The organism is Vibrio marinisediminis, from assembly GCF_014050145.1.
Taxonomy (GTDB): Bacteria; Pseudomonadota; Gammaproteobacteria; order Enterobacterales; family Vibrionaceae; genus Vibrio; species Vibrio marinisediminis.
Genome location: NZ_JACFYF010000002.1, coordinates 1 through 115343, shown reverse-complemented (window position 1 = coordinate 115343; position 115343 = coordinate 1). Strand labels below are relative to the sequence as shown.

Genomic DNA, 115343 nt, shown 5'->3' with positions numbered 1-115343 from the left:
TGAGACTAAATGCATCACGTGGCTGTAACGGTCTACTTTTAATAGGTCTGCTACATGGCGAGTACCGGCTTGAGCAATACGCGCCACGTCGTTACGAGCAAGGTCGACTAACATCATGTGTTCAGCATTCTCTTTGCCGTCAGTACGCAGCTCCAGCTCAATGCGGCTGTCTAAATCAAAATCAATCTCACCATTTGCTCGCTTGCCACGGCGTCGCGTTCCGGCTATTGGGTAGATTTCAACTTGGTTATTACTGGTTTCATATTTCAATGCGCTTTCAGGAGAGGCGCCAAACAGGGTAAAAAGCTCGTCTTGCATGTAGAACATGTAAGGGCTGGGGTTGCTTTGTTTTAACTGTTTATAAGCGGCGAGTGGGGACGGGCAAGGTAGAGTAAAGCGACGAGAAGGAACGACTTGGAACACGTCGCCTTGAACAACAAAACGCTTTAAATCACGTACCGTTTGGCAAAAGTCTGCGTCTGATACGCTTGCGACTGGCGCTAAATTATCCACTTTTTCTGCCGCAGGTAGCGGTTTTGGTTCTGAGCATGCCTGTGCAATTTCGACCAGTCTTTTCTCTATGGTTGCCGCACTGCTTTGTGCATCAAAACGGGTAGCTTGCAGTTGGCAACTTTGCGTTTGGTGGTCAACCACCAATAGAGTCTCCGCGACATAAAACACATAGTCAGGGCATTGGTTCGTGGCTTTGGCTTCGCCTAGTGGCTCAAAGTTAGCGACTAAATCATAGGCAAACAGCCCGCCAAGAAACAAAGCGTGCTTATCTTGATGGCGTAGGTCAAAACTGTGCTGAATAAGACGAAGTGCGTCAAAAGATGAGGCTTCGCGCAGTCGTGAATCTTCGTCCAACGTGTTACACGGTTCAGTAAAGTTCAGCGTTAAGCTGTCAGCTTGATGTTCAAATTTAATAGCGGAGTTGATGTTGTGCTTAACGTGGCTCAGCAGCGCTTTGCCGTTGTCTGTCAGAGCTGTCATCGTCACTTGATGGCGATAACAAACGATGCGTACAGCGGAATCGACAATCAATAAGCTTTTTAAATTTTGCTTAGAATCGATCTCGGCAGATTCGAGTAACAAACTATCGGTTTTATTTTCACACAAGGTATGAAACAAACGAGTGGGATCGGCTGAGTATGGCACTTCAGTCTGAATGACATCCACTTTTGCTAGCTTGTTGATTGTAATGGTCTTGTTCACAAGACCTCCTTATTAAAAAATTGTATTACTTCCTGTTACACAGTCTCGCATAAAGCAAACGTTGACCCAAACTTAGTCGGGGGTGATTCGTTTAATCCTTAAACAGTTAAGTGTGAGATGCGCAACAAAAACAAAAAGCCCGCTGAGTTAGCGGGCCTTGTGATTTAGATGTTTATCGTTGTGTCGATAAATTAAAAGTACACGTTAGCCCACCAAGAACTTGTCCAAGTGCGCCACCAAGCTAGCTCTGACATCTCACGCTCAGGTGAGATCAAAGTCACTTTTGCTTTCTGCTTTTGGTTAAATTCTTGTAACATAGCGTGTCTTACGAATTAGTTTGTAATTGCGTACTAGTTAACTAGTATTTTTATTTACTGTCAACCCTTAAGAATTAAATATGCGAATTGATTTACACAGCCACACTACGTCTTCAGATGGTAGGCTTAGTCCAGAAGAGCTGGTTGATCGTGCAGTAAGTTTTGATCTCGATGTTTTAGCGATTACCGATCACGATACTGTTGATGCTTTAGCCACTGCGAAACAATATGTGGCGGAGAGCAATCTAAAGCTACAAATCATCGATGGCATTGAAGTGTCAACGGTATGGGAAAATAAAGATATCCATATTGTTGGTTTGAATATTGATACGCAAAATCCCGCTCTGCAAAGCCTTATCTTAGAACAGCAACAACGCCGAGAAGTGCGCGCCGAACTGATAGCGAGTCGTTTAGAGAAAGCGACCCGAGAAGGTGTTTTTGCTGAAGTAAGCCAAATAGCCAATGGTGCACCGATCACTCGTGCCCACTTTGCTGCTTGGCTAGTTGAAAATGGTTACGCGAAAACCATGCAGTTAGTGTTTAAGAAGTACCTCACCCGTAATAATCCCGGTTATGTACCTCCAAACTGGTGCACCATGAGTGAAGCCGTTGCCGCTATTCATGCTGCGGGCGGACAGGCGGTGTTGGCTCATCCAGCGCGATATAACTTGACCGCTAAGTGGATTAAGCGCTTAATCTCAGCGTTTGTTGAGGCTGGTGGTGACGCAATGGAAGTGGCACAACCACAGCAAGCGCAACAAGAAAGACGCAACTTGGCGGATTATGCTATACAATACAAACTATTAGCGTCCCAAGGTAGCGACTTCCATTATCCATCTCCGTGGATGGAATTGGGACGAAACCTCTGGTTGCCATCCGGCGTAGAACCAGTATGGAAAGATTGGGGTATCGAGCCTTCACATAGCGATACGCCAGAGAGCTAAGCTCTATTAATGAGGAATTACCATGAGCCAGTTTTTTTATGTGCATCCTGAAAACCCACAGGCTCGCTTGATTAACCAAGCGGTAGCAATCATTCGTAATGGGGGTGTGGTGGTTTATCCTACTGACTCTGGTTACGCACTTGGCTGCCAACTCGAAAACAAGCAAGCGCTTGAGCGTATTTGTCAAATTCGTCGTTTGAATGAGAAACACAATTTCACACTGCTTTGCCGTGATTTGTCTGAAATCTCACTTTACGCTCGCGTTGATAACGTCGCATTTCGCTTACTAAAAAATAATACACCGGGTCCTTACACCTTCATTTTTAAAGGAACTAAGGAAGTACCACGCCGTCTAATGAATGCTAAGCGCAAAACCATCGGTATTCGTATACCTGATAACCGTATTGCACTAGATTTATTGGAAGCGCTTGGTGAACCACTTATGTCGACATCGTTGATATTGCCAGGTAATGACTTTACCGAGTCTGACCCTGAAGATATTCGTGATAAACTAGAGCATGCGGTTGATGTAATCCTAAATGGTGGTTACTTAGGCGAGCAGCCAACAACAGTGGTCGACTTTAGCGAAGATGAACCTCAAATTGCACGTATTGGCTCGGGTGATCCTGCGCCGTTTGAGTAGTAAAAATCCTGCTATAATTTGGCTGAAATTTGGTGATTTCAGCCAAGGTGTTTGATATATTACGCGACCGCGAAATTAGGTCGCTTATTTCATTCGACGTCTGAGAAGACGACACATAGGTAGATAGATGAACGAAAAACTTCAGAAAATATTGGCACGTGCTGGGCACGGCTCTCGACGCGAATTAGAAGCGTTGATTAAAGCTGGTCGAGTAAGTGTGGGCGGTATGGTTGCTAAGCTAGGCGAACGCCTAGAAGACGACAGCGCTATCGTTCGTATTGATGGACATGTTGTTTCGGTAAAAGCTTCGGAAGAAGTAGTTTGTCGCGTACTGGCATATTACAAGCCAGAAGGTGAACTTTGTACTCGTCACGATCCTGAAGGTCGTCGCACAGTATTTGATCGTCTGCCAAAAATCCGCGGTTCACGTTGGATTTCTGTTGGTCGTCTGGATGCTAACACATCTGGTCTTCTACTATTTACGACAGATGGTGAGCTTGCTAACCGTCTAATGCACCCAAGCCGCCAAGTTGAGCGTGAATACCTTGTACGTGTATTTGGTGAAGTAAATGAGCAGAAAGTTAAGAATCTTGTTCGCGGTGTTGAACTAGAAGATGGCATGGCGCGTTTTGAAGATGTTGTTTACGCAGGTGGTGAAGGTATGAACCATACTTTCTACGTCGCGATCAACGAAGGTCGTAACCGTGAAGTTCGTCGTTTGTGGGAATCACAAGAGACAACGGTTAGCCGTCTAAAACGTGTTCGTTATGGTGACATCTACCTAGATAAAAAATTGCCTCGCGGCGGTTGGATGGAGCTAACGCTAAAAGACGTGAACTACTTACGTGAATTAGTTGAACTGCGTCCTGAGCGTGAAACCATGCTTGATGAAAGTAAAGATGCAACTTCTCGTAAACGTGAACGTTCGCGTAGCCAGAAGATTCGTCGTGCGGTTAAGCGTCACGAAGAGCGTGTAAGCACGCCAAAAGGTCGCAGCAATAACCCTTCACGCCGTAAGCCAAAGGCAGCGGATGCGACAAACCCACGCAGCAAGCCAAAGAGTGGTGCTGGTGCTCCAGGTTCTCGCAACAAGCAAAATAGCGGTGGTACGCCGAGTACACGCAACAAAAAACAACGTTAGTCAAACGATTACGCAGACAAATTAAAAAGCAGCCAAATGGCTGCTTTTTTTATTTCTATAATGTGGACGCATCCTCGTTATCAAAAAATAAGTGCATACCGAGTACACATTATGTAAATCAATGCTATGAAACCACTTGATGAAATAACCTGCATATTCTACGTTTTTTTGTGATGGCGGTTATTTATAGGTGCGTATAATGATGTGGTTTGTGCGAGGCGCAGTGAGAAAGTCGCCGTTAAAAATATCAACCAAATGTTTGATGTTTTTATTATTTGGGTTGTTTGCGATTTCTCGTGTTGGTAGTGCGACTGAGTTTGATGGTATTCCTGCTTCCTTAGGTGGCGACCTGACGCAAGCTCAAGTACAAAACATGGTTGTTGAACTGAAATACTTAGATGAAGTACTCACTTCTTCTATCTTAAGCCACGTTTTTTCAGGTGATGATAAATGGCTCGACCGCTATTTAGATTACGAGCCAAGACTAACAGAACTCATAAATGCATTGCTTGCTAGCCAGGCAGAAAGTGACCTTCAGATTGTTAGTGAACTAGAGGCAGCGCGTTTTGAGTTAGTAGGGCTTGAAATGCAAGCGATAGACTTGGTGAAAGTAGGGCTACGCAATGAAGCCATGCTGCTGATCAATCATCAAGAGTACCATGCGTATAAAGAGCTATATATGCAAGTACTACTCACACTAGCTCAGCGAATAGAACAGCGAATAGAAACGAGTAGCCAACGAAGCTTGTTGAGTTTATCTGATCGTGAAGAGCAATGGATTAAAAACAATGTTGTTAAGGTTGGAATAGAAAACTGGCCACCGATGTTGTACACCGACAGTGACGGAGAGTTGGCCGGACTTTCCGGCGATATTGTAAGCCAAATCGCGCAAGATTCTGGGTTGCAGTTTGAGTTCGTGCAAGGGGAGTGGAGTGCACTGTTATCCGCTTTTAAAAAGGGAGAGATAGATCTATTACCTCATGCATACAAAAGTGAAGTACGTAAACGTTACGGGCAATTCACCACACCCTACTTTCTCGTTCGAGAGCTTTACTTTGTTCAACAGCGTGACCAACATTTGAAGCGAGTTTCCGACCTTGCCAACGCCACGATTGCGATCTCATCTGGGTATGCAACCATTGAAAAAGTGAAAGATCTCTATCCCAATATTAAAGTGCTTGAGACCTCGGGTATCGATGAAGCGATTAATGCCGTACTGAATGGCCGTGCTGATGCGGTATTGGATGCAGAAACGGTAGTGCTAAATTGGCTTGATAAAAACAACATTACTGGTCTGCGTGCGATTGATGAGGATGTTGTTTCGCCATCCGCATTGCACTTATGGTCGCACAATCAATCGCCACTGCTGCACTCTATTCTTCAAAAAGGGTTAGATTCACTTGATCTGCGAGAAGTGATTTTGACCAAGAATGACTGGTATCAGACTCATAGCGCAATAGCGACTGATATTGATGGCGTAAACTTGGTCGACTCATTGCGATATGTTATCGCCGCAGCGGTGATCCTTACTCTCATCTTGATGGTTCTTATTTCCCGTGTCTTTAAGGTGAGTGATAAAGAGTTAGCTAAGAAATTTGGTAGCAAGAGCTTCAAGCGTTCCATTATGGTGGTGCAGATCGTTTTGTGCGCCGCATTGATCACCACCGTTTTGATAGTGACTCGTCATGCGGAAAGACAAAGCGTTGAATCAATAAACCACAGTTTATCGACAGTTCTGGCATCAGCACATAAGCGAATTGTTGGCTGGGTTGATATTGAGCTGGAAAGTCTAGGGCAGTTAGGGCGTAATCCACAGTTAGTGGACTTAGTCGACAAACTACTCAACGTAGAACGAACGCCTGATGCGTTGATTAATTCTCCGCTACAGCAGCAAATTAGGCAGTTTATTGAAGGTCGTACCGGCATTTCTGGCTCATTTGGCTATTTTATTATTTCCCCCGATAACATCAGTTTGTCCTCTCGGCGAGATACCAATATTGGTTCGGTCAATTTAATTGAGTTACAGCGCCCCGATTTAATGGCGGCGGCATTGGATGGGAAAGGGGTATTTATCCCTCCGATCAAATCAGATATCACTCTCAATGAAACCGACGATGAGTTGAATCCACCCACGATGTTTTTCGCCGTCCCTGTCATCAATGCGAATGGTGACACTATTGCCGTATTAACTAAGCGGGTTAACTTCCAGGGGGTCTTCTCCTCCATTTTATCGGCTGGGTTTATTGGTAAAAGTGGTGAAACATACGCAGTCGATCGTTCGGGTTTGCTTCTGTCGAATGTGCGATTTGAAGACCAGTTAAAACAAATTGGTTTGATTGACAGTCAACAGCATTCGTCACTGAATATTCGTGTGGCAGACCCTGGTGTCGATTTGTTTTCTGAGCCTAAGAAAGCTGATGCTAATTGGTCATTAACTCGAATGGCGCAAAGCATTAGTGAAAAAACGTCTGGTAGAGATTTGGTCGGTTATAACGACTACCGCGGTATCCCTGTCGTTGGTAATTGGATCTGGGATGACGATCTTAATCTTGGTGTTACAGCTGAAATGGATGTAGCGGAGGCATTCGCGCTACTTAGCACGTTTAAGTTAACAGTTTGGTCAATTCTAGCAATAGCCTTGGTGCTGATGCTAGGAACGAGCATATTCACTCTACGAGTAGGCACGCGTGCAACCAGCGGTTTAGCGCGTAATCAAGTGGAGTTAGAGCGGCAAGTTAAACAGCGTACTATCGAATTGCAGATCAACGCTCAACGAACTCGCACCATCATCGACAATGCATCAGATGGAATTGTGGTCGTGAATAGCGACGGTGTCATCGTAGAGTTCAGCCCAGCAGCGGAAGAGATATTCAATTACAGTGCAAGTGAAATTTTAAAGCACTCAACCCCAATCAATTGCTTGATCGATAGACCCTATCATACGGTTTACCTAGAGCATGCCGATAAAGATGACTCGAACCAAAATCTATTGATGGAATTTACCGGCTACAAAAAATCAGGCGGAAAAATAGATCTAGAAATCGCGATTAGTGAAGCCATTCTTGATGGGGAGCATCTGTTCACTGGTATCGTACGAGATGCGACGGAGCGAAAAGAAGCTGAGCGCGAGTTAATGTTAGCGAAGCAAAAGGCCGAAGAAGCGACACAAGCGAAGAGTGATTTTCTTGCCAACATGAGCCATGAAATCCGTACACCAATGAACGCCATCATCGGCATGAGCTACTTGGCAATGCAGACCGACCTCAATAAGAAGCAAGCGGACTATATAAGCAAGATTCAAATCTCAGCAGAATCGCTGCTCGGGATTATTAATGACATTCTTGATTTCTCTAAGATTGAAGCCGGTAAGTTGGATTTGGAACAGACAGAATTTAATTTGCAAGGTTCGATAGATCATCTTGTGCAAGTTGTGTCTCAACGATGTCAAGAGAAGGGTTTAGAACTCTTGGTTGATCTTGACCCTCAATTGCCGATTCACCTTATTGGTGACCCCTTAAGGCTGGGGCAAGTGCTGTTAAACCTGAGCAATAATGCGATTAAGTTTACTGACCAAGGTGAAATCATCGTTAAGGCTGAATTGAAGCAGGTAGTAGGAGAGGAGGTTTTAGTTCAATTCTCAGTTACAGATACAGGAATAGGCATGACTGGAGAACAAATTTCACGCCTATTCCAATCATTTAGCCAAGCTGACGCTTCTACGACGCGTAAATATGGTGGTACAGGTCTGGGTCTAACGATCAGTAAAACCTTGGCAGAGATGATGAAGGGGTCTATTTGGGTTGAGAGTGAGAGAGGAAAAGGCAGTACGTTTTTCTTTTCTGCCAAGTTTGGACTTTCTAGCAACATTCAGCGACAGAGTTTGGATGCCGCAACACGTTTAGAAAATGTGTCAGTGTTGATAGTGGATGATAGCGTTGCTGCCCGTGAGATTTTGCTGAATCTGTGTCAGAGCCTTGGTTTTAAAGCTGACCTTGCTTCATCTGGTGCTGAGGCGCTGGAAAAAATCATCTCGGCTCAACAGACTAGCCAGCCGTTCGATGTGATTCTTGCCGATTGGAAAATGCCGAATATGGACGGTTTGGAGCTCGGAAGACAAATCACTCAATTGCCACAAATCTCGACCCCACCGTACTTTGTCATGGTAACCGCGTACGACAAAGATGAAATGCATGAACATTTGAATGGCTTGAAGTTAGACGCCTCTCTGACTAAACCTGTGAGTTCGTCGACCTTACTTGATACATTGCTGAGTGTGATGAGAAAAGAAGGTGGTAGCACGGAACCGCAAGCTTTTTCAAACAAAATTGACCTCTCTATTGCTCAAGGTATCGCAGGGGCTCGGGTGTTATTGGTAGAAGATAATGCGATTAACCAACAAATAGCGATTGAGCTTTTAGAGCTTACGGGTTTAGACGTTGTCACCGCAAATAACGGTCAAGAAGCCGTTGATAAAGTGGCGACTGATTCATTTGATTTAGTGTTGATGGATATTCAAATGCCTGTGATGGACGGCTATCAAGCCTGTCGGGTCATTAGAGAATCAGGTAAGTACGATCAACTGCCTATTGTTGCTATGACAGCAAATGCGATGTCAGGCGATAGAGAAAAGTGCCTAGCTGCCGGGATGAATGACCACCTCTCAAAGCCTATTAATCCAAACCAAGTGTTTCAAACGTTAACAAAGTGGATTAAGCCTACGGGTCACTTTGCCCCAGAGGTAGTGCAGGACGATTTACAACAAGCATTTGAAATAGAGGATTTTGATACAGAAAATGCGCTAGCACGGATGGCTGGAAATGTGAAAGCCTACAAAAAGGCGCTAGCGAATGTGGTTCAAAGTGAGAGTGATATCGTCGCACGAGTCAATGAAGCAATAGAGGCTCAGCAAATTGAGTCAGCGGTCATTGCGGTGCATTCGCTAAAAGGTATTGCGGGCAATATAGGCGCTAATTATCTCGTCGCTCCTACAGAAGCGTTGGAGCATAGCCTCGCAGAGCAGCAATCTCAAAGCCGTTGTGAATTAAGTACGGTTGAGAGACAGATGTTAGAGGATGTAGGGCAGTTAGTCGAAAAAATGGTTTTGGCAATATCAGTGGCATTAGAGCGTAGTCGTGATCCGGTTACGCAGAGCAAACCAGAGTTTGACCGCAATAAATTCCAACAACTCGCCCGCCAGATCCATCAACAGTTAGATGACTTTGATAGCGCAGCCGTGGACACGTTTGATGAACTATTGGCAAACGCGGGCTCTAATCTTGATCAATCGCTAGTGAATAAAATCTTAAATGCATTAGCAAACTATGATTTTGAAGCCGCCATCCCCTTGATTGAAGAACTGACACTTTCAATCGATTTAGAGAGTACAGAACCAGAGAGCGTACTTTCATACAGTGAGTTATTGGCTGACATAGAAGGAAAAATTGAATTGTTTGATTCTACGGTGATTGATGTATTAGACGATGCGTTGGAGTCAAACTTTTCTGATGAACTGAAGCAACAACTAAACCGGCTTAGAGAGCCGTTAAGTAGTTATGATTTTGAAACCGGGGCGCAATTGATTGAACAGTTGAAGCGAGAAACTAACGCCTAAAAGAGAGTGAAATATGGATAATAACAACAAGGCAACCATATTGGCAGTGGATGACACGCCAACAAATATTGAAGTCGTAAAAGGCGTTTTGGCTGAGGACTACCTAGTTCAAGCGGCGTTGAATGCAACGGTTGCTTTCAAGATTATTGAGAAGAGAAAGCCAGATCTGATATTGCTCGACATTATGATGCCAGATATTGATGGTTACCAAGTCTGCAAACAGCTAAAAGCTTGTGCTGAAACGCGAGATATTCCGGTTATTTTTCTGACCGCTAAATCTCAAGAAGTGGATGAAACCAAAGGCTTGGCGCTAGGGGCGGTAGATTACATCACCAAACCCATAAGTCCTGCCATTTTAAAAGAACGAGTTAAAAATCACTTACTTCTTAAAGCATCAAAAGACCAGCTTTTTCAGCAAAATGAGATGTTAGAAAAGAAGGTATTGGAACGTACCCAGCGACTTAATGACTTGCAAGATGTTGTCATGGTTGCAATGGGGGCGCTGGCAGAGTCACGCGACCCTGAAACAGGAAACCACATAAGACGTACGCAGAAATATGTTGAGACACTCGCGCGTGAACTTGCTTTGCTAGATAAATATCAAGCGTATCTACAGCCTAGCGTGATTAGCGCTATGGCAAAATCCGCACCTTTGCATGATATTGGCAAGGTCGGCATTGCTGATTGTATATTGCTTAAGCCTGGCAGCTTAACTCACGATGAGTTTGAAGAAATGAAGAATCACGCAGTATATGGCTATGATGCGATTTGTGCTGCTGAAGGGTCATTACATTATGCGGACAACTTTCTGGTCTTTGCTAAGGAAATTGCCTATTCACACCATGAAAAGTGGGATGGCTCTGGGTATCCACAAGGGCTGAGTGGTGAGGATATTCCGTTATCGGCACGAATTATGGCGATAGCGGACGTCTACGATGCCCTGATTTCTGAGAGAGTATACAAACCAGCATTTAGTCATGAAACATCTGTCGGAATGATTTGGGAGGGCAGAGGTAGCCATTTTGACCCTATATTGGTGGATGTGTTTATCGCCAATGCGGATAAATTTAGAGATATAGCAGAAACTTACCGGGATGTATTAAGCGATTAGCATTAACCGCATAAGGGAACTAGGGATGGAAAACTTTAAGCGAGTAAATTATGACTCTCCATATAAAGGAATGTCAGTACTTATAGTGGATGATTTTGAAGCGATTACGCGAACGCTATGCAGTGCTTTTGAACAGCTTGGATTTCAAACTATATATCAAGCCAAAGATGGTAACGAAGCGGTACAGTGCTTAGGGCGTAAAGCTGTTGATATCATCATTTCAGATTGGAAGATGCCAAAAATGGATGGTTTGGCGTTATTGAAGCATGTACGTGAGTCAAAATCGCATAAAAATGTGCCATTTATTATGTTGACTGGCAATCTCCAGCAGAGTGATGTGGTTGAAGCAATAGAGGCTGGGGTTTCTGAATATTTAGTTAAGCCTTTTTCAAGAGTGACATTGGGAGAGAGGGTACATAAAGCTTTTTTTTCACCTATTCGCGCTAATGGTATCCAACGTAATCAAGATAAATCCGAACAAGTAGACAAAGACCGACCGAGAACTATTTTGGTGGTTGATGATGAACCATCAAATTTGCAGGTTTTGGGCGAGTTACTTAAACCGACCTATAAGATCCGAGTTTGCCGTAGTGGTCAGCAAGCGTTGGATATTTGTGCGAAAACAGACAAGCCTGATTTGATCCTTTTGGATATTATGATGCCAGAGATGGATGGTCTTGATGTTTGTCGTGCACTGAAATCGGACCCTGACACTGAGTTTATTCCCATCATTTTTGTATCGGCGTTGTCACAAACGGATGATGTTGTTAAAGGCTTGAAGCTTGGTGCGGTTGATTACATCCAAAAGCCAGTGATTCCAGAAATTGTATTAGCCCGTGTTGAAACACATATAAATTCGGTGATTCAAAGAGAGAAATTAACAGAGCAAATTGACCATCTTTGCCAATCCTCTCGCCATCGAGATGAAGCAGAGCATACCTTCTTCCATGATTTTCGTAATCCATTGACTGCCTTACATACAACCTTGGTAGACCTAGTGAATGACTCGCCGCAGTTAAAAGTTCTAGAAGATAGCGCCGCGACACTGACCGATATGATCGATAATTACGCCGTTTTAATAGCATTAGATAAGGGGAATTACTCGCGAACGCTTGGTCCTGTTGTTTTAGACGATACGCTAAAACAAGTTATTGTGAGCTTTCAAGCTAAGGCAAAGCAAAAGAGTATTGAGTTTAAAACGGATGTGGATCCAACACATACGTTCCTTGGGGATGAATTACTGAGTTATAGAATGTTTTGCAATTTGTTGAGCAATGCTTTGGAGGCGGCTCCTGATAAATCCAGCATATCGATAACATCCTACCAAGAAGAAGCTCAGTTGATAGTGACGTTACATAATCAAGGGCAAGTGCCTATCGAGCTTCGTGAACACTTTTTCGACAAGTTTGTTAGTTCAAGTAAAGAGTCGGGTAGAGGGGTTGGTACGTATTCTGCCAAGCTGTGTGTCGAAGCTCAGCAAGGAACAATTCAACTGGATGCCACTGATAGTGGCACCACGCTAAGGTTGACTATGAAGAGTGCTGATTCGGCATGAACGACCACATGTGGTCGTTGCTAAAAGTGTAACGCCATTGGTTAAGCACCATACATCTTGACTCAAACTGGTTTAAAGCTGCGTTTATATCGTCTCATCTAGAATGGTTACTTGGTTGCGACCATTTTCTTTTGATTGGTATAACGCGGCATCAGCGATACGGTAGGCGTCAGCGAAATCCCCTTGGCTTAAATGAACCCCACCAATCGATATTGTTACGTTTAATTCTGATACGGATTCTTTTGCAACATGCGCTCGGATTGATTCGGCTTTTTCTCGCAACATCGCTTCGCTCATGTTGTTGAATAATAGTAAGAATTCTTCACCTCCCCAACGAATAGCCATATCGCTTGTTCTTATTTGGCTCGCAATACGATGAGTCACTTCAGTGATCACATCGTCGCCTTTTTTGTGCCCATAAGTGTCGTTAATGGCTTTGAAAAAGTCGATGTCGATGATGAGCATCGAAAAAGTATGGAGTTTTTTCAGCCTTGGTTCAAAAAAGTCTCGGCGATAAAATCCGGTCATTTTGTCTTGGTAGAAGCTGTGCTGTCTTTGCTTAATCAGAACCATCAGCATGTGTGAAAATAGTGCGATCAATACCGATGGTAGCAATATTCGCTCTAAGATTTGCCATGCACCAAAACCAACATAAATGGGTTCTGCATCTGTACATGAAATCATGACGGGTTGACGGTAGGCGAGCCAATGGGGTGCTGCGTCAGCCACGGTAAAATGGTCTTGATTGAAGCGTCTGATTTTTGCATCAACTAAACTGTTTTTTAAATCGATTGCCAGCAACGCATCCAGCTTGCGATCGTTGTATACAGGGTAGTAAACCGTACGTATTCGCTGGTTCGAACCCTGTTCTGTGTAGGGTTCAGACAGCTTGATGTTACAGCCGTAGAACTGATCAAAGGTATTTTCCAAGCGCTCAAGGTTAACGATTCGTGTCATAACATCGTTGATTTTATATTCACGATATCGCTCAGCGTATTCTTTACGAAGAGGGTCAAAATGGCCATAGGTCGAAGGGTGTTCGAAAATTGCAACAGTCCAAATGTGGTTTGGTGCGACGGTTTCGAGTTGAGAGCGAAGCTTGTTAACCCCTGTCGAGAGTATCTTAACGTCGGAATCTTGAGAGACCATAATACTTACACCATTATTTTCGTACGTTCCTTTGGTTAGGCGCGTACTATCGGTATTGTTGTAATACTGCGCAAAACGGCGGCTAATGGAGTAAATTTGATTAAAATCAGTGATGATTGACTGAGATAGTTGTTTGATAAGGGCTGCATTATAAATTGAATATGACGAGCCAACGATCAACAGGGTCACTGTTAATAGTTTAATGATAGGCAGGAAATGGTGACTGTATATGCGAGTGAGGCTCTTATTCATTAGTATTCATAGTCAAAGTACGAAGCAGAAGTGTAGTTCTGAATGACAATTGTTCAATTGCACTCATTTGTAGTGACGGCTAAATATTTTTATTGTTCGGTTTAACATGAATCAGATAATGCCTCGAACGCGACTAAGAAAGTGAATGTGGTGACGTCTATAGCCGCCCTTTGAGTTGGGTAACATCATTTCACCACAACGAAATTTTGAATGTTAGACAATATCTTAGTGCTAAGTGACCTACTTAATCAAACTTAAAATGAGTTTAAATTCTGGGGCTCGACAGTCTTTCACCAATTCGTATAAACACATCTCTAATCCGGTTAATTTTACTCGTTCATTACAGAACTTATTTAGAGCCAGTTGTTTGTTGTTGATGTCTCGGGATGAGACGCAATCGCTAACAACATGTACATCAAAGTTCAAATTTGCTAAATGTGTGGCGGTTTGATACACACAAATATGAGCTTCAATGCCACACACCAGCCAAGAGTGCTTTTGTGCTTCGTTAAGGGCATGCTTGAAATTGGGTTCATTGCACCCGTCAAAGGTGTATTTTTCTACCGGAGACTGCTCTCCCATCAGCTCAGCAACACTGTCGACGGTCTTCCCCAGTTTTTCTGGATTTTGTTCAAGCCAAATTATTGGTAGTCCAAGAGCTTTAGCTCCTTGGATCAACTTGGTGCAATTTTCGATAAGTGCTTCACTCTCATCAACGATACTAGCGAGCTTGCCTTGTATATCGACCACGATTAAGCCTGTATCTTCCTTGTTAAGCATTTTGCTTCTCCTGTCTGCGTATTTTATTCGCCAACTATGAGTCCCATTGGGTGTCCATAACTGATTCGACAATCCCTGTTTTACCTTTGTTCTGCAATAGGTAATTGGTCTAATTAAGCGAGCTCATCTATGCCGTTTACACTAACGACTCGTTATTTTTATACTCGGTAATTCAATAATAATAGTTGCTGGTTATATGGCATGCTACTTGAGGGAAACGATAGAAAAGGGCGCGGAAGGTGCTGTTGAAAACAAAAAAGCCAGCCCCGATGAAATCAGAGCTGGCTTTCGTTTATGCTAGAACGTTAGCGATTCAATCGATTATGCGTTCTCTAGTTGTGCAACGATATCACGAGCTACCGCTTCCGCCGCTTTAATGCCGTCGATGCCTGCTGATAAAATACCACCGGCGTAACCCGCACCTTCACCTGCTGGGAAGAAGCCTTTCAGGTTGATGCTTTGGAAATCTTTATCACGCTTGATGCATACTGGCGAGGAGGTGCGAGTTTCAACACCTGTTAGTAAACCATCTTCAGAAGCAAAACCTTTGATCTTACGATCAAACGCAGGAATCGCTTCACGGATTGCTTCAATAGCAAATGGTGGTAGCGCCTTTGATAGGTCAGTTAATTTGATGCCTGGTGTGAAAGATGGTTCTACATCACCAATCGCACTTGGATCGCGACCTTTTAGGAAATCACCAATTTTCTGCGCTGGTGCATCGTAATTTTCACCACCTAGATGGTAAGCATTTGACTCAAGTTCACGTTGGAAACGAATGCCCGCTAGCGGATCGCCTGGGTAGTCAACTTCAGGAGAGATACCAACCACGATAGCACTGTTTGCGTTGCGCTCTGAACGAGAGTATTGGCTCATACCGTTCGTTACCACACGGCCTTCTTCAGAAGTAGCAGCTACAACCGTGCCACCCGGACACATACAGAAGCTATAAACGGTACGTCCATTCTTACAGTGGTGAACAAGTTTGTAATCTGCCGCGCCAAGAATTGGGTTACCCGCATTTGGACCAAAACGCGCTTCATCGATCATCGCTTGTTTGTGTTCAATACGGAAACCTACTGAGAAAGGTTTTGCTTCCATATAAACACCGCGCTCATGCAGCATTTCAAAAGTGTCACGAGCACTGTGACCCACTGCTAGTACAACGTGGCGAGATTTGATTTCTTCACCGTTTGACAAAGTCACACCCGTAATTTGACCATCTTCCATATGAAGATCATCTACGCGGGTGCTAAAGCGAATTTCACCACCGAGTTCGATGATTTTTGCGCGCATTTTTTCAATCATGGTGACAAGCTTGAAGGTGCCGATGTGTGGCTTGCTTACGTACATGATCTCTTCAGGTGCGCCAGCAGCGACAAATTCAGTAATGACTTTACGACCGTAGAAGTTTGGATCTTTCACTTGGCTGTACAGTTTACCGTCAGAGAACGTACCCGCACCGCCTTCACCGAACTGCACGTTTGATTCAGGGTTCAAAGTACGTTTACGCCAAAAGCCAAAGGTGTCTTTAGTACGCTCACGCACTTCTTTACCACGTTCAACGATGATCGGGTTGAAGCCCATTTGAGCAAGAACTAGTCCAGCAAAAAGACCACAAGGACCAAAACCAATAACCACAGGGCGCTCGGTGAGGCTTGCAGGAGCTTTAGCAACAAACTTGTATTCCATATCCGGCGTTTGACGTACGTGCGGGTCTTTGTTGAACTGTTCAAGTAGAACCGATTCATCGCCTTCAACAATCACATCTAAGGTGTAAATTAGGTGAATGTTGGTTTTCTTACGAGCATCGTAGCCACGTTTAAATACATTGAAAGAGATAACTTGCTCAGCAGCAATGCCAAGCTTTTTAGTAATTGCGCCTAATAGCGCGTCTTCCTCGTGATCAAGAGGAAGTTTGATTTCATTTAAACGTATCATTTTGATGTCTCGTTACTATAGGTGTCTTAGCAAAACGGTTCTGATAACTGTTCGCTCACAATGGCGCGCATTTTACGAGAATTTGGATTGTCTGTCATACTAAATAAGGTTGAATAGCAGCGATATTGTTGAATTTTACCTTGGGACGAGTATTATCCCCTTCTTCATTTTTTGACTAATTTAAGAGTTGATTATCATGGCGTTTGTCGTAACGGATAACTGTATCCAATGTAAATATACTGACTGTGTCGCGGTGTGCCCTGCGGATGCCTTCCATGAAGGACCGAATTTTATGGTGATCAACCCGATTGAATGTATCGACTGTGGTCTATGCGTTGATGAGTGTGATGCACACGCAATTTATCAAGAAGACGAGCTAGCGGACGATCAGCAGGTTTTCATTGAATTGAATGCAGAGCTTGCAGAAATTTGGCCAGTGCAAACGGAAGTTAAGCCTGCCATGGATGACGCAGAGAAATGGAATGGTGTTCCAAACAAGTTGGATATGCTGCAAAGATAAGCTCGACAGCTTGTTTTGATGGCTTAGTTTATAACTGCTTAGTTTATAAACAGTTGGCTTAGAACTAAAAAAGCGTAAGGACTTGATTGTCGTTACGCTTTTTTTGTGTCTTATACAACATGCGCTAGTGGCAGACCCTAGCGATACCCACTTTAGCTATTTTGACGGCGAATGTTATCTAAGATTATGCCCGTAGCCATAGCCACATTTAACGACTCAGCACCGCCAAAGGCAGGAATAGTGATTTTATCCGTCACATATTTAGCGGCTTCTGCGCGAACACCGTGAGATTCGCTACCCATCAATAAAATGCCTTCAGCAGCAAACTCAGTTTTGTGCACGCTTACGCCTTCTAGAAATGCACCATAAACCGGTAGGTTTGATTGCTCTAAATAGTTTGGTAAGTCAAGTTGGTGTACCTGCACACGCCCGAAGCTCCCCATTGTTGCGCTAATGGTTTTCGGGTTGTATGGATCTGCGCAGTCGGTACTTGCCACAATATGTTGAATACCATACCAGTCAGCAACACGAATAATTGTGCCTAGGTTGCCTGGGTCTTGAACACCATCTAACGCGATCATTAAGCCTTGTGCCGTTGGCGCAGTGAGTGTTGGGATCTCAACCACAGCAATAGCCGCATTATTGCTTACTAACGTACTGGCTTTAGTTAAATCGTCTAAAGACGCTTCAATACATTCGAAGCGGCTTAAAGTGTTGTGGTTATGCGCAATAAAGTCAGCAGTGGCAAAAATATGCTGAACCGTTAGGTTACTCTCTGCTAATTCAAGTACATTTTTTTCACCTTGAACAAGGAATAAGCCATGCGCTTTGCGTTGTTTCTTTTGCCCAAGAGCACGAAGCAGTTTTAATTGGTTTTTTGAAATCATTTTATTGTCCCAGATGAAAGCGCAGCGATTATAACCCTAACCATTGGCTAGATTCTATTGCGGATCTGCTTATCAATTGAATCCATTTAACCAAACAAAGCTTAGTGGGTTCTCATTAGATGAGAAAAAGACCGTGTAGGCTATTTGTTGCTCAGTATTAATAAGCGCATATTGTCAATAGGGTATATACCCCAAACGTGATGGATTCACGATTTTTTGCCTATATGGATGATTTGCCGGGGTCAGTAGATTGAACAGAGAAAATATAGTCCCATTGATGCATGCGGGCTTAAAGCATGCCAAAGCGCTAGATAATTCACTTTACTCGTTGGTCAATGGTATTGAGATACTCAGTGCGGTTAGCCCAACCAATTACAACGAGCAGAAGGCGGAGTTTTTTAAGCGTCACTTTTCAGTAGAGCCTCAATTCAGTTATAAGCAAAACAATACCAACGCATTTCAGCTAAAGCGTGAATTGTTCAATTTAGCGATTGAAAAGGTCGAAGATGCAGATTTGCAACGCATCTATGAAGACGTCATTCTTTCTTATGTCGATAAGATTGATCAAATTCAAACCTTAGGCAGCCAAGATTTCCTCTACAACTCGCTGCGCTATTTTGGCGAACCAACTGAAAAAGATATTCGCAACGCAACCTTTATTCTTCATCTGCCAGATTCCGATGACGATGATAAAAAGTTAGTCGATGCACAAGGTATTCAAGCCATTATGGAGCAGTTCGCGCAGCAGCACGACTATCGATATGACCTAGTGGTAGATGACAATATGATTGCCAATGCCTTGGTCAATAAAACCACCGTAAAAATCAATAGTGCGGCGAAAGTACCTCGTATTGAAGCTCATGCATTAGCGCATCATGAGCTCGGTGTGCATCTTGTGACCACATTGAATGCGCAGAATCAGCCACTAAAAGTCCTTTCATTGGGCTGCCCAGTGCACACCATGACACAAGAAGGCATGGCGATACTCAGTGAATACCTTGCTGGGCATTTAACCATAAAGCGTTTGAAGATATTGGCATTGCGCGTACTGGCTGTGGATTCGATGATTCGGGAAAAATCATTTCGCACCACTTTTATGATGCTTAAAGACCAATTGGGCGTAGAGAAAAACTTGGCGTTTACCATTACTGCTCGTGTCTATCGTGGCGGCGGTTTTACAAAAGATTACCTCTACTTGCGTGGTTTTCACGAAGTACTGCATGCCTATGAAGAGCAGGAAGGATTTTTGAATTTATTGTGTGGTAAAACGGCGATTATGCATTTGCCGCAAATTAATCGTTTGGTGGAGAAGGGGATCTTTAATCCACCTAAATTCATCACGCCATCATTCATCGACCCTAGTGACAACGATGAAGTCCGCCGCTTTATTACCCACGCGATAAAATAAAATTAGTTATTTAAGTATTTGCTAACGAGCGACTTGCGAAACGATTGTTTCAAAGTCGCTTTTTTTTACTCGTAGAACTGGTAGGGAACAGCCCAAACATAGAGTACAAATACTCAACATAAGAATTACAATTTACTTAAATTTACCTTGTTGCGGATAGTGTTTGCATAATAGCTGTTGGATAATTAGCCGGTCCCCACAATTAAAACAAGGTAATATTATGCTCAACAAAAACAGACTAACTTGGCAAACGATCGCATTTCACTGGATTACAGGGCTACTGTTTATTGGTGTTTTCGTTCTCGGATTGTATATGGCAGATTTGCCGCGAAGCCCTGAAAAGGGAGAATTGATAGGTTTACATAAATCATTGGGCGCAATCGTCTTGTTAGTAGCCCTTTTACGTATTGTATGGCGAGTGAAAGAAGGTGCTATCCAAGCCACATCACCCGTACCAGCTTGGCAGGAAAAACTGGCTAAAGCGATTCATGGCATCTTAATGTTAGCCACTCTGTCTATGCCGATTTCTGGCATCGCGATGAGTGTGGGTGGTGGTCGTGGCGCGGATGTTTTTGGCTGGAGTTTTATCGCAGCTGGTGACAAAACGCCATGGCTACAAGAGCTAGGTGGGGCGATTCATGGTTTATCGGTGAATATCATTATCTTCGTTCTACTATTGCATATTGCCGGTGCGATAAAGCACCAAGTGATCGACAAAGATGGCACGATGTCTCGAATGCTTGGTCGTACAATTTCTTAGTGTTCACCATTGACCATATTCCCCTTTCAGTACCGGAGCTCAATGCTCCGGTTTTGCTATCTGGTCAGCTTTTACTTGAGCTTGACCGCTGAAGCACAAGATAATCGATATCAGCGTGATTCGTTAATGGTGCGTGAGAGTATGGAAGAGATTTATTTTGCTGGTGGTTGTCTATGGGGTGTGCAAGAGTTTATGCGCCATCTGCCGGGAGTTATTCACACCGAGTCGGGCAGAGCCAATGGTAGCAGTGATAATACGCTAGCAGAGTATGATGGTTACGCTGAGTGTGTGCGTACGAGCTTTGACCCTCATTTGATTACTGTGACTGAGTTGATGGGCTATTTTTTTGAAATTATTGACCCTTATAGTGTCAATAAACAAGGTGAAGATATTGGTGAAAAATATCGCACCGGCGTTTACAGCGAAAGTAAGAGCCACCTAGAACAAGCGAGTGAATTTATTAACCAGAGAAATGATTGCGATAAGATCAAGGTAGAAGTATTACCACTGAGTAACTATGTGAAAAGTGATGAGGAGCATCAAGATCGATTAACTCGTTACCCGAATGATTACTGCCATATTCCTCTTGAGTTGCTGCATAAATATAAAACTCGACAGCCATAACTGAGCCAAAACCTGAGAGGTTGGAATAGCGCCAACCTCTCGACTATATTCAGGCTATTTTGTTTATTTAACCTGCCATTGTTTACTGGTCACCAGAGAATCCATCACTTTATTAATTGCACGGTGGGCGATGTCGACCATTAAGTCGATATCCTCAGTGGTGGCAACTAAAGGTGGCGCAAAGCCAAGAATATCGCCATGCGGCATGGCACGAGCGATGAGTCCCGCCTCCATACACGCCGCCGCGATTTGAGGTCCCACTTTTAAGTTGGCATCAAATGCGGTTCGATGCTGCTTGTCGGCTGAGAACTCAAGCGCATGTAGCATTCCCACGCCTCGAGAATCACCGACAATGGGGTGGTGTGCAAAGATCTGCTGCATTTTTTGTTGCAGATATTGCCCGTTATCAGCGGCGCGTTGGATTAGGTTCTCACGTTCAATAATATCGAGGTTGCAGTTAGCAGCCGCTGCGCCAATTGGGTGACCCGAATAAGTATAACCATGACCAAATGGCCCCCAAGCATCAGTGCCGTTTTCTAATGCTTGCCAAATTTTCTCACCGACAATTACGCCAGAGAGTGGTTGGTAAGCTGAGGTTAGTCCTTTTGCCACAGTGATGAGATCAGGGCGCATATCGTAATAAATTGAGCCAAAAGGCGAGCCAATACGTCCAAACCCACACACCACTTCATCGGCAATCAGCAGCACATCATACTTATCGAGCACGCGCTTGATCGCCGCCCAGTAGCCTTCTGGTGGTGGCACTATCCCGCCGGTACCGAGCACAGGCTCAGCAATCATTGCAGCAACGGTATCTGGTCCTTCTTTGAGGATCATCGCTTCCAGTTTCTCGGCGCAAAACTGACTAAACTCCAACTCACTCATCTCGCTCTCTTGTCGGCGGTAGTAATAGGGAGCGATAGTGTGTTTGATTTGCTCGAGCGGCAGGTCAAAATGGGCGTGAAACAGAGGCAAACCTGTCATGGAGCCTGATGCGATACTAGAGCCATGGTAACCGCGATCACGTGAGATCACTTTTTTCTTCTCCGGTCGACCAAGCAGATTATTGTAATACCAGACTAGTTTAAGTTGGGTCTCGTTGGCATCACTGCCGGACATACCGTAGTAGACCTTGCTCATGCCTTTTGGTGCCATGGCAATAATACGGTCAGATAATTCAACCAAGGCTTCATTGGTATGTCCAACATAGGTGTGGTAATAGGCAAGCTTTTTGGCTTGTGCGTAGATAGCTTCCGCCATCTCTTCGCGCCCATAGCCAATGTTGACGCAATATAACCCGGCAAAGCCGTCAATTAGCTCGTTGCCGAGTGAGTCCTGTATGCGTATTCCTTTTGCTTGGGTGATGATACGACCTGTGATTTCGCCATGCGCATACTGCTTTAAATGCGTAGAGGCGTGAAAAACACGTTGGCGATCCATCTCTAGTAAGCGTTGAGTTCTGTTGTCCATAAATCCTCCCAAGATTTAACTGCCACTAGCCGTTGGCAATGCGCCCAAACAGCAATATTTAATTTCACTAAATTCATCAAAACCATGCTTGCTACCTTCGCGACCGAGCCCTGATTGCTTCATACCGCCAAATGGGATTGGGTGACCGGTCATCTTGACTGAGTTAACGCTGACCATGCCAAACTCGAGTCCGCGCAAGCACTGCCAAATCTGGTGTATGTCATGACCATAAACGTAGGCGGCTAGCCCATACTCTGTGTCGTTGCTCATCTCAATCACTTGCTCTAGGTTGGAATAGGGCATCACAACGGCGATGGGGCAGAAGTTTTCTTCGCGGTAAACCGCCATCTCAGTGGTAACGTTGGTCAATAAGGTGGCTGGGAAGAAACTGCCTCCTGTTTGAGTGGCAATGGTGGCATTGGATTGTGCGATAATGGTGGCGCCTTTTATCAACGCATCATTGAGTAACTGTTGCGCTTTTTCGACTGCGCTCTGATTGATTAGTGGGCCAATAGTGGTGCTCGGGTGGTTACCGTTACCGACAACTTGCGCCTCAACTAATGCTTTGAAATGGTGAATAAACGGCTCGTAGAGTTTTTCTGGTACAAAAATTCGATTGGCGGCGAGGCAGTCTTGTCCAGAGGTTTGGAATTTAGCATCGGCAGCGGCAATCGCGGCTTGTTCAATATCCATATCGGCTAAGACAATGAATGGGGCGTTGCCGCCCAGTTCCATGCTGCATTTTTTCACCGTGTTAGCCGCATCGCTGAGTAGCAGCTTTCCAACCGGAGTAGAGCCTGTAAAAGAGAGCGCCTTCACGTTGTCTGATTGACAAAATACGTGTGAGATTGTATTGGCATTGCCTGTGACAATATTAAACACACCTGCCGGAATACCGGCTCGCTCAGCAAGCTCTGCTAACGCCAGTGCGGAGAAAGGAGTTTCACTGGCTGGTTTCACCACCACGCTACAACCTATCGCCATTGCAGCGGCGGCTTTTCGGGTGATCATCGCGTTTGGGAAGTTCCATGGGGTGATCAAGCCAGCAACACCAATCGGTTCACGAAGGGTTGATAATTGCGCATTGGGGATATGGCTGGGAATGGTTTCCCCATAGCTTCGTCGTGCTTCTTCAGCAAACCAGCGAATAAACGACGCGCCATATTCAATTTCACCTAAGGCTTCTGCCATGGTCTTTCCTTGCTCAATCACCATTAAACGAGCGAGATCTTGTTTTGCATCGAGAATGTGTTGATACCAGCTCAGTAGATATTCGGCGCGTTGATCCGCTTGTAATTGGCGCCAGGTTGTAAAAGCTTGTTGAGCTGAATCAACAGCGTGGTTGATTTGCTGCGAGGAAAGTTGGGTGAAATAGCCAATAATTTCATCATTTGCGGGATTAAAAACAGGCTTGAACCGATTGCCGCTGACCCATTTACCATTAATGTAAGCCAGATTACGAAATAGCTTCACATCTTCAAGTGCGGTCATGATTTCATGGTTGGCTTTGGAATCGTCAATGTCAAAACGTCGAGCTGTATTCATGGTACCCCTCCACTCATGTTCAGATTTTTCTTGGTTTATCTGTTACACGGAAGAAATCGTGTAGGACGATTAATTCGTTTTGTTTGCTCTAACTAAACATTAGCTGAGTGGATGAGGGTGTTTTTTCTGTTAGCGCGCTGCTAGGGATAAGTTTTTCTGTATCGTAGAGGAGAAAGGTGAACATTTTCTGTTAAAGGGCGTGCCAAGGTTAGGTTATCTCCATATCTTCGAAGCAAATTGCCGATGGTTGCTTAACTGTTTTTGTCACAATATAGGTGTAATAGCGCTCGATTCCCACATCCGAATCAAGCCACTTATCAATACAGCGCTGATATTGGTCAATATCGTCACATTGAAATTTGACGATATAGTCGACGCCACCGCCAGTGGCATAACACTCGGACACTTGAGGAGTGGTTTCAACCATTTGTTCAAAGCGACGAAACGCGAGAGCATTGTGCTGCTTTAATGAGACTTCAACCAACACTAAGGTTTGTTTGTTAAAGGCGATCATATTGAGCTTGGCACCGTAGCCCTCAATAATACCCGCTTGTTCCAGTTTCTTGACTCTTTCCCAGCAAGGGCTGATTGATAGGTTGATTTGCTCTGCTAACTGAGATTTGGTGATGCGCCCGTTATGTTGCAGTATCTGCAGTATGTTGATGTCGTAGCGATCGAGTTTCATTTAGCCTCCTTTCATTTGTGATAACAGATTGCGGTGCTTATTGTGATGGTATCGATTCGTTTTGTTGCTAATGCTTAATGAACAAATGACGAGGAAAATCACACAATGTTTCTGCTCCATGACGAGTGATAACAATACTTTCGGTGGTTTCCAAGCCCCAATCTTCAAACCATAACCCCGGCATTAAATGGAAGGTCATTCCCTCTTGTAAAACGGTTTGGTCACTATCGCGCAGGCTCATGGTGCGCTCACCCCAATCGGGTGGGTAACTTAGCCCAATAGGGTAGCCACAACGTGCGCCTTGTCGAGAGAACCCCGCTTTATCGAGAATGCCGTTAATTGTATTGGCAAGCTCTGCACAGGTTGTGCCGGGTCGCGCTATCTTTAGCCCAGCTTCCAAGGCTTCTGTGAGGGCTTGGTCCGCGCGTTTAAATTTGTCGCTTGGCTCACCTAAGAATATTGTGCGAGAGAGTGGGCAGTGATAGCGCCGATGTGCGCCGGCAATTTCAAAAAAGGTGCCTTCGCCTTTGCGGAAGGGGCGGTCATCCCAAGTTAAATGTGGTGCGGCTGCATCAGCCCCTGAGGGCAGTAATGGTACTATTGCCGCATAATCGCCAAAGTGATCTTTGTGACCTAAGATTGCTTGCCTGTTTAATTCCGCGACCAAATAGTGTTTGGGTAGGCCCGGTTCGATCATCTCGTACGCCACTCTGTGCATGTTTTCAACAATGCGAGCAGCGCGATACATATAGCTCAGTTCACGCTCTGACTTTACCGCTCGACACCAGTTGACTAAACCCGTGGCGTCAACCAGTGACGCATTGGGCAGTCGCTGCGTTAGTGCTTCAAATGCGGTGGCGCTAAAATAGTAGTTATCTTTCTCGACGCCGATCCGCCCTCTATCCCATAGTTTTGGCTCAAGTACGGTTTCGACTAAGTATTCCATAGGGTGCAACGGCGGGTTCATCACATAGTGATCGGGGTAGTAAGCAATACTTTCAGCTGACATATACACAGTGCGATAAGCCCCATTGGCATCTTGGCTACGACCAAACCATATGGGCTCGCCTGTGGTGCCAACAACAACACATTGTGGAACATAGAACGACCACCCATCGTAGCCTGTTAGCCATGACATGTTTGAAGGGTCGTGAATGATCAACAGATCAATCTCATGTTCTTCCATAGACTGACGAACTTTTTGCAACCGCAGTTGATATTCGTCTAGATCAAAATGCAAAGCATAGCTTGCCATTTTTAATCTCCTCTAGAATGCCTTGATGTTACTGGCTGGTCGAATCAGTGACCATACACAGAGCATCCGCTAAGAAAGGAATCTGTCGCTGTTTGCTAGCTTAGTCATGAGAGCTATGCGAAGTGATAAATACCTACCAATGTGCGCCTTGCGCTTATACCTATTGAATAATACAGATTGCTTATTTCTGCCGTCTTAAATGAGGCTGTTTGTTAATTAAATGATAAATTCAGCTTGTGCCATAAAATCGGTTTTCACAAGAAATTAGCGAAAATTGCTCTATCATGTTGTTTTCAAAATAGGAATCAAGTTGCGATCAACACAGTCTAGGAAGACTAGATAAAGAAAGACCGAGCCTAGTGACTCGGTCTTGATGGATGGGTGTTCTCAATCAGCTAATGGTTAGAGAGTTTGATTGAGTTGGTAGTAGCGTTCTTGTTTGGCGAGCAAGTCATGGTGAGAACCATGTTCAACAATTTGACCATTTTCAATCAAGCAAACCGCGTCCATTTTGTCTAGGTTGACTAAGCGGTGAGTAATAAACAACACCGTTTTACCTTCGAAATGTTTATCAAACAGCTTCATGATTTGTTGCTCAGTCTGTTTATCTAAACCTTCAGTTGGCTCATCGAGAAGTAGAATAGGCGCATTGTGTAGCAGTGCTCGGGCGATACCAATTCGACGTTTTTCACCGCCTGACAGTTGGCGCCCGCCATCGCCTAGCCATGCGTCTAAACCACTTTTATCGGCAGTTTCACCTTCAAGAAGTTTGCTTAACCCCACTTTGTGTAGCGCAAGGCTGATCTCTTCGTCATCGGCTTGTGGTTTCGCCAGAATCAAGTTGTCACGCAGTGTGCCATTTAATACATCTACACGTTGGCTCACCACTGTGATGGCTTTACGAAGCTGTGACTCGCTCCAGTTTTGGATTGGCTGCCCAGCAATTAAAAGCTCACCTTGGTTTACATCCCAGTAGCGAGTGAGTAGTTGTAATAACGTGGATTTGCCTGAACCAGTTTGACCAACCACGGCAACACGGTTTTGAGCTGCGATGGTAAAGTTAACACCTTCTACTGCCGGTTTTTTACCGTCAGGGTACGTGAAGCTAACACCACGATATTCAATACTGTACTGGTTGTTGTGCTCGACGCTTTGCTCAGGGAAGTTGACATCAGGTTCAGCCAAAATAACATCGTTTAAGCGGCGCGCTGAGGTGAGTGTTTTACCTAAGTGTTGGAATGCTCCGGCAATTGGCATTAACAGTTCTACACTGGCAAGAGTGGCAAATGCGAATAGGGCAATCATTGGATCTGGTTGTGCGCCAGCAACCCCATCGGCAGCGAGCCAAAGCATCAACACTAAAGTCCAGCCGTTTGCCAGCATCAACAATGCTTGAGCAAGACCAGAGAAGTGAGCATCGAAGAATTGATTCTTCAGTAGCTTGTCTTGCGCGCTGTAGATAGCGCTGCGGTAGCGCTCCTCAGCCCCAAACAGAGTCAGTTCGCTATAGCCTTGTAACCAATCCAAGGTGGTAATACGTAAATCAGCTTTGTTTTGTGTTAGCTCAGCGCCGTTACGCTTACCTAATTTGTAAAACAAGATCGGCCAGCAAACCAACAGTGTCAGTAAAATTGCGCCAAGTGTTAAACCTAACGTTTGGTCAAACCAACAAAGCACAGCCGTGAGTGCGGCGATACCGAGTACGCCAACCACCATAGGGCTAATAAGACGCAAATAGACATGATCCATTGCATCAATGTCGGCGATTAAGCGGTTGAGTAGATCCGCATCACGCAGGTTCGATACCTTACCAGGAACGAGCGGTGCCAGTTTCTTGAAAAAGAAAATACGCAGATCGGTCAGTAGCTTGAACGTTGCATTATGGCTAACAACACGTTCACCCCAACGACCAGCTGTTCGACCCATGGCACAACCGCGAACGAATGCGCCAGGCAACATGTAGTTAAAGGTTTCACGGGCAATGGTTAAACCCGCAACGGCTGCGGCTGAAAGGAACCAACCTGACAGCGTAAGCAAACCAATAGAGGCACACAGCGTTAAAAACGCCAGCAACATACCCAGTGAAAGACCGAACCAATGTTTTTTGTACAGTTTTAGATAAGGGATTAAATCACGCATCTAGATTCCCCTCATTATGCTGTTGCAGCGCTTGGTTGGCACTTAACATTTGTTGGAATAACCCTGATTGATTGGCTAACGAGTTGAACTCGCCCGCTTGTACGATTTGCCCATCTTGCATGACCAAGATTTGCTCAACGTTTTGTAATGGCGCAAGTTGGTGCGTCACAATTAATGCGCTTCTGCCTTTGATCTGATCATTAAGTCCTTGAGTTACTAGGCGTTCACTGCGTGCGTCTAGACTGGCTGTTGGTTCGTCCAGTAGCCAAAACTGACCATTTTGCAGCATGGCACGAGCCAGTGCTAAACGTTGTGCTTGCCCTACGGACAGTCCGCCAGAACGATCAGAAACAGGGTAATTTAAGCCGTGTTGATCAACAAATTCTGCGGCGAATGAACTTTGGAGTACTTTTGCGATAGCCTCGTCACTAACGTCATGTTTGCCAAGCGTAATGTTTTCGCGAATTGTGCCATGCAGCAGTAGCGGGTTTTGACCCACCCAACTGATATTTTTTCGCCAATCAGCCAGATCGAGTTCAGTGCGTTCTATACCATTAATAGTCAACGAACCTTGGTATGGCAAAAAGCCTAAGATTGCGTTGACCAAACTGGTTTTACCGGCACCACTTGGACCAACAAGAGCTGTGGTTTGCTGTGCACTAATCTCAAATGAAACCGGGCCCAACAATTTTTTACCTTCTAGGCTATAGACTTCTAAATCGGTTGCTTTGACGCTGATGTTGCGGTTGTCAGCAATTGGCATACTGCCTGATTTTACTGCGGTAACGTCGGTTTCGAGAAACTCAACGATACTCTCGGCAGCACCAACGGCTTGCTGTTTCGCGTGGTAGAAGGTGCCTAAGTCGCGCAGCGGTTGGTAAAACTCAGGGGCGAGAACTAGCACAAAGATGCCAGCAAATAGTGTCACACCCACACCGTAATCACCAAAATTGAGTTCGCCGATAAAGGCAAAACCAAAATAGACCGCAGTTAATGCGATGGAGATTGAGGTGAAAAATTCGAGAACGGCCGAAGAGAGGAAAGCAATGCGCAGCACTTCCATGGTACGTGAGCGAAATACCTCTGAAGCCCCTTTCATTAGCTCTGTTTCCGCCTTTGTGCGATCAAACAATCGAATGGTTGTCATTGATTGTAGACGATCATAAAAGTGACCAGAAAGGCGTTGTAGCGCTTTAAAGTTCTTTTGTCCGGCATCGGCGGCTTTAATACCAACAAGTGCCATGAATAAAGGAACAAGTGGTGCCGTCAGTAGGAAGATTAAGCCAGCTGCCCAGTTAACAGGGAACACCACCACGAGAATAATAAACGGTACTAATACTGCGAGCGACATCTGCGGTAAATAACGGGCGAAGAAATCATGCATCTCTTCTACTTGTTCAAGTAGCAGTGCAGCCCAAGTACCAGCGGGTTTGCCTTTAATATAGGCAGGTCCCAACTCACGTAGTTTGTCGAGAATCAGTTGACGGATATAGAGTCGGATTTGTTCACCGCAGCGGTAGCCTGCAATTTCACGTCCCCATGAGCAAAGGGCGCGTATCGCAACAATAATGGCTAAGCCTGCAAAATGCCCGACTAGGGTCGACTTGTCGACTTGTTCAATAATGAGTTGATGGAGAATGGAAGCGAGCAGAGCTGCTTGCCCCAAAAGGAAGATGCTTGAAAGGACACCGAGACCAACCGCGACCAGTAACCAGCGCTTTGCCAGCTTACTTTGTTCACGTAGCCACTTGTTCAAGCTGCGTTGTTTCTTTTTATCCATTGTGAAGGCTTACTGCTGTTATTTTTATAGGTAGACAGTGGAGTATACAAAAGAAAGCCCCGCGGTAATACCGCAGGGCTTTAGGGATTTAGTGAAAAAATGTGAGTCGACTTTTAGATTAAGCCTTATCAGCTAAGCTATCTAGGTAGCGCTCTGCATCTAATGCAGCCATACAACCTGTACCAGCAGAGGTGATCGCTTGACGATAATTGTGATCCATCACATCACCAGCTGCAAAAACACCCTCAATACTGGTTTGGGTTGCATTGCCATCTAAGCCTGATTTTACAACGATATAGCCATCTTTCATCTCTAGCTGATCTTGGAAAATCGCAGTGTTAGGTTGGTGACCAATGGCGATAAACGCGCCCATCACTTCCAGTTCTTCAATCGCATCTGATTTGGTGTCTTTTAGGCGAACACCAGTAACACCCATGTCGTCACCGACCACTTCTTCAAGCGTGCGGTCGGTATGCAAAATAATATTACCGTTTTCCACTTTATCCATTAGACGCTTAATCAGAATCTTTTCTGCGCGGAAACCGTCACGACGGTGGATTAAGTGCACTTCAGCAGCAATATTGGATAGGTACAGCGCTTCTTCAACAGCCGTGTTACCACCGCCAACCACCGCAACTTTTTGGTTGCGGTAGAAGAATCCATCACAGGTAGCACATGCCGAAACGCCACGGCCCTTGAATGCTTCTTCTGATTCTAGACCAAGGTATTTTGCCGACGCACCCGTTGAAATGATTAACGCATCACAAGTGTATTCAGCACTATCGCCTTGCAGGCGGAATGGACGCTGGCTTAAATCAACTTGGTTTATATGATCGAACAGCATCTCAGTTTCAAAACGTTCGGCGTGTTCTTTCATACGCTCCATCAGGTTAGGACCGGTCAGCCCTTCAGGATCCCCAGGCCAGTTTTCCACTTCCGTTGTTGTGGTTAATTGCCCACCTTGTTGCATACCTGTCACTAGAACTGGTTTAAGGTTGGCACGTGCTGCATAGACAGCGGCGGTATAGCCTGCAGGACCAGAACCAAGAATTAGTAAGTTGCAGTGTTTTACGTTGCTCATTAGCGCTCCATTAGCATTTACCCGAGCTACGCCTGAGGCGAGGAGGGGATCAATCTTTAAAATATTGTCTTTGATTGTAATAGAAATAATGGGGACGGGAAAAGGACATTCAAGCCGGAGTAATTAAATAAATCGCAATAACTTAGAACAAGAACGTAGTGTTGCAAACCCACTGTCATAACTGTCTAAATAATGTGCGATAAATTGTGCTTTCTGTGGATACCGCAACTCAGAAAACAAGAGTGCAACAGTGGTTGGGTATAATAAGAATCAAGTGTAACTTATTGAATTGTATTAGTATGATTTTTTAGCTAGTGAACTGTTCTAGTTTGCGAGAGTGAAGATGGAAAATACAGCCTTCTTTCACTAATTGATGAGCCTGGTCTGGTGGAATGCTTTGAATATTAATTTTTGCTGGGTTTATATATCGCCTTTAGTTGATTTTGCGGGATTAATGCGCAACAGTACGTGTAAATAAATTGTTAATTTGACAGTTGTATAATTCATTAAGGAGTCGATGATGTTACATAGTCACGAGAAAACATTGCAGATCACCCACCTCAGTGGCGAGGCAATTAACCAGCTTTCTCCCTCATTTCAATTATTACCTAATACTGCTCATGCGGATGGACAGTACCGTTTACGTCGCTATTCGGTGATTCATTTTGATAATGGTCGAGTCGTTGCAACCGATAAGCATGATTTTGTCCAATCGGAACAGGTTAATCACTTTCAGGGTGATGTCGTACGTCAATTTGAACCGATTTTAGATGCCACTCTCAACAGTGAAGGGATGCGTGAGATGTGCCAACTCTTTGTTGAAAGTAACAGGTTGCCAAATAAGCAAGAAATTGAGATTCATCAGATTCGTATCACGGCCATTTTTGATGAAACGCAAGTCGCTCCAGAGGGGGTGCACCAAGACGGTTTTGATCATATTGCTTTGATTGGTATTAGCCGCCACAACATCGTTGGCGGAGATATCATGCTATATAACGACAACCATGGAGAACCATTCTTCCGTAAGGTTCTCGATAACGGTGAAGTTGCTTTGTTAGCAGATAAAGAACTTTGGCACAACGCTTGCCCTATTCGTACCGTCGATCAAGCCGAAGAAGGTTATATGGATGTGTTTGTATTAACAGCCAAGGATGGTACTAATGAGCTTCACTCCTGAGACAGTGCGAGCGCAGTTTAGCGCTTTGCACCAGTGGCACAATGGGTTACCTGTGACATTTTTTGATGGTCCGGGAGGATCGCAAGTGCCCTTATCGGTGTTAGAAGAGATGACAACATACCTAGGGCATTTTAATGCCAATTTGGGTAGTCCTTACTTTTCTAGCCAAATAACGACAGACTTAACATCAGATGCTCGTCGTGCGTGCCAGGCTTTACTGAATGCACCAAGTGAAGATTCCATCGTGTTTGGCGCCAATATGACAACACTCACTTTTTCGCTTAGCAGAGCGATAAGCCGCACTTGGCAAGAGGGTGATGAAGTGGTGGTTACCGCGCTTGATCACTACGCCAACGTGAGTAGTTGGCAGCAAGCGGCGGAAGATAAATCGGTTGCGGTGAAACAAGCGCAAGTGAAAGCCGAAGATTGTAGCCTTGATATTGAGCATTTACTGTCGTTGATTACGCCGAAAACACGCTTAGTCGCGTTGACGTTAGCTTCTAATGCTTCTGGCTCTATTTTGGAAATTACCGACATCGCAGCAGTCGTTAAAGCTGCCAAAGAGGTCGGCGCACAAGTGTATATCGATGCGGTTCATTATGCTCCCCATCAATTGATTGATGTACAGCAATTAGATTGTGATTTTCTTGTTTGCTCAGCCTATAAATTCTTTGGTCCGCATATTGGTATTGCGTATGTGGCACCGAAATGGATTCAGGCAATTCAACCATACAAAGTTGAACCCGCACCAGAGTTAGGTCCTAGCCGCTTTGAAACGGGAACTCAAAGTTTTGAAGCGTTAGCAGGCTTGATTGCCTGTATAAACTATCTTGCTCAGTGGGGGGATACGACCCGGAGTTTGCGTCAAAGGCTGGAACAGAGCTTTGCGGTGTTTAACCTCTATGAAACCTTGCTTAGTGATTATTTTCTGCAACGTTTGCGCGAATTGGAGGGCGTCACACTTTGGGGGAGAGAGTCCGCCAATAGTCGGTTGCGAACCCCAACTTTTGCCCTAACGTTTGCGCAGTTTACGCCGCAGGAAGTGGCGATGGAACTCGGAGCACGGAATCTATGTTTAGGCAGTGGTCATTTTTATGCGCTGGGTTTAGTTCGACAATTGGGCTTGGAAGAGCGAGGCGGGGTGGTACGAATTGGTTTGATGCATTACAACACCAAGGAAGAGATAGACCGCTTATTTGATGCGTTGCAAGAGTTAGTTAATCGCTAGAGTGTTTGCTGATTGCTACCGAATAAAAAGCCACCGAGATCTCGGTGGCTTTTTGAATTATGGCTTTTATTCGTCGCTGACTGTCACTTCATAAGAAGTGAATTTACGGACATTGATAACACCGGTATCAAAAATCAAATATTGCCCTTTAATCCCCTGTAATACACCAGTCACAACAGGGTTTTTATCAAAGTTGTGCGATGTAATTTTTTTCGGATGCTCAAGTACCGGATAAGAAATCGGTGTAATGGCTTCGCCAAGTACTTCAATCGCATCTTCGCCAAATTGTTGTTTGATTTCAGCGATTTTATCTTCGACTAAAGGCAGTAATTGTGCACACTTCTCTTCCAGCGCAATGGGTTCGCCGTCTTCCTTAAGCAGTGTTCGCCAATTCGTTTTATCAGCAATATGCTTTGCTAATTCAACTTCAATCAAGCCTGATATTTGGCGAGTTTTAACCTTTAAGATTGGTAATCCCTGTGTCGCGCCTTGATCAACCCAGCGAGTTGGGATTTGCGTATGGCGCGTAATGCCCACTTTGACGCTAGAGGTGTTAGAAAGGTATACATAGTGATCAACCATGCAGTTCTCTTCACCCCACTGAGGCTCACGACACGTTCCTTGATCATAGTGGCAAGTTTCCGGTTTCATTATGCACATATCACAGCTCGCAAGCTTCTTCATGCACACAAAACAATGTCCTTGTGAGTAGCTCTTCTTGGTTTTTTTTCCGCATGACTGGCAAAAGATATTACCCGTGTGTGACAGGGTAAGAGAGTGACCAATATAAGGGTTTAGATCGACAAGTTGCTCGCCAACTGGGAGTTGATACAGCACTTTGTCATCAAGTGTTGAACGCATTTTGCGCAATGTACCAGTGATATTTAAAGACATGACTTTGCTCGTAATGTTTATAGTTATTCCGCACGACTTGAAGTGACAGCATTGTTGCCTAGCAACGTCTCCAAGTGGCTTGGGTCTCATATTTTTGATTAGCTTATCAGAGTTTAGTTTTTGTTTCAGTGTGTGTTCATGTTGCCCTGACAGGATGTCACGTATTTGCTTCTGTCGTTTTTATGAAGTGAGTCCTAATTAATTGGAATGGAAATCAAAGTTAATGTGCAACAGATTGTTCTGGCGTTAAATTTAGCATCAAAGGCAATAAAATTTGATTGCTGGTTCATTATTTTGCAGTGAGATTGTTAAGTGAATACGATTCATAAGCTCATATTTTCCTTATTTCTATTTACGGTTTTAATCGTCGCATTACATTGGCAGTTTGGGGAAAAAAAACGGTACCAAATCAGCCCGAGTGAGTTTGCATTTTTAGCCACCAATGACCAAGTACAAAATGGAGCATCGGTCAGTTCTATCGAGCAAAATGGTAAGGCTGTTGCTCTGAATTGTGAGTTAAAAGCGAGTGAAGACTATCCTTGGCCATATTGTGGTGTTTCAATTAAATATGATGAACATGATCCGAGCAAAGGCTTTGATTTTTCGGACTATCACACGGTGCGGTTGGATGTAGATTTCATTAATCTTGATGGAGGTGCAAAGCCCGCACTGCGTTTCTATCTACGTAACTTCAACTCGGCTTATTCAACGACGGAGAATGAATATACATTTAAATACAATGGGTTGGATTATCGCCAGGCAGATTACAATCAAGTGTTGGAGATTCCTCTAAATAACATGCAGGTAATGACTTGGTGGCTAGTGGACAACCAAATTTCCATCGAGCATGCAGGTCCCGAATTTAGTAACGTAAATCGGATTGAATTTGCAACGGGATCAGGCACAGCGCAAGGGCGTTATCAACTCAAGATAAATAGCATCGAATTTGTTGGCCATTACATCGATGGTGAAAGTTTACTGTTCAGCTTACTCATTCTCTGGGTAACACTGGCGATGGTTTTTAGTGGGCTAGAAATTCGCAATAGCCGATTGAAGATCGCCCATTATGAGGTTCGACGTAAGCATCTTAAAAGCCTTAATCGTAAACTTACAGAGCAGAATATTGAATTTGCTGAGCAAGCTAATCGAGATGCCTTGACTGGGGCGATGAATCGTCATGCCGTAAGAAGTTGGTTGGAGACGCAGTTTAATTGCCGTGAAAGCTTGGATGAACCCTTGGCGATTATCTACTTGGACATTGATCACTTCAAGCGAGTGAATGACCTCTATGGTCATAAAATGGGTGATGATATCTTGCGAGAATTTACCATGGTAACGATGGCTGAATTGAGGGCAACAGATCGTCTGGTTCGATGGGGAGGCGAGGAGTTTGTGATTTTCTGTGCGTCAACATCACTTAAACAAGCCGCTATGTTGGCCGAGCGTTTACGCCAAAAAATAGAGCTTTATCCATGGATGCATGGAGAAGTGCTGACTGCCAGTTTAGGGGTGACTCAACTAGAAGATGAAACCGTATTAGATATGGTCGCTAGAGCGGACGAATTATTATACGTCGCAAAGCACAGTGGCAGAAATAGAGTTGAGATTAACGGGATGTGATTGAGCACCGACCTTAGTTAGGGTCGATGACTTTTTGAGATTCTGTATTGGTTGTTTCTGCGTCACTGATTACTTCATCACTGATTACTTCATCAAAAGGTGCTTCTTGTTCAGTGATGATCGGTTCTTTAGGACCAAGAAATTTTGGTTTCGCTCGTGTGATATAGAGATCGAGTACCGCTTTTGCGCGGGCAAAGACTTCTCTTACCCTTACTTTATAACCTGAGTGTTTGGTTGGTCCTGAAACCGCAAGGCATTTGGCTTGAATGTCATGGAAGTTGGCGATAAATAGCGCTCGCTCGCAATGAAATTGCTGAGAAATAATCAGGAAATTATCGGTATCAAATATCTCTTTTGCTCGCACAACAGAATCGAGTGTTCGAAAGCCTGCATAATCCAAATATATTTTTTCCTCAGGCACATCTGCTCGCAGTAAATCACGTTTCATTGTCCAGGGTTCGTTGTAAGAACGATGGGCATTGTCACCACTCAATAGAAAGTTTGACACTTTATTTTGCTGGTAAAGTTCGATAGCGGCGTCAATACGATGAACATAATACTCGTTCAATATTTTGCCGAGGTATTTACTGGTTCCTAATACAACTGCCACGTTGTGTGGCTGAACGTTGTCTACGGAAAAATAGAGCTGATCTTGGGTTTGCACACTCACCCAGCGGTCAATTGCAAATAGTCCGAAACTCAGTAGCAAAGCGCCTGCCAGCAGAACCTTTGCCGCTTTAATTGCAAGTGTTGATATTTCTTTAGGTGAACGGTGGTGGAAAATGTTACGCACTAAATCTGTCTATTCCTTTGAGCCCATAAACCTATCGCGACAAAGCTCATAATAATGATTGAAAACATCATGCCATACGGCAGTTGAGATAGTGTCCGAGTAAGGTAAGGGGTTGCTTTCACAATGATTAAGCCGTAACCGAACGCATTTATCAATATGAAAATGACAGTTCTTAGGACAAAGTTGTGAGCTCGAAGGAATTTTCTAAGGCTTGCATTTATCTCACTGCCAAACATGACCAATGCGCATGCGATCAAAGCGGTGGAGATTTCACTAAGATAAGGCGCAACGTATCTCCCCGCAGGGGCAAAATAGTCGAACATATTTCCTCCAATGAAAAAGCCCCTACAAAAGGGGCTTATATTTAGCTGCTAAGTTTAAAACGCAGTACGCTTGTAACGTCGGTAAACTGGTTGCCAGAAGTAAGCTTCGATGGCCTCTTCTAGGGCTTCATCCGTAATTTCTTGTGCGACACCTTGTTCAATCGCTTTTTTACCTACAGCGAATGCAATCTTCTTCGAAACGGTATGAATCGCTTCCAGTGGTGGAAGCAATGCGCCTTGTCCGTTGATCGCTAGTGGCGAGCATGTTGCAAGGGCACGGCTAGATTCTTGAAGCATTTCATCAGTTACTCTACGAGCAGAGACCGCCAATACACCTAAGCCAATACCTGGGAAAATGTAGCTGTTGTTGCACTGAGCAATCGGGTAAGTTTTGCCATCGTGAACGACAGGATCAAATGGGCTACCCGTTGCGACGAGTGCTTCGCCATTGGTCCAGCGAATAATATCGTTGGGCGTTGCTTCAACACGACTGGTTGGGTTTGATAGAGGGAATACAATTGGACGAGCACAATGTTTGTGCATCTCTTTGATGATCTCTTTGCTGAACAAACCCGGAGCGCCTGATACGCCAATAAGGACAGTTGGCTTACCATTGCTCATCACATCAAGCAACGAGAAGCCACTTCCATCGTTAGCCCAATCTGCAGTGCTTTCGGCTTTTTGAACCAGTTTCTGTTGGAAATCAAGCAGGTTAGGCATGCCTTCTTGCAACAAGCCCCAGCGATCAACCATGTATACTTGCGAACGTGCTTTTTCGTCTGAAATACCTTCAGTGACCATTTGGGCAATGATCGCTTCTGCGATACCACAACCGGCTGAACCAGCACCTAGGAAAGCAATACGCTGTTCGGACAATTTGCTACCAGCGGCTTTACAAGCGGCAAGCAATGAACCGACAGTAACAGCGGCGGTGCCTTGGATATCATCATTGAAACAACAAATGCGGTTTTTGTAACGCTCAAGTAGCGGCATCGCATTTTTCTGTGCAAAATCTTCAAATTGAACCAGAGCATCAGGCCAACGGCGTTGAACTGATTGAATAAACTCTTCAACGAACGCATCGTATTCTTGACCAGTAATACGAGGATGACGCCAGCCCATGTACATTGGGTCAGCAAGTCGTTGTGGGTTGTTAGTGCCCACATCCAGCACGATTGGTAGCGTGTACGCAGGGCTGATACCACCACATGCAGTGTAGAGTGCTAGCTTACCAATTGGAATACCCATGCCACCAATGCCTTGGTCGCCCAGACCGAGAATTCGCTCACCATCGGTGACGACAATCACTTTAACGTTGTGGTTAGAAGCATTGTTTAAAATGTCATCCATGCGCTCACGGTTTGCGTAAGAGACAAACAGACCACGACCACGTCGGTAAATATTTGAGAAGTTCTCACACGCTGCACCAACCGTTGGTGTGTAGATGATAGGCATCATCTCAGAGATGTGGTTTTGCACTAAACGGTAAAAAAGAGTCTCGTTGGTGTCTTGAATGTTACGCAGATAGATATGCTTATCCATGTCGCTTTCAAAGCTACGATATTGTTGGTAAGCACGCTCTACTTGTTCTTGAATTGTCTCTGTCGTTTCTGGCAGTAAACCTTCAAGGTTAAATGAAATACGTTCTTGGGCGGAAAACGCACTGCCTTTGTTTAGCAGTGGCGTACTTAAAAGCGCAGGACCCGCGAAAGGGATATAGAGTGGACGTTTGTCGTTATTCATTGAGAACCTATAGTCAAGAACGAAGAATGGTTGAGCGATTGTTATATCAGCCAATAATGACAATGATATAAGAGCATATTGTAAACTGGGATTGAACTCGTCACAACAATCGCAAGCAAGAGTGAGACCTTAATTTCATCAACGCTTTAACTGCGAGTAATTTCACCTATAATCGACAATTAAATTCTTTAAAACCTTTGATTATGATCGACTTGCCCATTGATTCCCTGAAAAATAATTTCCTCTCTCAGCTAAAAACAGAACACCTTGTTGTCGAAGCCGAGACTGGTTCTGGTAAATCAACGCGGTTACCTTTGTGGGCAAAAGATCTCGGGCGAGTCTTAGTGATTGAACCGCGCCGAATTGCTTGCACATCATTGGCGCAATATCTTGCTGAGCAACATGGCGAACAAGTAGGGCAATCCATTGGCTACGCCATTAAGCTGGAAACACGTTTTCAACCAACGAGCCAAATTGTTTTTGTTACCCCCGGTGTTGCTTTGCGCTGGTATAGCGAAAACCAGTTAGCAGATTTTGACATCATTATTGTCGATGAATTTCATGAACGCCGCTGGGATACGGACTTATTAGTCGCGCTATTTAAAAAGCACAAGCAACATCGTTTAGTGGTGACCTCTGCCACCATTGAAGGTGAGAAATTGGCTCGGTATATAGGCGCAAACCGACTGCAAGCGCAAGGACGAAATTATCAAGTGTCAGTGATACATCGTGCTAACGAGTCGCGCCAGTTACCGGACAGTCGCCAGCTTGAACAACGAATTAAAGTCGAAGTGTTGCAAGCATTAGAATCCACGCATGGTGATATCTTGGTGTTTTTACCGGGGCGAAAAGAGATCACCCAATGTGCGCAAATGTTGTCAGGGCTTGATGGGGTATTGGTCGCACCGCTGCATGCTTCCGTGACGGATACGCAACGAGAATTGGCGCTTAAGCAACAAGAGCTTCCCAAAGTGGTATTGGCGACCAATGTGGCGGAAACTTCGTTGACTATTCCAAACATCGCTGTGGTGATTGACTCCGGTTTAGAACGTCGAACGGAGCAAAGAAATGGGCGCACGACTCTTAGTCTAAAACACATTTCACAAGCGAGTGCCAAGCAGCGTTCAGGGCGGGCAGGGCGCGTGATGGATGGGGTGTCGGTTCGTTTGTATGGAGAGCATGCCGCGTTAAGTACAGTCACACCTGCAGAAATGCATCGAGAGTCACTAACCGAGGCGATGCTGGCTTCGGCTTGCTGCGGTGAACTCTTAACCCAACTGGAGTTTCTCGAACCATTGCCAGAGAAGTCGCTGCAGCAGGCGCACACTATCCTTAGCGACATGCAGGCGATAGATAGCGAAGGTTTGGTGACGGAGCATGGGCGGATGATATATCCCTTGCCGATAGATGCTTTACTAGCCGATTTGGTGACTCGCATGCCGAGTAAAGCACTGAAAGAGGTGATGATCGATTATACCGCAGCGCTAGCAACACCAGCCAAACTGTATCGCGTCAATGGCAATGAAGAAGAGAGAGAGCTGCTCGCACAGCAAGAGAGTAAGGGGTGTGATGGGCAAATAGCGGTAGGGCTAATTCGAGGAAAAGAGTTCTCGGGGCTAAGTGTGGATATGCTGGCGTTGACTGAAGCGCAAGCACTCTCAGAGCAAATGCGCTCACTGTTTGGTTTGCCGCAATTGGAAGTGGCTTCGCGTTATGACCACAATGAGTGGTTAAATGCGATTGCAACACTTCATCCCGAGTTGGTATTTGTCCGCAGAGTAAAGCGGAAAGAAGCCCTAGCGAATGGCGAGCTTGAGGTCATTATTGGGCGTGAAAGCCGCTTGCCAAACAGTGTTGAATCCGCCTTGGTACTTGATACACATAGTGTTCCCGGTCGGGGCGTTAAGCAAACCTTAACGTTAGCAACAGAGATGATGCCAATCGATATCAACAAGCTAAAGAGTTTACCACTCGGCGAATGGCAGCAGGGTAAAACGATTGTTACCGATGAGGGAACTCTCGTACAAATGGAACTGGTTTACGCAGGGCGCGTCGTCGCAACTAAGCAAGAAGTTGCCCAAGGAGAGTTAGCTATTCAACCAATGCTAGAAGCGGTAAAGAGCGGAGAAAAACTTGCAGGCTTATATGCGCATAGAAAAGCAGAAATCGACCATTGGCGTATGTATATCGAGCTTGGTTTATCTGAACAAAACGATCACGACAATATTGAATTTGATCGCTGGTTTACTGAGCAATTAGTGCTATTGGAATTGAGTGAACTCGATGAACTCGATCTGTTTTGTGCCGATGATTTTTGCTTTGAAGGGATTCCTCAATGGCAATATCAGGATTTTTCCGAACAATACCCGCTTTCATTAAGCCTAGGTGATTTAAATTTAGATGTAGAATATTTTCCTGCCAGAAAACTCGTCTATGTCGTGCATCGAGACGGGCTACGAAAAGGGGGACCAAAACGTTGGGAGCTTCCACGTTGGGCGGGTTGGAAAGTCCAATATAAAAAGGCGAGTAGAGTGGTTGATGTGAAGTGACCAAGAGTGGAATGAGAACGGTTTCTATTGATTTTTTTTGGTGACGTAAATATTACGCAACTGGTTTTCTATATCGCGAATTTGTGCAATGAATGTTACCGGATTGGTTTTTATATAGCTTTTTATCTACTAGCTTATGCATAACAGACTATTGTTCTATATCCTATTGATCTATCAGGCAACTTGACAGATATTAAATACACTTGTTGCCTTATTCACGGGGGATGATATGGAACATCAAGGCAAGGCAAGTGCGGTTTTTGACTACACCTCGTTTCTAGGAGAAGCTTACAGCAAGAAATGGACGTTTCTTGAAGCGATCAGTACGATATCACCTGTTTTCAATACTGCAGCAAAAGATACCATTGAACAATCTAAAACGCCTGAAGAACGTTTACAAAATAAAGCGATGAGATCTCTTTCTGCAAGTCGTAGTGATGAGTCAAATATCCACACACTTCTTGAACTCGCAAAGACGGAAGGTATTCATGAATTGCGTTTGGTTATGCCGTATGAGCTAGACCAAGAACAATTAGAGCGTTTGAAAGAGCGCTTGGAAGTGAGTATTACCAATTTGGAGCAAGATGAATTGATGGTGACATTATAGTTGTCTAAACAGGTAGTCCCGCCTTTAAGCAACGTGTCTTTTATCAAAGCCATCAAATGAAAAAGCCAGCAATCGCTGGCTTTTTTCTATATTTCACTAAACAGTATCGGCTTAAAGTACAGCGGCAATACCTTGGCATAGTGGCAACATGTTTGATTTCGTCATACCTGCAACGCTGATACGTCCTGAACCAACAATGTAAATAGCGAACTCATCTTTGAGGCGCGCAACTTGCTCTTTCGATAAACCAGAGAAAGAGAACATACCGTTTTGACGTTCGATAAAGCTGAAATCTGCATCAACACCTTGCTCTTTTAATGTGGTGACAAACAGTTCACGCATTTCTTGGATACGCTCACGCATCTCTTTCACTTCGGCTTCCCATTCAGCTCGAAGCGCTGCATCACTTAGAATGTAAGTCACAACAGCGGCACCGTGCGCTGGTGGGTTTGAGTAAATTGAACGAATGATGGCTTTTACTTGAGAAAACGCGGTTGTTGCCACTTCTTCAGTTGATGCAACAAGAGTAAAGGCGCCAACGCGTTCATTGTACAAGCCAAAATTCTTAGAGAATGAGCTCGCTACAAGAATCTCTTTGTTGTACTTAGCGAACGTACGCAGACCGGCTGCATCTTCTTCAACACCAGCAGCGAAGCCTTGGTAAGCAAAATCAAACAGTGGTAATAACTGCTTTTCTGCCACTAACTTAGCCAGTTCTTCCCACTCATCTGCAGTTGGGTCAATACCTGTAGGGTTATGGCAGCATCCGTGTAATAGCACGATGTCACCCGCTTTTGCTTGGTTTAGGTCTGCAACCATACCAGCAAAGTCTTTGTTTTTAGTTTCAGCGTTGTAGTAACTGTATTGAGCGGTTTCAATACCGGCAGCGGTGAAAACACCGTTGTGGTTTGCCCAAGTCGGGTTGCTGATCCAGATTTTTGCATCACCAAACTGGCGTTTAATAAATTCACCAGCAACACGCAGTGCGCCAGTACCGCCAGGAGCTTGCGCTGTTTTAGCACGGTTTTCAGTGATGATCTCAGAATTGGTGCCAAACAGTAGTTGCTGCACGGCTAGACCATATTCTGCGGTTCCTTCGATGGTGAGGTATGATTTTGTTTTTTCTGTTTCAACAAGCGCAGCTTCAGCTTTTTTTACGGTAGCCAGAACAGGTGTTTCACCTTGCTCGTTTTTGTAAATACCAACGCCAAGGTTAATTTTCTCAGCGCGAGGATCTTTTTTAAATTCTTCAGTAAGACCAAGAATAGGGTCTGCGGGAGCTGCAACTACTTTTTCAAACATAATCGTCATCCATGTTAATCGAAGGGATATAAATACTGTAACATGAATATTTATACCTTTATGGCGTACAAGAGACAACACTAAATGGGTAGAAAGTAGAAATATTATTCACTGACAGCCAATGAATCTTCAATGCATAGAGTTTTTATAAGTGATAGCGGCGAGATTAACGCAATTCTCTTCCAGAAAAAAACAAATAGGTTATTTCGTAATAAGTATGAAACTGAGCACTAAATGAGCCCGAACCCTTGATAGATAAAGTGAATATTGATTTGACGCAAAGAAAAGAATCGCAATATTACTCGTTAAGTGAGGTTTTTAACCAACGTGTATGAATTTTCGACTTGAAAGGGGCTTTCTGAATAAAATCTTGCTTCAACAGTGGCAAAAACGACCGAGTTCTTGATGGTGTCGGTCGTTTTATGTTCTATTTTTTTAAGTCTATTTGAGATTCGTGTGCTTGAGTCTCAAAATCTGGGTTATTCGACATAGTTTTTGTCGCCCAATTATTGATGTGACTTAAAATGGTATTGAGAGCGTGTTTTTTAGTCACTTGTTCATTGGTTTCGACTTCGATATTGGCTTTAGGATGCGCACCAGTTGCATCTTCCGCGATGTGTAGCCAATCAGGGTGCCAGTAATAAGGCTGACCTGATGGTGTTTTCCAGCTATGAACACCATTACTTTCGCCTTTATATTGGATGTCGTTTTCGTTGTATTTTGTCATTATCTCTATCTCTCATGGATTAATATTTTGAGGGATGTCACCTTTGCTTGGTAAATTTAGCATATGCAGCAAGAATTATTGTGATGCCAATCGATTTGGTCAGCAGCCAGATGAGAATAATTTGTTCGTGGTGACGCTATTACAACGTTATTTGTTACTGACAAATTATTTTTCTTGCACATTTAGGTGGTCGATAATGGCTTGTTTTGCATGCTCTTCACTGGCGATGTGTCCTTCAGGTACTTCTAATTTTATTTTGGGGTGCAGTCCCATTGCGTCTTCAGCAATATGTAGCCATTCAGGATGCCAGTAGTAAGGGTTAGCACTGTCGGGATGGTTCCAACTGTGAACGCCTTGATGAACACCATTATAAGAAAGATCATCCATTGTAAATAGTTTCATACTACCTCCTGTGTCACTTCAGTTGTTATTGTAAGTATGGGATAGAAAAGGTGTCTTTGCGTTTGAATTGAATAGAACAAACGCAGAATAAACGACTTTTTGACTCATCGGGAGTAACAGACTGGTATCGATAGGTATGGTATTGTTTCCTTGCTCAAGGATTAGAGGTAGTGATGAATCGATATCAACAACTGGCGGTTTTATTTAAACAACAAATTCAACAAAAAACTTGGCGTGCAGGAGAAAAACTGCCGTCTGTCAGAGTGACGAGTCGATGCCACTCGTTAAGTAATGGCACGGTTTTGCAAGCATACCAATTACTTGAGTCTCAAGGTTGGATTATCGCAAAGCCTCAATCTGGTTTCTTTGTCGCTGCTGATGTTGAGCGTCCTCAGGTGATAGAGACGAGCACCTCGATAAATCCCGTTTCTATTAACGATACGTTATTTGACTTTCTAAAGAGTCAAACGAGCCAAAAGAGTCTGAAGTTTGGCTCAGCATTTCCCGATCCCAGTTTGTTTCCGTTACAGGTATTAAATCGAAGCTTGGCTAGTGCTGGACGAAAAAGTAATCCTAACGTTGTTTTAGACAACATGCCTCCTGGTAATGAAGCGTTACGACGTTTAATCGCCCAACGCTATATTCAGCAAGGTATTCCAATCTCCCACCAAGATGTTGTCATTACATCAGGCGCACTTGAAGCTCTAAATTTGAGCTTGCAAGCCGTTTCCGAACCAGGTGATACCGTGGTCATTGAGACGCCGACTTTTTACGGTGCGCGACAAGCTGTCGAGCGACTGGGCTTAAAAGCGATAACCGTGCCAGTAGATGCAAAGTCAGGCATGTCGGTTGAGCACTTAGAGTCGATATTTTCGCAACATGATGTCAAAGCTTGCTGGCTGATGAGTAATTTTCAGAATCCAACGGGCACATCAATGAGTGAGGGCAAAAAGCGAAAAGTGGTGGAGTTAGCACGGCAGCACAACGTCTATTTGATCGAAGATGATGTTTATGCGGAACTGTACTATTCAGAACAGAAACCGAGCTCATTAAAGACGTACGACTTTGCATCAATGGATGAGCGTGTACTGCATTGCGGTTCGCTATCTAAGAGTCTTTGCCCAGGCTTTAGGCTTGGGTGGGTCGTGACTCGTCGTTACAACCAAGACGTCCAAAAATTGCAGCTATTATCGACTTTGTCTGGCAGCGCACCAATACAACAAGGTGTCGCCCACTATCTGCAAAATGACAGTTATGACAACCATTTAAGGAAGTTGCGTAGAACCTTGCTGAAACGTCAACAATGGATGATCAATGAGTTAAAGCGTCACATACCAGAGGTTGAATTTGAGGTGCCGAGCGGCGGTTATTTTATATGGCTAAAGCTTCCTAAGGGGGTGAGTAGCGAGGATGTTTACCAAAACCTCAAGCAGTACAATATCTTAATAGCCCCAGAAGCCCTATTTGCGCAATCATTTGCTCAAGCTGGGTATATTCGCCTGAATACATCTCTAGCGGATCAAGAGCAGCTTTCAAATGCTATAGCAAAGATGAGTCAGGAAATTAATCTACTGCTAACTGTATAGCTATTTTTCTGGGAATCTGTATCAGTGTAAGGGTGAGGATCTATGCTCCAATGATTCATGTTATGACATGGAGAGGAGTGATGATGAAGAAGCGTTCGGTGAGTAATGAACTTTGGCTTATTGGGATAGCCATTATTTGTGCACTATTGCTTATTTTAGGTCACGTTATTTTAACTAAGTCGTTTGCCAACATGGCTTGGGCTGAGTATACCGCAGCGGCAATTCCATTTATTTTGTTTGCTTTATACCTATTTGGTATCAAATCTGCGGCGAAAGATCAGCAGAAACAGCGCGAATAATAAAGATTATCTTAGAGTGAAAACAAAAAGACCTCCATTAAGGAGGTCTTCAAATTCTGTATCGTATTTATACGATTAGAAGTTCGCTGAGCGAGGAGTACGTGGGAATGGAATCACGTCACGAACGTTACCCATGCCTGTTACGTAAGAAACTAAACGCTCAAAACCTAGACCGAAACCAGCGTGTGGCACTGTGCCGTAACGACGTAGATCGCGGTACCAGTTCATGTGCTCAGGGTCGATACCCATTTCGCGCATACGTGCATCTAGAATATCTAGACGTTCTTCACGTTGAGAACCACCGATGATCTCACCGATACCTGGTGCAAGTACATCCATTGCTGCTACAGTTTTGCCATCTTCGTTTTGACGCATGTAGAAAGCTTTGATGTCTTTCGGGTAGTTCTTCACAATGACAGGCGCTTTGAAGTGTTCTTCAGCTAGGAAGCGCTCGTGCTCAGAAGACATGTCGATACCCCATTCAACTGGGAATTCGAACTCACGACCAGATTCAATTAGGATCTGAATTGCGTCAGTGTAGTCCACTTGTGCAAAGTCAGAAGAAACGAACTGCTCTAGGCGAGTAATAGCTTCTTTGTCGATACGTTGTGCGAAAAACTCTAGGTCATCACGACGCTCTTCTAGTACTGCGTTGAAAACGTATTTCAACATATCTTCAGCTAGTTTTGCGACATCGTTTAGATCAGCAAACGCTACTTCAGGCTCAACCATCCAGAATTCCGCTAGGTGGCGGCTGGTGTTTGAGTTTTCAGCACGGAAAGTCGGACCAAATGTGTAAACTTTGCTTAGTGCGCAAGCGTAAGCTTCAGCGTTTAGCTGGCCAGAAACCGTTAGGAATGTCTCTTTGCCAAAGAAGTCTTCGTTGTAGTCAACTTTACCAGCATCAGTGCGAGGAAGGTTTTCCATATCTAGCGTTGATACGCGGAACATTTCACCAGCACCTTCTGCATCAGAAGCTGTAATTAGCGGAGCAGATACCCAGAAGTAACCTTGCTCGTGGTAAAAACGGTGAATCGCTTGAGATAGACAGTTGCGAACACGTGCTACTGCACCGATCACGTTAGTACGAGGACGAAGGTGTGCAACTTCACGAAGGTACTCAATAGAGTGACGAGTTTTCGCCATAGGGTACGTTTCTGCATCTTCAACCCAACCAACAACTTTTACTTCAGTTGCAGCAAGTTCAAATGCTTGACCAGCAGCAGGAGAGTCAACAACCTTACCTGTTACTTCAACAGAGCAACCCGTAGTTAGCTTAAGTACTTCGTCGTTGTAATTATTAAGATTATTTGGGACCACGGCCTGAATCGGGTCGAAACAAGAGCCGTCATAGATGGCAAGGAAAGAAATTCCAGCTTTGGAATCACGACGTGAACGGATCCAGCCGCGTACAGTTACTTCACTGTCTGCTGCTAGCTTACCGCTCAATACGTCTTTTACAGGCGCGTAAGTCATGTTAAAAATAATCTCCATTAAGGATTGGGTAAAAATTTAACCCAACGTTTAGGCAATGAACTGAGCAGTCTTATTGACTGAAAATTCGCCAAAACATTGGGTTGTCATTACTTTTTTATCGAATGAACATATTACCTGTCAATTCGATTGCTTCAACCTTTATTATCGATTTCTCGTCGATAATTCCGCTATTTTTTTACGTCTTTGCTGTGTTCTAGCGAAAACTGGTTAATCAGCTGTTCTAATCGTTCTGATAACTGTTCTAAATCTAAGCTAATGTCACGAGTTTGTGACGCTAACTGGGAAGTGTCATCAGCATGAGCGGTAATGGTATCTACCTTTCCTTGGATATGATGGCTTACAGATGAAGTTGAATGGGTTTTTTGTTGAATCTCGCGTGTATGATCAAGCACTTGGTGCATCTCATCAACCACAGTGTGCATGGTACTAGATAGGCTTTCAACATCTTCAGAACGTTGATGCGCTTGTTCGCATACGCGGTCAACTGAAGCCAGTGATTCTTGGCTGCCTTGCTGGAACTGTTTGATAATATTTTCGATATTATTGGTTGCTTCAGCGGTTCGACCCGCCAGATTACGAACTTCCTCTGCGACGACCGCAAAACCACGTCCTTGCTCTCCAGCACGAGCCGCCTCTATCGCTGCGTTCAATGCCAGTAGGTTTGTTTGCTCAGCGATTCCGCTGATCACTTCAAGAATGGAAGAGACTTCTGAGGTTTGATTGTTCAGCGAAGTGATTTTCTCTTTAACATGATCAATTGAGCCGACAAGTTGTTTGATATCCTCGCTAGCGCTGTGGGCACTGGCTGCGCTTTGTGTGACCACTTCCACCGTATGATTTACTAGTGACGTAGCATCTTGTGTCGCTTGCTCAGTGTGGTTTTGTTGTTCAAGCATGTTGTTAATATTGCTTTGAACATCATTGGTTTCGCTTTGCTGGTTATTGGCTGCATCATCCGTTGACTGTGCAACACCCGTTAATCGACTTGCTGAGTCAGAAAGTGAATGGGTGGTTTGCTGAACTTTATGCAGGCTATCACTGACCGTGTCCATGAATGAATTGATGGAGTTAGTTAGCAGACCGATTTCGTCTTTCTGTGTGGTTTGAAGTCGACCAGATAGGTTTTTCGATTCCGATACTTGAGACATAAACCGCGATGCTCTTTGCAAAGGTGTGACAACAATTTTACGAGTTAATGCCATGGTCAGCATAAAGCCAACAAACGTGATCGAAGACATGATAGCGATTGCCATCATTGCTTGTTTGCTCACCATGGAGTTGACGTGGTTCATGTTGTATTCAAGGCGAATCGCGCCCAATACTTCACCTTCAGGAGTCGCGTGGCAAGCGACGCAGTTGGTTCCTCGATAGTCCATACTTGACTTCATAGGCAGAGCGACAACTAAACCTTTTCCCCAATCCGCACTGATGGGTTCGATGACCAATTCTCCAGCAAGTGCACGTTGATCGATTTCATCCATAGCAACTTGACCATCATTACCCGGTCCATACAGTTTGCTGACGGTGTCTGCTCTTAATACTCGAACTTGTTCAATGCCATCTTGAGCCATGGCTTTTTCACGCAAGGTTTCTTTCTGCGACATCGTCCCGGTTAACATCATCATGTTAAGACTATCGAAATAATTACTTGCTTTGTCATGTAGCTGTTCACTAAGCACATCATGAATCAGCTGCTTTTGCTGCTGGTATTGATAAAAGGTGGATACTGCTAATACACAACCGAAAACGAGCACTAGCGCGATAAGGAGCTTAAAAGTAATAGTTGAGCGCATTATTTTACATTTTATTTGAATAGACATAACAAGTTTAAGGCTGGACATGGAATGTTGTAACAATTAGAAGAGCTTATTGTGACCATAGACAAAATGTGGAGATTGTAATTGTGAGGGAAGTATCGGGTTGTCATTTTGTTGTCGCTATGTCAATCAAATGACGAGTTGCAATAAGGTATGTAATTTTGTGTAGTTATATTAACAGCTTGAATGGTGGTATAAGCTGGAGCTTATTTTTTAAGTTCGCTAGTATGGTGCGCTGAGTAATGATTTAGGCAAATTAAGATGAAAACAGAGTTGTACAAAGAGTTCATGTTTGAGGCTGCACACCTGCTACCTCACGTACCTGATGGGCACAAATGTGGTCGACTGCATGGGCATTCATTTTTGGTTCGCCTGTATGTGGAAGGAGAGGTTGATCCTTACACTGGATGGGTGGTGGACTTCGCGGAAATTAAAGCAGCATTTAAACCAATATACGACCGTTTAGACCATTACTATTTAAATGATATTGAAGGGCTGGAGAATCCAACCAGTGAAGTTTTGGCAAAGTGGATCTGGCAGCAGCTAAAGCCACAGTTGCCGCTATTAAGCAAAGTCGAAATAAAAGAAACCTGCACCGCAGGTTGTATATATAAGGGCGACTAACGAGTTTACGACAAATCCTAGCCAATACTAATTATTGGTTAGGATTACAATTTATGCCTGAGGATACGTTCTTTACCGTTGCGTCCATAAAACAATTTGGCTTCTTCAATAAAACCTACGGCGGTGAAAAAATGCTGAGCGTCTTCTTCTGTTGCCGGCAATGTGACGCACAGTGAATCACTGTCGGCACTGATAGCATTGGCATACACCAGTAGCTTCTGCATCGCTTTACGACCAAACCCTTTCTTCTGATACTCTTTGTCTAACACTATGTACTTCAGACCCAACTCATGTCGACGTGCGAACGTTGCATAATGAGCGAAAGCTTTGTCGAGTATGACATAGCCAATCGGGTGGCGGTCTGTGTATAGCGCTAAGATCACTTCATATTTAGAACGGTTGTGATAAGCCTGCTCGAAGGGGAGGTGAACGGTTTTTTGCTCTGGAAATACATCAAGCTGCATTAAACTGGCAAAATCTTTTAGCTTAGCCGGTTTGATTGCAATCATACTGCCTCGTTAATTCTTCTTTTATTCATCTAAGTCAAAACAAGCTTGCCTGCTTTTATACGCTTACCTAGATTGGTGTTACAAAAATGGCGACCATAATAGTCGCCATTATATCGTCAATAATATCAGTAGAATATGCTTCGACTGATTATTTGACTAAGGTCATCACTAAAATTAGCAGATTACCTTGATTGCTAGACCACCTTGAGAAGTCTCACGGTACTTAGCATTCATGTCTTTACCTGTCTCAAGCATTGTTTCGATAACTTTGTCTAGCGAAACAGTCGGAGCTGAAGAGCGGCGAAGAGCCATGCGAGTCGAGTTGATTGCTTTTACTGCTGCAATACCGTTACGCTCGATACATGGAACTTGAACTTGTCCCGCTACAGGGTCACAAGTTAGACCTAAGTTATGTTCCATGCCGATTTCTGCTGCCATACAAACTTGCTCAGGGCTACCACCCATAAGCTCTGCAAGACCAGCTGCTGCCATAGAACAAGCAACACCAACTTCACCCTGACAACCTACTTCAGCGCCAGAGATAGATGCGTTGCGTTTGTAAAGACCACCGATCGCACCAGAGGCTGCGAAGTAACGAATGTAGTCTTTCTCTGTTACTGTTTGGATAAACTTGTCGTAGTACGCAAGTACAGCAGGGATGATGCCACATGCGCCGTTAGTTGGTGCCGTCACAACACGACCACCCGCTGCGTTTTCTTCGTTTACCGCAAACGCGAACATGTTAACCCAGTCTACAACTGCCATAGGATCGTTAGAGGTTTTCTCTGACGTTAATAGCTGTTGGCGAAGTGCTGCAGCACGGCGAGGAACTCGTAGAGGTCCAGGAAGAATACCTTCGGTATTCATGCCGCGTTCCATACCTTCACGCATCGTTTTCCAGATGTTAGCGAAGTAAGTACGAGACTCTTCATCAGAGTGCAAAGAAGCTTGGTTTTTCATAACCAAAGCACTGATAGAAAGACCATGCTCTTTACATTGCGCAACAAGTTCGTCTGCGCTAGTAAATGGGTAAGGAACCTTAATAGGGTTTGCTTCTTCTTTACCGAAGTTTTCTTCATCGACGATGAAACCACCACCGATTGAGTAATAAGTCTTTGAGTACGATTTTTCGTCATCAATCCACGCGTGGATTTGCATGCCGTTTTCGTGAAGATCTAAGTTAGTAGTATGGAAATTCATACCACCATCTCTTGGGAACGATACTGTGTGACAGTGCATGCCAACAGGAAGGCGCTCAGTTTCTTCTACGCGAGCAATGAAGCCTGCGATAGAGTCGATATCTACTTTCTCAGGAGTATTGCCAGCAAGACCCATGATGATAGCGATGTCTGTGTGGTGACCTTTCCCTGTCAGTGATAGTGATCCATAAACGTCCACGGTGATTTTAGTGATATCACGCAATTTTCCCATTGCACGAAGATCATCAATAAATTCTTTACCCGCTTTCATTGGGCCTACAGTGTGTGAGCTTGAAGGACCAACGCCGATCTTATAGATGTCAAAAACACTAATCATATCGATTACCTCAGAAGTAAGCCCCCCGAATTGGGAGGCTTATTTTATTCATTATAATTTTTGGTTTAATTACCCGAAATGGAGGGGATAATTAAAGAGCGCCGTAGATTACAGAACTAATCGCTGCAAGACCACAGATAACTGTGAAAATCTGTACAGGTGCAGAAGTTTTGTACTTCGCCATTGCTGGTACTTTGTTCATAGCAAACACAGGTAGAAGGAACAGGATTGCAGCAATCATTGGTGCACCCATTGTTTCAATCATACCTAGGATGCTTGGGTTAACAACCGCAACAATCCAAGTAGTAATAACGATGAATACTAGAGAACCTTTTTCAATCTTGCTTACTGGAGTTTCAGAGCGAGACTTGATTAGACCTACTAGACCTTCGTGTGCACCTAGGAAGTGACCAAAGTAGCTAGAAGTAATCGCAGCAAATGCAACTAGAGGACCCATGTAAGAGATAAGTGGAGACTCATGAACGTTTGCAAGGTAAGACAGAACAGAGATGTTTTGCTCTTGTGCCATTGCTAGCTGCTCTGGAGAAAGAGACAGTACAACAGAGAATACGAAGAACATAACGAAGCCCATAAGCATCATTGCTGCGCCGCCAGTGATAGCGTCAGTTTTCTTAACTGCGTTGTCACCGTATTGTAGGCGTTGTTCTTTAGAGAACTGAGAAATGATAGGGCTGTGGTTGAATGAGAACACGATGATTGGAATCGCAAGCCAAACGATAGAAGGCATTGCAGACCAGTCAGGTGCAACTTCAACCATTGAAGTGTTCCAATCTGGGATTAGGAAGAAAGAAAGTGCTAGTAGAATCGCAACAAGTGGGTAAACCATTGCTGACGTTGCTTTTAGCATTAGCTCTTTACCAAATACTACACCTGCTGTCATTGCAGCAATCAGAGCACCAGATAGTAACCAACGAGGGATAGATTCCATACCCATTTGGTTAACAAGGAAAGAGTCAACAGTGTTTGTGATACCAACACCGTAGATTAGAACGATAGGGTAAATTGCGAAGAAGTAAGCGAAAGTGATTAAGTTCGCACCAGTTTTACCAAAGTGTTCTTCAACAGTATCTGTGATATCAGATTCAGGGTTTTTCGCAGAAAGTACGAAACGAGCTAGAGATTTGTGTGCGAACCAAGTCATTGGTGCCGCGATTAGAGCAAGGATAACAAGTGGCCAGAAACCGCCAGCACCTGCTTTAATTGGAAGGAAAAGAACACCAGCACCTACCGCGGTACCGAATAGTGATAAACACCAAGTAAAGTCTTTGTAAGTAAACTTACTAGATTGTTGTACAGCCGTAGCTGATGAAGTAGTTGAGTTCATATTTAAGTTACTCATTTTTTGGGAACAGGAAATAAGTCGGGTGCAATTCTGCAAGAAAAAATTACATAAAAATTAGATCTAAATCATGTTTTTATAGAGCTGCGCCAATCATATTCCAAAAAGGAGTTTTTTGTCACGAAAATGACGTGCCACACGTGATTTTTCTTAATGCCTCGCATTAGTAAAACTAATCAAATTGATAACCTGTATTAATTTTGCTCGCAGCAAACGGTTGCTTTTTGGGAGGCTTATTTAACCGTACAAAATATGAATTAAAGTAGGCATGTGAAGAGATGAATTATTTTTGAATCAGATGGGCTTGCAGAGCTTGGATGATTTGCGCTGTCATACCCCAAATAAAGTGTTTTTTGTAACTCACACCGAAAACACGATGTTGTTGCTGCTTGACACAAAAAGTATGGCTATGAAGATGCTTAGGATTTAATACCACTTCAATAGGGACCTCAAATACCTGATCCACCTCATTAGCATCAATGGTTGCAGAGTAACTTGGTTGGATAAACGCAAGGTAGGGTGTAACGGAAAAGCGGCTAATTGTCGGCAGTTCTGCCATTTGCCCAAATATTTCAATTTGGTTAGCGGCAATGCCAATTTCTTCTTCAGTTTCTCGTAATACAGTCGTTCGAAGGGAGAGGTCACTCTCTTCATATTTTCCTCCCGGAAAGCTTACCTGTCCGGGATGATGCTTCAAGTGTTGAGCGCGTTTGGTAAAAAGAATATGTAATCCATTTTCCCGCTCTACGAAACCTATCAGAACCGCTGCTTTACGAAGTGATTGACCTTGTAAGAAACCAAGCCGTTTAAGCGAACCAGAGTGATAAGCAATAGGCTGCCTAATTAGAAAGTGCTGAATGAGTGCGCTTCGACTGGTAGGTAGTAGCACAGTTACTCCTGTATCTATTTGAAAAAGCCAATGTTATGGATCATGCTTTGTTATAAACAATAGTCTGTTCAGTATGGCTTATTGAGCAAGTATTATAGATATAACATAAAAAGGTTCAGTAGATGAAAGGAATCATATTCACTGAGTTCATGGACTTAGTCGAAGATAGATTTGGGCTCGACGTTGTCGATCAAATTCTCGATAGCGCTGAAGATAGTGGGATATACACCACAGTGGGAAGCTACGATCATAAACAATTGGTCAAGCTTATTATTGAATTGAGTAAAATTACCGAATTGCCAGCAGAAACACTGCAACAAGTGTTTGGACAGTCGGTGTTTAAGAATTTGTATAGCACACTGCCACCGTCAGCGAGCCTGTCTGAATGCAAAAACAGTTTCCAATTTGTTCGCTTGGTAGAAGATTACATCCACATTGAAGTAAAGAAACTCTATCCCGAGGCAAATCCGCCTAAGTTTGAATTTATCTCAGAGAGTGAGTCAGAGTTGGTGTTCGACTATAAAAGTGTACGTTGTATGTCTCATGTTTGTTTCGGTCTAGTTCAAGGGTGTGCCGACCATTTTGGTGAAGTTATCGACATTTCAATGAGTGAACAATCCAAAGACAATAGTCATGTTAGATTTCAACTATCACTGGTAGAGAAATTGAATGGATAGTCGACACTTAGAAAGGAAAATTGCACGAGAAAAAGCCTCCAGAAAACAGGCAGAAAGCTTATTGGAACAAAAGAGCCTTGAATTATACGAAGCAAACCAACAACTGAAACTCGTTTTAAAACAACTTGAAAATCAAAATTCTACGGGTTTAAAGAAGCTTGAGTTGGAGGCGTATATTAGTGAATCACTGGTTCGATTTGGTCGCTCTTTTTTAAGCCGTACATTAGATGATGGTCTGCTATCAAGCTTTCTTGAGCGAATTCGCGCCTGCAACTTAATTGACGAAGCCAGTCTTTATCTAAAACCCGGTCTAGTCCCTTCGATTTTATCAAGCCAGTTTGGTGGGATACAAAACCGAGATTTGAACAGCATCAATCCTTGCCCTGTTTGGCTGGGTACTCAGTTACGGTTACCTGTGGAAGTAGAGCAAGGTCTGGTTGGTGAGCTGTGTATTGATATCCATCATTGTGAGGTCGAAGCGGACTTTATTCAAAGCCAGATGGCGCTAGTTGTCGAACTGCTTTGTAGTGCGATCAGCCGGCAATTGATGGTAACCAAAAGCCAAGTAGCGCGAAAAAGGGCGGAGGAGTCGGAACGCGCGACGAAAGAGTTTGTTGCGATGATAAATCATGAGTTGAGGACGCCTCTTAATGGGGTCTTAGGAAGTGCTGAGTTGCTTACGGATACACAGTTAAGTATGGAGCAAAGAACCATGTTGACCAACTTAACTCATTCCGGAGATTTGTTGCGTCACGTCATCAACGACTTATTGGATTTTAGCAAGATAAGTGCGGGTATGATGGACCTGTTTCCAACTCAGTTTAGCTGGAAAGAGATGAGGAATATGCTTAACGGTATTTTTTCTCCTCAAGCCCAAGAGAAGCAAATTGCGTTTCTCATTGAGGAAGAGGGGGAAATGCCAGACATCTTTGTCGGTGACTTTGAGCGAATCGGTCAAATATTAGCGAATTTAATTGGCAATGCGGTTAAATTTACCTCGGTAGGTCAAGTATCAGTGCTGGCTAAATGGGATGCTGATGCTTTGCTAGTGACAGTGAAAGATACTGGGTGTGGTATCGCTGAAGAGGCGCAACATCGATTGTTTGACCCGTTTGTGCAGGTGGACAGAACCGCTAAACGGAACTACGAAGGAACGGGGCTTGGCTTAGCGATTTGTAAAAACTTAGTTGAGTTGATGTCGGGAACCATTGAGATAAAAAGTGCGATTGGTGAAGGTAGTACTTTTTCTATATCGTTGCCACTTGAGGTGGCGTATACGCCCAATCAAGTCCAAGCTGAAAATACTATTGAGACAAAACCGTTAGACAGTTTATCGATTCTTGTGGTTGATGATATTCGAATGAATCTCACCATCATTAAGCAGATGATGAAAAAATTCGCAATCTCGCCAGATACCGCTTCCAACGGATTAGAGGCAATCAAGGCGGTAAGTTCTGCACAATACGATTTGATATTTATGGACTGTCGTATGCCGGAGATGGATGGTTTTGAAGCTACGTCCTTTTTGCGGAAAAACCAGTATACGGGACCGATTGTCGCATTAACCGCAGGCACCACTCTTGAAGAGCGGGAGAGATGCATGCTCAGCGGCATGGATGACATATTAACAAAGCCATATACCGCTGCTGATTTGAAGCTAATGATCCAAAAGTGGGTGTAAGCTCATTAGCCTAAAACGGGTAAGATTCGGCTTAATTTATCGAAAATTTCTTGGTATTCCGAGTCAACTTCACTATCGGCAACAAGACCGCCGCCAGCCCAGACATGCAACATACCATCTTCTGCGACAAGAGTTCGGATGGTAATACTGGTATCCATTCTACCGTGTCGGCTGATGTAGCCGATACTTCCACAGTAAGCACTACGGCGGTGCGGTTCTAACTCTTCGATGATCTGCATTGCACGTACTTTTGGTGCGCCGGTAATTGACCCGCCGGGAAAGCTAGCACGCAATAGATCCATGGCATTATAGCCATCGTCGAGCTGCGCTTTGATAGTGCTAACTAAATGGTGGACCGCAGGGAAACTCTCAATATCAAATAGTTTGGGTACATGTACGCTACCTGGTTTCGCAACACGTCCTACGTCATTGCGCAGTAAGTCAACGATCATCAAGTTTTCTGCTTGGTCTTTTTCTGCGCTTGCGAGTTCTTTAGCCGAAGCCATATCAACTTGTGGGTCACTATGACGAGGGCGAGTCCCTTTGATTGGTTTGGTTTCAATTTCTCCGTCGTTGACTTGCAAGAAGCGTTCAGGGGAAATACTTAAAATGGCACTATGTTCGGTACGAACGAATGCTGAAAAAGGCGCTTGGTTAACTTGTTCAAGTTGCTGATATGCCTGCCACTCTGAACCTTGATAAGGTGCAGAAAAACGTTGGGCGAGGTTGATTTGGTAACAGTCACCAGAAAGTAGGTATTCTTGTACCTGTGTAAATTTCTCTTGGTATTGGCTTTGAGTCATATTTGACTGCCAGTGACTTAACAATTTGAAATTTTCTTGCTTCTGTTCTTGTTGCTCTTGTAACCATAGCCAATGCTGCTCAACATTTTGCCCTACAACATAGGCTTGCTGTTGATGGTGATCGATAATGACCGCCCATTCATAGAGACCAACCGCCATATCCGGAGTGTTGAGGTCGTGCTCAGCTAGACTTGGCATTTTCTCTACCCGACGTCCCAGATCGTAAGCAAAGTAACCCAACGCTCCGCCAATGAAAGGGAGTTCACCTTGATACTCTAGCTCGTCTAAATAGCGGCTTTGTACGTCTTGCAGTAGGTGAAACGGATCGTCACTGGTTTGGTAACTTTCATTTGGTTCATTCACCAATGTGTCTTGTCCATGAGTCACTAATGTCGCAATTGGCTTTGCAACCAAGATATCAAATCGGCTATCTACGTGCTGCTTAGACGCAGAACGTAACAACATCGCCCAATTTTGCTCGGATATTGGCGAAAATAGGTGATGAGCTAGGTCAACAGTGTAATTAATCTGTTTGATTTGTAAGCGATTTGGTTGCGTGTTATTCATTTGTTTAAATTGTGACAAAGAGATCGTTCACTTCGTGGCGTGTTGGGAAAAGCAAGAGTATCATAACCAAAATAGAACCCGCTACTTAGAATAAAACTGATAACTGAGTTTTTGTAAGGTTATCAAGCGTAAAGTTTACAAGGCGGGAGTAATGGAAGCATAGAAAGAGGCAAGTAATGACAGTAATCCGCAGACAGGATGTGATCAGCAGCGTTGCTGATGCACTTCAGTACATTTCTTACTACCACCCGCTCGACTTTGTTCAAGCTCTTGAGCAAGCCTATCATCGTGAGCAGAGCCAAGCGGCAAAGGATGCCATCGCTCAGATTCTGATCAACTCACGTATGTCGGCTGAAGGTCACCGCCCAATTTGTCAAGATACCGGTATTGTTACCTGTTTTGTCAATGTGGGTATGGCTGTTCAGTGGGATGACACCGATATGACGGTACAACAGATGGTTGATGAAGGCGTGCGCCAAGCTTACACCAACCCTGATAATCCTCTGCGTGCTTCTGTACTTAAAGATCCTGCGGGTAAACGAATCAATACCAAAGACAACACGCCGGCGGTGGTTCACATCAACATGGTGCCAGGCGATAAGCTAGAGATCCAAATTGCAGCCAAAGGCGGCGGCAGTGAAAATAAAACCAAAATGGTGATGCTTAACCCTTCAGATGATATTGCAGAATGGGTAGAGAAGACCCTGCCAACAATGGGGGCGGGTTGGTGTCCACCGGGCATGCTTGGTATTGGCATTGGTGGTACAGCCGAGAAAGCAGCAGTGTTGGCTAAAGAATCCTTAATGGGACACATCGATATTCATGAATTAATCGAACGTGGTCCTCAAAATGCGGAAGAGGAATTGCGTCTTGATATCTTTAATCGAGTCAATCGATTAGGTATTGGCGCGCAAGGTTTAGGCGGTTTAACGACTGTGGTTGATGTGAAAATTAAGACAGCACCAACCCACGCAGCTTCTAAACCTGTGTGTCTGATCCCAAATTGTGCGGCAACACGCCACGTACACTTTACTCTTGATGGCTCAGGTCCTGCGGAGTTGACGCCGCCAAAATTGGAAGATTGGCCAGATATTACATGGGAAGCGGGTGAGAATACTCGCCGCGTTAACCTTGATTCGATCACCAAAGAAGAAGTGATGAGCTGGAAAACCGGTGAAACAGTCCTGCTGACAGGTAAGATTTTGACGGGTCGTGATGCGGCACACAAACGCATTCAAACTATGTTAGACAACGGTGAAGGCTTACCTGCCGGTGTTGATTTTAAAGATAAGTTTATCTACTACGTCGGTCCTGTTGATGCGGTGGGTGATGAGGCGGTTGGTCCTGCGGGCCCTACAACGTCAACCCGTATGGATAAATTTACCGATATGATGCTGGAACAAACTGGCATCATGGGCATGATTGGTAAAGCGGAACGTGGTCCTGCAACCGTTGAATCCATTAAGCAGCATCAATCGGTTTACTTAATGGCGGTTGGCGGCGCCGCTTACTTAGTGGCAAAAGCTATCAAGAAAGCGCGTGTGGTGGCATTTGAAGATTTGGGTATGGAAGCCATATATGAATTTGACGTTGAAGATATGCCAGTGACTGTGGCTGTTGACTCAAATGGCACCAATGCTCACCAAATTGGTCCTGATACTTGGAAAGTAAAAATCCAAGAAATGGACGCAGAATGAGACAAGGCATTGAATAATTTGCCAAACAATTGACAAAAGTGCAGCGAAAGCTGCACTTTTTGTCTCTATACTGTATGAATTGATTTAATAAGTTAAAAATAAAAACTAGGAGAATGCATGCCACGCTTTATTCAAATACTTCAAATTATAATCGCCGCTGTGGTTGGCTTTTTTATTGGCTATGACTTAATCCTACATGGGATCAGTATTTTTAATGAGAAATACGTCACCATTACATGCTCCTTGTTTGTTCTGCTCGAAATCGCGTTGTTTGTGATCTATAAACTGATTGAGGACGACTAGAGCGATAAAGCCCAATCGCTGAGCAAGCGCGATGAGTCGTATTATTGCACTTTTAACTAAGCCTCTGATTCACGTCAGAGGTTTTTTGTTCATCCAAGATTAATATTGGTGCTGATATCGTAACCACGATAAAGAATGAATGAGAGATTCGATGAAGAGTATTAAACAAGAAGTGAATGATTTTTTACACCGTAGCATGGACTCGCATGTGCGTATCGCTGTAACGGGGTTGTCACGAGCGGGTAAAACCGCATTTATTACGTCACTTGTTAATCAACTGCTTCATACCTCAACACATCATCAACTACCTTTGCTTAGCGCAACGCGTGATAAACGTGTTATTGGCGCGAAACGTGAACCTCAAACGAACATGATGGTGCCTCGTTTTGCTTATGATGAAGCCATGGTTCAGTTGCAAGGTAGCGAGCCAAACTGGCCAGAGCCAACCCGAGATGTGAGTGAGATCCGTTTAGCGCTTAAATATAAACCGAACAAAAAGAGTAAAAAGTTACTCAGCAGCACGGCAACCCTACACCTAGATATTATCGATTATCCGGGCGAATGGCTGCTCGATTTACCGTTATTGGATATGGATTTTAGTCAATGGTCGCAGAGCCAGTTTACTGCGTTATCAGGAAAACGCTTAGAGTTAGCAAAACCTTGGTTAGAAGCATTAGATAAAGTCGATTTACAAGGTGAGGTTGATGAACACTCGTTGCAATCTGTAGCCCAGATTTATACTCAATATCTGCATGCTTGTAAGGATGAAGGTTTGCACTGGGTACAGCCAGGGCGTTTTGTACTGCCGGGTGAGCTTGAAGGCGCGCCGGTATTACAGTTTTTCCCTTGCCGTTTTGACCCTGAACAGAAAGTCGCGAAAGAGAGTAATTTAGCCACGCTTAAAGCTCGTTACCACGAATATCAAACTAAGGTGGTCAAGGCTTTTTATAAGCACCATTTTTCTACTTTTGATCGCCAGATAGTATTGGTTGATTGTTTGCAGCCATTAAATACTGGCTATGAATCGTTCATGGACATGCGCAGTGCGCTTGAGCAGTTGATGCACAGTTTCCGCTATGGTCGTAGTGGTATGGTGAAAAGGCTATTTGCTCCACGCATTGATAAAGTGCTGTTTGCAGCGACCAAAGCCGATCATGTCACCCCAGAACAACACAGTAATTTAGTCTCGCTGTTGCAACAAATGGTGCACCCTGCATGGCAAACGGCTTCGTTTGAGAATATCGAAATGAGTTGTATCAGTATGGCGTCGATTCAGGCGACTCAGACCGGTTTTATAACCAGTGGTGATCAGTCAATTCCCGCAATTCAGGGAGTGTCATTATCAGGTGAGCCATTGACGGTTTATCCGGGTGAAGTACCAAAAAAATTGCCCTCAGAAGAGTATTGGCAAAAACGAGGATTTGAATTCACCGCCTTCAAACCGATGGCGAGCCAGCAAGACGAACCATTACCCCATATCCGTATGGATAAAGCACTTGAATATTTGCTTGGAGATAAACTGAAATGAGCGAATTTAAATCAAAGCAGATCTTTGATCAGCCTTTACAAGCCGAGCATGAACCCCAGGTTGAACTCACAGCACAAGTGCAATTTGAGACAAGTGAAAAGTTTGTACCAGCAGCGATAGAAGAGCCACAAGAGCAAGCGAGTGAGCAACAATTAGAACAAGTTATTCGCCCTCGAAAAGGACGGAAATGGTTAGCAACGGGGTTATTGGCTAGCTTCTCGGCTTTAGTGGCGTGGCAATCAATCGATACTGTTGTGCAAGCAATACAAAGCGCCGATTGGTTAGCATTGAGTTGGGCGGGGTTTGTTTCTGTTCTTGCCGCGCTTGGGCTTGGAGCAATAGGCAAAGAATTGTGGAAGTTGCGCGGTTTACGCAATCACTTCTCAATTCAAGAACAAAGCGAAGCTCTGCTTAAAAGTGACAGTGTGGGGCAAGGAAAACTGTTTTGCCAAAAAGTGGCGAAGCAAGGGGGAGTGGCACCAGAGTCACCGAGCTATGATCGTTGGTTAAACGGGCTGAATGCCTCGCACAGCGATGCTGAAATTCTGGAAATGTATGATGCTATTGTGGTGGCTGAGCAAGATAAGTTAGCCACGCAAATTGTAACAAAACACGCCACTGAATCAGCAGCGTTAGTGGCCATTAGTCCACTTGCGTTGGCGGATATGCTTTTAGTTGCTTGGCGTAATTTCAAAATGATCGATAACCTTGCTCAAGTGTATGGCATTGAGCTGGGGTATTGGTCTCGTTTGAAGCTGTTTAAATGCACTTTGGTTAATATGGCAGCCGCAGGCGCGAGTGAAATTGCGATTGATGCGGGTATGGATTTGATGTCGATGGATCTAGCTGGAAAGTTATCTGCACGCGCCGGACAAGGCATTGGTGTTGGTATTTTAACCGCTAGATTGGGTATCAAAGCGATGTCTTTGCTGCGACCGATGCCTTGGAGCCCAGATAGGGCGGTGAAATTGTCTGCAATTCGCAAGCAAATCGCGTTAAAAGTAGCCGAGCTCACAGTTAAATAGCATGAATGTGAAGCTGGTAGGCTAGCTTTACTTGACGGGTATCGGAGCTTGGAGGAAACTACTGTCAACTTTTCCTGACACCTTAACGTAGGACTAATTCAGTGCGTCTAGAAGTATTATGTGAAGACAGACTCGGTTTAACTCGTGAGTTGCTCAATATTCTAGCTTCGAGAAATCTCGATTTGCGCGGTATCGAAATTGATATCACAGGCATTATTTATCTAAATTGCCCTGATATTGATTTTGATACTTTCAGTGAACTGATGGCAGAAATTCGTCGAATTTCTGGAGTAAAAGATGTACGTAAAATACAGTTTATGCCGATGGAAAGGCATAACACTGAGCTTATTTCTCTACTTAATAACCTACCAGAACCTGTAGTCGCTATTGATCTAAGAGGCTACGTTGACATGGCTAACCAAGCTGCTTTGAGCTTGTTCAATCTTGAAGAAGAAGAGGTTATCTCTCAGCAAATTAGCCATCTGTTACCGAGCTTCAACTTTTCAAAATGGGCGGAAGGGAGTATCACCCGTCAGCGTGAAAATATCGTGATTAGCGGTTTAGACTATGTCATGGAAATCATGCCAGTCTACATCACGACAGAGACTCAAGAGTCGATTTTAGCCAGTACGGTTATGATCATTCGAGCAACGCAAGATAAAACGTTACTCAAGCAAATGCTTCCGCTGCAAAGCAATTTGGGCTTTGAACATTTCGTTGGTATTTCAAACCGCCATAAAGCACTGATGAGCCAAGCGAAGAAGCTGGCAAATATGGATCAACCACTATTGATTCAAGGTGAAACGGGTACTGGTAAAGAGATGTTGGCAAGAGCTTGTCACAACCGGTCTGATCGCGCCAGTGAGCCGTTCTTGATCTTGAGTTGTGCTTCAATGCCTGATGATGTCGCCGAAACTGAACTGTTTGGTCATGGACCGGGCATGTTTAATCACCAAACCGCTCATAAAGGCATTTTCGAACAAGCGAATGGCGGTACCGTCTTCCTCGATGAAATTGGTGAAATGAGTGCGCACCTGCAAATTAAATTACTTCGACTACTACAAGACGGACGCTTCCGTCGAGTAGGAGAAGAGCATGAAGTTCAGGTTGATGTACGCGTGATCGCTTCAACGCGTCACAAATTGGCTGATTTGGCTGAATCGGGTTCTTTCCGCGAAGATCTGTTCTATCGACTTAATGTTTTGACGGTACAAATTCCACCGCTGCGTGAACGCACGACCGATATTGAACCATTGCTTGAAATGTTTATCGCTAAGTACGTGACTCAGTTAGGTATGGCGCGTCCAGATATAACCGAAGAGCTGCTTGATCAACTTACGTCATACAATTGGCCTGGGAACATGCGCCAGTTGGAAAATATGGTGTTAAGAGCACTGACAGAATTGGAGTCAGACTCGTTGACTGTTGATCTATTCCATTTACCACAAGTAGAAGCTTCTGTTGCACCCGGTGCCGCATTGAGCCTTGATGGTTCACTCGATGAGATCATGAAAGAGTACGAATCTAAGGTATTGGAGAGACTGTATCAATCATTCCCTTCAAGTCGCAAACTGGCGAAGCGCCTCAACGTCTCGCATACTTCAGTTGCAAATAAACTACGCGAATATGGGATCCGTAAAGGTTGATGACACCAGTGAGTACGCCGCAAAAAGTGTATGAAGTTGAAGGTGATATTGTCGTACGAATGGCAGAGCCTACTGATGCGTACATGATTCGACAGTACTTCATTACCAATCGTGATTACCTTAAAGAATGGGAACCCAAGCGAGAGGATGAGTTTTTTACGCTTTCTGGTTGGACACAACGGCTAATCAAACTTAGCGAATTACATAAGCATGCGATTGGGTATTATCTGCTGGTTATAGATAAACCAAGCGGAGAAATGCTTGGTACCATTTCGTTTAGCAATCTGACTCGCTTTCCATTTTATGCATGCAACGTCGGGTATTCACTAAGTGAAAACGCACAAGGACGAGGTGTTATGACTTGCGCGTTGAAGTTGGCGGTAAACTACATGTTTACTATTCAAAATATGCATCGAATTGTGGCGGCTTACATGCCTCATAACGAACGCAGTGGCGCCGTTTTATCACGGGTTGGCTTTGAGCGAGAAGGCTATGCTAAAAACTACTTGCTGATTAATGGAAAGTGGAGCGACCACATACTAACGTCGTTAATCAATCCCGCATGGAAACCGGATAGATAGTAACCGAGAGATTCGAACCATAAATCGTGTTGCTGATTGAACGCGATCAGTTAAAATCCGCGCTTTGTTGTTCGAAGAATTAAAACGTTGATGCTCGCTAGAGATTAACGTGAACATGTTAGTGTGTGAGCGTGATGGCTCTATAGTCTTGTTGAATAGAGCAAATAGATAATTGAAGAAGCCAGCGATAAGCTGGCTGAAGTCTTAATTGAGGAACAAGATGTCTTATTTACCTTTGGACCAGTACCAAAGAAAATGGATTTTTACTCATCAATCGATGCCTGTGCCTGAAGAAGATCTTGAGGCGATCAAGCCGATGGATCAAATCCGTTCAGCACAGTTATGGAAAGATAATATTAGTGCCCAAAGCCCAGACTCTGAGCGTTTAAGTGCAGGTGATTGGCCAATGAAAGCCACTAATTGGACAGAATCTGTTGATTGGATGACGGCTTGGGAATCCGATGACCAAGAGCTTCCTGAAGCGGTATTGCAACATGTTGATTGGCAGGATGACGTAACTGTTTATTTTTGTTATGAAAAATACAATATCATTGAAACTAAATGGTCAACGTTTAAAAAATATTGGAAGAACTTTCTCTTCTATGATGATGGACCTATCTTAATAGGGCGTCGCCGAGCTGAAGCGTTGTGGTTTGGTGATAATGGCCAAGTGAAATTGGGTCAACGCGATTAGCCCGAGCTTTCAAGTGAATAAATGATAGAGTGAATTGGTTAATTGGATCAATTCACTCTTTTTTTATGTGGGTATGATCCTAAATAGGATCCTAAGTCATCACATAAATCAATACAATTTAAAGTGATATCGCTCCCATTTATTCGATTAAATAGTGCGCAGATCGGTGGTTTTGTTATCATATTTATTAATGAGATATAAAGATAAAAATTAAACTTTTGATTTAGATTTTAATTGATAGGGAAGTGCTGTGGAACCATTGCTATTACAACTTAAAAAGGACTTTTATATGAATATTAGTTCGTTACAAGCGCACACTCTTCCGCATAGTCAGCCAACATTGAACCTATTGACCGAAGAAGAACTCAAAGAGCTCGAACATGTTTGGGTCGAATTGTCGGTATGGCAACGTAGTCAAGCTTATTAATTGACTGATATTTAAGAGAATTTACAACCCCAGTATCCGGTTCGGCTACTGGGGTTTTTAACGTCTAAATTTTGCTATCTACTTTTTCATATGACGAGTCCGTTTTGTTATGTTATAACAATTGTGAACTAAATATTGAATTCTTGGGTAAGAGTCCTCATAGTTACCTGTAGAAAGCATTTGTAGTGAATGCAATGACACAAATAGATAATAAAAGACTTCAAGTGAGTATTAATATGGCGGATGTACGTGCCAGAGTTGAATTTAAAGTCGGTGTAGGAAGTAAAATCGATGCGGAAATTCTTTCTTTTAACGGACTAAAGACAGAGAAAGAACATGTGGCAGTTGTTTTTAAGCAAGCAGATCAAGCTCAAGAAGTGCCGTTAGTGCGTATGCATTCAGAGTGTTTGACTGGCGATGTGTTCCACTCTTCTCGATGTGATTGCGGTGAACAGTTAGATGAGACTATTGAGCGGATGGGTCAAGCTGGTGGGATCATCCTTTACTTGCGCCAAGAAGGTCGTGGTATTGGTCTGTATAACAAAATAGATGCATATCGTTTACAAAGCCAAGGGATGAATACTTACGAAGCCAATAACCATTTAGGTTTTGGTGACGACTTGCGCGACTTTACTGAAGCTGCGCAAATGTTATTGGCGTTGAACGTGAAAACGATTCGTCTAGTAACTAATAACCCTAAAAAAGTCAAAGAGCTACAAGAGCATGGCATTGAAATCGCAGAGGTGGTAAACACACTGGCTCACATTAAAGATGGTAACGAAAGCTATCTCAAAGCGAAAGTGTCACATGGTAAACATGTACTCAAATTGTAAATAGTAAGCAAACCATATTTGATAAAAACCTCATACTTATGAGGTTTTTTTGTTTTTGCCTTGCAAAAAAGTTGTAAGTTTGTATTATTCGCAATCTAAGTGTTAATGATAATAATTAGCAACACTATTCTCGAATGAATCTTCAAGCTCAACAAGGACTTTAATAATGAAGGTAAAAACCGTTTTGGCACGTACCGTTGCGACTGCTTTTCTAGTAACAAGTGGCTCTGTTTTTGCAGCTGACGTTACTAAGCAACAGGTTGTTGAACACTATGCCGATTTAGCCCACGCAGTATTTTCTGACTCCTTTTCTACGGCTAACTCGCTAGATCAAGCAATAGAGGCTTTCCTTGCGGACCCAACAGCAGCGAAATTTGAACAAGTAAAACAAAAGTGGCTTGCTTCCCGTGTTCCTTACCAACAATCAGAGGTGTTCCGCTTTGGTAACGCCATTGTTGATGATTGGGAAGGTCAATTAAATGCTTGGCCGCTCGACGAAGGTTTGATCGATTATGTATCTTCTGATTACCAATATGAGTTGGGTAATGAAGGTGCAACGGCAAACATTGTTGCAAACACTGAGTTGACGATTGGCGCGACCAAACTTGATGTGGCAAAAATTACCCCACAGCTGATCGCCGATCTTAATGAAGTTGGTGGCTCAGAAGCAAACGTAGCATCCGGCTATCATGCGATAGAGTTCCTTTTGTGGGGACAAGACCTTAATGGCACTAACGCTGGTGCAGGTGAGCGTGCTTACACTGATTTTGTTGTAGGTAAAGAGTGTACTAATGGTCACTGTGACCGCCGTGGTGATTACCTACGTGCGGCAGCAGATCTTCTCATCACCGATTTGGAGTGGATGGAGAAACAGTGGTCAGCTGAGGAAACAGGAAACTACAGACAAGAGTTACTGAAAGATTCCGCTGATAATGGTCTACGTAAAATGCTATTTGGTATGGGATCACTCTCTCTAGGTGAACTGGCGGGTGAGCGAATGAAAGTGGCGCTAGAGGCCAATTCGACAGAAGATGAGCACGACTGCTTCTCAGACAATACGCACAATTCACACTATTACAACGAGCAAGGTATCTACAACGTTTATACCGGTACTTACCAAAAAGCAGATGGTAGCAAGCTAGAAGGTCCGGGGATTCATGCGCTTGTCGCGAAGAATGATCAACAAGCAGCCGATGAAATTCAGCAGCAATTTGGAAAAACTCGAGCACAAGTTGGTCAATTGGTTACCGTTGCAGAAAAAGATAATCAGCACTTCGATCAGTTAATTGCGGCGGGTAATACCCAGGGTAATGCGTTAGTTAACGAAACCATTATTTCTTTGGTTGCGCAAACTGCCTCTATTGAGCGTGCAGCAAAACTTATCGGTATCGACAGCTTGAATCCAGATACTGCCGATCACGAGTTTTGATCTAATTAGTAATCCAACCTAGATAGGGGCTCAAGCAGCCCCTTTCTAACCACTCCCACAAGCACGCCTAACATCCTTTATCAAAACAATATTCGTTAGGCTTCAAGCATTAAAGAGATCACTGGAATGATGCGGTACTTGAAATCTTATTTAGCCTCAATTTTACTCCTTTCAACCTCTACGTTTGCCAATGAAGTAAAAACGGGTGGCAATACCGCGGTTAAAAAAGAGGGTGCGAATGCCTTCTCGCTGCCTGCTGCTAACTTACCGATGAGTAAGCGTTTAGATTTTAGCGTTGGTAACAGTTTCTTCCGTAATCCTTGGGTACAAGCTCCGGCCTCAACGGATGCTAGGGATGGGCTAGGACCATTGTTTAATACCAACGGTTGCCAAAACTGCCATATCAAAGATGGGCGAGGGCATCCTCCTGAAGCGGGTGATTTACATGCCGTATCCATGTTGGTTCGTCTTAGTATTCCGGCAATGACAGCTGAGCAAAAGAAAGCTTACATCAAAGATGGTGTCATTCCAGAGCCGACTTATGGTGGTCAATTGCAAGATTTTGCCTTGCAGGATCAAATCCCAGAAGGGCAAATTAAAATTACGTATAGTGATGTGCCTGTTAAATTTGCTGATGGTACTCAAGTGCTATTACGCAAACCCAACCTCACTATCACTGACCTTGGCTATGGTGAAATGCACCCTGATACCATGATGTCAGCACGCATAGCACCACCGATGATAGGTCTTGGATTACTTGAGTTGATTCCCGACAAAAGCCTGCTGGCATGGGCTGACGAGCAAACTCGCAACATCGATGGTGTGTCAGGTAAAGTGAATCGAGTTTGGGATGTACAGAAGCAAGACTTTGCCATCGGACGCTTTGGTTGGAAAGCGGGGCAACCGACATTGATGCAGCAAAATGCGGCGGCATTTAATGGTGATGTCGGCTTAACCAGTCGTCTATTCCCCAACGAAAACTGCACCAGTCAGCAAACTATTTGTGTAGAGATGCCAAATGGCGGAAAACACGAAGTGAGTGACAATATTCTTAACTTTGTCGAGTTCTACACTCAGCACCTCGCCGTACCGATCCGCCGTAACCTTGATCAACCCTTGGTTCAACAGGGTCAAGCGCTTTTCAAGCAGATTGGCTGCCAAAGTTGCCATAAGACCAATATAAAAACGGCGCGAAGTACTGAATTACCGGCACTGTCTGAGCAAACTATTCATCCTTATACAGATTTGTTGTTGCATGACATGGGAGAAGGTCTTGCTGATCATCGACCAGAATATTTAGCCACTGGTCGCGAATGGCGTACCCCACCACTTTGGGGATTGGGGTACACAGAGGAAGTGAACGGACATACTTATTTCCTACATGATGGTCGAGCACGTTCTGTCATGGAAGCTGTACTATGGCATGGTGGTGAAGCGGAACCTGCGAAACAAAGGGTGTTAAAGCTCAATGCCAATGAGCGCCAAGCTCTATTAGCCTTCCTCAATTCATTGTAGGTAATGGCATGAAAATGAAGTTTTTTATTGGTATGGCTGTGGGTGCTTTGGCTGGCTGTCAATCGACCACGGCAGTGGAATTACAGCCACAACAGACGTCACACATCAGCCAAGGCGTTTACTTGGTTGAGTTTGGTGCTGCACAAGACTTTAGCCTGCAGGTTGAGCAGCTTACCCAAGTGTTTGGGCACTATTGTGAGACTGAAACTAATCTTGATGCTGTGAGTTTGCAATGGCACCGCAGCATGACAAGTTGGATGGCGCTTCAAGGGCAAGAGCGTGGACCACAAACGGCTTTAGAGCAAAGTTGGAATGTACAATTTTGGCCAGACAAAAAGAACACCACAGGACGAAAAATGTCGGCGTTACTTCGCCAATCTAAGCCGAATTGGCACGCGGAAGATATCGCGACTCAAAGTGTTACCGTGCAAGGGTTAGGGGCTTTAGAGTGGCTGATTTATGATTCAGCCTCTGATTTAAAAACCAATCACAATACGTGTCAGCTTGGGTTAGCCATTAGTGCAAACCTTGCTAGCAATGCAGACACTATAGCTAGAGCATGGCACACCAACCCTTGGCTCGAACTGTCAGAGAAAGATTGGGATTCTGAGTACATCGCACTGTTATCCAATCAATTGGATTACAGTATGAAAAAGCTAAGTCGACCGTTAGCGAAGGTTGGCAAACCACGAGCTTACTTTTCAGAGTCTTGGCGCTCTGGTACATCAATGTTAAATCTACAGCAGAATATAGCCGCATTAGAGCAGTTGTATCTTGCGGATGGGCGCGGCTTAGATACCCGTTTACGTCAGTTGGACAAAGCCTCTTTGGCTGATCGTATTAAAGAACAGTTTCAATTAACGCTGAATACTTGGCCTACGGAGCAAAGTTTGTTTGAGCTATTGCAGAGCAAAGAGGGGTATCGAACGGTATTAGCTCAGTACAATAAGTTAGAGCGTCTTAATTATTTGATACATGAAGAAGTCGCCATCGAGTTGGGCGTGGTAATAGGATTTAATGCTACAGATGGTGACTGATAATACCCGTAGAGCGCTGCTTAAGGCAGCGTTATTTGGCGCGGCGATGCCAATTTTACCTTTTGGATGTACGAGCATGGTGGCATCAAAGCCAACACTGATTGGCTGTGCATTAAATGGTCGTGATCGCTATAGTGTCGTTGTGGCTGATCAACAGGGTAAAGCGATTCGACAATTACCATTACCTAGCCGAGGACATGGTATTGCCATAAACGCCACGCGCGGGCATGCGGTCGCTTTTGCTCGCAGACCCGGTAGCTATTTTATGGTGTTTGACTTTCATTCAGGTGAAGTTGTGCAATTACGCAGCGCGTCAGACCATCGCCATTACTATGGTCATGGTGTTTATTCTAACGATGGTGAGCTTTTATTTGTTACAGAAGGGGAGCGCTCGACTAGTCGTGGCATTATCGGTGTTTATGATGTTACCAATCACTACGAAAAAGTGGCGGAATTTACTGGTTTTGGTTTAGGTCCTCATGAAGTGATTGCGATGCCAGACGGCAAATTAGCCATTGGTGTCGGTGGGGTGCATACCGATGGTCGTACACCACTCAATCTTAATTCTATGCAGCCCAGTCTTAGTTACTTGTCAGCAACCGGTGAATTGATAGAGCAGCAGACATTGCTAGATAATCGCTTGAGTATCCGCCACTTAGCACATGATGGAGACAATACCGTATTGTGTGGTCAGCAGTATAGAGGGCAACCAGAAGAGTATCCTCCGTTGTTGGCAATGCATCAAGCTGGTGGTCAACTCACACCACTCGAAGCGGAGCCTGAGCAATGGGCTCGCTTTAACCATTATATTGCGAGTATAGCGGCATCAAAGGATTGGATTCTTGCTACCTCGCCCCCTGGAAATTGCTATGGGATTTGGTCTAAGCAAAGTGGTAAATTGGTCGAACTCGCTTCGCTGCCAGATGCTTCCGGCGTGGTGGCAAGGGAAGGTGTTTTTTCGATAAGCTCAGGGTCTGGGTCCGTTCTTACACAGTCCCAACCCCGAGATAAATCTTCAATTTTCACTTCGATTCCATGGGATAACCATTGGAGTGCGATAAGCTAAATATAAGTTAATTCATTGACTTATTGTTAAGCTAAGCGAAACAAACCCTGTTAATTGAGAATTCTCTGCCATACTTAGTTTTATGATGCAAAAAAGTGTAGAGAATGATGTTACGAACGCGCTTTATAATAATAGCTTTACTCCTTGTCCCGCAGATGGTTTGGGCTCAGGGGTACTTTGAAAGAATTGGTTGGATTGAACCTGGCAATACCAATTCAATGGCATTGCAGTATCCTCAACTCGTTGAAGAGCTATATCGTAACAATGGTGAGCAGCTGATTTGGTTTGATTTGCAGCAAAGCAGTCAATTAGAATTTCAGTTGGAATTGATAGATAACGCGGGCGTTAACCCTCTGCTATCTAATCATTTAAAAAAAATGCGCTTTTATCGCAAAAGTAATCGCTGGTATGAATACGACTTGTTGGCGACCGACAGTATGATTGCCTACATGAGTTATGCGCAATTGGCTAAACAACATGGTAAGCAATGGTTCTTTGAGGATAGAATCATGCAGTCTTTACCACCGCCTAGCGAACAAGCGTTACAGTCGCTCTATGCTTCGGTACAATCTCAACAGTTGGGGGCATTGATAGATTCATACACCCCTGATTCAGAAAGTTATCAATCACTGATCAAAACCTACTTACGTATTGCGAGTGAGCGTGAAGAGATCGTTCCGCTTTATATTCAAGATACTCATTTAAAACGAGTGGGTGATATCCTTGAAAGGCGAGACGCCTTATTGGCGCGTTTACAACAAGTGGATATCGACCTTTTTGGTGTAAATAGTGAAATTAGCTATTTTGACAACCAACTCGAACTGGCAATAAAACAATTCCAACGCATGCATGGTCTTAAGCCTGACGGGGTAATAGGACCGAAAACAATAAGATGGTTAAATGAAAGCAGCAATGATCGCCTCAAGACAATAGCGATTAATGCCGAGCGAACGCGTATTTGGCCAAAACAACGTAACACTCTGATTGTGGTTAATGTACCTAGCTATGAACTGACCTACTGGTATGGTGGTGAAGCGGTATTTGAGTCGCAGGTTATTGTAGGTCGAGAGACACGGCAAACACCAGTGATGACAACTAACTTAGACTCGATCATTCTCAATCCAACATGGAATGTCCCATGGAAAATCATGGTTGAGGATATCATTCCTAATGTTCAACGAGATCCTGAGTACCTTGCAAGGCAAAATATCAAGATCATCACCAGTTGGACTTCCAGTGAACTCATAAACCCTAATCTGGTTGATTGGCAAGGAACCAATCCGAAAGCCTTTCCTTATCGTATGAGACAAATGTCTGGTGCCAGTAACGCGCTGGGCTTATACAAGTTTAATACACCAAATAAGCGGGCAATTTTCTTGCATGACACGCCAAGCAAGCATCTATTTGATAAAGAGTCCCGCGCGTTTAGCTCTGGTTGTGTGCGAGTGAAGCACGCCGATAGATTTGCAACATTGTTGTTGGAAAATCAAGGGTTGAACATTGAGCAAATAGAATTGGCAGACACCGAGTCCAATAAAGCGATCCCATTAAGAAGGCGAATTCCAGTGCATATCATCTATCAGACGGCATGGGCAGAAGGTGGGGTTGTGCAGTATAGGGAAGACATATACCGCTTAGATCATTGATCTTATGGTGGACATCACACCGAAGAAATTCTTACAAAAATTTGCATTTGTTATTTTATAAATAATTTACTAATTAGTTCAATAACTAATCGTTAAGACTGTCATTTAAACTAGATTTAAGCATGGTTTATGCATTTGCACTTCATAGCAGAGTTCGATAGTGTCGCTCGCAGCACAATATCAACAAGAAGTTATGAAGGTCATTTACAGTGCAGGTATCACGTAGAAATTTTATTAAGTTGGCAGGTAGTGGTGTTGTCGTAGCTAGTTGTGTCCCGAGTGTCGCTGTTGCGTCTTTTGCTGATTTGGCACGCACACTTGCGCTGAGTAATCTACACACAGGTGAATTGCTAGAAACGCGTTATTTTGATGGCAATCAGTATGTACTAAACGAAATGACACGAATTGATAAAATCTGTCGAGACTTTAGACGTAACGAAATCCATAAGATGGATAAACATCTTTTTGACCAGATATCGCTCATTCAAGCTGAATTAGGTGTGAAAGCGGAAGTACAAATCATCTCTGGTTATCGTTCGCCTGCTACCAACAACGCTCTGCGCGCCCGCTCTAGTGGCGTAGCGAAAAAGAGTTACCACATGTTAGGGCAAGCTATCGATTTCCGATTAGAGGGCGTAAACCTTAGAAAAGTGCGCGATATTGCTCGTGAAATCAAAGCGGGCGGTGTTGGCTATTATCCAAATAGTAACTTTGTACACATTGATACGGGACCAGTTCGTTACTGGTCTTAAGCTTACTTTAGCTATCGCTAACTTTCTTGAGCTTAGTGCACTATCGTGTCATAGTTCAGCCAGATTCGATATATATAAGGTTTTTCTATGTCTTTGAAGTATCAGGTAGTTCCTGTCACCTCTTTCTCTCAAAACTGTTCAATCGTATGGTGTGATGAGACGATGAAAGGGATTGTTATTGATCCAGGTGGTGATGAGAAGCAACTAGCGGTATTAATTAAAGAATTAGGTGTAGAAGTTGAAAGCTTAGTGCTAACACACGGTCATTTAGATCATGTGGGTGGTACGCAAGCGCTGGCTGAATTATTAGATGGCAAGCGTATTGTTGGTCCTCATAAAGAAGACAACTTCTGGCTACAAGGTTTAGAAGGGCAGAGCCAAATGTTCGGCTTTCCTTTAACAGAAGCATTTGAACCTGATCAATGGCTTAATGATGGCGACACTGTCCGTTTCGGCAATCAAGTGATGGATGTGATTCATACGCCAGGGCATACGCCAGGTCATGTGGTTCTATTTAGTAAAGAAGCGCAGCTTGCGTTTGTTGGCGACGTACTGTTTAACGGCAGCGTGGGGCGTACTGATTTCCCTAAAGGGGACTTCAACACTCTTATTACTTCGATTAAAACGAAGTTGTGGCCACTGGGCAATGACGTACGCTTTGTACCGGGGCACGGTCCTGAATCAACCTTTGGGCGCGAGCGTGCCTCTAACCCATTTGTTGCCGATGAAATGCCGCTTTACTAATCTAGTTTACTAGATATTGTTAATATCATTCTAAAAGGTCGCTCTCGCGACCTTTTGTTCTTTCTGAAGCGGGAACCGCCGCTAAATAACGACGCATGAGACCGACAAATTCCTCACCTGATCGATCTAAATCACTGGTAGAGATAAAAACATCGTAATCATAAAACGCTCTTTGATATCGCATTCGATTGGCTAGCATCGCTTGCAAGCCGGTGTAGATTTGACCATTTGCCGCGTGATAAGGAGAGGAGTCGAGTACGGCATTTTCAAATAAGCTCGGTTGATTACGTTGTTTGAACCCAAGGTAGAGTAGAGCTCGTTGCCCGAGCATGATTTCTGATGATATCCGTGGGCAGATACTGTCTAAATAGGGACGATAGTCGTTCAGTTTAATGCCGATCCAAGGCAGTGGTTGGTACCAGCCTTCGTTGTTGAATTGGCAGATACCGATTCTGTGGATATTACTCCATTTCACGACCCAGCCGCCTTTTGCAAAATGCTGTTGAAAATGAGTTGCGGTTAATGTGTAACCGACAGTGGATTGGCGTAGCAGGAATTTGAATGCGTAAAATGCGGCAATTAATAGCAATATTCCAATGACCAATTGTTGCCAGTTATTTGCAAACCAAATAATAGCGAGGAAAATTACCGCGACAGGGAGCAACACCCAAGGTTGACGTAACGATAGGTTTCGGAAGGGGTGGTTATACAAATGTACGGTTTTCATTCACATCCCAATTCATCGGTACTGGTGCAAAAATTTTACTTGCTGCGATAAAAAACAATCACTGTAAATATCGAACACTTTCTAGACTTCCTCCAACCTGCCACACGTTTTTGTCGCAGAAACCTGTCGATTTCCTGTCATTATTATCAAATTTTTGATATAAAACGCGCTTCAAATTTTCACCACTGCTCGGTATGCAGTGAAATGGAGAAACACTCGATGAGACTTGCTCATAAGCGCAAAGTGCAACTGAAACTGCAAAAGCACATTAAAGCGACAGTTGCTAATATCCAAGCAACTAAAAAAGCTAAGCCTGTAGTTGAGAAGAAACTCGCTGTAGCACCAGCAGCGGAGACAGTCGTTGCTGCTAAGCAATCTGACGTTGCTCTAACTCCTAAGCAACAACAAGTTCTTGATATCGTTGTTGGCAATACTGATGGCATCAACCCTAAAGGTATCGGTCTAGCTGCTGGACAAGAGGACGCAAAAGCGGCTTCTTGGGCAACTGGCGCACTTAAAAAACTTCTAGAAGAGAATCTAGTTGTTAAAGAACAATTAGCAGGCAACAAAGTTATCTATAAAGCTCTTTAATAAGCTTGCTAACGTGACTTAATAAGACCCCACATGTTGGGGTCTTTTTTTATGTCTAAAATTGCACTCTACAAAATAGAAACGAGTCCATCACAATACTTAAAATATCTGCAAACTTCTTGCGGGACATCTACGTAGGTAGTTATTCGTTAGGTGCTTACTCAGGTGCCACTTTTATCCTTTTAATTTTCAGTACTTAAGGAAAGGGCTGGTATTTTGCCTACGTATAACTACTTAGCATGGTTTCATGCTGCTAATTCACGCTGTTAAATTTATCCGTGTTCTCGCCGATTTTTTATTAAGGCGGAATGGGCGATGCTGTATGTGAACAGGAAGTGTCGCAAAGGCGCTCATTGAAACAAAGGACCTGATAATGAGAGTATTAAATTCATTCTTAGATGGAAAAGTAAAGTTAGGCATTGCAACACTGGCAGCATCAGTTGCGCTAGTGGGTTGTGGTGAAGAGTCAAAGCAAGAGACTGCACAGCAAGAAGTACAGCCAGAAAAAGTATATAAATTGAAACTTGCTGAGACTTGGGGACCAAACTTCCCAATTTTTGGTGATGCAACGAAGAACATGGCTAAAATGGCAGAAGAAATGTCAGATGGTCGCCTTGTGATTACGATTGACTCTTCTAACAAGCACAAAGCTCCGCTAGGTGTGTTTGATATGGTGAAGTCAGGTCAGTACGACCTTGGTCACTCAGCATCTTACTATTGGAAAGGTAAAGTGCCGAATACGCTTTACTTCACGTCTATGCCATTTGGTATGCTGCCTACAGAGCAATACGCATGGTTCTACCATGGTGGTGGTATGGAGTTGATGGAAGAGGTTTACTCGCCACACAACTTACTTTCATTCCCTGGTGGTAACACTGATACCCAGATGGGTGGTTGGTTCCAAAAAGAAATTAATTCTGTTGAAGACCTGCAAGGTCTGAAAATGCGTATTCCTGGTTTTGCTGGTGAAATTCTTGCTGAGCTAGGCGCAAAACCTACCAACATTGCTCCGGGTGAACTGTATACCTCATTAGAGCGTCGCACTATCGATGCGCTAGAGTGGGTTGGTCCATCACTTGACCTACGTATGGGCTTTCACAAAATTGCGCCTTACTACTACACAGGTTGGCATGAGCCAGGTACAGAGCTTCAATTCCTAGTCAACAAACGTACTTGGGAAAGCCTACCTGCGGATCTACAAGCGATTTTGAAAGTAGCAATGAAAGCATCTGCTTACGACATGTACACTCAATCTAAGCATGAAAGCGGTAAGAATTGGGCGTCTATTCAGTCTGAATACCCAAATGTTCAAGTAAAAGATTTTCCTGCTGAAGTGATTTCCGCTCTTGGTGAAGCAAACGAGCGTTTGCTAGCTGACCACGCGGCAAAAGATGAGCTAGCGAAGAAGATTCAAGAGTCACAAGCTGCTTACATTGAACAGGTTCGCCCATGGTCAAACATTTCACACCGTGCGTACCTAAATAGCCAAGCAGAATAATATAAGCACGTTAGTGCAAACAAGATGTGGTAAAGCCACACGAAGCCCAAGAAAAAACGATAGATAATTATAACGATCGTTTACGCTCCACCAGCTTCGGCTGAGTGGAGCACTTTTTAAGTTCCATGGAGTTAGGGATGAGAAGTCTTATTTATATAGAGCGGTTGTTTAATCGCTTAGGGGATATATTAGGTTGGCTTTCTAGCATCCTTTTTATCTTGCTACTTTGTAACGTTGTTTACGATGTCATCATGCGATACGCGTTTAATGATGTCTCCATTGCTTTTCAAGAGATGGAATGGCACCTTTTCTCTGCTGTGTTTTTACTCGGTGTTCCTTACGCCATCAAAGCCGGCGGTCATGTTCGCGTTGATTTGTTCTACGAGCAGCTCTCCAACAAAGCCCAAGCAATAATTGATTTGCTCGGTACAGTTTTTTTCCTACTTCCTTTTTGTCTTTTGGTTGCTTGGTACGGCATTGATTTTGCCAAAGAAAGCTATGCACTCAACGAGATGTCAGGAGACCCCGGCGGCTTGCCATATCGTTGGGTCATCAAAGCAATGATTCCATTGTCATTCTTATTTATGGCAATCAGCGGTGTTGGACTGTTTCTTCACTCGCTTAACCGAATTTTTAACCCTCACTTAATGTACACAACAGCAAATAAATAGGAGGCAACAAGTGGTCGGTATTGTAATGTTTTTTGTTGCCCTATTTGCATTGTTGCTAGGGTTCCCGGTTGCGTTTACCTTTGGTGGTATCGCACTTATTTTTGGTGTTTGGGCAGAAGGCTTCGATATGTTTGCCTTTATGCCATACCGTATTCAGTCGATCATGGAAAACACCGTATTGATGGCTGTGCCTCTGTTTGTCTTTATGGGGTTAGTTTTACAGAAAACGCGACTGGCAGAGCAATTGCTAGAGTCGATGGGCAAACTGTTTGGTGGCGTAAGAGGTGGTATTGCTATCTCAACCGTACTGGTAGGCGCTTTGCTGGCAGCCTCAACAGGCGTGGTGGGAGCATCGGTTGTGGCGATGGGGCTTATCTCTTTGCCAGTGATGCTGAAATATAATTATGATAAAGGCTTAGCGTGCGGCACCATTTGTGCCTCGGGTACGTTAGGGCAAATCATTCCACCTTCCATCGTTCTTATCTTATTAGGCGATGTTCTAGGCGTTCCAGTAGGAGACTTGTTCCAAGCGGCGATCTGGCCGGGTTTGGTGCTGGTGGGTGCCTACGTTGTTTACATTCTAATCTATGCGAAAATGAACCCTGAAGCGGCTCAACCGATAGACCGAGACGAAAGTATCAGCCGCAAGCAAGAGGTGTTTAATGCGCTGAAAGCGGTGATTCCACCACTGGCTCTGATCATTGTGGTACTTGGTTCTATTTTTGCTGGTGTTGCTACGCCAACGGAATCGGCAGCGTTAGGGGGTGCCGGTGCGATTGTACTCGCGATTCTATATAAACAGTTTAGTTGGAGCATGGTTTACGATGCTTCAAAAGAGACGGTTAAAGTCACCGCTATGGTGTTCGCTATTTTGTTGGGTGCAACAGCGTTCTCAATGGCATTTACCTACACAGGTGGTGATCATCTTGTTGAGCAGTGGATGCTGCAAATCCCAGGAGAGAAATGGGGTTTCTTGATCATTACCATGCTGGTGATATTAGTCCTTGGCTTCTTTATTGATTTCGTTGAGATCTGTTTCATTATCGTACCCATCCTTGCCCCTGTAGCTGAGCTAATGGGTATTAACATGACTTGGTTTGCGATTTTGGTGGCAATGAATTTGCAGACCTCTTTCCTTACACCACCATTTGGCTTTAGCTTGTTCTATCTGAAAGGGGTGGCACCAGCAGGGGTTACAACACGTGATATCTACCGAGGGGTGATGCCATTCATCGCGATACAGATCGCGGTGTTAGCAACGCTTTTGGTCTTCCCGGAATTTTACGGAATGTGATCATGTGATTTTTGTTAATGTCATGTAAATGATACAGTAAAGCGGCTTACAGTAGTAAGCCGCTTTCTTTTTTGTATTACAACACCTTAGGGGAAAGGAATGCCTCTTAAAGCCAAGCTGATTCTACTGAGTTTGCTACCGCTGCTGCTGGTGACGATTAGCATCAGTTGGATTTCTGTCTATCAGGCACAAACACTTCGAGATAACGAGGTGGATATATTTCGTTCAAGTTTAATTAAATCAAAAGAGACTGCGCTCAAAGACAGCGTTGATCTAGCTTTGGACTCGATCAGGCACGTATATAACGATACCCGCATAGAAGAACAAGAAGCCAAAGCACAGGTTAAAGCGATTATTGAAAAGCTTCGTTATGGCACCGATGGCTATTTTTTTGTTTACGACCACAACGGCACTAACCTTGTGCATCCGATCATGCCTGAATTGCAAGGGCAGAACTTGATCAACATTCAGGATAAGAATGGTGATTACCTCATTGTTAAACTGCTTGAGCAAGCACAAGCTGGGGGTGGCTTTCATCAATACTTGTGGCAGAAACCGTCCACAGGTGAAACCGTGACTAAATTGAGCTATGCGGCTTGGCTGGATAAATGGAATTGGATGGTTGGTACCGGGCTTTACATCGAAGATGTCAGCGAGGAAGTGGCTAATCTAAAAAGCGCCGTCGACCAAAATATAGAAACGACCTTTTTCTCGATGATGGTGATTGTGGTGGTCACCGTGGCGGTTATTGTTGTGGTGACGTTAGCGGTTAATTTGCATGAGCATCGCATCGCGGACCGTAGTTTAAAAGAGTTGGCGCACAAAACGGTGATGTTTCAAGAAGATGAAAAGAAGCATTTAGCGAGGGAGCTCCACGATGGGATCAATCAGCTTTTAGTTTCGAGTAAATGTCATCTAGAGTTGTTAGGTAATAAACTGGTTGATGAGGCTCAAAAGCAGCACTTGGTTCATTCGCAGCAATCGTTAATGATGGCGATTAATGAAGTGCGCCACATTTCGCACAAACTACGCCCAAGTGCATTAGACGATATAGGTCTAGAGGCGGCGCTCAACACTTTGTTGCAAGATTTTCGGGCGCACTCAGGTTTGAATATTGAAGCGGTATTTGATACTAGCCGTGGCAGGTTAAAGTCTGAGGTAGCGACGACGTTATATCGCGTTGCTCAAGAATCGTTAACCAATATTGAAAAGCACTCTCAGGCCAATGAAGTGACGGTGATCTTGCAGCAGATGGGCAATATGCTGCAATTGATTATTCGCGATGACGGTATTGGCTTTGATGTCGCCGCAACATTAAGAAAAACGGGCATAGGTTTGCGTAATATGCGCGAGAGAGTTGAATTTATTGGCGGTGATTTTGAACTGGAAAGCGAACCAGGTTTTGGTACAGAAATTACCGTATTACTTCAATTGGATGAGTTAGTTTATGGATAAACCAATCAGAGTGGTTATCGTTGATGATCACCAAGTTGTACTCGATGGTTTTATAGCACGGCTAAGTCTTGAGAAAGACTTTGAAGTCATTGGCACCGCAAGTAATGGCGTGGAGGCGGTTGAAGTCGTTAAATCTATTCAACCAGATGTTGTGCTTATGGATGTCAGTATGCCACTGATGAACGGCATTGACGCCACACGAATCATCAAGGAAGAATGTCCGCAAGTGAAGGTATTGATGCTGACCATGCATGATAACCGAGAGTACATTATGAAAGTGATGCAGTCAGGTGCGGTAGGTTACATGCTGAAAGAGATTTCAGCAGAAAAAATGGTTCAAGCAATCAAGACGGTAGAGCAAGGCTCGACCTATTTTTGTGAATCAGTAACGCAGACACTGTTTTCTCAAGGTGAAATTCCTGTATCCGATAAACCCAATCCATTGAGTCGTCGCGAAGAGTCGGTACTTAAGCTGGTGGCACAAGGCTACAGCAGCAAAAAAGTGGCATCGATGTTAGAGATAAGCTACCGCACTGTGGAAACTCATCGTCAAAATATTAAGCATAAGCTCGAACTAAGCAGCACGGCTGAGTTAGCGAAATACGCCGTTGAAAGGGGAATGATATAAGCTTTGCTTAACGGCAACGAGCAAACAGGTTGTCACCCTTTCAAGTTAAGAAAAAAAGAAGCAAAAAAAGCCCCAAGTTATACAAGGGGCAAAGCCAAATAGCTTATATTAAGGAGGACTTGTTGTTTTACCTGTGCTCTTTGACGACAAAGAATCATCAGGTAAAGGAATGAAAGGGCTGGATATCAACTAGAGAAAACAGCCCTAAATGGTGAATTAACGGCGGTTAGCCATACGTTTATATTGATGGCGTCTGCCGCGTAACGTTAATCCCAGCCTAACGATATTTTCGGGTGGAGCAATGCCGCTATAGCCGCCATCACCAATATGAACAATATCTGCACCGGCCGCTTTTGCCGTAATTGCGACTTGTTCTATATAACTTTCTGTTGCCCCTTCTTGAGATGTCCCTATCGCTAGCATGCCAAGCATATTGGTCTTGTGTACCGCTGCCATCATTTGCTGTGAAAGCTCAGGGCTCACTCCCGGCGTGGTATAGGCGGCAGGGAACATCATCACATCCGCACCGGCTTCAGCAAAAGCTGGAACAATGCTCAAATCGTAGTCATTGCCAACGCCACCCGCATGCATTTTGCCAGCGATGATGAGCATTTCTGGGGCAATACTACGAACTAAAGTAATGGCTTTGAGAATGGTTTCTTGAGAGACGCAGTTACCGGGGTTACCCGTTAGCATCACATAATCAAGACCAATTTCTACCGCGCGTTTAACGGATTGCTCTGTCACGGTCCTGCCTACGGCAAGGTGAGTCACCCCATCAGGAACCGGTTCTAAGTTGCAACCAATCAATCGACCTGTGAGCTTTTTCACTTGCTCAATAGTGATATGCTCATCCGGGTCTTCAGACAGGATGCGGATTTTAGGATCAAATACATCAAGGCAGTTAAGCGTGATCATATCAGCACCAAAAGCGGCTGCGAGTTCTGGACCTGAAACCATATCAATCGGTGGTGTCAGTGAAATAACATTCTCCACCATAATCGTTCGACCTTCTGAATGTCGAATTGCATCCACCAACTGCTCGCGATTAGCTAATCGAAAGTCTTCTGCGTTGTAATCGAATATGCGCTTTTTCACGATTTCATTCCTTTTAATTCTTTATGAATAGCAATCACTTCTTCGGTCACTTCACGACAGAGCATTGTCGTCATGATGTGATCCTGAATATGAGTCAGGATTAGCGTCATTTGCACTTTTCCCGCGCCTTCGTCATAACCAATTAACTCTGTTTGCGATTTGTGTACGTCTTTGAGTGCTAGATCACCCTCAGCGATTTGCGCCTCTGCTTGGGTGAAATCACCACTACGAGCACTGCGCATTGCTGCTATAAAAGCTGAACGAGCGGCACCCACGTAACAGAGCAGTGTCATCAAGAACTCTTCGGTAATTTGCAGTTCTTCACTAGTTGCGGATTGCATTAAGTTGCTCCTCTTTCGCTTTAGTTGGAGCGGCTTTTTCTGCTTGAGCCATTTCTTCAGCTAATAATTGTTTTTCATGCACTTTCAAGAATGGATAGAAAACGATCACGCTGACAGTTAAGCAAGCTAGCACGACAATTGCGGCGGTGATTGAGTTGGTAGAAATAACCGCGCCAATTGGTGCTGGCATGGTCCAAGGTGGTAGGGCGATGATCTTAGAAACAAACCCTGTTTTAAATGCCATCCAAACTATAGTGGTATTAATAAATGGCGCGACGACCCATGGAATAAAGTAGATAGGGTTCATGACAATTGGTGTACCAAAAATAACCGGTTCATTAATGTTGAACATGCCAGGAACCAAAGACATTTTGCCGATGGTTTTTAGCTGAGTGGCTTTTGAACGCATCATCAGAAGAACTAGACCAAATGTACCGCCAGCGCCGCCGACGAAGACAAAGAAGTCAACTAATGGGTTTACAAAGATCTTAGGTAGCGCTTCTCCTGCGGCCAATGCTTCTTGGTTTAGACCTAAGTTAACCAATAGCATTGGCGCGATAATACCGCCAACTACAGAGCCGCCGTGAATACCACTAAACCATAATAGTTGAATCAACATTACCGCGAGTAATGCAGCAAAGTAGGAATCTGACGCCATTACTAGAGGCGTGAATAATTGCATAATCGCAGATGGTATTTGTAGATCTTGTTGAGCGAGTAGCGTGTTAATCGCCACAATAATAATCGAGATAAAAACGATCGGGATGAGCAAATCGAATGAAGCTGAAATCTTAGGTGGTACGGCTTCTGGCATCTTAATACGGATGTTGTATTTGATCAGTAAGCGTTGCATTTCAGGTACGAGTAAGCCACATAAGATGGCGGTGAAGGCACCCGCACCACCTAAGAATGCACCGGGTAAAACGCCACCGATATCAACACTTACCATAGGAGCAGCAGCAAGAATAAAGGCAAACATTGATAGCATACCGGTATTCATTGGTCTTAGTTTGTAGGACTCCGCTAAACTAAAGCCGATACCAAATGAGGCGTAAATGGCAAATATCCCCATACTGACTTGGAATGGAGCCATGATATTGTCTTGACCAATGGTGTTGATTAAGGCGTGCCATCCTTCAAAAAAGAAACCGGAATCAGAAGGAGGAAAGGCGAGTACCAGCAATAGTGAGCCGACAATCAAGAATGGCATAGTTGCAACAAAACCGTCTTTTACTGCAATCACGTGTTTTTGTGCAGAAACTTTGCCTGCAAATGGTGCGACGACGTTTTCGACGAACCTCATAGTAGTATCAAAAATTGACATGTTAACCCCCAGTCCTTTTTAGCGTGATTCGTACAAATCAATTGCTTGAGTGAGTACAGCATCTCCATTGAGCATTCCATAGTTCATCATATCGATGAGACCACAACTCTTGCCAATTGCCTCGGCTTCGCGTTTGAAATCCTCGTATTTAAATCTAACTTGCGGCGCAACCAAGCAAACATCGCACTCAGCAATGCAATCTTCAAACTCAGCTACTGAGTGGGCAGATATTTGACATTGAATGTTTTTACTTTCGGCAGCTTTTTCCATTTTGGTTACCAGCATGCTGGTAGACATTCCCGCGGCACAACAAAGAAATATCTTCATTTGTTACTCCCTATTAGAGTGTTGGCTAATTAATGTTCAATATAGCCATTAAAGAAACCGGTTACAGTAACCGGTTTCATGTGTGCGTCTGAGTTCACAGATTTATAGCTGCTGGAGAAAATTTGTTCATCACAGATCAAATTTTGAAAGGGAGATAAGGCAAAGATAACGAAAGTTTAGCGCCAGACTGTTTCAGTGAGTAATGGCGCTTTATGGTGTGATAACTTAGGCTGGGATGGCGGATTCGCGAATGATCAAATTGCCTTGAACAACTTCAGGTAAAGGAGCCTCGTTTGTTTCAATTAATAGTTTCGCGATTTCCATTGCGCGCTCAGTGATGGCGGCAATAGGAATGTTGATAGTGGTCAGCGGTGGTTGAACAAACGATGAACAAGCATCGTTATCTATACTGACAATTGAAATGTCTTGCGGCACTTGAATGCCATGCTCTTTGAGAGCTTTTATGCAGCCAATAGCAATATCATCGGCTGCAGCCACAATGGCACTGCCAAACTGATGCCCACTCGATAAGTAGTGTTTGGTTGCTTTATAGCCCTCTTCGAAACCGAAATCCGATTGGTAAACGGTCCCTTCGACACCTTGTGACGCATGACTCTCAACCAGCAGATTGAAGCCTTCTAACCTAGATTTTGAGGTCGGCGTTGTAGGCAAAGGACCTAAGTAAGTGAGTTGCTTGTGCCCCAGTTTAATCAGGTGTTTACCGGCTTGTTCTATCGCATTAGCTTGATCGAATGCGATAGAGAATCCAGCTTGTTTTGGTAGTGAGCGCCCAACGGTAACAATAGGAATTGAAATTGTCTGGCTTAATGTGACTATTTGCTCGCATGTGAGTTTACGGCTATAGAGCACAATGATATTGCATTTTTTTTCCACTAAAGAGTGTACCGCTTTTAGCTCGTCTTCCGCATTGTTATGACCATCAGCAAACAATAGCTCTTTGCCCATCAGTTCTGCACTGGTAGAGGCTTGCTTTAAAAGGCTACCAAAATAACCACCGGTGAAATCCGAGATCACCAAACCGATACTATTACCACTTTTATTGGCAAGTGCTTGGGCGAGGGAGCTGGGGCGATAGTTAAGTTCAGCCATAACAGCTTCGACTTTTTCTCTAGTGCTCTGGCGTACTTGCCCGGTTCCATTGATTACGCGAGATACAGTGGCTTTTGACACGCCTGCTACACGACATACATCATTTATAGTTGCCATTGATACCTCTTAAATGACTTTGTTATTCGAGAATACATAACATGAAACGAGATGGATTGAATAATATTATTCTTTTGCAGGGAGACTCTCGACAAGGTTCATAGAGTTAGTTCACACAAATGTAATTAATGTAAGTCTCACTGAGCATGCCTTGAGAGTTTGTTAAACTGAATGACCATCCGTAATTAAAGTAAACCACGATGTATCCTCAAAATCTTCATCACCACTACCATGCGCACTTTTACTTTAACCAACACAGCAGTGAATTTGCCGCGGAAATCCGAGAGCAAATTCATCGAGTATTGGCGCTCTACGTTGGTCGATTTAACCAACGCCTTGTAGGTCCGCATACAATGTGGAGTTTTGAAATTGATTTTGACGCAGAGCAATTTTCCCAATTGCTTGAATGGTTAGAAACTCATCGCAATGGTCATTCTGTACTAATACATGCGGTAACAGGTAATGATTATCTTGATCACACTGAATACGTATATTGGTTAGGGGATCCGGTAGAACTCGATCTCAGAGGCTTTTTGCCTCAATGATGGGAGGTTCTCCCATAGTATCGAACTCTAATTGATAGTTGCGAACGATTAATTCTATAGACTTAATCGAATTAACCAATTGACAGCGAGCGAGTATTCTAGCTTTAACGAAACAAAACAGCACGGCAGAGCTTATTTTCTGTCTATGTCAAGTTAGGAGAATCAGAATGTCGAATCAAATGAATTTAATTGGTCTTAATAGCGAAAAGTCAGAAAAATTAGCACAACAGCTCAATCAATTGCTTGCGCACTACCAAGTGCTGTATATGAATACTCGCGGCTATCATTGGAATATCAAGGGACAACAGTTTTTTGAGTTGCATGTTAAGTTTGAAGAGATCTATACCGATCTACAATTGAAAATAGATGAACTAGCAGAGCGTATATTAACGCTCGGTCATACACCAAGTCATAGCTTTAGCCGCTACCTTGAGAGTAGTGAATTAAAAGAGCATCAGAATGCTACTCAGGGACAAGAGTGTGTACAAGGATTAGTCAACGGCTTTTCCCTTCTGCTAACCAAACAGCGAGAGATTTTAGATCAAGCGAGTGCTGGCGAGGATGAAGGTACAGCAGCTCTGATGGGCGATTATATTCGCGAACAAGAAAAACTAATTTGGATGCTTAACGCTTACTTGCAATAGTCTGTATTAGTACAAATAGTCATTTAGGGAGCGTAATGCTCCCTTTAAAATACCAATTAATCGGATTGCTTGAATTGCGTCTTTGAGCTCACCTCAAATAGCGTTATGCATGACTTTCTAAGTACGCTTTAGTAATGAACCTTTCGCTGAATTCATCGGCTGATATTGGCCTAGAAAACAGATAGCCTTGGTAGTCATCACAGCCTTCACTTTGTAATAGCCTGCGTTGGTTTTCATGCTCAACGCCTTCGGCAATAACCCATTTGCCCATATTGTGACCCAGTTGCACTATGGTCCTCACTAGCATATGGTCATGATGTTCTTTGACGCAATCATCAACAAAAGATTTGTCGATTTTTAGCACATCGATAGGGAGATGCTTTAGGTAGTTGAGAGAAGAGTAAGCGACACCAAAGTCATCTACGGCAATGGTTACCCCTTCATTTTGCAAGCGTTGGCAGATCAAGGTAACCCGTTCGGTATCTTTCATCAGTGTGGTTTCAGTAATTTCAATTTGAAGTAGATGCGCGGGTAAACCTGTTCGTCTCAGTACGTGGCGAATATAGGTGAATAGGTCATCATGGGCGAACTGCACGGTTGAAACGTTTACCGATATCTGTATTAGTGTACCCGCGTCAAGCCACCGCTTTGCTTGATCACAGGCGGTTCTTATTACCCATCGACCAATCATAATGATCTGCTTGGTTTGCTCCGCAATTGAGATAAATTCCAGTGGGCTAATAGTGCCTAAGTTTGGATGCTCCCAACGAATTAACGCCTCGGCACCTTTTACACATTGATTTTTAACCGAAACCTTAGGTTGATAAACGAGTGCGAATTGGTTTAATCGAATCGCTTGTTCTAGCTCAACTTCAATTTGATGGGCGCGGATGGTTTCATCTAGCAAACATTCATCGTACCAACGAACACGATTTTTGCCGGTATTTTTAGCCTTCTGCGTTGCTAGGTCGACGTTTTTAAGCCAGATATCTCGGTTATTAGTCGCCTTTTTCAATGATGATATCCCAATAGAGAAGGTAACTTGATAAAAGCCTCGGTCGAGTTCGAAATGGAAGCGATCCGCACGAGAAATTTCGCGAACAATGCCATTAACTTGCTGCTCTATATTTGCTCGTTCAGAAATGACAATAATGAATTCATCCCCTTCCAAGCGGAATAGTTCGGCTTTGTTGACAACCACCTGCTTAAGGCGTATTGCGATAAACTTGAGCAAGGTATCCGCTTGTTGTGGTCCAAAAGAATCATTCACATCTTTAAAGTTATCGACGTCTATTTTGAGTAACACAAATTCACGATTATCCAGGCTACAGTCTGCATGGTTTTCAATGAATTTGTAAAACGCGCGTCGGTTAGGGAGCTGAGTTAGGAAATCACTGAGACTTTCGCTTCGATACACACTAAGTTGTTCATCAAACTTCGTTTTGTAGTAAGTCATAATGGTAGCAAAGATAGTAATGAGCAAAAGCTTTATTGAGTCGTCAGCCAACTCTAAATATTCACTTGGCGGTACATTGAAGAAGTAGTGAGTGATGAGTAGCGTGGCAATGACTATCGGCCAAATGGTACTAGGAAAGAGTACGACGTAACACAAAGGGAGCAATAGGAATGTGGTTTCAATCGCATCGACTTCTAGTGGCTCAATAAGACCGCCGATGAGGATATGAAAAAATGAGAGTAGGGCGAGTAACCGACGACGCTTAGGAGACTTGGTGAATAATGCGATGATCATCCCGATTGGAAATAACACATAAGACAACCCTACCAATTCATGCTCGGAAATAAGGGTGAATGTGATCAAACTAATCGCAGTGATATAAGCAATTCGTACAAACATTATAGAGTTAATTGCTTTATATAGAGGATGTTCTTTGTTAATCATGTAGCTCCTTTGGCATCTTTTGCTCCTTGCGATACCCTTTGCGACTTTCGAACTACTCGCAATTACCGTTAAAAGACACTACCACGCGATTTAGAAGAAACTATCTTATAAAAAAGGTTCTTCGAGCAAATTCACAATTGATGAGCGCAAATTGGATGCAAGGTTTGAATTCAGGCAGAGAGGTATCATCCTCCTAATTTTCATAGTGTTTTATTGTTAAGAAAAGTAACTCATCTTATACCCAAGCCCCCTCAAGATGCTTAGTTCAGCGAGAGTTGTTAGGTTTGAATGTCGACTCAGTTAGTCGATAAAGGTTCATTCGTTAGTGGTATGTTGTTCTGTTTTTTGTGTGTTAATGTACCTGTAATTTTATACAGTAAAAGAGTTGACGTGCTCCTAGTTTTATTTATACTGGTTATAAATACAGGTAAATAGGAGTAAGGTATGTTGTGGGAAACCTTAGAGCGTGTAAATAAAGCACGCCAACAAGCAATGGCAAACTCTGAATACATTAAGTCAGCTCAAGCTCACGAACAGGCATTGCAAGAGCAAGCTTACACAACGGCAACAAAATCAAGCCGTAAAGCCACTAATAAGAAAGCTAAAAAGTTATCTGATATTTATCAACAAGTAGAGTTTGGTGTAAATCCATCAGGTCGAGAGCATTAATCACCACCATTTTTGTTTTGCATGCCAAATGGTCAGGGTGCTCTTGCATTCAGAATAGATACAACAAAGCCCCTCACATGTAGGGGCTTTGTTGTATCTAGCCGTAGCGTAACCCATAACGCAAAATGCGTTATTGTTGGTTGAATAAGAGGGATGTTTCCCCATTATTTTCTTAGAGTGTGGTAAGAGAGATTGTGGTGAGTAAAACCATTCTCTATGGGCGGACAGTTATAAAGGAATATGCTGTATATGTGTGTGTCCATTATCACCAAAAATACTCTAAAGTTTGGTTTTCGATAGCCGATGGTTATAATAAGAATAACAAGTTATTAGTTCACATCATCAACAAGGGAAATAGACATGGACGACATCGACGACTATGTACAGAAGCGAAAGTACTATCGATTGAAGTATCCTCGTCGAGCAATGCCGATTGTGCGTATTGATGGTGAACTTTTTCATGTAAGCGAGATTTCTGAAAAGGGGATCCGCGTTGTGATGAATAATTTAACCACTTTGTATCGCGGTTTGTCTTTGAAAGGCACATTGAGCCTAGGAGTGGAGACAACCATTAAGGTCAAGGGAACCATTCTTCGTTTTGATAACAATGAAGTGATACTGCAGCTGACACAAGGTCCATCATTTAAAGATATGGTTGAGCAGCAACGCCATATTCGTAATCGATATCCCGTCTATTTTGCACGCCTACGAACAAGCGCGGCATAACAAAGTAATTCTGACTAATTACGACAAGATTTTTGGCTGTGTATTGTGCGGGAGCGGAATGAAATAAATGCACTCGCCTAAAACGGTGAAACCCCAGAGGTGGTAAGTCTCTGGGGTTTCGAATTTTTAGATGTCTCGGCTGGTAAGTCCGATAATCTTTATGCAAAAGGTTGGATTTAATCCAACTAATTCCTTGGTAAAGGAAATTAGATGCGGATGAAGTCCATGTGCTCAACTTTTGGCTTGAAAGCGTGACGTTGAACATCTTGTGGCTTAACTTTTACTTCAGCGCCATCGATCACTAGAACGATACCTTCGTAAAACTCAGGCTTGTCCATTTGGTTAACGATGTCGTTGTGGTTAAGAACGATTGATACTGGAGCTTCAGAACCACCGTAAACGATAGCAGGGAATTGACCAACGTGACGTAGGCGGCGGCTCGCACCTTTACCTAGTTCAGTACGTACTACTGCTTCAAATTTCATAGTATTACTCTCGTAAAATAAGTATAGATTTCACGATATAATGCGACCTTATATCGTGGTTAAACGCTGGCGGGCAACCTAAGGTTACGTCAACAGCGAGCGCGGATACTATCACTCTAGGTGGCTAAGGGCAATAGTTTTCCCCTTTGACGGCGGGTTTATTAGCCAAAAACTCAACATTAATTTCAGTTGGTTACATTGCCATCATGTCGATGATGATTCGGCTGGAAATTCAGCAATTTCATACCCAAATATTTGTTTCAGAATTGAGTACGGAAAACATGAACTGTATCTGAACAAATCACTCACGAGCGGTTAAGTTAGTCAGCGATAAGCTAGTCCCATATTCAGCCATCACTAAGCGGAGAATTAAGATGGGACCAGTTAGTATTGTAGTCATTACCCTAAACGAAGAAAAACGTGTCGGTCGTTTGCTTAACGATTTGAGTAAGCAAACTCATCAAGACTTTGAGGTCATTGTCGTTGACTCAAACAGTGAAGATAACACTTGCCAAGTGGCAAGCGCTTTTGAAGCCTCCTTGCCTAAGCTGACTGTCCATCAAATGGCAACGCGCGGCGTAAGCCTTGGGCGCAATACGGGGGCCGCCATGGCTCAGTATGAGCGCATTTTGTTTCTTGATGCTGACGTTAGGCTTGCTCCAACGTTCCTTGCCAACGCTATTAGTCAATTGGAAGAAAAGCAACTTGAAGTCGCTGGTGTTTATATGGGTGCGGACGCTTTACCGTTAGCTCATAAGATCGGTTATGGATTATTTAACCTCGGCTTGTTTATTACGCAATACACATTTCCAACCGCTGTCGGCGCTTGTATCTTCTCGACCAAGCGAGCGCATAACGAAATCGGTGGTTTCGATTTAGAGATCACATTGTGTGAAGATTGTGACTATGTGAAACGTGCGAGCAAAACATGGCGCTTTCGTTTCTTGAATCTCACCTTTGGCTTTGATCCTCGTCGCCTCGATCAAGAGGGTATTTTTAAAATGGGTGCCACGTATTTGAAAGCCAATGTACGTCGATTCTTTTTTGGCGAAATGCGCAATAACGAAATGGAATACAAATTCGGTCACTACAAAGAGCAATAAACAAAGTAGGCGCAATTGATGTTTAACGAGTTGAGTTTATTTGTTGGGGCTTTTTTGGATGCGCTTATTGGCCCCAACCTTTTTGTCCCAGGAGAGCCGTTTTTGATCGCGGCAGGCTATCAATTGCAACAGGGTATTTGGGCTGGTGTATTTGTGGTTTTGCTGGGTGGTTTTCTCGGTGACCAAGTTAGTTATTGGATTGGGCGTTATGTGGGCGTATCTGCCCAGAAAAAGCTCATAAAATGGCAGTCAAAAACACGCAGGCCTGTCGCCCGATGCCGCCATCTTATGCACAAGAAGGGTAACTATGTTTTAGCCTTTGCTCGTTTACTTGGTCCTATTGCGTGGGTTGTCCCTTTTATTGCGGGAACGAACAAAGTGACATGGGGACGCTTTACGGTGTTTGGTTCACTTGGTTTGTTACTGGGTGTTGGTCAGTTTGTGATGTGGGGATTTTTATTAGGGTATGGCGTTGAACGCTTCCCGATACTTACTCAAGCAAAACTGGTTATTGTTGAGCATCAACTTATCTTAATATCGACAGTGCTTAGCGCTATTTTTCTTTACGTTGGGCGACGACTTCGTTGGCGGTTACTGTTTGCCAAATTTACCGCGCTATTTTTTTCTCTGATGATATGGGCAAACTATAGCCACTTCTTTTTTTACTCGGATGATTTCGCGAAACGGAGCGGTCAAAATATCTATCAAGGAGAAGTGATAGAGCCTAATGAGTTGGCTTATAAAGTTTATCCGGGTATTTCGAAGATATTTGATGCTCAGGCAATGAACGTCCTGTTTATTGGTGATAACCCTCGTTCGTTGATGCTTGATCTTGGTTGGATTGAAAACCAGACCTTTTCGCGTAACGAGATTGAATGGAAAGATTACATTCAATTGCTTAAAGACAACACGCCACCGGTCTCCGATCTGTTTTGGAATAACCAGCCTCAAAAAATGGCCTTTCAATTGCCGGGGGATCTTCTACGTCGAAGTCACATTCGTTGGTGGCAAGCGGGTGTTGATGCTGAATCACAACAAACTATGTGGGTGGGGGCGCTAAGCTATGATGATGGTCTGCAACTCACACCGTACGCTGGTATTGTGACTGTGCTTCATAGTGTTGATCCAAATGTGGATCATGAACGGGATAAATTGGCAAAGCAGGTAAGTGAACAACTAGCCAATCATCAAGTAGAGCTGACCGCATTGACCCAACCTATCGTATTAGATGAAGAACATGAATATTATACTGATGGGCGCATATTAGTGATTCGTGACACGATATAAATGACCTGGCTACTTTTTGTAGCCATTGGTCGAGTTATATTGAGCCCGAAAAGCGGATGGGGTCATATCTTTAACCGCTTTGAATTGGCGGTTAAAATTCGAGAGATTATTAAACCCAGCTAGCTCAGCAATGATGGCGACAGAATACTCTGAATTGACCAACATTTCGCACGCTTTACCGATCCTAAAACGCTTCAGGTGTTCAGAAAAGCTTTCAAGAAAATGCCTTTCAAACAATCGATACGCTGAGCTTTCACTAAGGTGTAAAGCGCTGCAGAGATCTTCAATTTTGAGTTGCTTGGCGTAGTTTTTTTCGATGAATTGGCGAGCAAGTTCGACACGACGAGTGGATTCATCATCGACATCCATTTCATGCATCCCATAGGCATTGAGTGACAAAGTGGTAGATTCATCATCCGCCAATGCGCATAAGGCTTGCAATACGCGCATCAACTGATGGTGTTGTTCATAGTGCTCAATACCACTAAGTAGTTGATAGATATACTCTGCTGTATCAACACTGAATTGTAATCCGTAGGCGGCTCGTTTGAGTAATCGTCGAAGGTTTTTAAGCTCGGGCATTGTTTGGATGAGTGACTCAAGCCATTGATGACGAAACCAAAAAATCAATGAATGATGCCCGTGTTCTTCGTCGCCGTCACTTCGTCCAGTGACCAAATGAGGCAGTCCTGGTCCGTAGAGCTGCATACTGTTGTGGTGGATCTCCCCAATACTATCACCGGCAAAATAGCGCCCTTGAAATACGTTATTTTTGTCGCGATAAAGCATCAACTCGTATTCTGAATGGTAGTGCCAAGGGCACGTAAACTCTTCTTTCTTTCCGCGACAATGGTACTCCTTGATTATCCAATTGAAGTTGTTTTCGCTAAGTACATTTTCAATGGTTGGTTTCACGCCCGCATCCTTGCTCTCATTTCTCATGTTAAGGGTATTGAATATATCCTATTCAGTCAAAAAACACCCTCAGTTTGACAGGAAAGTATCATCAAATGGAGGATAGTCATTAATATCTTTTCGGAAAACATGATTAAACTGAGGGCGTTGTCTCCAAGAGCTCCCGAGTACTTGGTATGAATAAAGGATTTATAGGAGAGGTTTATGTTCAAGAAAAAAGAAGCGCTGATATTCTTGATAATGACGTTTATTACTGGGATTAGTGGCTCATTTTTCTATCCGCTTTCAAGTCTATTCATCATAGAAGCGTTAGGTGCGAGTCCAATGATGCTGAGCGCCTATATGATCCTTTCGATTGTTTCTTCCGTCTCGGTATCTCAGCTAATTGCAGCGAAATCGGATAAGGGGTGGAACCGGAAAAATATTTTACTGTTATCGACGAGTTGTTATCTGATTACGATGATCGCGTTCAGTTTTATTCGAGACTACTACTTAGCGATCGGCTTTTCGATGATTTTTGGTGCTTTGAGTGGTGCTGGAATTGGTCAATTATTCGCGTTAGGTAGAGAATATGCGGACGAACATATCGAAGACAGCACGACCTTCTTGTCGGTCATGAGAGCGGGTATTGCGATTGCTTGGGTTATTGGACCTCCAATCGCATTTACATTAAAAGGGGCGTTCGGCTTTAGCGCGTCATTTATGGCTGCAGGTGGCGCGACGTTGATCGCCTTATTGTTGGGGTTTCTCTATCTGCCAAATAGTGTGATAAAAGCGAAGCAACAGCTAGAGGTAAAGCCTGAAGTAAAACCAGTGGGGGGTACGGTCGTTCTATTTTGCGTGGCACTACTTTTTATGTTTAGTGCAAACAACTTATATGTGATTACTATGCCTCTCTACTTGTCTCAAGAGCTACAGGTGGGGGCAAGTTGGGTCGGATACATGTTTGGCATGGCGGCGCTGTGTGAAATTCCATTTATGATCAAGGCGGGTCGTTTGGCGGCAAGGTTTGGCACGATGAAACTACTGGCTTTATCTTTGGTCAGCGGCTGTCTGTTCTTTGTTGCAATGCTTAATCTGACCGAGTTTTGGCAACTGTTACTTATCCAGATCTTAAACGGCGTATTTATTGGCATTACAGCGACACTAGGTATGGTCGCGATGCAAGACATGATGCGAGATCGACTGGGTACGGCATCAACACTGTTTTCAAACTTGCTGCAAATCAGTATGTTGATTGCGAGTTTGTCGGTTGGTTTGGTTGGTGAACTGTATAGTTATTACGCGGCGTTTTATGTCTGTCTGGCACTGGCTGCCTCTTCATTGCTGTTGTTGTCTTACTTTGTGATTATAGAAGCCAACGAGCGTAGGCTGGAATTGAGTGAACAGCATAGTTGATGATTTTATCTCAGTAATAAAAAGGCTCAACCGAGAGGGTGAGCCTTTTGCATTTTTAGATTAGTGGCTGGTTTTTAACGTCAGTATCGCTTTCAATCCACCCATACTACTGCGGCTTAAAGCGACGGAACCTCGATAACTGTGCGCCATTTCACTGACGATATTGAGCCCAAGCCCCGTTCCCGGAGTGGTTTCATCCAATCGGACGCCTCGTTTTACCACGTGCTCCAATTGCTGTTCAGGAATGCCGGGACCGTCGTCTTCAATAATGATACTGATGGTATTGCTGTCGACTGTTTCGCTGTATACACGAATAATGCTATTTGCCCACTTGTAGCCATTTTCTAACAGATTGCCAACCATTTCATCCAAATCACTTTGCTCGACAGAGACTTCAAGCTCTGACTCAATTTCATTGATGAGCGTAACTTCGCGTTCAGCATACACTTTGTCGAATGCCATTGAGATGGCATCAATACGCTCCGCTGGTGATGATTTCACCGAAAGGATATTCATCGTTCCCGCCATTCGAGCGCGACCTAGGTGGTAGTCAATCTGACTCTGAATTTGATTTACCGGTTCGAGTAATTGTTTTTGGTTACTTTCAGGTAAGTATTGAATTTCATTCTTTAACACAGATAGCGGAGTCTTTAGTGCGTGGGACAAATTTCCAGCATGATGACGCGCCCGTTCCAATAGCTCTTGATAGTGAAAGAGCAACGCATTTAAGTCATAAACTACCGGAGCGATATCTCGCGGATAGTCATCTCCGAGCGATGTTCTATCTCCTTGGCGCAATTGGCTTAGCTCGTTATGCATTTTGGTGAGAGGACTTAAAGACCAAGCGATCTGCATGAATATAACGGCTAACACACCTATATAGAGTAGGGCTAAAATGACCCATAGTTCACCCATGAGATCACTTACGGTATCTTCGATCGGTTGTTCATCAATACCAATTAAAATGGTGATGGGTTTGTTGTATTCAGGGAAGTAAACCGAGGATTTTATATAAATAAGCGGCTCATTCTTTGCGCCAAAAGCATCGGAGTTTTTCTTATCAAACTCAATGGTTCGGTCCCACAACGAACGAGACCGGATTTGGTTGTCTGGAGTCGATGCTGACCAATAGAGTCCGCTATATGGCTGCGAAAATCGAGGATCAGAGAGTTGAGTTGATAGTGTTAACTTTCCCTCCTTGTTGACTTCAAGATTGCCGGTAATTTCATCCATATAGATGGAAAGCTGCGACTTAGTGTCGGTGACCATGTATTTGTATACTTGGCTAGGCACGGTAACGCCAGCCGCAATGATCATTGCGGTTAGCCAAACCACCGCCGCCAAGACAAGGCGGCTTTTTAAGCTGAGTTGTTTGAACAGTGACAGCTTTTTACTCGGCATTCAGTTGATACCCTAAACCACGTACGGTTTTAATCACATTTGGTGCGATTTTCTTACGAATTCGTCCGATAAACACTTCAATCGTATTCGAATCACGGTCAAAGTCTTGCTTGTAAATGTGCTCGACCAGTTCAGTGCGTGAGATAACTTTGTCTGCATTGTGCATGAAATACGACACGACTTTGTATTCTAATGCAGTCAAACTTACCGCTTCACCTTGCCACATCACTTTTGAGGTGCGGGTATCTAGGCTCAAGTTACCAACTTGCATGATAGGTGATGCGTTACCGGATGCGCGGCGCAATTGAGCGCGAATACGTGCGGTTAACTCAACCATTTCGAATGGTTTTGTTAGGTAATCATCTGCCCCTGCGTTCAAGCCTTCTACACGTTGGGTTAGGGTGTCGCGAGCACTTAGAATAACGACAGGGGTATTAATGTTTTCATCGCGAATTCCTTTCAATACGGTTAAACCGTCAATTTTTGGTAAGCCGAGATCAAGTACAATCACATCCCATTCTTCAGAGGTGGCGCGATAAAGGGCATCGATTCCGTCTTGCGAAAGTTCAGGCACCCAGCCAGTCTGCTCTAATGTTTCGATTATTTGCTCGCCTAGGCGAGGATCATCTTCCACTACAAGTATTTTCATATTCTATTCTTCTGTATTTTTTAGTGCTTTCTTGATGTTTCTGCCGCGAATTTCGATCATTTCTAAGGTTTGAGCGTTGTATTCAACTTTGATGATGTTGTTGTGATAGTTAATTTTTAACTCATAAACCCAAATGTCATCATCTTCTTCAAGTTCAACTTTAATAATTCTACCGTGCAGGTCACGCTCTACGGCGGCGTACATTTCTGAAAAAGGGCGTATATAGCCTTTTTGAACCGCTTCATAGACTTCGTCTTGATCTTCTTCAAATTCAATCTTTGTACCGGGTTTTTCTACATCACGGACTAAATCATGACCATTGTCATGTTGGTATGCGTAACTTGGAAAGGCGAGAATGGTGCATCCCGCTAACGTTACAATGCTGAGGATCAGTTTTTTTAACATCGAGTTACCTTTACTCATACAGTCTATGCCCTTGATGCTCACCTTGGTTTTGTTGGCGAGATTCAATGATGGTCATTCTTTTTAGCTCGGTATGGCTTGTTATTGTTGTTATATACCGCTTTGTCTTAACCCGATTTATTATCGGCACTATTGAGTATATGTATTTCAACATGAACGCAAAGTGAATTAGCTAAACTTTGAGTTTAAGTTCATCTTCAAAAATGCGATCGCGCATTTTCCAAAAACGACCAACTTTTCTTGCTATTACAAATTGTGGCGGGCGGAATCGATGTTGATTCGCCACCACTTTAGTTGGAGAGGTAGCTTCAAAAGGTCGATGCTTATCGGCCAAGTGAGGGCGTACAAATTGGGCAAGAAAACGTTGTTTTTGCTTTGTGGTGGTTAATGACCAAAACTCATGTACGGCGGCTTGATTCTCCCCCCGATAAGTGACTTTGAGTTGGTTTTTACCTTTTTCATCTTTAAAGGTGCTCAGTTCCATTTCTAAACATTCAAAAACGAGTGCATCTTTTAAATTTAGTGCTTCTTTAAGTTTTTTGTCAGGGTCCACTAAAGTGGCGTCACATTCATGGCAAATGCGCGCTGCAATGTCATTGTCAGCGCCACATTCCCCGCAATATTTGGCTCGAAAGCGGTAGCCGCAGTGTTCACGTTCGCCGGTTTCGTCATCTTCGAAGTACCCTTGGCAACGGCGCCCAAAATGTTCGATTAAGAAGCCATTTGCGTCTAGCTTTCCCCAGAAGTTGTTGTTGAACCCACAAGCAGGACAGGGAATTGTGATGATTTCGCTGTCCGAGTCCGGTTTTGGGTTACCGACTTCGGGTTGGTATAGGTCGTAGCTGTTCCCGGCATAATCAAGCACTAAACATTCGCTTTTCCCCGGAGATAGCCGAAGCCCGCGACCAACGATTTGTTGATATAAGCTCACCGATTCGGTTGGTCGTAAAATGGCAATCAGATCAACGTGCGGGGCATCAAAGCCGGTAGTTAAAACGGAGACGTTGACCAAGTACTTAATCTGTTGCTGCTTAAACTTCTCAATAATGGTATCGCGTTCTGGCGTCGGTGTATCACCAATGACAATTGCTGCTTGTCCTTCTGGCAGTAAACCAAATATTTCTTGCGCATGGCGTACGGTAGCGGCAAAGATCATAATGCCTAATTTGTTTCGCGCCATTTGAATGATCTGTTCAACGATTTGCGGGGTTGCCCGTTTCGCTTGGTCGATGACCATATCCATTTCGGCTTCTTTATAACGCCCTGTGCTGGCGGGTTTCAGTTGTGAGAAGTCATAACTTAATACAGGGGCATCCATCATTTTCGCTGGGGTTAAAAATCCCTCATCAAGTAAGTAGCGAATTGGCAATTCAAATATACAATCTCGGAAGAAGCGAGGTTCTTCAGCACGGACTTGCCCACGGGTGTGATATTGATATATCCACCCAATACCTAGCCGATACGGCGTAGCGGTTAATCCCAGAACTTTGATACCGGGATTAAGCTCTCTCAGGTGTGAGATGACTTTTTGATAGCTTGAGTCCTTGTCTTCTGGAACGCGGTGACATTCATCAATCACCAATAAAGAGAACTGGTCTTTGAATGCTTCAAGGTTTCGCACCACAGATTGAACGGAGGCAAAAACGACTTGCTGATTGGTTTCTTTGCGCCCAAGACCCGCTGAGAAAACCGCGCCAGTCAAACCATAGCCTTCATATTTTGCATGGTTTTGTTCAACCAACTCTTTCACGTGGGCAAGCACTAAAACACGACCTTTTGCTAGGCGAGCAAGGTCTGCAATCACCAAGCTTTTTCCGGCTCCTGTTGGCAGTACGATAACCGCAGGTGTGGTGTGTTTACGAAAGTAATGGATGACCGCTTTGACGGAATCAGCTTGATAGGGGCGCAGGGTATACATAAATTCTGTGAAATAGCTCAACTATTTGTTTTAGGCGCACTATAATAGCGCAGCTAACAGAGATGAGGTATCTATGGCTCAAAATAAAGTGCAGCAAGAAAAAGCACGTTTAGACAAATTTTTGTGTGACGCATTAGGCGTTACGCGCAGAGAAGCAACGATACTTATTAAGCGTGCTGAAGTAACGGTTGATGGCGCTATTTGTAAAGTGGCTTCCGTTAAAGTCACCAGTGAGAGCGTGGTTGAGTGGCAAGATCGCAAGCTAGAAATGCGCGGTCCACGCTACATTATGTTATTCAAGCCAGATGGTTTTGTTTGTTCACATGAAGATGGTTTTAACCAAACCGCTCTTGCTTTAATTGATGAAGTTAAAAAGGAAGATCTGCATTTTGCTGGTCGTCTGGATGTGGATACCACAGGTTTGGTGTTGATTACAGATGATGGCAAATGGTCACACCGCATTACTTCGCCAAAGCATAAGTGTGAAAAGACGTACCGTGTATTGTTAGCGGATGCGATTGGTGATGATTACGCAGAGAAACTGGCTCAAGGTATTGAGTTACGCAACGAAAGAGAACTTACTGCGCCAGCGAAACTAGAAGTTGTTGATGCTTCAAACAATGAAGTATTACTTACGATCACTGAAGGTAAATACCATCAAGTGAAGCGTATGTTTGCCGCCCTTGGAAATAAGGTTGACGAACTGCATCGTGAGCGTATTGGTAACATTGTACTTGATGACACTCTTGAGCCAGGTGAATGCCGCTATTTAACTCAAGAAGAAATTGATTCAGTGTGGTAATTGGACTTGACGCATCGCGATCGTTGTTTGCATTCGGCGCTTCCTAGTAAGAAAGAATAGTTCAAATAGGAAATTATTTACTTCCTACGGGGAACTAGTGTTTTTTGTGATTTTCGTCGAGGATAGACCTAATACCTATCGGATAGGTTTTGTCTCAAATTTGCTTGGTTGCAGCAAGGAGTGCTGCGACACAATTGCAACAATCTAGGAGACGTATGTCTAATACTGCAACACAGCAAGCCGACGCCCCACAAATCAGTTTTCTGCTATTCCTTGTCTTGGGTGCGATAGGTGCGCTAACACCTTTAGCTATTGATATGTATCTACCAGCCATGCCAACTATTGCCAGAGATTTGGGAGTAGGGGCAGGCGAGGTACAGATTACCTTAACGGCGTACACGGCGGGTTTTGCGCTTGGCCAATTGATTCATGGACCATTAGCGGACAGTTTTGGTCGTCGCCCAGTGTTGCTACTTGGCGTACTGTTTTTTGCTCTAGCTTCGGTTGTTAGTGCAACAACCAATGGTATTGATGCGCTGACATGGGTGCGTACTGCGCAAGGTTTTGCTGGAGCCGCAGCCGCTGTGGTTATACAAGCCGTTGTGCGCGACATGTTTGACCGAGAAGATTTTGCCCGAGCAATGTCATTTGTGACCTTAGTGATCACCGTTGCGCCACTTATCGCACCGATGATTGGCGGGTATCTTGCGATTTGGTTTGGCTGGCGTTCAATTTTCTGGGTATTGGCGATCTTTGCTATCATCGTCATCTTACTCGTGTTTTGGAAAATCCCAGAGACACTGTCAGTTGATAAACGGCAACCGCTGCGCCTTGCGACTACATTGAGAAATTATGTTCGCCTGTGCCGCAACCCAGTTGGTATGGGGTTGGTGTTTTCTGGCGCCTTCTCATTTGCTGGTATGTTCGCTTTTTTAACCGCTGGCTCATTCGTTTACATTGATATATATGGTGTGAGACCTGACCATTTTGGCTATTTGTTTGGCTTGAATATTATCGCAATGATCGTGATGACAAGTATCAATGGTCGCTTGGTGAGAAAAGTAGGCTCACACGCAATGTTACGCTTTGGCTTGTGGGTGCAATTGGCAGCGGGTGTGGGTCTTTTCATTGCGTGGGCATTCGACTTTGGCTTGTGGGGCATTGTATTTTTTGTGGTGATGTACATTGGCACATTATCCACCATCGGTAGCAACGCGATGGCATTATTGTTAAGTGGTTATCCAACCATGGCTGGTACCGCATCGTCATTAGCGGGTACGCTACGTTTTGGTATGGGTTCGATCATCGGTGCAATCGTTGCGGCATTGCCAAATGGTGTTGCTTGGCCGATGATTTTAGTTATGTCGGCATGCTCGGTTTTGTCTGCCGCGTTTTATTGGTTATACGGAAGAAAGGCTTAATGGCTGAATATACAGTTGAAATTCAAAAGTTGGTAAATGCGGCGTTGGAAGAGATCCATGCGGAGCATCAGGCAAAAAAATTGGTCAACGCGCCAGTTTCAAATAATAACTTCCTGATTCGATGGGTAACCAAGGCATTGAAATCCCAACGGTTTGATCGCTGCGTAGTCGCGGATTTAACACGCTGGCAAAAAGAGGGGCGTACCAAAGGGAATGCCTCAAATCTTATGTCTACCTTCGAACGTATTTCAGCATTTTATGCCGAGTTTTTCCCGGCGAATGAAGAACCAAAAGAGATTAAAGATAGCCAAATCAATGAGTTTCTTGATTTCATGGAACAGAATGATTGGGAAGTATCGACTTCTGAACCTTTAGTAGGTGTAGGAAAAGTGCAAATCTTTATTGAAGGACAAAACTCATTTGCTTTGTGTACAGAGCAGTGTGATAGCTGTTTTGACGGCGAACTGATGGTCAAACCAATGCGCTGGTTTGTTCGTGGTAATCATGCACAATTTATTGAAATGGCAGCAAATGCTGGTTTTATGCTGCATAAGGTGACGGATTACAAATCGAACGTGAAATATCATGGCGAATATATTCTGTACCCTAACAATTTAGGTATGCAATTAGCGGAAATACCAAAGAGTTTTGTTGTAAATAAATAATTCGACCAAGCCATTTTGCGTGATTTGAGTCTATTTAAAGAGCTTCCTTAGGGAAGCTCTTTTGCTTTTCGCACAATCGCTTTAACCATTCCTTTAAATATAAAAAGATGAGCCGGCATCATTGCAAACCAGTAGAGTAAACCGCGGAAACCTTGCGGATGCCACCAAGCGGTAATGTTAAGCTCCCGCTTATCGCCAAGGTCGTTAATAGTGAATTCTAAGCGGCCAAGACCAGGACCTTTCATTCCAAATAGAAGTGAAAGGAAATGATTTTTCTCACAGCGAATCACTTTCCATGAATCAATATGGTCGCCAATTTTAAGTTCAGGTCCTTCCGGTGAGCGGCGAATCGGTTTGTTACCACCAAAGAAAATGTCTAACCATTCACGAGTGCGCCAAAGCACGTTAGCAAAGAAGTAGGGATCATTTTGATTACCAATTGTTTTCACAACTTGCCACAATTGTTCCGCGCTTAAGTCACTTTGTATACTGGCGCCTGTTTGTTTGGGGTAATAACCATAGCCAGCTTGCCAGCGCTTCAACGCTGCGGGATCGAATCCCCAGACATTGCTTAAAACAAAAGTGCCTTCCTTTTCGATACTGGTGGTGACCATATCGGCAAAGCTGATGAGTGGCTGCGGGAAGCGTCGCTCTATCTCGGTCGAATCCGCAACAAAATCATGCTCGAGCCCAGCAAGTAGGGCTGCGCCAATAGTCGAAGGAACGGATGTCACCATACCAAGCCAATAAGAGGCCATCTTAGGGGTTAGCAGAGAGGTTGCGTATAAACGATAAGGCTGTTTGCTGGCATGGCAGATAAGCTTAAATTGGTCTCGATAGGAAAGCACATCGGGACCACCAGCCTCGTAAAGTTTGTTTTCGCCAGTGGGATGAAGAGCGAGTTGCAACAGGTAATGATTGAGATTGTCGAGAGCGATAGGGTTAGCTTTCGATTCAACCCATTTAGGGGTAATTAAAACGGGTAAGTTATAAACAAAATCTCGCATGATCTCGAAGGCAGCAGAGCCTGGGCCAATAATGACACCTGCTCTCAACTCTGTAATGGGAATACCGCTTTGGCGCAATATCTCTCCCGTCATCTTACGAGCTTGTAGATGTTCTGAGTTGCCAGTTTGTGGTTGTAGAGCGCTGAGGTAGATGACTTGCTCCACTTTGCTTTGCTGCAAAGCCGCTTTAAAGTTCTCAGCAAGTGATACTTCATACTCAACAAAATCATGCCCTTGCGCCATGCCATGCACCAGAAAATAGACAATATCAAACTGTGGAACCAGTGCTAAGGTGGCATCGCGATCGGCGAGATCAAGATAGGTTAACGTGAGATGAGAATGGGGAACTGTCCGCGCTTCTAAATAGTCGAGTTGCCGTGCGGTCGCGGTGACGTTGTAACCTTTATTGCATAGTTGCATTAGCAATTGCGAGCCAATATACCCAGAAGCACCAAGCACAAGTACATTCTTCATTATTCACCTAGTCTTATCTATGTGATTGTTTTTAATTGAGTATATAATGCACAACCCAGTTGGCAATATGACCATGTAAAATAATCGAGGTTGTTTTCGATGTTTCTTTCTCAGGTGCTCACCCATACTCGAGGCGATTTTGTTCGTCGCCTTATCGCGATTGCTTTGCCAATTACACTACAAAGTATCATGTTTTCCAGCCGAAGCCTGGTTGATGTACTGATGTTAGGTCAGTTGGGAGAAGCTGAAATTGCGGCGATTGGGGTAGCCGCCAGAGCGACATTCGTAACCACCATTATGCTGGTAGGCGTGACGACGGGCGGAGCAATGCTCACCGCGCAGTATTGGGGCGCTGCAGACAGACAAGGGGTGAGAGAAAGTACCGCATTAACGTGGTTTATTGCGACGATGTTTGCCCTGTTGAGTGTTTTGTTGTTTGTCTTTTTGCCTCGTGAAATCATGGGGTTAACGACAGATTCAGCGTTGGTTATCCAACTGGGCAGTGAATACCTCATTATAACTTCTGTGACGATGTTAGTCATAGCGTGTATCGCGAGTATGGCGGTTGGTTTGCGCGCGGTACATCAACCTGGGCTGAGTACGTTTTTTAGTGGTATTGGCATTCTGTCCAATGTATTTCTTAACTGGGTACTAATCTTTGGTCAGTTTGGTTTTCCTGCTATGGGGATCAAAGGTGCCGCTATCGCCACCGTGATCAGTGGCATAATTGAAGTCACCACGCTTTATGGTTACTTACACTTCAAAAAGCATTTGCTGGCTTTTTCTATCAGTGACATTCGCACCACACTTAAAATTGATAAAGTGAGCCGTTTTCTAAAACTGTCTATGCCGACAACGTTGAATTTTCTGGCTTGGGCAGGGGGGCTGTTTGTTTATCATGCCATCATGGGGCAATCTGGGGTTCAGGGGCTAGCGGCACTATCGGTGATGACGCCGGTAGAGTCGATATCATTGGCGATGCTGATTGGTATGGCAAATGCCTCAGCGGTACTTATCGGTAATCAAATAGGTGCTAAGAAATACGACGAAGCTTTCTATCAAGCGGTGGGTACGCTGTTTTTGAGCGTCTTGGTGGCTTTGGTTGTGGCAGTCGCGCTGTTTGTATCTCGCGATTTAGTGCTGGATTCGTTTAGTGCGCTCAGCGCAGAGACAAGAGCATTAACGGATAAGTTTATTGTGATACTGAGCCTTGGTGTCGTGCTACGCTGTATTCCGATGATGGCGATTGTTGGTGTATTGCGTGCTGGTGGCGATGTGAAGTTCTGTTTATATCAAGATATCGTGGCTCAGTGGTTAATTAGCATTCCTTTATGTGCCGTTGCAGCGATATATTGGGATTGGCCGCCAGAGTCAATTTATGTGCTGTTTTTGACCGAAGAATTAGTGAAATGGGGTGGGTCAATTTATCGGGTTAAAAGCAAGAAATGGCTGAAAAATCTGATTGAAAATTAAAGGATAGCGTTGTAAATGTGCAAACAAATTGTGCTGATGTGATCCGCAGTCCAAAGTGCTTCCTACTAGGCGCTAATTAGTGTAGATTCACACACTAAATTTTTTTACGGCGAGTGTTCGATGTTACAACTAACAGACCTATGTAAAGGCTATGTTGATGGCGGTGAATTTCACCCAGTTTTACAAGGTGCTGAGTTAGTACTAGAGCAAGGTAAACAAATCGCGTTAATGGGTGAGAGTGGCTCTGGTAAGAGTACGTTACTCAATTTGATTGCGGGTTTGGATACGGTTGATTCTGGTCATATCGAATTCCCTCACTTTATGATGCATACAGAAAGTGAAAGCAATCGTACAGCCTACCGCCGTAATAATATTGGCCTTATCTTCCAGCAATTTAATTTACTTCCGACGCTTAATATCGCAGACAACATTCGTTTTTGTCGCCAGCTTAAAGGGCTACCTGATGATCAGGGATTATGGCGTCAAATTTTGTCAGCGCTTGATCTTATGCCCCTGCTTGGTCGCTATCCGGAAGAAGTGTCTGGTGGTCAGCAGCAACGCGCGGCTATCGCTCGTGCGTTGTACATGGAGCCTAAATTACTATTGGCAGATGAGCCGACGGGTAGTTTGGATGAACGTAATGCCGAAGCGGTGATGCGTTTATTAACCTCTTTGACGCGCCAACTTGAATGTACCTTGTTGTTGGTGACGCACAGTGATCAAGTTGCTCAACATATGGAAGGTCGCGTGCGCCTACAAGGAGGGCAATTGCATGTTATGGCCCGTAGTTAAAGCATTACTTGGCCATTACAGACGTTACCCTTTTCAAATCCTTCTTGTCTGGCTTGGCTTAACTCTCGGTGTCTCTCTACTGGTTGGTGTGACAGCAATCAATGAACATGCTCGCGAAAGCTATCAGCATGGAGAGAAGCTGTTTTCTAATCCCGTACCTTACCGCATTCGCCCTAAACACGCTGTTAATCATATTCCGCAGGGCTATTATGTCCAGTTGCGACGCGATGGTTTTAATCAATGTGCGCCTTTCACCAGTATCAATATCAATACTGCAAAGAATCTTGATTTAACGTTGATTGGTATCGACCCCGTTGCAATGTTGCAGCTAGAAGATGATATCTCTCAATCGAAATTGAATTCACTTGTGTTAATGAAACCACCGTATCCGGTTTTGGTCAGCCAAGATCTTGCCAGCTTTATGCGGTGGCAAGATGGTGATTCAATTCGGTTGGCTGATGGGAGTGACCTTGGACCTATTCTTGTAGAGAGAGACAACCGACTGAATGGTACTCGTATTATTGCTGATATGGCTCTAGTACGCATGTTAGATAGCAAGCCTGGTATCACATCTATTGCCTGCGCCGAAATGTCGCAAGAAAAACTCGATAAGCTGAAAAAAAGTTTACCTCATGGACTGTCAATAGTTCGCAGTTCCCAAGCTGAACTTGAATCACTGACTCAAGCCTTCCATATGAACTTGAGCGCGATGGGGATGCTATCGTTTCTGGTTGGTTTATTCATTTTTTATCAAGCAATGTCACTGTCGTTAACGCAGCGTCAGCCTTTGGTTGGGATATTACGCCAAACGGGTGTGTCGGGTTGGCAACTCACTCAAGCTTTGTTGATGGAGTTAGTGGTACTGGTTTTTGTCAGTTGGCTATGTGGGAACGTGTTTGGCATGTTGCTTGCCAATCAATTAATCCCAAGTGTTTCAGCCAGTCTTGACGATTTATATAACGCCAATGTGGGCTTAGCGATTCATTGGAGCTTCAAGTCGAGTGCTTATAGCTTGGCAATGGCATTAATCGGGGCTTTTGCTTCGTGTACATGGCCGTTAGTCCGTCTACTTCGTTCTCAGCCAATACGTTTGACGACACGTCTATCATTATTGCGTTTCACTGGTACTGAATTTGCCGTTCAAGCCTTGCTGGCCTGTGCGCTGGCTGTTGCTGCGGTCGCCATTTATCAAGCGCCTCAATCTCAAGAGTCTGGTTTTGCGATTATTGCTTTGATGCTATTAAGTGTGGCTCTGTTTACGCCATTTTTGCTTTGGCGTCTATTTACCAGTTTTAGTTACTCAATGCGTTGGGTGAAAGTGCGCTGGTTCTTCTCTGATGCTGCAGCAAGTATGAGTTACCGAGGGGTCGCAACTATGGCGTTTATGCTGGCGATGGCAGCGAACATTGGTATCGAGACTATGGTGGGTAGCTTCCGTGATACTACCGACAAGTGGCTCAGCCAACGTCTTGCAGCCGATTTGTATATTCATCCAAACAGCAGTTCAGCAGCGCGCTTGAGTTCTTGGTTAACCAAACAGCCTGAAGTGAAATCGGTTTGGTGGCGATGGGAAAAAGAAACCTCAACACCAGAAGGTTCATTACAAGTGGTGAGTACTGGTGCCTCGGAAGGGGAGTTAGAAGCCTTAACGGTGAAACTGGGCGTACCGAATTACTGGTATCATCTTCACCACTCAAAAGGGGTGATGGTGAGTGAGTCCATGGCTCTCAAATTGGGTATCCGCCCCGGTGACCATATAGACTTGCATGGTAAAGCAGGGCAAGGCTGGCAAGTGGTTGGCGTCTATTACGATTATGGCAACCCATACAATCAAGTATTGATGTCACATCGGAATTGGCTTTATACCTATGCAGGAAGCGGCAGTGTCGCGTTAGGGGCGGTGCTACAAGATGGAGTCAATCCTGACGGTTTGAAGCGAAGGATGGAATCCGTGTTTAGATTGAGCTCCGAGCGCATTTTTGACAATGGCAGTATCCATAAACAGGCGATGTCTGTGTTTGACCGAACCTTCTCTATCGCGGATACGTTGGGCAGCATTACTCTAGTGATTGCCGTATTTGGGATCTTTTTCTCTACGGTGGCGGGTGAAGTCGCACGTCAAAAACATATATCGTTACTGCGCTGTTTAGGCATGTCCGGCAAAGAGCTCATATTAATGGGTAGTTTGCAGTTATTTGTTTTTGGTGCCATTGCGATCATTGTTGCTATGCCGTTAGGCTTGGCTCTTGCACATTTGGTGGTTGATATCGTGATCAAACAGTCTTTTGGTTGGACGTTGGAGCTGCAATTTATTCCACAGGCTTATATCAATACGATTTTGCTAGCTATCGTGTCACTAGTGGTTGCGGGTGCGATGCCAGTACTTCGCTTAGTGAGAAATACGCCAATGAAATCGCTTAGGGATGCGTTGTAAATGAAGCGAGTGATCATAGCTAAATTATTAACAGTAGCCTCACTTGTTGTTGTGCTGATTGCCGCAGCAATTTTGTATAAGAATTACACGCAGCGTGAAGCGACAGTTAACCATCATCATGGACAGAAAATCGATTTATTGCGCAATGCGAATACGGAGCAGTTTGAGAGTGTCACCTCGGAGACTTCCGTCGTCATTCCTCAAGACTTTTCGCTCCATAAGCAGTACCAACACGGTTGGTGGCATTTTTTTGCTAACGTAAAAGACAAGCAAGGTAAACATTATGGCATCCAATGGAGTTACTTCCGTATCTCAAATGATGACCAAGATCGTTTAGGTTGGCAAAATTCTCAGCTCTACGTTTCTCATATTGTGGTTTCTAGTGACACTCGAGTGTGGAAGGAACAACGTCTAGCTCGTGGTGGCATTGGTCAAGCGGGTATTGAAAATTCGCCTTTTAAAGTCTGGATTGATAACTGGTCGTGGAATTCTTTAGGGCAAACGCCATTTCCGGGGGAGTTATTAGTTGCTACGGATAAGATACAACTAAATTTAAGCAGTGTTGCCTCTGGTCCATTCGTATTGCCAGGAGAAAAAGGTTACGTTGCAAGAAACGAAAATACGGCGTTGGCTTCTCATCACTTAACCGCTCCTTTTATTGATGTATCTGGGGAGTTGTCTATTGATGGTGGTGATTCTTTGACCATTGATGGCAAAGCATGGATGAGCAAAGAGTGGGGAAGTGGTTTACAAACGAGTGGGCAAAAAGGTTGGGATTGGTTTGTGTTCCATTTGGACCATGAAACGACGCTCTCTATCCACCGTTATCGATACCAAGATGCTCATAAACATATCGTAGCGACACTCTCTACAAGCTCGGGTCATGTGATTTCATTAGAGGAAGATGAGATTTCAGTTATTCCATTGCAGTCAACACTATTACCGGGTCAAAAATCAGTACCACTGAGCTGGGTGATCAACATTCCCAAGTACGAGATCAGCCTTACAACACAAGTTTTGAATGCAAACATGTGGTTGCCATTTATACTTCCTTATTGGGAAGGTCCTATTTCAACCACGGGCAGCCATACTGGTTTTGGCTTTATGCAGTTGGTTGGTTACTAAGACAACAGTAAAAATCTCAAAATATGAGAAATTCACAATGTTTATCAATTGTGAATATTTGCTATGTTTTCTATTCTGTGCGCGGATTAAATAATTAAAAACCGTATAAAACCAGGGAGTTGTAGCACGTCAGCGGCAATAAATAAAATAGAATGCTAAGGAATATGCGTTCAATTTGGTCGTTTACTTCGGAATTACCGAGGTTTAACCTCCAAACAAGCGATTTTTCTAACTAGGAGGATAGCGATACACTCTCGTTATTCTTTGTTAATCGTTAACATAATAAATATAAGGACGATCACATGAGTGATATCATTCGCGACTTCTTCAAGCTGGAATCAGCAGGAGGCGTGTTGTTGGTCATTGCAGCTGCTATTGCAATGACTATTGCCAATTCCCCATTAAATGAATTCTACCAAGAATTTCTACATACCTATGTATTCGGTATGTCGATCTCGCATTGGATTAATGACGGTTTGATGGCAGTATTCTTCTTACTGATCGGTTTAGAAGTTAAACGTGAACTTCTGGAAGGTGCACTTAAATCAAGAGAGACTGCAATATTCCCTGCAATTGCAGCGGTTGGCGGTATGCTAGCGCCAGCACTGGTTTATTTAGCATTTAACTTTAATGATCCTGCTGCGATTCAAGGTTGGGCTATCCCAGCGGCAACTGATATTGCGTTTGCATTAGGCATTATGGCGCTGCTAGGTAGCCGAGTGCCAATTAGCTTGAAAGTATTCCTACTGGCTCTAGCGATCATTGATGACTTAGGCGTTGTTGTGATTATCGCACTGTTCTATTCTGGCGATCTTTCGACGACAGCATTGGCTATTGGCTTTGCGATGACAGCTGCGCTATTCCTACTTAACTCTCGTAAGGTGACCAAGTTACTGCCTTATATGATCGTTGGTGCGATTCTGTGGGTAGCGGTTCTGAAGTCTGGTGTGCATGCGACACTAGCAGGCGTTGTGATTGGTTTTGCGATTCCATTGAAAGGCAAAAAAGGCGAGAAGTCTCCTTTGAAGCATATGGAACACGCACTGCACCCTTACGTAGCCTTTGGTATTCTACCTCTGTTTGCATTTGCAAATGCTGGTATTTCATTGCAAGGCGTATCAATGGATGGCTTAACCTCAATGCTGCCACTAGGTATTGCGATGGGTCTTCTGGTTGGTAAACCATTGGGTATTTTCAGCTTCAGTTGGTTGGCGGTAAAAGCGGGGATTGCGAAATTGCCAGAAGGCATTTCAATGAAGCATATCTTTGCGGTGTCTGTACTGTGTGGTATCGGCTTTACGATGTCGATCTTTATCTCATCATTGGCATTTGGACCAACCAATGCAGAGTTTGATACTTATGCACGCCTAGGGATCTTAATGGGTTCGACGACAGCAGCAATTTTGGGTTATTTCTTACTGCATATTTCTTTACCTAAGAAGTAACACGCCAAAACTCAAAATTAAAAAACGCCTTAGCAATTGCTGAGGCGTTTTTTTTTGCTTCCTTGTTACTTTTCAATCACGCTGAAAATTGACCATTCTTTTGCGACCTCTTCATCAAAACCAACAACGGTTGCCGTCACCTTGCGATTTTTTGCATGAGAGAGTTCGTCATCACCATCAGATTCAAGATTGCTTTCACCATAACCAACAATGGTCACTCTAGAAGGGGATAACCCGTTGCTGACCAGCTCCTGCTCTACAGCAATGGCTCGTTTCTTCGATAGAGCGAGATTGTATTCAGGCGCACCCACTTTACTGGCATACCCTTGTACCTCAATTGATGTTTCTGGAAAGCGTTTGAGGAAATCAGACATATTGCGAATCTGATTCTCAAATAACGGTTCGATTCTAGATGAGTCATTGGCAAATAAGATTCGCAATTGCAGTTCGTCTTCGGTTTCGATGACAAAGCCACAACCATCGTTGTCAATCAATGAACCTTCAGCTGTGCCAACGCAAAGATCTCGGGCGTTAACCACGCCATCGCGATCGTCGTCAACTAAGTCAGCAATTTGTGTTGATTCTGGTGTTACCATGTATTCGTATTCGTCACTTTCACCTTCCGCTACTGAATAATTAGCAACAAAAATACCGAGTAAAAGTGGGAGTAGGGTGTGCTTTTTCATAATTAGTACTCCACCTGTCTAGTCCACTCTGAAGGAATCTCTACCAATAATGCATCCAATAAATTCCCTGTCGCATTCATCACGCGATACTTGGCATATTGCTCTGAGTAGTGCGCATCAAGGTAATCTTTGCGTGCTTGGAAGAGTTCATTTTCGGTGTTGAGTAGGTCCAACAAGGTACGCTTGCCGATGCGATATTGTTTTTTATAGGCAATCACAGTTTCTGAGGCTGAGTCTACATGGTCAGCAAGAAAGTTCTTTTGTTGCAAAGTGAGGTCAAGCGCACTCCAAGACAGGCGAAGGCTCTCTTCTACTTGGCGATAGGTGTTGTCACGAAGATCTTTTGATTTATTGAGCTGGTAGGCCGCTCGCTCTGACAAATCGCTATCGCTGCCACCATTGTATAGGTTGTATCTAAGTCTAAGCATTGCCAGTGTTTCCTCACTGCGCCCTTCATCACCACCGGCATCATCGCGCCACGATTGGCTAGCTTCTATCGAAATGGTTGGGTAGTAGTTCCCTTTAGATTGCTTATATTGATATCGGGCGGCGTCGACATCCACTTTCGCTACCTTGATGACCGGATGGTTTATATAAGCTTCATCAATCGCTTCAGTCAATGACAATGGTAGCTTTGATTCATCGGCTCGTGGGTAGATCAGCCCTAAAGGTTGCTGCCCAACTAAACGATGAAACTGGGTATGTGTATCGATTAAGTTGTTCTGTGCCGCCAGTAAATTACCATGTGCTTTAGCGATACGAGCTTCAACTTGGGTAACATCGGCGGTTGACCCAATACCAGAATCGGCTCTCTTCTTGATGTCACGATAAATCTCTTTGTGTACCGCTAAATTGCTTTCAGACAGCGCGAGTACTTCATTGGCTTTGACAGCATCCAAGTACACTTGGGTTACCTTCAATGCCATGTCGGAAGCATCAGAAAGAAGTTGTAACCTGATTGATTCCGCGTCAGCACCTGTTCGGCTAATGTCATTAATTGTGGCATTGCCGTCCCATAATAGCTGCGTCAGGCTTAAGGTTGCTTCCTTACGGGTAAGATCTGTGTCATCTCGTCCAGTTGAACTGGCAGGGTCAATGCCTTCATAACCAATACCTGCGTCCAAATCGATACTCGGTAAGTACGCACCACCCGCCGCATCGTGCTCTTTAACAGAACTTTGATACTCATTGTAAGCTTGTTTTATTTCGGGGTTGTTTTTTAAGGTAAGGGCGACAGCTTGCTCTAAGGTCTGAGCGTGTAGCTGACTGGCAGTGATAGGTAACAAGGCGACAAGTAGTGCAGTATTTATTTTCACGATACTCTCCCTATCTGAAGTACGTTGCAGCGCTTTAAAATTATTCGATCATGCATTTAGAATTTATTTATTATTTAAGAGATTAGTTTAGCTTGGTACAAAAGTAGAAATTTGCGAGTAAAAAATCTCTTGTTAATTAAGCGACTTGGCGTTTTTCGATGGTACTTTTATGTTATCAAGTGGTCGTGAGCCCCCTGAAACGCTAGCTTTAAAGGAAGCTGTGATAAACGTGGTATCAGTCCGATATCCATTGTTAGTGGGGGGATCGGCTTATGAATCTTGTATCTTTAGCGCCACTACTTTTAGCCGATGGTGTTGTTGTCATCAACGGTTTGGGGCAAGCGCGGTTGTTGCAGCCAGGTGAAAACGCGGCACCTGGAGAAGTGGTTATCTCACCAGGTAGCCAGACAGATTCTTTGCAAGTGGACGTCATTGATAACAATGGTCAACCGACTGCAATTAGTGCTGATACACAAGCGCAGAATATTGTTGAGCAATTAGAAGCGGGGCAAGACCCTACCACGTCAGAAGAATTAGCCCCGGAAGCGGGCGAAGATTTAGGCTCAAGCCCAACTGTCTTTGGTGCCATATCAAGAGATGGGAGCGAGACAATAGCGAGCACATTGTTTGAAACCGATGGCAGTGATTCTGTGGGGTTGTCAGAAACTCAAAGCTTATCGTTGCTGGATTTGCTTAATACACTGAATCAGATCACATCAGAGCCGCCTAATGATCCGCCTTTAGCCGATAATTTCACCTTTAATTATGCAGAAAATTCAGCTGATGAATATGTCATTGGTAAGGTAACCGCGATTGATCCTGAAGGTCTCCCTGTCTCGTATTCCATTGAATACGGCGAAAATGATCCGTTAGACGGGTTGTTTGAAATCAATGATGAGGGAGAGATCAGTTTAACTCCTGAGGGTGTCGAAGCATTCACCAATGATTTTGAGTCCGATCCGAATAGCCATCAAATTACCGTGGTTGCGTCAGATGGCGTCAATGATACGCCGATAGTTGTCACACTAAATGAAACCGACGTTAATGAACCGCCGGTCTTTGACCCACCGGAAGATGGCGATGAGTACATATTCTGCTATGACGAAAACTCGCCTGATGAATATGTGATAGGCAGTGTCAATGCTGTCGATCCGGAAGGTGGCGTAGTCAGTTATTCGATTCAATATGGAGCGAACGACCCACTTGATGGACTGTTTGAGATTGACGCCAACGGTAATATCTCATTGACGGAAGCGGGCGTAGAAGCCTTTACCAATGATTTTGAAACCTTAGGCAATCAGCATCAAATTACCGTGATTGCTTCTGATGGTGTCAACAACACACCCATTACAGTCAAATTACACGAGCAAGATCTTAATGAACCGCCAGTCTTTGACCCTCCGGAATATGGCGATGAGTACATATTCTGTTATGACGAAAACTCGCCGGATGAATATGTGATAGGCAGTGTCAATGCTGTCGATCCGGAAGGTGGCGTAGTCAGTTATTCGAT

The 115343-nt window shown here is 44.0% G+C and carries 100 protein-coding genes, 1 pseudogene and 1 other annotated feature (1 of these 102 running past the window's edge); of the genes and pseudogenes, 58 read left to right on the top strand and 43 right to left on the bottom strand.

Annotated features, from left to right (window positions below):
- Together H2O73_RS04790 and trpL2 are read right to left on the bottom strand one after the other, a co-directional pair.
- A protein-coding gene (locus tag H2O73_RS04790) for an anthranilate synthase component 1 (protein ID WP_182107155.1) crosses the window boundary here: on the bottom strand, nt 1–1215 show its 5' portion. It extends 351 nt beyond the left edge of the window; the window shows 1215 of its 1566 coding nt (coding positions 1–1215); it begins with the start codon at nt 1213–1215; the stop codon falls past the left edge of the window.
- 129 nt (nt 1216–1344) lie between these two features.
- Nucleotides 1345–1460: a sequence feature (Trp leader region), on the bottom strand.
- Nucleotides 1407–1532 carry a tryptophan operon leader peptide gene (trpL2, locus tag H2O73_RS04785; protein ID WP_182107153.1) on the bottom strand — a complete coding sequence of 42 codons (126 nt, stop codon included), beginning with the start codon at nt 1530–1532 and terminating at the stop codon, nt 1407–1409. Its footprint overlaps the feature before it by 54 nt.
- Before the next feature lie 80 nt (nt 1533–1612).
- On the opposite strand from trpL2, the gene rnm reads away from it, so the two are divergent.
- The 6 genes from rnm to H2O73_RS04755 all read left to right on the top strand — a co-directional run bounded on the left by rnm (nt 1613) and on the right by H2O73_RS04755 (nt 12537).
- Nucleotides 1613–2476, top strand: coding sequence for an RNase RNM (rnm, locus tag H2O73_RS04780; protein ID WP_182107151.1), 864 nt, complete (start codon nt 1613–1615; stop codon nt 2474–2476).
- Nucleotides 2477–2498: 22 nt separating this feature from the next.
- Complete coding sequence (locus H2O73_RS04775) at nt 2499–3119, top strand: L-threonylcarbamoyladenylate synthase (RefSeq protein ID WP_182107149.1); 621 nt, start codon at nt 2499–2501, stop codon at nt 3117–3119.
- A 127-nt stretch (nt 3120–3246) separates the two neighbouring features.
- The gene (gene rluB / locus H2O73_RS04770) at nt 3247–4260 is read left to right on the top strand and encodes a 23S rRNA pseudouridine(2605) synthase RluB (protein WP_182107147.1); all 1014 of its coding nucleotides are present in this window, start codon (nt 3247–3249) and stop codon (nt 4258–4260) included.
- Between the two features lie 199 nt (nt 4261–4459).
- The gene (locus tag H2O73_RS04765) at nt 4460–9871 is read left to right on the top strand and encodes a response regulator (RefSeq protein ID WP_182107145.1); all 5412 of its coding nucleotides are present in this window, start codon (nt 4460–4462) and stop codon (nt 9869–9871) included.
- Between the two features lie 13 nt (nt 9872–9884).
- The gene (locus H2O73_RS04760) at nt 9885–10982 is read left to right on the top strand and encodes an HD-GYP domain-containing protein (protein WP_182107143.1); all 1098 of its coding nucleotides are present in this window, start codon (nt 9885–9887) and stop codon (nt 10980–10982) included.
- A gap of 25 nt (nt 10983–11007) precedes the next feature.
- Nucleotides 11008–12537: a response regulator gene (locus H2O73_RS04755; RefSeq protein ID WP_182107141.1), complete on the top strand. Its 1530-nt coding sequence runs from the start codon at nt 11008–11010 to the stop codon at nt 12535–12537.
- Between the two features lie 84 nt (nt 12538–12621).
- On the opposite strand, the gene H2O73_RS04750 is transcribed toward H2O73_RS04755, so the two are convergent.
- From H2O73_RS04750 to H2O73_RS04740, 3 genes are all read right to left on the bottom strand, one after another.
- On the bottom strand, nt 12622–13938 hold the full coding sequence (locus tag H2O73_RS04750; RefSeq protein WP_182107139.1) for a GGDEF domain-containing protein: 1317 nt from the start codon (nt 13936–13938) through the stop codon (nt 12622–12624).
- A gap of 240 nt (nt 13939–14178) precedes the next feature.
- Nucleotides 14179–14718, bottom strand: a complete 540-nt coding sequence (locus H2O73_RS04745; RefSeq protein ID WP_182107137.1) for an isochorismatase family protein — start codon at nt 14716–14718, stop codon at nt 14179–14181.
- 321 nt (nt 14719–15039) lie between these two features.
- On the bottom strand, nt 15040–16659 hold the full coding sequence (locus H2O73_RS04740; protein ID WP_182107135.1) for an NAD(P)/FAD-dependent oxidoreductase: 1620 nt from the start codon (nt 16657–16659) through the stop codon (nt 15040–15042).
- Nucleotides 16660–16855: 196 nt separating this feature from the next.
- Here H2O73_RS04740 and fdxA point away from each other — a divergent pair, with 196 nt between their 5' ends.
- Nucleotides 16856–17179: a ferredoxin FdxA gene (fdxA, locus tag H2O73_RS04735; RefSeq protein ID WP_182107133.1), complete on the top strand. Its 324-nt coding sequence runs from the start codon at nt 16856–16858 to the stop codon at nt 17177–17179.
- Nucleotides 17180–17331: 152 nt separating this feature from the next.
- Here fdxA and H2O73_RS04730 read toward each other — a convergent pair whose 3' ends face one another.
- Nucleotides 17332–18066 (bottom strand): RNA methyltransferase, encoded by a 735-nt coding sequence (locus H2O73_RS04730; RefSeq protein WP_182107132.1) that lies wholly within the window; start codon nt 18064–18066, stop codon nt 17332–17334.
- 277 nt (nt 18067–18343) lie between these two features.
- Here H2O73_RS04730 and H2O73_RS04725 point away from each other — a divergent pair, with 277 nt between their 5' ends.
- The 3 genes from H2O73_RS04725 (at nt 18344) to H2O73_RS04715 (ending at nt 20858) form a co-directional block, all read left to right on the top strand.
- Nucleotides 18344–19474: a flavohemoglobin expression-modulating QEGLA motif protein gene (locus H2O73_RS04725; RefSeq protein ID WP_182107862.1), complete on the top strand. Its 1131-nt coding sequence runs from the start codon at nt 18344–18346 to the stop codon at nt 19472–19474.
- A 220-nt stretch (nt 19475–19694) separates the two neighbouring features.
- The gene (locus tag H2O73_RS04720; RefSeq protein ID WP_182107130.1) at nt 19695–20234 is read left to right on the top strand and encodes a cytochrome b; all 540 of its coding nucleotides are present in this window, start codon (nt 19695–19697) and stop codon (nt 20232–20234) included.
- A 141-nt stretch (nt 20235–20375) separates the two neighbouring features.
- The gene (locus tag H2O73_RS04715) at nt 20376–20858 is read left to right on the top strand and encodes a peptide-methionine (S)-S-oxide reductase (protein WP_182107860.1); all 483 of its coding nucleotides are present in this window, start codon (nt 20376–20378) and stop codon (nt 20856–20858) included.
- Nucleotides 20859–20921: 63 nt separating this feature from the next.
- On the opposite strand, the gene H2O73_RS04710 is transcribed toward H2O73_RS04715, so the two are convergent.
- The 7 genes from H2O73_RS04710 to trxB form a co-directional block, all read right to left on the bottom strand.
- Nucleotides 20922–22328 (bottom strand): aspartate aminotransferase family protein, encoded by a 1407-nt coding sequence (locus tag H2O73_RS04710; RefSeq protein ID WP_182107128.1) that lies wholly within the window; start codon nt 22326–22328, stop codon nt 20922–20924.
- Between the two features lie 15 nt (nt 22329–22343).
- On the bottom strand, nt 22344–23873 hold the full coding sequence (locus H2O73_RS04705) for an NAD-dependent succinate-semialdehyde dehydrogenase (RefSeq protein WP_182107126.1): 1530 nt from the start codon (nt 23871–23873) through the stop codon (nt 22344–22346).
- A gap of 208 nt (nt 23874–24081) precedes the next feature.
- Nucleotides 24082–24558 carry an Lrp/AsnC family transcriptional regulator gene (locus H2O73_RS04700; protein WP_182107124.1) on the bottom strand — a complete coding sequence of 159 codons (477 nt, stop codon included), beginning with the start codon at nt 24556–24558 and terminating at the stop codon, nt 24082–24084.
- A gap of 67 nt (nt 24559–24625) precedes the next feature.
- Nucleotides 24626–25813 carry a M24 family metallopeptidase gene (locus H2O73_RS04695; RefSeq protein WP_182107122.1) on the bottom strand — a complete coding sequence of 396 codons (1188 nt, stop codon included), beginning with the start codon at nt 25811–25813 and terminating at the stop codon, nt 24626–24628.
- Between the two features lie 402 nt (nt 25814–26215).
- Nucleotides 26216–27952: a heme ABC transporter ATP-binding protein/permease CydC gene (gene cydC / locus H2O73_RS04690; protein ID WP_182107120.1), complete on the bottom strand. Its 1737-nt coding sequence runs from the start codon at nt 27950–27952 to the stop codon at nt 26216–26218.
- Nucleotides 27945–29732: a heme ABC transporter permease/ATP-binding protein CydD gene (gene cydD / locus H2O73_RS04685; RefSeq protein ID WP_182107118.1), complete on the bottom strand. Its 1788-nt coding sequence runs from the start codon at nt 29730–29732 to the stop codon at nt 27945–27947. The genes cydC and cydD overlap by 8 nt, the downstream gene beginning before the upstream one ends.
- 118 nt (nt 29733–29850) lie before the next feature.
- Nucleotides 29851–30813: a thioredoxin-disulfide reductase gene (trxB, locus tag H2O73_RS04680; RefSeq protein ID WP_182107116.1), complete on the bottom strand. Its 963-nt coding sequence runs from the start codon at nt 30811–30813 to the stop codon at nt 29851–29853.
- Nucleotides 30814–31333: 520 nt separating this feature from the next.
- On the opposite strand from trxB, the gene H2O73_RS04675 reads away from it, so the two are divergent.
- Complete coding sequence (locus H2O73_RS04675) at nt 31334–31990, top strand: 2OG-Fe dioxygenase family protein (protein ID WP_182107114.1); 657 nt, start codon at nt 31334–31336, stop codon at nt 31988–31990.
- Entirely contained in the window at nt 31974–33218 is a 1245-nt protein-coding gene (locus H2O73_RS04670) for a cysteine desulfurase-like protein (RefSeq protein WP_182107112.1), read from the top strand. Before H2O73_RS04675 ends, H2O73_RS04670 begins: the two co-directional genes overlap by 17 nt.
- Before the next feature lie 66 nt (nt 33219–33284).
- On the opposite strand, the gene H2O73_RS04665 is transcribed toward H2O73_RS04670, so the two are convergent.
- Entirely contained in the window at nt 33285–34112 is an 828-nt protein-coding gene (locus H2O73_RS04665; RefSeq protein ID WP_182107110.1) for a DUF2797 domain-containing protein, read from the bottom strand.
- 312 nt (nt 34113–34424) lie between these two features.
- Between H2O73_RS04665 and H2O73_RS04660 the strand changes: the two genes are divergently transcribed.
- Nucleotides 34425–35732 (top strand): GGDEF domain-containing protein, encoded by a 1308-nt coding sequence (locus tag H2O73_RS04660; RefSeq protein WP_182107108.1) that lies wholly within the window; start codon nt 34425–34427, stop codon nt 35730–35732.
- Nucleotides 35733–35745: 13 nt separating this feature from the next.
- Here the strand turns inward: H2O73_RS04660 and H2O73_RS04655 are convergent, their stop codons facing one another.
- The 3 genes from H2O73_RS04655 to H2O73_RS04645 are packed head-to-tail and all read right to left on the bottom strand — an operon-like array spanning nt 35746 to nt 38591.
- Nucleotides 35746–36525 carry a SanA/YdcF family protein gene (locus tag H2O73_RS04655; RefSeq protein WP_182107106.1) on the bottom strand — a complete coding sequence of 260 codons (780 nt, stop codon included), beginning with the start codon at nt 36523–36525 and terminating at the stop codon, nt 35746–35748.
- Entirely contained in the window at nt 36525–36848 is a 324-nt protein-coding gene (locus tag H2O73_RS04650) for a DUF3392 domain-containing protein (protein ID WP_182107104.1), read from the bottom strand. Before H2O73_RS04650 ends, H2O73_RS04655 begins: the two co-directional genes overlap by 1 nt.
- A gap of 54 nt (nt 36849–36902) precedes the next feature.
- A complete protein-coding gene (locus H2O73_RS04645; RefSeq protein WP_182107102.1) occupies nt 36903–38591 on the bottom strand; it encodes an NAD-dependent malic enzyme in 1689 nt (562 codons plus the stop codon).
- Nucleotides 38592–38794: 203 nt separating this feature from the next.
- Between H2O73_RS04645 and H2O73_RS04640 the strand changes: the two genes are divergently transcribed.
- Both H2O73_RS04640 and H2O73_RS04635 read left to right on the top strand, forming a co-directional pair.
- Nucleotides 38795–41140, top strand: a complete 2346-nt coding sequence (locus H2O73_RS04640) for a helicase-related protein (protein ID WP_182107100.1) — start codon at nt 38795–38797, stop codon at nt 41138–41140.
- 229 nt (nt 41141–41369) lie between these two features.
- Nucleotides 41370–41747, top strand: a complete 378-nt coding sequence (locus H2O73_RS04635) for a transporter (protein ID WP_182107098.1) — start codon at nt 41370–41372, stop codon at nt 41745–41747.
- Nucleotides 41748–41858: 111 nt separating this feature from the next.
- On the opposite strand, the gene H2O73_RS04630 is transcribed toward H2O73_RS04635, so the two are convergent.
- The 3 genes from H2O73_RS04630 to H2O73_RS04620 form a co-directional block, all read right to left on the bottom strand.
- Nucleotides 41859–43049: an amino acid aminotransferase gene (locus tag H2O73_RS04630; protein ID WP_182107096.1), complete on the bottom strand. Its 1191-nt coding sequence runs from the start codon at nt 43047–43049 to the stop codon at nt 41859–41861.
- Between the two features lie 427 nt (nt 43050–43476).
- Nucleotides 43477–43776, bottom strand: coding sequence for a hypothetical protein (locus tag H2O73_RS04625; RefSeq protein ID WP_182107094.1), 300 nt, complete (start codon nt 43774–43776; stop codon nt 43477–43479).
- Between the two features lie 165 nt (nt 43777–43941).
- Nucleotides 43942–44178 (bottom strand): hypothetical protein, encoded by a 237-nt coding sequence (locus tag H2O73_RS04620; RefSeq protein WP_182107092.1) that lies wholly within the window; start codon nt 44176–44178, stop codon nt 43942–43944.
- A 173-nt stretch (nt 44179–44351) separates the two neighbouring features.
- On the opposite strand from H2O73_RS04620, the gene H2O73_RS04615 reads away from it, so the two are divergent.
- A complete protein-coding gene (locus H2O73_RS04615) occupies nt 44352–45764 on the top strand; it encodes an aminotransferase-like domain-containing protein (protein WP_182107090.1) in 1413 nt (470 codons plus the stop codon).
- An 83-nt stretch (nt 45765–45847) separates the two neighbouring features.
- Nucleotides 45848–46063, top strand: a complete 216-nt coding sequence (locus H2O73_RS04610; protein WP_182107858.1) for a hypothetical protein — start codon at nt 45848–45850, stop codon at nt 46061–46063.
- A 75-nt stretch (nt 46064–46138) separates the two neighbouring features.
- Here H2O73_RS04610 and asnS read toward each other — a convergent pair whose 3' ends face one another.
- Together asnS and H2O73_RS04600 are read right to left on the bottom strand one after the other, a co-directional pair.
- Complete coding sequence (gene asnS, locus H2O73_RS04605; RefSeq protein WP_182107088.1) at nt 46139–47539, bottom strand: asparagine--tRNA ligase; 1401 nt, start codon at nt 47537–47539, stop codon at nt 46139–46141.
- Between the two features lie 188 nt (nt 47540–47727).
- Nucleotides 47728–49353, bottom strand: a complete 1626-nt coding sequence (locus H2O73_RS04600; protein ID WP_182107086.1) for a methyl-accepting chemotaxis protein — start codon at nt 49351–49353, stop codon at nt 47728–47730.
- Nucleotides 49354–49638: 285 nt separating this feature from the next.
- Between H2O73_RS04600 and queD the strand changes: the two genes are divergently transcribed.
- Nucleotides 49639–50001: a 6-carboxytetrahydropterin synthase QueD gene (queD, locus tag H2O73_RS04595; protein WP_182107084.1), complete on the top strand. Its 363-nt coding sequence runs from the start codon at nt 49639–49641 to the stop codon at nt 49999–50001.
- A 44-nt stretch (nt 50002–50045) separates the two neighbouring features.
- On the opposite strand, the gene H2O73_RS04590 is transcribed toward queD, so the two are convergent.
- The 4 genes from H2O73_RS04590 to H2O73_RS04575 all read right to left on the bottom strand — a co-directional run bounded on the left by H2O73_RS04590 (nt 50046) and on the right by H2O73_RS04575 (nt 54295).
- Entirely contained in the window at nt 50046–50510 is a 465-nt protein-coding gene (locus H2O73_RS04590; protein ID WP_182107082.1) for a GNAT family N-acetyltransferase, read from the bottom strand.
- A 174-nt stretch (nt 50511–50684) separates the two neighbouring features.
- Complete coding sequence (locus H2O73_RS04585) at nt 50685–52046, bottom strand: L-serine ammonia-lyase (RefSeq protein ID WP_182107080.1); 1362 nt, start codon at nt 52044–52046, stop codon at nt 50685–50687.
- Between the two features lie 91 nt (nt 52047–52137).
- Nucleotides 52138–53391, bottom strand: coding sequence for an aromatic amino acid transport family protein (locus H2O73_RS04580; protein ID WP_182107078.1), 1254 nt, complete (start codon nt 53389–53391; stop codon nt 52138–52140).
- 298 nt (nt 53392–53689) lie between these two features.
- A complete protein-coding gene (locus H2O73_RS04575) occupies nt 53690–54295 on the bottom strand; it encodes a CoA pyrophosphatase (RefSeq protein WP_182107076.1) in 606 nt (201 codons plus the stop codon).
- Between the two features lie 122 nt (nt 54296–54417).
- Here H2O73_RS04575 and H2O73_RS04570 point away from each other — a divergent pair, with 122 nt between their 5' ends.
- A complete protein-coding gene (locus H2O73_RS04570; RefSeq protein ID WP_182107074.1) occupies nt 54418–54972 on the top strand; it encodes a heme NO-binding domain-containing protein in 555 nt (184 codons plus the stop codon).
- Nucleotides 54965–56653 carry an ATP-binding protein gene (locus H2O73_RS04565; RefSeq protein ID WP_182107072.1) on the top strand — a complete coding sequence of 563 codons (1689 nt, stop codon included), beginning with the start codon at nt 54965–54967 and terminating at the stop codon, nt 56651–56653. Before H2O73_RS04570 ends, H2O73_RS04565 begins: the two co-directional genes overlap by 8 nt.
- Before the next feature lie 5 nt (nt 56654–56658).
- On the opposite strand, the gene pabB is transcribed toward H2O73_RS04565, so the two are convergent.
- Nucleotides 56659–58023, bottom strand: coding sequence for an aminodeoxychorismate synthase component 1 (gene pabB / locus H2O73_RS04560; RefSeq protein WP_182107857.1), 1365 nt, complete (start codon nt 58021–58023; stop codon nt 56659–56661).
- Between the two features lie 176 nt (nt 58024–58199).
- Here pabB and H2O73_RS04555 point away from each other — a divergent pair, with 176 nt between their 5' ends.
- From H2O73_RS04555 to H2O73_RS04480, 16 genes are all read left to right on the top strand, one after another.
- Nucleotides 58200–59720, top strand: a complete 1521-nt coding sequence (locus H2O73_RS04555; RefSeq protein WP_182107070.1) for a fumarate hydratase — start codon at nt 58200–58202, stop codon at nt 59718–59720.
- Between the two features lie 117 nt (nt 59721–59837).
- Entirely contained in the window at nt 59838–60023 is a 186-nt protein-coding gene (locus tag H2O73_RS04550; RefSeq protein WP_182107068.1) for a hypothetical protein, read from the top strand.
- A 151-nt stretch (nt 60024–60174) separates the two neighbouring features.
- On the top strand, nt 60175–61551 hold the full coding sequence (locus tag H2O73_RS04545; RefSeq protein ID WP_182107066.1) for a YcjX family GTP-binding protein: 1377 nt from the start codon (nt 60175–60177) through the stop codon (nt 61549–61551).
- Nucleotides 61548–62576, top strand: coding sequence for a YcjF family protein (locus H2O73_RS04540; RefSeq protein ID WP_182107064.1), 1029 nt, complete (start codon nt 61548–61550; stop codon nt 62574–62576). The genes H2O73_RS04545 and H2O73_RS04540 overlap by 4 nt, the downstream gene beginning before the upstream one ends.
- Nucleotides 62577–62677: 101 nt before the next feature.
- Nucleotides 62678–64222 carry a transcriptional regulator TyrR gene (tyrR, locus tag H2O73_RS04535; protein WP_182107062.1) on the top strand — a complete coding sequence of 515 codons (1545 nt, stop codon included), beginning with the start codon at nt 62678–62680 and terminating at the stop codon, nt 64220–64222.
- Nucleotides 64222–64803 (top strand): ribosomal protein S5-alanine N-acetyltransferase, encoded by a 582-nt coding sequence (gene rimJ / locus H2O73_RS04530; protein ID WP_182107060.1) that lies wholly within the window; start codon nt 64222–64224, stop codon nt 64801–64803. The genes tyrR and rimJ overlap by 1 nt, the downstream gene beginning before the upstream one ends.
- Before the next feature lie 220 nt (nt 64804–65023).
- Nucleotides 65024–65497 (top strand): DUF2947 domain-containing protein, encoded by a 474-nt coding sequence (locus tag H2O73_RS04525; protein WP_182107058.1) that lies wholly within the window; start codon nt 65024–65026, stop codon nt 65495–65497.
- 289 nt (nt 65498–65786) lie between these two features.
- Nucleotides 65787–65924 carry a 3-demethylubiquinone-9 3-methyltransferase gene (locus tag H2O73_RS04520; protein WP_182107056.1) on the top strand — a complete coding sequence of 46 codons (138 nt, stop codon included), beginning with the start codon at nt 65787–65789 and terminating at the stop codon, nt 65922–65924.
- 194 nt (nt 65925–66118) lie between these two features.
- Nucleotides 66119–66757: a GTP cyclohydrolase II gene (locus tag H2O73_RS04515; RefSeq protein WP_246335852.1), complete on the top strand. Its 639-nt coding sequence runs from the start codon at nt 66119–66121 to the stop codon at nt 66755–66757.
- Nucleotides 66758–66923: 166 nt separating this feature from the next.
- Nucleotides 66924–68186 carry an imelysin family protein gene (locus tag H2O73_RS04510; protein ID WP_182107054.1) on the top strand — a complete coding sequence of 421 codons (1263 nt, stop codon included), beginning with the start codon at nt 66924–66926 and terminating at the stop codon, nt 68184–68186.
- Between the two features lie 138 nt (nt 68187–68324).
- Nucleotides 68325–69701, top strand: a complete 1377-nt coding sequence (locus H2O73_RS04505) for a di-heme oxidoreductase family protein (protein WP_438696040.1) — start codon at nt 68325–68327, stop codon at nt 69699–69701.
- A 14-nt stretch (nt 69702–69715) separates the two neighbouring features.
- A complete protein-coding gene (locus tag H2O73_RS04500) occupies nt 69716–70738 on the top strand; it encodes an imelysin family protein (protein WP_182107853.1) in 1023 nt (340 codons plus the stop codon).
- Nucleotides 70719–71804 (top strand): DUF1513 domain-containing protein, encoded by a 1086-nt coding sequence (locus H2O73_RS04495; protein ID WP_182107050.1) that lies wholly within the window; start codon nt 70719–70721, stop codon nt 71802–71804. Before H2O73_RS04500 ends, H2O73_RS04495 begins: the two co-directional genes overlap by 20 nt.
- A gap of 107 nt (nt 71805–71911) precedes the next feature.
- Complete coding sequence (locus H2O73_RS04490; RefSeq protein WP_182107851.1) at nt 71912–73450, top strand: L,D-transpeptidase family protein; 1539 nt, start codon at nt 71912–71914, stop codon at nt 73448–73450.
- A 209-nt stretch (nt 73451–73659) separates the two neighbouring features.
- On the top strand, nt 73660–74202 hold the full coding sequence (gene mepK, locus H2O73_RS04485; protein ID WP_182107047.1) for a peptidoglycan L,D-endopeptidase MepK: 543 nt from the start codon (nt 73660–73662) through the stop codon (nt 74200–74202).
- A gap of 87 nt (nt 74203–74289) precedes the next feature.
- Nucleotides 74290–74946, top strand: coding sequence for an MBL fold metallo-hydrolase (locus H2O73_RS04480; protein ID WP_182107045.1), 657 nt, complete (start codon nt 74290–74292; stop codon nt 74944–74946).
- A gap of 25 nt (nt 74947–74971) precedes the next feature.
- Here the strand turns inward: H2O73_RS04480 and H2O73_RS04475 are convergent, their stop codons facing one another.
- A complete protein-coding gene (locus tag H2O73_RS04475; RefSeq protein WP_182107043.1) occupies nt 74972–75673 on the bottom strand; it encodes a DUF2982 domain-containing protein in 702 nt (233 codons plus the stop codon).
- 219 nt (nt 75674–75892) lie between these two features.
- Here H2O73_RS04475 and H2O73_RS04470 point away from each other — a divergent pair, with 219 nt between their 5' ends.
- From H2O73_RS04470 to H2O73_RS04445, 6 genes are all read left to right on the top strand, one after another.
- Nucleotides 75893–76264, top strand: a complete 372-nt coding sequence (locus H2O73_RS04470) for a MarR family transcriptional regulator (protein WP_182107041.1) — start codon at nt 75893–75895, stop codon at nt 76262–76264.
- Nucleotides 76265–76637: 373 nt separating this feature from the next.
- A complete protein-coding gene (locus tag H2O73_RS04465; RefSeq protein ID WP_182107039.1) occupies nt 76638–77762 on the top strand; it encodes a TRAP transporter substrate-binding protein in 1125 nt (374 codons plus the stop codon).
- Between the two features lie 137 nt (nt 77763–77899).
- On the top strand, nt 77900–78433 hold the full coding sequence (locus tag H2O73_RS04460; protein WP_182107037.1) for a TRAP transporter small permease subunit: 534 nt from the start codon (nt 77900–77902) through the stop codon (nt 78431–78433).
- 10 nt (nt 78434–78443) lie between these two features.
- The gene (locus tag H2O73_RS04455; RefSeq protein WP_182107035.1) at nt 78444–79727 is read left to right on the top strand and encodes a TRAP transporter large permease; all 1284 of its coding nucleotides are present in this window, start codon (nt 78444–78446) and stop codon (nt 79725–79727) included.
- A gap of 99 nt (nt 79728–79826) precedes the next feature.
- Entirely contained in the window at nt 79827–81182 is a 1356-nt protein-coding gene (locus H2O73_RS04450) for a cache domain-containing protein (protein WP_182107033.1), read from the top strand.
- The gene (locus H2O73_RS04445) at nt 81175–81810 is read left to right on the top strand and encodes a response regulator transcription factor (RefSeq protein ID WP_182107031.1); all 636 of its coding nucleotides are present in this window, start codon (nt 81175–81177) and stop codon (nt 81808–81810) included. The genes H2O73_RS04450 and H2O73_RS04445 overlap by 8 nt, the downstream gene beginning before the upstream one ends.
- 216 nt (nt 81811–82026) lie before the next feature.
- On the opposite strand, the gene H2O73_RS04440 is transcribed toward H2O73_RS04445, so the two are convergent.
- The 5 genes from H2O73_RS04440 to H2O73_RS04420 all read right to left on the bottom strand — a co-directional run bounded on the left by H2O73_RS04440 (nt 82027) and on the right by H2O73_RS04420 (nt 86127).
- Nucleotides 82027–82908, bottom strand: a complete 882-nt coding sequence (locus H2O73_RS04440; RefSeq protein WP_182107029.1) for a DUF7916 family protein — start codon at nt 82906–82908, stop codon at nt 82027–82029.
- Complete coding sequence (locus H2O73_RS04435; protein WP_246335851.1) at nt 82905–83249, bottom strand: PTS lactose/cellobiose transporter subunit IIA; 345 nt, start codon at nt 83247–83249, stop codon at nt 82905–82907. The genes H2O73_RS04440 and H2O73_RS04435 overlap by 4 nt, the downstream gene beginning before the upstream one ends.
- A complete protein-coding gene (locus H2O73_RS04430; RefSeq protein WP_182107027.1) occupies nt 83233–84573 on the bottom strand; it encodes a PTS sugar transporter subunit IIC in 1341 nt (446 codons plus the stop codon). The genes H2O73_RS04435 and H2O73_RS04430 overlap by 17 nt, the downstream gene beginning before the upstream one ends.
- Before the next feature lie 18 nt (nt 84574–84591).
- Nucleotides 84592–84900, bottom strand: coding sequence for a PTS sugar transporter subunit IIB (locus H2O73_RS04425; RefSeq protein ID WP_182107025.1), 309 nt, complete (start codon nt 84898–84900; stop codon nt 84592–84594).
- 225 nt (nt 84901–85125) lie between these two features.
- Nucleotides 85126–86127, bottom strand: coding sequence for a LacI family DNA-binding transcriptional regulator (locus H2O73_RS04420; RefSeq protein WP_182107023.1), 1002 nt, complete (start codon nt 86125–86127; stop codon nt 85126–85128).
- 200 nt (nt 86128–86327) lie between these two features.
- On the opposite strand from H2O73_RS04420, the gene H2O73_RS04415 reads away from it, so the two are divergent.
- Complete coding sequence (locus tag H2O73_RS04415; RefSeq protein WP_182107021.1) at nt 86328–86672, top strand: DOPA 4,5-dioxygenase family protein; 345 nt, start codon at nt 86328–86330, stop codon at nt 86670–86672.
- Nucleotides 86673–86839: 167 nt separating this feature from the next.
- The gene (locus tag H2O73_RS04410; RefSeq protein WP_182107019.1) at nt 86840–87316 is read left to right on the top strand and encodes a Dps family protein; all 477 of its coding nucleotides are present in this window, start codon (nt 86840–86842) and stop codon (nt 87314–87316) included.
- 103 nt (nt 87317–87419) lie between these two features.
- Here H2O73_RS04410 and H2O73_RS04405 read toward each other — a convergent pair whose 3' ends face one another.
- Nucleotides 87420–89216 carry a putative bifunctional diguanylate cyclase/phosphodiesterase gene (locus tag H2O73_RS04405; protein WP_182107017.1) on the bottom strand — a complete coding sequence of 599 codons (1797 nt, stop codon included), beginning with the start codon at nt 89214–89216 and terminating at the stop codon, nt 87420–87422.
- 444 nt (nt 89217–89660) lie between these two features.
- Between H2O73_RS04405 and H2O73_RS04400 the strand changes: the two genes are divergently transcribed.
- Nucleotides 89661–89885, top strand: a complete 225-nt coding sequence (locus H2O73_RS04400) for a hypothetical protein (RefSeq protein ID WP_182107015.1) — start codon at nt 89661–89663, stop codon at nt 89883–89885.
- Nucleotides 89886–90245: 360 nt separating this feature from the next.
- Complete coding sequence (locus H2O73_RS04395) at nt 90246–90611, top strand: PilZ domain-containing protein (protein ID WP_182107013.1); 366 nt, start codon at nt 90246–90248, stop codon at nt 90609–90611.
- 206 nt (nt 90612–90817) lie between these two features.
- Here the strand turns inward: H2O73_RS04395 and rplY are convergent, their stop codons facing one another.
- Nucleotides 90818–91096, bottom strand: a complete 279-nt coding sequence (rplY, locus tag H2O73_RS04390; RefSeq protein ID WP_182107011.1) for a 50S ribosomal protein L25 — start codon at nt 91094–91096, stop codon at nt 90818–90820.
- A gap of 374 nt (nt 91097–91470) precedes the next feature.
- Between rplY and H2O73_RS04385 the strand changes: the two genes are divergently transcribed.
- Both H2O73_RS04385 and H2O73_RS04380 read left to right on the top strand, forming a co-directional pair.
- Complete coding sequence (locus H2O73_RS04385; protein ID WP_182107010.1) at nt 91471–92199, top strand: glycosyltransferase family 2 protein; 729 nt, start codon at nt 91471–91473, stop codon at nt 92197–92199.
- An 18-nt stretch (nt 92200–92217) separates the two neighbouring features.
- On the top strand, nt 92218–93486 hold the full coding sequence (locus tag H2O73_RS04380; protein ID WP_182107008.1) for an LssY C-terminal domain-containing protein: 1269 nt from the start codon (nt 92218–92220) through the stop codon (nt 93484–93486).
- Nucleotides 93487–93495: 9 nt separating this feature from the next.
- On the opposite strand, the gene H2O73_RS04375 is transcribed toward H2O73_RS04380, so the two are convergent.
- Complete coding sequence (locus tag H2O73_RS04375; protein WP_182107005.1) at nt 93496–94401, bottom strand: helix-turn-helix domain-containing protein; 906 nt, start codon at nt 94399–94401, stop codon at nt 93496–93498.
- Between the two features lie 204 nt (nt 94402–94605).
- Here H2O73_RS04375 and H2O73_RS04370 point away from each other — a divergent pair, with 204 nt between their 5' ends.
- Nucleotides 94606–95799, top strand: a complete 1194-nt coding sequence (locus tag H2O73_RS04370) for a sugar efflux transporter (protein ID WP_182107003.1) — start codon at nt 94606–94608, stop codon at nt 95797–95799.
- A gap of 60 nt (nt 95800–95859) precedes the next feature.
- On the opposite strand, the gene H2O73_RS04365 is transcribed toward H2O73_RS04370, so the two are convergent.
- The 4 genes from H2O73_RS04365 to radD form a co-directional block, all read right to left on the bottom strand.
- The gene (locus H2O73_RS04365; RefSeq protein WP_182107001.1) at nt 95860–97200 is read right to left on the bottom strand and encodes an ATP-binding protein; all 1341 of its coding nucleotides are present in this window, start codon (nt 97198–97200) and stop codon (nt 95860–95862) included.
- On the bottom strand, nt 97190–97849 hold the full coding sequence (locus H2O73_RS04360; RefSeq protein ID WP_182106999.1) for a response regulator transcription factor: 660 nt from the start codon (nt 97847–97849) through the stop codon (nt 97190–97192). The genes H2O73_RS04365 and H2O73_RS04360 overlap by 11 nt, the downstream gene beginning before the upstream one ends.
- A 3-nt stretch (nt 97850–97852) precedes the next feature.
- Nucleotides 97853–98254: a PepSY domain-containing protein gene (locus tag H2O73_RS04355; protein WP_182107847.1), complete on the bottom strand. Its 402-nt coding sequence runs from the start codon at nt 98252–98254 to the stop codon at nt 97853–97855.
- A 190-nt stretch (nt 98255–98444) separates the two neighbouring features.
- Nucleotides 98445–100190, bottom strand: coding sequence for a DNA repair helicase RadD (gene radD / locus H2O73_RS04350; RefSeq protein ID WP_182106997.1), 1746 nt, complete (start codon nt 100188–100190; stop codon nt 98445–98447).
- Between the two features lie 73 nt (nt 100191–100263).
- Between radD and rsuA the strand changes: the two genes are divergently transcribed.
- From rsuA to H2O73_RS04335, 3 genes are all read left to right on the top strand, one after another.
- Complete coding sequence (gene rsuA, locus H2O73_RS04345) at nt 100264–100992, top strand: 16S rRNA pseudouridine(516) synthase RsuA (protein ID WP_182106995.1); 729 nt, start codon at nt 100264–100266, stop codon at nt 100990–100992.
- A 215-nt stretch (nt 100993–101207) separates the two neighbouring features.
- On the top strand, nt 101208–102413 hold the full coding sequence (locus H2O73_RS04340) for a Bcr/CflA family multidrug efflux MFS transporter (protein WP_182106993.1): 1206 nt from the start codon (nt 101208–101210) through the stop codon (nt 102411–102413).
- Nucleotides 102413–103078, top strand: coding sequence for a DUF2913 family protein (locus tag H2O73_RS04335; protein ID WP_182106991.1), 666 nt, complete (start codon nt 102413–102415; stop codon nt 103076–103078). Before H2O73_RS04340 ends, H2O73_RS04335 begins: the two co-directional genes overlap by 1 nt.
- Nucleotides 103079–103125: 47 nt before the next feature.
- Here H2O73_RS04335 and H2O73_RS04330 read toward each other — a convergent pair whose 3' ends face one another.
- Nucleotides 103126–104559 (bottom strand): DUF2867 domain-containing protein, encoded by a 1434-nt coding sequence (locus H2O73_RS04330; protein ID WP_182106989.1) that lies wholly within the window; start codon nt 104557–104559, stop codon nt 103126–103128.
- Between the two features lie 99 nt (nt 104560–104658).
- Here H2O73_RS04330 and H2O73_RS04325 point away from each other — a divergent pair, with 99 nt between their 5' ends.
- The 5 genes from H2O73_RS04325 (at nt 104659) to nhaA (ending at nt 111828) form a co-directional block, all read left to right on the top strand.
- Nucleotides 104659–106032: an MATE family efflux transporter gene (locus H2O73_RS04325; RefSeq protein WP_182106987.1), complete on the top strand. Its 1374-nt coding sequence runs from the start codon at nt 104659–104661 to the stop codon at nt 106030–106032.
- Between the two features lie 120 nt (nt 106033–106152).
- Nucleotides 106153–106824: an ABC transporter ATP-binding protein gene (locus H2O73_RS04320; protein WP_182106985.1), complete on the top strand. Its 672-nt coding sequence runs from the start codon at nt 106153–106155 to the stop codon at nt 106822–106824.
- Nucleotides 106805–109258 carry an ABC transporter permease gene (locus H2O73_RS04315; protein WP_182106983.1) on the top strand — a complete coding sequence of 818 codons (2454 nt, stop codon included), beginning with the start codon at nt 106805–106807 and terminating at the stop codon, nt 109256–109258. The genes H2O73_RS04320 and H2O73_RS04315 overlap by 20 nt, the downstream gene beginning before the upstream one ends.
- Nucleotides 109259–110383 carry a lipocalin-like domain-containing protein gene (locus H2O73_RS04310; protein WP_182106981.1) on the top strand — a complete coding sequence of 375 codons (1125 nt, stop codon included), beginning with the start codon at nt 109259–109261 and terminating at the stop codon, nt 110381–110383.
- A gap of 302 nt (nt 110384–110685) precedes the next feature.
- Nucleotides 110686–111828 carry a Na+/H+ antiporter NhaA gene (nhaA, locus tag H2O73_RS04305; RefSeq protein WP_182106979.1) on the top strand — a complete coding sequence of 381 codons (1143 nt, stop codon included), beginning with the start codon at nt 110686–110688 and terminating at the stop codon, nt 111826–111828.
- A 65-nt stretch (nt 111829–111893) separates the two neighbouring features.
- Here nhaA and H2O73_RS04300 read toward each other — a convergent pair whose 3' ends face one another.
- Complete coding sequence (locus tag H2O73_RS04300) at nt 111894–112514, bottom strand: OmpA family protein (protein WP_182106977.1); 621 nt, start codon at nt 112512–112514, stop codon at nt 111894–111896.
- 2 nt (nt 112515–112516) lie between these two features.
- Entirely contained in the window at nt 112517–113830 is a 1314-nt protein-coding gene (locus tag H2O73_RS04295) for a TolC family outer membrane protein (RefSeq protein WP_182106975.1), read from the bottom strand.
- 272 nt (nt 113831–114102) lie between these two features.
- Between H2O73_RS04295 and H2O73_RS04290 the strand changes: the two are divergent.
- Nucleotides 114103–115343: pseudogene (locus tag H2O73_RS04290) on the top strand (cadherin repeat domain-containing protein); the annotation flags it as partial.

Bases quoted from the DNA above. Each gene is read 5' to 3' on its own strand.
- H2O73_RS04760 (WP_182107143.1), top strand. From the start codon at position 9,885: ATGGATAATAACAACAAGGCAACCATATTGGCAGTGGATGACACGCCA.
- rplY (WP_182107011.1), bottom strand. From the start codon at position 91,096: ATGAAATTTGAAGCAGTAGTACGTACTGAACTAGGTAAAGGTGCGAGC.
- H2O73_RS04645 (WP_182107102.1), bottom strand. From the start codon at position 38,591: ATGAATAACGACAAACGTCCACTCTATATCCCTTTCGCGGGTCCTGCG.
- H2O73_RS04460 (WP_182107037.1), top strand. From the start codon at position 77,900: ATGAGAAGTCTTATTTATATAGAGCGGTTGTTTAATCGCTTAGGGGAT.
- H2O73_RS04715 (WP_182107860.1), top strand. From the start codon at position 20,376: ATGGAAGAGATTTATTTTGCTGGTGGTTGTCTATGGGGTGTGCAAGAG.
- H2O73_RS04360 (WP_182106999.1), bottom strand. From the start codon at position 97,849: ATGAAAATACTTGTAGTGGAAGATGATCCTCGCCTAGGCGAGCAAATA.
- H2O73_RS04370 (WP_182107003.1), top strand. From the start codon at position 94,606: ATGTTCAAGAAAAAAGAAGCGCTGATATTCTTGATAATGACGTTTATT.
- H2O73_RS04740 (WP_182107135.1), bottom strand. From the start codon at position 16,659: ATGATACGTTTAAATGAAATCAAACTTCCTCTTGATCACGAGGAAGAC.
- H2O73_RS04335 (WP_182106991.1), top strand. From the start codon at position 102,413: ATGGCTGAATATACAGTTGAAATTCAAAAGTTGGTAAATGCGGCGTTG.
- H2O73_RS04410 (WP_182107019.1), top strand. From the start codon at position 86,840: ATGTCGAATCAAATGAATTTAATTGGTCTTAATAGCGAAAAGTCAGAA.
- H2O73_RS04365 (WP_182107001.1), bottom strand. From the start codon at position 97,200: ATGCCGAGTAAAAAGCTGTCACTGTTCAAACAACTCAGCTTAAAAAGC.
- H2O73_RS04490 (WP_182107851.1), top strand. From the start codon at position 71,912: ATGTTACGAACGCGCTTTATAATAATAGCTTTACTCCTTGTCCCGCAG.
- H2O73_RS04315 (WP_182106983.1), top strand. From the start codon at position 106,805: ATGTTATGGCCCGTAGTTAAAGCATTACTTGGCCATTACAGACGTTAC.
- H2O73_RS04755 (WP_182107141.1), top strand. From the start codon at position 11,008: ATGGAAAACTTTAAGCGAGTAAATTATGACTCTCCATATAAAGGAATG.
- H2O73_RS04570 (WP_182107074.1), top strand. From the start codon at position 54,418: ATGAAAGGAATCATATTCACTGAGTTCATGGACTTAGTCGAAGATAGA.
- H2O73_RS04500 (WP_182107853.1), top strand. From the start codon at position 69,716: ATGAAGTTTTTTATTGGTATGGCTGTGGGTGCTTTGGCTGGCTGTCAA.
- H2O73_RS04300 (WP_182106977.1), bottom strand. From the start codon at position 112,514: ATGAAAAAGCACACCCTACTCCCACTTTTACTCGGTATTTTTGTTGCT.
- H2O73_RS04720 (WP_182107130.1), top strand. From the start codon at position 19,695: ATGCTCAACAAAAACAGACTAACTTGGCAAACGATCGCATTTCACTGG.
- radD (WP_182106997.1), bottom strand. From the start codon at position 100,190: ATGTATACCCTGCGCCCCTATCAAGCTGATTCCGTCAAAGCGGTCATC.
- H2O73_RS04405 (WP_182107017.1), bottom strand. From the start codon at position 89,216: ATGATTAACAAAGAACATCCTCTATATAAAGCAATTAACTCTATAATG.
- H2O73_RS04710 (WP_182107128.1), bottom strand. From the start codon at position 22,328: ATGGACAACAGAACTCAACGCTTACTAGAGATGGATCGCCAACGTGTT.
- H2O73_RS04470 (WP_182107041.1), top strand. From the start codon at position 75,893: ATGAGACTTGCTCATAAGCGCAAAGTGCAACTGAAACTGCAAAAGCAC.
- H2O73_RS04630 (WP_182107096.1), bottom strand. From the start codon at position 43,049: ATGTTTGAAAAAGTAGTTGCAGCTCCCGCAGACCCTATTCTTGGTCTT.
- H2O73_RS04725 (WP_182107862.1), top strand. From the start codon at position 18,344: ATGCATGCGGGCTTAAAGCATGCCAAAGCGCTAGATAATTCACTTTAC.
- H2O73_RS04545 (WP_182107066.1), top strand. From the start codon at position 60,175: ATGAAGAGTATTAAACAAGAAGTGAATGATTTTTTACACCGTAGCATG.
- H2O73_RS04640 (WP_182107100.1), top strand. From the start codon at position 38,795: ATGATCGACTTGCCCATTGATTCCCTGAAAAATAATTTCCTCTCTCAG.
- H2O73_RS04435 (WP_246335851.1), bottom strand. From the start codon at position 83,249: ATGCAATCCGCAACTAGTGAAGAACTGCAAATTACCGAAGAGTTCTTG.
- H2O73_RS04415 (WP_182107021.1), top strand. From the start codon at position 86,328: ATGTATCCTCAAAATCTTCATCACCACTACCATGCGCACTTTTACTTT.
- H2O73_RS04705 (WP_182107126.1), bottom strand. From the start codon at position 23,873: ATGAATACAGCTCGACGTTTTGACATTGACGATTCCAAAGCCAACCAT.
- H2O73_RS04420 (WP_182107023.1), bottom strand. From the start codon at position 86,127: ATGGCAACTATAAATGATGTATGTCGTGTAGCAGGCGTGTCAAAAGCC.
- H2O73_RS04625 (WP_182107094.1), bottom strand. From the start codon at position 43,776: ATGACAAAATACAACGAAAACGACATCCAATATAAAGGCGAAAGTAAT.
- H2O73_RS04510 (WP_182107054.1), top strand. From the start codon at position 66,924: ATGAAGGTAAAAACCGTTTTGGCACGTACCGTTGCGACTGCTTTTCTA.
- H2O73_RS04525 (WP_182107058.1), top strand. From the start codon at position 65,024: ATGTCTTATTTACCTTTGGACCAGTACCAAAGAAAATGGATTTTTACT.
- H2O73_RS04430 (WP_182107027.1), bottom strand. From the start codon at position 84,573: ATGTCAATTTTTGATACTACTATGAGGTTCGTCGAAAACGTCGTCGCA.
- H2O73_RS04385 (WP_182107010.1), top strand. From the start codon at position 91,471: ATGGGACCAGTTAGTATTGTAGTCATTACCCTAAACGAAGAAAAACGT.
- H2O73_RS04580 (WP_182107078.1), bottom strand. From the start codon at position 53,391: ATGAACTCAACTACTTCATCAGCTACGGCTGTACAACAATCTAGTAAG.
- H2O73_RS04330 (WP_182106989.1), bottom strand. From the start codon at position 104,559: ATGAAGAATGTACTTGTGCTTGGTGCTTCTGGGTATATTGGCTCGCAA.
- queD (WP_182107084.1), top strand. From the start codon at position 49,639: ATGAAAACAGAGTTGTACAAAGAGTTCATGTTTGAGGCTGCACACCTG.
- H2O73_RS04355 (WP_182107847.1), bottom strand. From the start codon at position 98,254: ATGTTAAAAAAACTGATCCTCAGCATTGTAACGTTAGCGGGATGCACC.
- H2O73_RS04445 (WP_182107031.1), top strand. From the start codon at position 81,175: ATGGATAAACCAATCAGAGTGGTTATCGTTGATGATCACCAAGTTGTA.
- H2O73_RS04325 (WP_182106987.1), top strand. From the start codon at position 104,659: ATGTTTCTTTCTCAGGTGCTCACCCATACTCGAGGCGATTTTGTTCGT.
- H2O73_RS04745 (WP_182107137.1), bottom strand. From the start codon at position 14,718: ATGCTTAACAAGGAAGATACAGGCTTAATCGTGGTCGATATACAAGGC.
- H2O73_RS04730 (WP_182107132.1), bottom strand. From the start codon at position 18,066: ATGATTTCAAAAAACCAATTAAAACTGCTTCGTGCTCTTGGGCAAAAG.
- H2O73_RS04565 (WP_182107072.1), top strand. From the start codon at position 54,965: ATGGATAGTCGACACTTAGAAAGGAAAATTGCACGAGAAAAAGCCTCC.
- H2O73_RS04650 (WP_182107104.1), bottom strand. From the start codon at position 36,848: ATGTTCGACTATTTTGCCCCTGCGGGGAGATACGTTGCGCCTTATCTT.
- H2O73_RS04670 (WP_182107112.1), top strand. From the start codon at position 31,974: ATGAGCTTCACTCCTGAGACAGTGCGAGCGCAGTTTAGCGCTTTGCAC.
- rluB (WP_182107147.1), top strand. From the start codon at position 3,247: ATGAACGAAAAACTTCAGAAAATATTGGCACGTGCTGGGCACGGCTCT.
- H2O73_RS04400 (WP_182107015.1), top strand. From the start codon at position 89,661: ATGTTGTGGGAAACCTTAGAGCGTGTAAATAAAGCACGCCAACAAGCA.
- H2O73_RS04395 (WP_182107013.1), top strand. From the start codon at position 90,246: ATGGACGACATCGACGACTATGTACAGAAGCGAAAGTACTATCGATTG.
- H2O73_RS04700 (WP_182107124.1), bottom strand. From the start codon at position 24,558: ATGAAACTCGATCGCTACGACATCAACATACTGCAGATACTGCAACAT.
- pabB (WP_182107857.1), bottom strand. From the start codon at position 58,023: ATGAATAACACGCAACCAAATCGCTTACAAATCAAACAGATTAATTAC.
- H2O73_RS04465 (WP_182107039.1), top strand. From the start codon at position 76,638: ATGAGAGTATTAAATTCATTCTTAGATGGAAAAGTAAAGTTAGGCATT.
- H2O73_RS04675 (WP_182107114.1), top strand. From the start codon at position 31,334: ATGTTACATAGTCACGAGAAAACATTGCAGATCACCCACCTCAGTGGC.
- H2O73_RS04480 (WP_182107045.1), top strand. From the start codon at position 74,290: ATGTCTTTGAAGTATCAGGTAGTTCCTGTCACCTCTTTCTCTCAAAAC.
- H2O73_RS04425 (WP_182107025.1), bottom strand. From the start codon at position 84,900: ATGAAGATATTTCTTTGTTGTGCCGCGGGAATGTCTACCAGCATGCTG.
- H2O73_RS04320 (WP_182106985.1), top strand. From the start codon at position 106,153: ATGTTACAACTAACAGACCTATGTAAAGGCTATGTTGATGGCGGTGAA.
- H2O73_RS04635 (WP_182107098.1), top strand. From the start codon at position 41,370: ATGGAACATCAAGGCAAGGCAAGTGCGGTTTTTGACTACACCTCGTTT.
- H2O73_RS04610 (WP_182107858.1), top strand. From the start codon at position 45,848: ATGAAGAAGCGTTCGGTGAGTAATGAACTTTGGCTTATTGGGATAGCC.
- H2O73_RS04515 (WP_246335852.1), top strand. From the start codon at position 66,119: ATGACACAAATAGATAATAAAAGACTTCAAGTGAGTATTAATATGGCG.
- H2O73_RS04555 (WP_182107070.1), top strand. From the start codon at position 58,200: ATGACAGTAATCCGCAGACAGGATGTGATCAGCAGCGTTGCTGATGCA.
- trxB (WP_182107116.1), bottom strand. From the start codon at position 30,813: ATGAGCAACGTAAAACACTGCAACTTACTAATTCTTGGTTCTGGTCCT.
- rimJ (WP_182107060.1), top strand. From the start codon at position 64,222: ATGACACCAGTGAGTACGCCGCAAAAAGTGTATGAAGTTGAAGGTGAT.
- H2O73_RS04620 (WP_182107092.1), bottom strand. From the start codon at position 44,178: ATGAAACTATTTACAATGGATGATCTTTCTTATAATGGTGTTCATCAA.
- rnm (WP_182107151.1), top strand. From the start codon at position 1,613: ATGCGAATTGATTTACACAGCCACACTACGTCTTCAGATGGTAGGCTT.
- H2O73_RS04340 (WP_182106993.1), top strand. From the start codon at position 101,208: ATGTCTAATACTGCAACACAGCAAGCCGACGCCCCACAAATCAGTTTT.
- H2O73_RS04540 (WP_182107064.1), top strand. From the start codon at position 61,548: ATGAGCGAATTTAAATCAAAGCAGATCTTTGATCAGCCTTTACAAGCC.
- cydC (WP_182107120.1), bottom strand. From the start codon at position 27,952: ATGCGTGATTTAATCCCTTATCTAAAACTGTACAAAAAACATTGGTTC.
- H2O73_RS04520 (WP_182107056.1), top strand. From the start codon at position 65,787: ATGAATATTAGTTCGTTACAAGCGCACACTCTTCCGCATAGTCAGCCA.
- fdxA (WP_182107133.1), top strand. From the start codon at position 16,856: ATGGCGTTTGTCGTAACGGATAACTGTATCCAATGTAAATATACTGAC.
- H2O73_RS04475 (WP_182107043.1), bottom strand. From the start codon at position 75,673: ATGAAAACCGTACATTTGTATAACCACCCCTTCCGAAACCTATCGTTA.
- rsuA (WP_182106995.1), top strand. From the start codon at position 100,264: ATGGCTCAAAATAAAGTGCAGCAAGAAAAAGCACGTTTAGACAAATTT.
- asnS (WP_182107088.1), bottom strand. From the start codon at position 47,539: ATGACTTACGCGCCTGTAAAAGACGTATTGAGCGGTAAGCTAGCAGCA.
- H2O73_RS04775 (WP_182107149.1), top strand. From the start codon at position 2,499: ATGAGCCAGTTTTTTTATGTGCATCCTGAAAACCCACAGGCTCGCTTG.
- H2O73_RS04380 (WP_182107008.1), top strand. From the start codon at position 92,218: ATGTTTAACGAGTTGAGTTTATTTGTTGGGGCTTTTTTGGATGCGCTT.
- H2O73_RS04550 (WP_182107068.1), top strand. From the start codon at position 59,838: ATGCCACGCTTTATTCAAATACTTCAAATTATAATCGCCGCTGTGGTT.
- H2O73_RS04310 (WP_182106981.1), top strand. From the start codon at position 109,259: ATGAAGCGAGTGATCATAGCTAAATTATTAACAGTAGCCTCACTTGTT.
- H2O73_RS04665 (WP_182107110.1), bottom strand. From the start codon at position 34,112: ATGTCTTTAAATATCACTGGTACATTGCGCAAAATGCGTTCAACACTT.
- trpL2 (WP_182107153.1), bottom strand. From the start codon at position 1,532: ATGTTACAAGAATTTAACCAAAAGCAGAAAGCAAAAGTGACTTTGATC.
- H2O73_RS04615 (WP_182107090.1), top strand. From the start codon at position 44,352: ATGAATCGATATCAACAACTGGCGGTTTTATTTAAACAACAAATTCAA.
- H2O73_RS04450 (WP_182107033.1), top strand. From the start codon at position 79,827: ATGCCTCTTAAAGCCAAGCTGATTCTACTGAGTTTGCTACCGCTGCTG.
- H2O73_RS04750 (WP_182107139.1), bottom strand. From the start codon at position 13,938: ATGAATAAGAGCCTCACTCGCATATACAGTCACCATTTCCTGCCTATC.
- nhaA (WP_182106979.1), top strand. From the start codon at position 110,686: ATGAGTGATATCATTCGCGACTTCTTCAAGCTGGAATCAGCAGGAGGC.
- H2O73_RS04585 (WP_182107080.1), bottom strand. From the start codon at position 52,046: ATGATTAGTGTTTTTGACATCTATAAGATCGGCGTTGGTCCTTCAAGC.
- H2O73_RS04765 (WP_182107145.1), top strand. From the start codon at position 4,460: ATGATGTGGTTTGTGCGAGGCGCAGTGAGAAAGTCGCCGTTAAAAATA.
- H2O73_RS04590 (WP_182107082.1), bottom strand. From the start codon at position 50,510: ATGATTGCAATCAAACCGGCTAAGCTAAAAGATTTTGCCAGTTTAATG.
- cydD (WP_182107118.1), bottom strand. From the start codon at position 29,732: ATGGATAAAAAGAAACAACGCAGCTTGAACAAGTGGCTACGTGAACAA.
- H2O73_RS04495 (WP_182107050.1), top strand. From the start codon at position 70,719: ATGCTACAGATGGTGACTGATAATACCCGTAGAGCGCTGCTTAAGGCA.
- H2O73_RS04600 (WP_182107086.1), bottom strand. From the start codon at position 49,353: ATGCGCTCAACTATTACTTTTAAGCTCCTTATCGCGCTAGTGCTCGTT.
- H2O73_RS04695 (WP_182107122.1), bottom strand. From the start codon at position 25,813: ATGGCAAGCTATGCTTTGCATTTTGATCTAGACGAATATCAACTGCGG.